98 protein-coding genes and 1 pseudogene (2 of these 99 cut by a window edge) are annotated in these 115,343 nt (G+C 63.2%); 44 read left to right on the forward strand and 55 right to left on the reverse strand.

The annotated features are described in order from the left end of the window. The 3 genes from ntrB to JQ624_RS10980 all read right to left on the reverse strand — a co-directional run. Positions 1-299, reverse strand: partial view of a nitrate ABC transporter permease gene (gene ntrB / locus JQ624_RS10970; protein WP_212418895.1) — the 5' portion only. Its footprint begins 619 nt before the window's first position; the window shows 299 of its 918 coding nt (coding positions 1-299); its start codon is at positions 297-299; the stop codon falls past the left edge of the window. A gap of 66 nt (positions 300-365) precedes the next feature. Then, entirely contained in the window at positions 366-1,685 is a 1,320-nt protein-coding gene (locus JQ624_RS10975) for a CmpA/NrtA family ABC transporter substrate-binding protein (protein ID WP_212418896.1), read from the reverse strand. Between the two features lie 339 nt (positions 1,686-2,024). Next, positions 2,025-2,939 carry an intradiol ring-cleavage dioxygenase gene (locus JQ624_RS10980; protein ID WP_212418897.1) on the reverse strand — a complete coding sequence of 305 codons (915 nt, stop codon included), beginning with the start codon at positions 2,937-2,939 and terminating at the stop codon, positions 2,025-2,027. A 137-nt stretch (positions 2,940-3,076) separates the two neighbouring features. Between JQ624_RS10980 and JQ624_RS10985 the strand changes: the two genes are divergently transcribed. Further along, the gene (locus JQ624_RS10985) at positions 3,077-4,351 is read left to right on the forward strand and encodes a serine hydrolase (RefSeq protein WP_212418898.1); all 1,275 of its coding nucleotides are present in this window, start codon (positions 3,077-3,079) and stop codon (positions 4,349-4,351) included. A gap of 151 nt (positions 4,352-4,502) precedes the next feature. Further along, positions 4,503-6,011: a sensor histidine kinase gene (locus JQ624_RS10990; RefSeq protein ID WP_212419033.1), complete on the forward strand. Its 1,509-nt coding sequence runs from the start codon at positions 4,503-4,505 to the stop codon at positions 6,009-6,011. Here the strand turns inward: JQ624_RS10990 and JQ624_RS10995 are convergent, their stop codons facing one another. The 3 genes from JQ624_RS10995 to JQ624_RS11005 all read right to left on the reverse strand — a co-directional run bounded on the left by JQ624_RS10995 (position 6,012) and on the right by JQ624_RS11005 (position 8,926). Next, complete coding sequence (locus JQ624_RS10995; protein WP_212418899.1) at positions 6,012-7,331, reverse strand: TRAP transporter large permease; 1,320 nt, start codon at positions 7,329-7,331, stop codon at positions 6,012-6,014. It abuts the gene before it with no gap. Then, a complete protein-coding gene (locus JQ624_RS11000) occupies positions 7,328-7,843 on the reverse strand; it encodes a TRAP transporter small permease (protein ID WP_212418900.1) in 516 nt (171 codons plus the stop codon). The genes JQ624_RS10995 and JQ624_RS11000 overlap by 4 nt, the downstream gene beginning before the upstream one ends. Before the next feature lie 84 nt (positions 7,844-7,927). Continuing rightward, the gene (locus JQ624_RS11005) at positions 7,928-8,926 is read right to left on the reverse strand and encodes a TRAP transporter substrate-binding protein (RefSeq protein ID WP_212418901.1); all 999 of its coding nucleotides are present in this window, start codon (positions 8,924-8,926) and stop codon (positions 7,928-7,930) included. An 896-nt stretch (positions 8,927-9,822) separates the two neighbouring features. Here JQ624_RS11005 and JQ624_RS11010 point away from each other — a divergent pair. From JQ624_RS11010 to JQ624_RS11020, 3 genes are all read left to right on the forward strand, one after another. After that, positions 9,823-10,218, forward strand: a complete 396-nt coding sequence (locus JQ624_RS11010; protein WP_212418902.1) for a helix-turn-helix domain-containing protein — start codon at positions 9,823-9,825, stop codon at positions 10,216-10,218. A 403-nt stretch (positions 10,219-10,621) separates the two neighbouring features. Continuing rightward, entirely contained in the window at positions 10,622-11,443 is an 822-nt protein-coding gene (locus JQ624_RS11015) for an enoyl-CoA hydratase (RefSeq protein WP_212418903.1), read from the forward strand. A 94-nt stretch (positions 11,444-11,537) separates the two neighbouring features. After that, a complete protein-coding gene (locus JQ624_RS11020; protein WP_212418904.1) occupies positions 11,538-12,203 on the forward strand; it encodes a phosphoribosylanthranilate isomerase in 666 nt (221 codons plus the stop codon). A 3-nt stretch (positions 12,204-12,206) separates the two neighbouring features. On the opposite strand, the gene JQ624_RS11025 is transcribed toward JQ624_RS11020, so the two are convergent. The 9 genes and pseudogenes from JQ624_RS11025 to JQ624_RS11060 form a co-directional block, all read right to left on the reverse strand. After that, positions 12,207-13,289 (reverse strand): isocitrate/isopropylmalate dehydrogenase family protein, encoded by a 1,083-nt coding sequence (locus JQ624_RS11025; RefSeq protein ID WP_212418905.1) that lies wholly within the window; start codon positions 13,287-13,289, stop codon positions 12,207-12,209. A gap of 152 nt (positions 13,290-13,441) precedes the next feature. After that, a complete protein-coding gene (locus JQ624_RS11030; RefSeq protein ID WP_212418906.1) occupies positions 13,442-14,512 on the reverse strand; it encodes an alcohol dehydrogenase in 1,071 nt (356 codons plus the stop codon). Positions 14,513-14,614: 102 nt separating this feature from the next. Further along, positions 14,615-15,595, reverse strand: coding sequence for an ABC transporter ATP-binding protein (locus tag JQ624_RS11035; RefSeq protein WP_249129693.1), 981 nt, complete (start codon positions 15,593-15,595; stop codon positions 14,615-14,617). Further along, complete coding sequence (locus JQ624_RS11040) at positions 15,592-16,572, reverse strand: ABC transporter ATP-binding protein (protein WP_249129694.1); 981 nt, start codon at positions 16,570-16,572, stop codon at positions 15,592-15,594. Before JQ624_RS11040 ends, JQ624_RS11035 begins: the two co-directional genes overlap by 4 nt. Before the next feature lie 11 nt (positions 16,573-16,583). Further along, entirely contained in the window at positions 16,584-17,183 is a 600-nt protein-coding gene (locus tag JQ624_RS11045; RefSeq protein WP_312014410.1) for an ABC transporter permease, read from the reverse strand. Further along, the gene (locus tag JQ624_RS38525; protein ID WP_249129697.1) at positions 17,123-17,455 is read right to left on the reverse strand and encodes a hypothetical protein; all 333 of its coding nucleotides are present in this window, start codon (positions 17,453-17,455) and stop codon (positions 17,123-17,125) included. The genes JQ624_RS11045 and JQ624_RS38525 overlap by 61 nt, the downstream gene beginning before the upstream one ends. Beyond that, the gene (locus JQ624_RS11050; RefSeq protein ID WP_212418908.1) at positions 17,442-18,392 is read right to left on the reverse strand and encodes an ABC transporter permease; all 951 of its coding nucleotides are present in this window, start codon (positions 18,390-18,392) and stop codon (positions 17,442-17,444) included. Before JQ624_RS11050 ends, JQ624_RS38525 begins: the two co-directional genes overlap by 14 nt. A 6-nt stretch (positions 18,393-18,398) precedes the next feature. After that, positions 18,399-19,940: an ABC transporter substrate-binding protein gene (locus JQ624_RS11055; protein WP_212418909.1), complete on the reverse strand. Its 1,542-nt coding sequence runs from the start codon at positions 19,938-19,940 to the stop codon at positions 18,399-18,401. A 149-nt stretch (positions 19,941-20,089) separates the two neighbouring features. After that, positions 20,090-21,279: pseudogene (locus JQ624_RS11060) on the reverse strand (CaiB/BaiF CoA transferase family protein). Positions 21,280-21,465: 186 nt separating this feature from the next. On the opposite strand from JQ624_RS11060, the gene glgA reads away from it, so the two are divergent. After that, positions 21,466-22,893, forward strand: coding sequence for a glycogen synthase GlgA (gene glgA / locus JQ624_RS11065; protein WP_212418910.1), 1,428 nt, complete (start codon positions 21,466-21,468; stop codon positions 22,891-22,893). A 6-nt stretch (positions 22,894-22,899) separates the two neighbouring features. Here the strand turns inward: glgA and JQ624_RS11070 are convergent, their stop codons facing one another. Both JQ624_RS11070 and JQ624_RS11075 read right to left on the reverse strand, forming a co-directional pair. Next, positions 22,900-24,060 carry a patatin-like phospholipase family protein gene (locus JQ624_RS11070; protein WP_212418911.1) on the reverse strand — a complete coding sequence of 387 codons (1,161 nt, stop codon included), beginning with the start codon at positions 24,058-24,060 and terminating at the stop codon, positions 22,900-22,902. Between the two features lie 27 nt (positions 24,061-24,087). Beyond that, entirely contained in the window at positions 24,088-24,912 is an 825-nt protein-coding gene (locus JQ624_RS11075) for a 3-hydroxybutyrate dehydrogenase (RefSeq protein ID WP_212418912.1), read from the reverse strand. A 185-nt stretch (positions 24,913-25,097) separates the two neighbouring features. Here JQ624_RS11075 and JQ624_RS11080 point away from each other — a divergent pair, with 185 nt between their 5' ends. Continuing rightward, on the forward strand, positions 25,098-26,000 hold the full coding sequence (locus JQ624_RS11080; RefSeq protein ID WP_212419035.1) for a LysR family transcriptional regulator: 903 nt from the start codon (positions 25,098-25,100) through the stop codon (positions 25,998-26,000). A 149-nt stretch (positions 26,001-26,149) separates the two neighbouring features. Here JQ624_RS11080 and JQ624_RS11085 read toward each other — a convergent pair whose 3' ends face one another. The 3 genes from JQ624_RS11085 to JQ624_RS11095 all read right to left on the reverse strand — a co-directional run bounded on the left by JQ624_RS11085 (position 26,150) and on the right by JQ624_RS11095 (position 31,435). Continuing rightward, positions 26,150-29,530: an adenylate/guanylate cyclase domain-containing protein gene (locus tag JQ624_RS11085; RefSeq protein WP_212418913.1), complete on the reverse strand. Its 3,381-nt coding sequence runs from the start codon at positions 29,528-29,530 to the stop codon at positions 26,150-26,152. Positions 29,531-29,873: 343 nt separating this feature from the next. Further along, on the reverse strand, positions 29,874-30,785 hold the full coding sequence (locus tag JQ624_RS11090) for a hypothetical protein (RefSeq protein ID WP_212418914.1): 912 nt from the start codon (positions 30,783-30,785) through the stop codon (positions 29,874-29,876). 110 nt (positions 30,786-30,895) lie between these two features. Then, a complete protein-coding gene (locus JQ624_RS11095; RefSeq protein WP_212418915.1) occupies positions 30,896-31,435 on the reverse strand; it encodes a hypothetical protein in 540 nt (179 codons plus the stop codon). A gap of 123 nt (positions 31,436-31,558) precedes the next feature. Here JQ624_RS11095 and JQ624_RS39505 point away from each other — a divergent pair, with 123 nt between their 5' ends. After that, positions 31,559-32,053, forward strand: a complete 495-nt coding sequence (locus JQ624_RS39505) for a DUF899 family protein (protein WP_312014411.1) — start codon at positions 31,559-31,561, stop codon at positions 32,051-32,053. Positions 32,054-32,465: 412 nt separating this feature from the next. Here the strand turns inward: JQ624_RS39505 and JQ624_RS11105 are convergent, their stop codons facing one another. Beyond that, positions 32,466-33,185, reverse strand: a complete 720-nt coding sequence (locus tag JQ624_RS11105) for a peroxiredoxin-like family protein (protein ID WP_249129698.1) — start codon at positions 33,183-33,185, stop codon at positions 32,466-32,468. An 81-nt stretch (positions 33,186-33,266) separates the two neighbouring features. Next, entirely contained in the window at positions 33,267-33,551 is a 285-nt protein-coding gene (locus tag JQ624_RS11110) for a hypothetical protein (protein ID WP_212418917.1), read from the reverse strand. A 242-nt stretch (positions 33,552-33,793) separates the two neighbouring features. On the opposite strand from JQ624_RS11110, the gene JQ624_RS11115 reads away from it, so the two are divergent. The 4 genes from JQ624_RS11115 (at position 33,794) to JQ624_RS11130 (ending at position 37,723) form a co-directional block, all read left to right on the forward strand. Further along, complete coding sequence (locus tag JQ624_RS11115) at positions 33,794-34,285, forward strand: DUF302 domain-containing protein (RefSeq protein WP_212418918.1); 492 nt, start codon at positions 33,794-33,796, stop codon at positions 34,283-34,285. Between the two features lie 90 nt (positions 34,286-34,375). Beyond that, positions 34,376-35,737, forward strand: a complete 1,362-nt coding sequence (locus JQ624_RS11120; RefSeq protein ID WP_212418919.1) for an NAD(P)/FAD-dependent oxidoreductase — start codon at positions 34,376-34,378, stop codon at positions 35,735-35,737. A 145-nt stretch (positions 35,738-35,882) separates the two neighbouring features. Next, entirely contained in the window at positions 35,883-36,374 is a 492-nt protein-coding gene (locus tag JQ624_RS11125; RefSeq protein WP_212418920.1) for a cupin domain-containing protein, read from the forward strand. A 122-nt stretch (positions 36,375-36,496) separates the two neighbouring features. Beyond that, the gene (locus JQ624_RS11130) at positions 36,497-37,723 is read left to right on the forward strand and encodes an MFS transporter (RefSeq protein ID WP_212418921.1); all 1,227 of its coding nucleotides are present in this window, start codon (positions 36,497-36,499) and stop codon (positions 37,721-37,723) included. Here the strand turns inward: JQ624_RS11130 and JQ624_RS11135 are convergent. The 4 genes from JQ624_RS11135 to JQ624_RS11150 all read right to left on the reverse strand — a co-directional run bounded on the left by JQ624_RS11135 (position 37,695) and on the right by JQ624_RS11150 (position 43,650). After that, entirely contained in the window at positions 37,695-38,924 is a 1,230-nt protein-coding gene (locus JQ624_RS11135; RefSeq protein WP_312014412.1) for an MFS transporter, read from the reverse strand. The genes JQ624_RS11130 and JQ624_RS11135 overlap by 29 nt on opposite strands. 170 nt (positions 38,925-39,094) lie before the next feature. Then, a complete protein-coding gene (locus tag JQ624_RS11140) occupies positions 39,095-39,580 on the reverse strand; it encodes a PRC-barrel domain-containing protein (protein WP_212418922.1) in 486 nt (161 codons plus the stop codon). Positions 39,581-39,621: 41 nt separating this feature from the next. Then, entirely contained in the window at positions 39,622-41,820 is a 2,199-nt protein-coding gene (locus JQ624_RS11145) for an amylo-alpha-1,6-glucosidase (RefSeq protein ID WP_212418923.1), read from the reverse strand. A 66-nt stretch (positions 41,821-41,886) separates the two neighbouring features. Further along, positions 41,887-43,650 carry an ABC transporter ATP-binding protein gene (locus tag JQ624_RS11150; RefSeq protein ID WP_212418924.1) on the reverse strand — a complete coding sequence of 588 codons (1,764 nt, stop codon included), beginning with the start codon at positions 43,648-43,650 and terminating at the stop codon, positions 41,887-41,889. A 303-nt stretch (positions 43,651-43,953) separates the two neighbouring features. Here JQ624_RS11150 and JQ624_RS11155 point away from each other — a divergent pair, with 303 nt between their 5' ends. Next, positions 43,954-45,024, forward strand: a complete 1,071-nt coding sequence (locus JQ624_RS11155; protein WP_212418925.1) for a glycosyltransferase family 4 protein — start codon at positions 43,954-43,956, stop codon at positions 45,022-45,024. A gap of 95 nt (positions 45,025-45,119) precedes the next feature. On the opposite strand, the gene JQ624_RS11160 is transcribed toward JQ624_RS11155, so the two are convergent. From JQ624_RS11160 to JQ624_RS11170, 3 genes are read right to left on the reverse strand one after another with little or no spacing between them, the layout of a single operon-like run. Then, positions 45,120-47,066, reverse strand: a complete 1,947-nt coding sequence (locus tag JQ624_RS11160; protein WP_212418926.1) for an alkyl/aryl-sulfatase — start codon at positions 47,064-47,066, stop codon at positions 45,120-45,122. A 42-nt stretch (positions 47,067-47,108) separates the two neighbouring features. Beyond that, positions 47,109-48,929, reverse strand: a complete 1,821-nt coding sequence (locus tag JQ624_RS11165) for an NAD(P)/FAD-dependent oxidoreductase (RefSeq protein WP_212418927.1) — start codon at positions 48,927-48,929, stop codon at positions 47,109-47,111. Between the two features lie 50 nt (positions 48,930-48,979). Further along, positions 48,980-50,221 (reverse strand): acyl-CoA dehydrogenase family protein, encoded by a 1,242-nt coding sequence (locus JQ624_RS11170; RefSeq protein ID WP_212418928.1) that lies wholly within the window; start codon positions 50,219-50,221, stop codon positions 48,980-48,982. Positions 50,222-50,323: 102 nt separating this feature from the next. On the opposite strand from JQ624_RS11170, the gene JQ624_RS11175 reads away from it, so the two are divergent. Together JQ624_RS11175 and JQ624_RS11180 are read left to right on the forward strand one after the other, a co-directional pair. After that, positions 50,324-51,139 carry an IclR family transcriptional regulator gene (locus JQ624_RS11175; RefSeq protein ID WP_212418929.1) on the forward strand — a complete coding sequence of 272 codons (816 nt, stop codon included), beginning with the start codon at positions 50,324-50,326 and terminating at the stop codon, positions 51,137-51,139. 59 nt (positions 51,140-51,198) lie between these two features. Further along, positions 51,199-52,185 carry a tripartite tricarboxylate transporter substrate binding protein gene (locus JQ624_RS11180; RefSeq protein WP_212418930.1) on the forward strand — a complete coding sequence of 329 codons (987 nt, stop codon included), beginning with the start codon at positions 51,199-51,201 and terminating at the stop codon, positions 52,183-52,185. Positions 52,186-52,314: 129 nt separating this feature from the next. Here the strand turns inward: JQ624_RS11180 and JQ624_RS11185 are convergent, their stop codons facing one another. Then, on the reverse strand, positions 52,315-53,319 hold the full coding sequence (locus tag JQ624_RS11185) for an ABC transporter substrate-binding protein (RefSeq protein ID WP_212418931.1): 1,005 nt from the start codon (positions 53,317-53,319) through the stop codon (positions 52,315-52,317). 98 nt (positions 53,320-53,417) lie between these two features. Between JQ624_RS11185 and JQ624_RS11190 the strand changes: the two genes are divergently transcribed. The 6 genes from JQ624_RS11190 (at position 53,418) to JQ624_RS11215 (ending at position 58,631) form a co-directional block, all read left to right on the forward strand. Next, positions 53,418-54,065, forward strand: coding sequence for a TetR/AcrR family transcriptional regulator (locus JQ624_RS11190; RefSeq protein WP_212418932.1), 648 nt, complete (start codon positions 53,418-53,420; stop codon positions 54,063-54,065). A gap of 86 nt (positions 54,066-54,151) precedes the next feature. After that, complete coding sequence (locus JQ624_RS11195) at positions 54,152-54,922, forward strand: ABC transporter permease (RefSeq protein ID WP_212418933.1); 771 nt, start codon at positions 54,152-54,154, stop codon at positions 54,920-54,922. 17 nt (positions 54,923-54,939) lie between these two features. Continuing rightward, positions 54,940-55,977: an NAD(P)-dependent oxidoreductase gene (locus JQ624_RS11200; RefSeq protein ID WP_212418934.1), complete on the forward strand. Its 1,038-nt coding sequence runs from the start codon at positions 54,940-54,942 to the stop codon at positions 55,975-55,977. After that, complete coding sequence (locus JQ624_RS11205) at positions 55,964-56,788, forward strand: GNAT family N-acetyltransferase (protein ID WP_212418935.1); 825 nt, start codon at positions 55,964-55,966, stop codon at positions 56,786-56,788. The genes JQ624_RS11200 and JQ624_RS11205 overlap by 14 nt, the downstream gene beginning before the upstream one ends. Positions 56,789-56,799: 11 nt before the next feature. Then, positions 56,800-57,855 carry a dihydrodipicolinate synthase family protein gene (locus JQ624_RS11210; protein WP_212418936.1) on the forward strand — a complete coding sequence of 352 codons (1,056 nt, stop codon included), beginning with the start codon at positions 56,800-56,802 and terminating at the stop codon, positions 57,853-57,855. After that, on the forward strand, positions 57,843-58,631 hold the full coding sequence (locus tag JQ624_RS11215; protein WP_212418937.1) for an ABC transporter ATP-binding protein: 789 nt from the start codon (positions 57,843-57,845) through the stop codon (positions 58,629-58,631). The genes JQ624_RS11210 and JQ624_RS11215 overlap by 13 nt, the downstream gene beginning before the upstream one ends. Before the next feature lie 5 nt (positions 58,632-58,636). On the opposite strand, the gene JQ624_RS11220 is transcribed toward JQ624_RS11215, so the two are convergent. From JQ624_RS11220 to JQ624_RS11230, 3 genes are read right to left on the reverse strand one after another with little or no spacing between them, the layout of a single operon-like run. After that, entirely contained in the window at positions 58,637-59,740 is a 1,104-nt protein-coding gene (locus JQ624_RS11220; protein ID WP_212418938.1) for an ABC transporter ATP-binding protein, read from the reverse strand. 28 nt (positions 59,741-59,768) lie between these two features. Beyond that, positions 59,769-60,803 (reverse strand): ABC transporter substrate-binding protein, encoded by a 1,035-nt coding sequence (locus tag JQ624_RS11225; RefSeq protein ID WP_212418939.1) that lies wholly within the window; start codon positions 60,801-60,803, stop codon positions 59,769-59,771. Positions 60,804-60,826: 23 nt separating this feature from the next. Continuing rightward, positions 60,827-62,590: an iron ABC transporter permease gene (locus JQ624_RS11230; protein WP_249129700.1), complete on the reverse strand. Its 1,764-nt coding sequence runs from the start codon at positions 62,588-62,590 to the stop codon at positions 60,827-60,829. A gap of 254 nt (positions 62,591-62,844) precedes the next feature. Between JQ624_RS11230 and JQ624_RS11235 the strand changes: the two genes are divergently transcribed. From JQ624_RS11235 to soxA, 8 genes are all read left to right on the forward strand, one after another. Beyond that, on the forward strand, positions 62,845-64,239 hold the full coding sequence (locus JQ624_RS11235) for an MFS transporter (protein WP_212418940.1): 1,395 nt from the start codon (positions 62,845-62,847) through the stop codon (positions 64,237-64,239). Between the two features lie 153 nt (positions 64,240-64,392). Continuing rightward, positions 64,393-64,842, forward strand: coding sequence for a (2Fe-2S)-binding protein (locus JQ624_RS11240; protein WP_212418941.1), 450 nt, complete (start codon positions 64,393-64,395; stop codon positions 64,840-64,842). Between the two features lie 10 nt (positions 64,843-64,852). After that, on the forward strand, positions 64,853-67,039 hold the full coding sequence (locus tag JQ624_RS11245; protein ID WP_212418942.1) for a xanthine dehydrogenase family protein molybdopterin-binding subunit: 2,187 nt from the start codon (positions 64,853-64,855) through the stop codon (positions 67,037-67,039). Between the two features lie 54 nt (positions 67,040-67,093). Continuing rightward, positions 67,094-68,368 (forward strand): NAD(P)/FAD-dependent oxidoreductase, encoded by a 1,275-nt coding sequence (locus JQ624_RS11250; RefSeq protein WP_212418943.1) that lies wholly within the window; start codon positions 67,094-67,096, stop codon positions 68,366-68,368. 19 nt (positions 68,369-68,387) lie between these two features. Further along, positions 68,388-68,816, forward strand: coding sequence for a sulfur oxidation c-type cytochrome SoxX (soxX, locus tag JQ624_RS11255; RefSeq protein ID WP_212418944.1), 429 nt, complete (start codon positions 68,388-68,390; stop codon positions 68,814-68,816). Positions 68,817-68,825: 9 nt separating this feature from the next. Next, a complete protein-coding gene (locus JQ624_RS11260; RefSeq protein ID WP_212418945.1) occupies positions 68,826-69,305 on the forward strand; it encodes a SoxY-related AACIE arm protein in 480 nt (159 codons plus the stop codon). Next, positions 69,305-69,625 carry a thiosulfate oxidation carrier complex protein SoxZ gene (gene soxZ, locus JQ624_RS11265; RefSeq protein ID WP_212418946.1) on the forward strand — a complete coding sequence of 107 codons (321 nt, stop codon included), beginning with the start codon at positions 69,305-69,307 and terminating at the stop codon, positions 69,623-69,625. Before JQ624_RS11260 ends, soxZ begins: the two co-directional genes overlap by 1 nt. After that, a complete protein-coding gene (gene soxA, locus JQ624_RS11270; protein ID WP_212418947.1) occupies positions 69,622-70,395 on the forward strand; it encodes a sulfur oxidation c-type cytochrome SoxA in 774 nt (257 codons plus the stop codon). The genes soxZ and soxA overlap by 4 nt, the downstream gene beginning before the upstream one ends. A 117-nt stretch (positions 70,396-70,512) precedes the next feature. Here soxA and JQ624_RS11275 read toward each other — a convergent pair whose 3' ends face one another. Continuing rightward, a complete protein-coding gene (locus JQ624_RS11275; RefSeq protein ID WP_212418948.1) occupies positions 70,513-71,286 on the reverse strand; it encodes a ferredoxin--NADP reductase in 774 nt (257 codons plus the stop codon). A 155-nt stretch (positions 71,287-71,441) separates the two neighbouring features. Between JQ624_RS11275 and JQ624_RS11280 the strand changes: the two genes are divergently transcribed. The 4 genes from JQ624_RS11280 (at position 71,442) to JQ624_RS11295 (ending at position 75,776) form a co-directional block, all read left to right on the forward strand. After that, the gene (locus JQ624_RS11280) at positions 71,442-72,641 is read left to right on the forward strand and encodes an amidohydrolase family protein (protein ID WP_212418949.1); all 1,200 of its coding nucleotides are present in this window, start codon (positions 71,442-71,444) and stop codon (positions 72,639-72,641) included. A 145-nt stretch (positions 72,642-72,786) separates the two neighbouring features. Further along, a complete protein-coding gene (locus tag JQ624_RS11285; protein WP_212418950.1) occupies positions 72,787-73,476 on the forward strand; it encodes a hypothetical protein in 690 nt (229 codons plus the stop codon). Positions 73,477-73,709: 233 nt separating this feature from the next. After that, positions 73,710-75,329, forward strand: a complete 1,620-nt coding sequence (locus tag JQ624_RS11290; RefSeq protein ID WP_212418951.1) for an SUMF1/EgtB/PvdO family nonheme iron enzyme — start codon at positions 73,710-73,712, stop codon at positions 75,327-75,329. A 21-nt stretch (positions 75,330-75,350) separates the two neighbouring features. After that, complete coding sequence (locus JQ624_RS11295) at positions 75,351-75,776, forward strand: DUF4399 domain-containing protein (protein ID WP_212418952.1); 426 nt, start codon at positions 75,351-75,353, stop codon at positions 75,774-75,776. 34 nt (positions 75,777-75,810) lie between these two features. Here JQ624_RS11295 and JQ624_RS11300 read toward each other — a convergent pair whose 3' ends face one another. Next, positions 75,811-76,029: a hypothetical protein gene (locus tag JQ624_RS11300; protein WP_249129703.1), complete on the reverse strand. Its 219-nt coding sequence runs from the start codon at positions 76,027-76,029 to the stop codon at positions 75,811-75,813. A 239-nt stretch (positions 76,030-76,268) separates the two neighbouring features. On the opposite strand from JQ624_RS11300, the gene JQ624_RS11305 reads away from it, so the two are divergent. Together JQ624_RS11305 and JQ624_RS11310 are read left to right on the forward strand one after the other, a co-directional pair. Further along, entirely contained in the window at positions 76,269-77,669 is a 1,401-nt protein-coding gene (locus JQ624_RS11305; protein WP_212418953.1) for a selenium-binding protein SBP56-related protein, read from the forward strand. Further along, positions 77,670-78,335, forward strand: a complete 666-nt coding sequence (locus JQ624_RS11310; RefSeq protein ID WP_212418954.1) for a hypothetical protein — start codon at positions 77,670-77,672, stop codon at positions 78,333-78,335. Between the two features lie 20 nt (positions 78,336-78,355). On the opposite strand, the gene JQ624_RS11315 is transcribed toward JQ624_RS11310, so the two are convergent. The 8 genes from JQ624_RS11315 to JQ624_RS11350 form a co-directional block, all read right to left on the reverse strand. Then, positions 78,356-78,811, reverse strand: a complete 456-nt coding sequence (locus JQ624_RS11315) for a MarR family winged helix-turn-helix transcriptional regulator (RefSeq protein ID WP_212418955.1) — start codon at positions 78,809-78,811, stop codon at positions 78,356-78,358. A gap of 31 nt (positions 78,812-78,842) precedes the next feature. Beyond that, a complete protein-coding gene (locus tag JQ624_RS11320) occupies positions 78,843-79,547 on the reverse strand; it encodes an ABC transporter ATP-binding protein (protein WP_212418956.1) in 705 nt (234 codons plus the stop codon). Further along, positions 79,544-80,335 carry an ABC transporter ATP-binding protein gene (locus JQ624_RS11325; protein WP_212418957.1) on the reverse strand — a complete coding sequence of 264 codons (792 nt, stop codon included), beginning with the start codon at positions 80,333-80,335 and terminating at the stop codon, positions 79,544-79,546. Before JQ624_RS11325 ends, JQ624_RS11320 begins: the two co-directional genes overlap by 4 nt. After that, the gene (locus tag JQ624_RS11330) at positions 80,332-82,218 is read right to left on the reverse strand and encodes an ABC transporter permease (RefSeq protein ID WP_212418958.1); all 1,887 of its coding nucleotides are present in this window, start codon (positions 82,216-82,218) and stop codon (positions 80,332-80,334) included. Before JQ624_RS11330 ends, JQ624_RS11325 begins: the two co-directional genes overlap by 4 nt. Positions 82,219-82,432: 214 nt before the next feature. After that, on the reverse strand, positions 82,433-83,632 hold the full coding sequence (locus tag JQ624_RS11335) for an ABC transporter substrate-binding protein (RefSeq protein WP_212418959.1): 1,200 nt from the start codon (positions 83,630-83,632) through the stop codon (positions 82,433-82,435). A gap of 24 nt (positions 83,633-83,656) precedes the next feature. Then, positions 83,657-84,241 (reverse strand): amino acid synthesis family protein, encoded by a 585-nt coding sequence (locus tag JQ624_RS11340; RefSeq protein ID WP_212418960.1) that lies wholly within the window; start codon positions 84,239-84,241, stop codon positions 83,657-83,659. Between the two features lie 18 nt (positions 84,242-84,259). Further along, on the reverse strand, positions 84,260-85,168 hold the full coding sequence (locus tag JQ624_RS11345; protein ID WP_212418961.1) for a UPF0280 family protein: 909 nt from the start codon (positions 85,166-85,168) through the stop codon (positions 84,260-84,262). After that, positions 85,165-86,613, reverse strand: a complete 1,449-nt coding sequence (locus JQ624_RS11350) for a 6-hydroxynicotinate reductase (protein WP_212418962.1) — start codon at positions 86,611-86,613, stop codon at positions 85,165-85,167. Before JQ624_RS11350 ends, JQ624_RS11345 begins: the two co-directional genes overlap by 4 nt. 285 nt (positions 86,614-86,898) lie before the next feature. Between JQ624_RS11350 and JQ624_RS11355 the strand changes: the two genes are divergently transcribed. From JQ624_RS11355 to JQ624_RS11375, 5 genes are all read left to right on the forward strand, one after another. Then, positions 86,899-87,381: a (2Fe-2S)-binding protein gene (locus JQ624_RS11355; RefSeq protein WP_212418963.1), complete on the forward strand. Its 483-nt coding sequence runs from the start codon at positions 86,899-86,901 to the stop codon at positions 87,379-87,381. Beyond that, positions 87,381-90,935 carry a molybdopterin cofactor-binding domain-containing protein gene (locus tag JQ624_RS11360; RefSeq protein WP_212418964.1) on the forward strand — a complete coding sequence of 1,185 codons (3,555 nt, stop codon included), beginning with the start codon at positions 87,381-87,383 and terminating at the stop codon, positions 90,933-90,935. Before JQ624_RS11355 ends, JQ624_RS11360 begins: the two co-directional genes overlap by 1 nt. A gap of 69 nt (positions 90,936-91,004) precedes the next feature. After that, entirely contained in the window at positions 91,005-92,309 is a 1,305-nt protein-coding gene (gene pncB / locus JQ624_RS11365; RefSeq protein ID WP_212418965.1) for a nicotinate phosphoribosyltransferase, read from the forward strand. A 45-nt stretch (positions 92,310-92,354) separates the two neighbouring features. Further along, a complete protein-coding gene (locus JQ624_RS11370; RefSeq protein ID WP_212418966.1) occupies positions 92,355-93,650 on the forward strand; it encodes an O-acetylhomoserine aminocarboxypropyltransferase in 1,296 nt (431 codons plus the stop codon). A 3-nt stretch (positions 93,651-93,653) separates the two neighbouring features. Next, a complete protein-coding gene (locus JQ624_RS11375) occupies positions 93,654-94,436 on the forward strand; it encodes an alpha/beta fold hydrolase (protein WP_212418967.1) in 783 nt (260 codons plus the stop codon). Here the strand turns inward: JQ624_RS11375 and JQ624_RS11380 are convergent, their stop codons facing one another. The 4 genes from JQ624_RS11380 to JQ624_RS11395 form a co-directional block, all read right to left on the reverse strand. After that, complete coding sequence (locus tag JQ624_RS11380; RefSeq protein WP_212418968.1) at positions 94,437-95,462, reverse strand: S1C family serine protease; 1,026 nt, start codon at positions 95,460-95,462, stop codon at positions 94,437-94,439. It abuts the gene before it with no gap. 81 nt (positions 95,463-95,543) lie between these two features. Further along, positions 95,544-95,993: a hypothetical protein gene (locus JQ624_RS11385; RefSeq protein WP_212418969.1), complete on the reverse strand. Its 450-nt coding sequence runs from the start codon at positions 95,991-95,993 to the stop codon at positions 95,544-95,546. A gap of 7 nt (positions 95,994-96,000) precedes the next feature. Beyond that, on the reverse strand, positions 96,001-97,602 hold the full coding sequence (locus JQ624_RS11390; protein WP_212418970.1) for a GMC family oxidoreductase: 1,602 nt from the start codon (positions 97,600-97,602) through the stop codon (positions 96,001-96,003). 101 nt (positions 97,603-97,703) lie between these two features. Further along, on the reverse strand, positions 97,704-98,930 hold the full coding sequence (locus JQ624_RS11395) for a cytochrome P450 (RefSeq protein WP_212418971.1): 1,227 nt from the start codon (positions 98,928-98,930) through the stop codon (positions 97,704-97,706). A 165-nt stretch (positions 98,931-99,095) separates the two neighbouring features. On the opposite strand from JQ624_RS11395, the gene JQ624_RS11400 reads away from it, so the two are divergent. Beyond that, entirely contained in the window at positions 99,096-100,724 is a 1,629-nt protein-coding gene (locus JQ624_RS11400; RefSeq protein ID WP_249129705.1) for an NAD(P)/FAD-dependent oxidoreductase, read from the forward strand. A gap of 838 nt (positions 100,725-101,562) precedes the next feature. Here JQ624_RS11400 and JQ624_RS11405 read toward each other — a convergent pair. The 5 genes from JQ624_RS11405 to JQ624_RS11425 form a co-directional block, all read right to left on the reverse strand. Next, positions 101,563-104,883 (reverse strand): carboxyl transferase domain-containing protein, encoded by a 3,321-nt coding sequence (locus JQ624_RS11405; RefSeq protein ID WP_212418972.1) that lies wholly within the window; start codon positions 104,881-104,883, stop codon positions 101,563-101,565. 207 nt (positions 104,884-105,090) lie between these two features. Continuing rightward, positions 105,091-106,533, reverse strand: coding sequence for an amidohydrolase family protein (locus tag JQ624_RS11410; RefSeq protein WP_212418973.1), 1,443 nt, complete (start codon positions 106,531-106,533; stop codon positions 105,091-105,093). A 130-nt stretch (positions 106,534-106,663) separates the two neighbouring features. Next, positions 106,664-107,689, reverse strand: coding sequence for an ABC transporter substrate-binding protein (locus JQ624_RS11415; RefSeq protein WP_212418974.1), 1,026 nt, complete (start codon positions 107,687-107,689; stop codon positions 106,664-106,666). A 44-nt stretch (positions 107,690-107,733) separates the two neighbouring features. After that, on the reverse strand, positions 107,734-108,510 hold the full coding sequence (locus tag JQ624_RS11420; protein WP_212418975.1) for an ABC transporter permease: 777 nt from the start codon (positions 108,508-108,510) through the stop codon (positions 107,734-107,736). A 1-nt stretch (position 108,511) separates the two neighbouring features. Next, a complete protein-coding gene (locus tag JQ624_RS11425; RefSeq protein ID WP_212419039.1) occupies positions 108,512-109,390 on the reverse strand; it encodes an ABC transporter ATP-binding protein in 879 nt (292 codons plus the stop codon). 194 nt (positions 109,391-109,584) lie between these two features. On the opposite strand from JQ624_RS11425, the gene JQ624_RS11430 reads away from it, so the two are divergent. Beyond that, on the forward strand, positions 109,585-110,343 hold the full coding sequence (locus JQ624_RS11430) for a GntR family transcriptional regulator (protein ID WP_212418976.1): 759 nt from the start codon (positions 109,585-109,587) through the stop codon (positions 110,341-110,343). 98 nt (positions 110,344-110,441) lie between these two features. Here JQ624_RS11430 and JQ624_RS11435 read toward each other — a convergent pair whose 3' ends face one another. Beyond that, positions 110,442-110,873 carry a nuclear transport factor 2 family protein gene (locus JQ624_RS11435; RefSeq protein ID WP_212418977.1) on the reverse strand — a complete coding sequence of 144 codons (432 nt, stop codon included), beginning with the start codon at positions 110,871-110,873 and terminating at the stop codon, positions 110,442-110,444. Between the two features lie 151 nt (positions 110,874-111,024). Here JQ624_RS11435 and JQ624_RS11440 point away from each other — a divergent pair, with 151 nt between their 5' ends. Together JQ624_RS11440 and JQ624_RS11445 are read left to right on the forward strand one after the other, a co-directional pair. Beyond that, complete coding sequence (locus tag JQ624_RS11440; protein WP_212418978.1) at positions 111,025-112,266, forward strand: amidohydrolase family protein; 1,242 nt, start codon at positions 111,025-111,027, stop codon at positions 112,264-112,266. Between the two features lie 219 nt (positions 112,267-112,485). Next, the gene (locus tag JQ624_RS11445) at positions 112,486-113,700 is read left to right on the forward strand and encodes a mandelate racemase/muconate lactonizing enzyme family protein (RefSeq protein WP_212418979.1); all 1,215 of its coding nucleotides are present in this window, start codon (positions 112,486-112,488) and stop codon (positions 113,698-113,700) included. A gap of 126 nt (positions 113,701-113,826) precedes the next feature. Here JQ624_RS11445 and JQ624_RS11450 read toward each other — a convergent pair whose 3' ends face one another. Together JQ624_RS11450 and JQ624_RS11455 are read right to left on the reverse strand one after the other, a co-directional pair. Then, entirely contained in the window at positions 113,827-115,059 is a 1,233-nt protein-coding gene (locus JQ624_RS11450) for an ABC transporter substrate-binding protein (RefSeq protein ID WP_212418980.1), read from the reverse strand. Positions 115,060-115,254: 195 nt separating this feature from the next. After that, positions 115,255-115,343 carry the final stretch of a hydantoinase/oxoprolinase family protein gene (locus JQ624_RS11455; protein WP_249129709.1) on the reverse strand. The gene runs 1,957 nt beyond the window's last position, so only the last 89 of its 2,046 coding nucleotides appear in the window; its start codon lies off the right edge, out of view — the gene reads right to left on this strand; the stop codon is at positions 115,255-115,257.

Consider the following 115,343-nt stretch of genomic DNA (forward strand, 5'->3'; position numbering starts at 1 on the left):
CGATCGAAGAACGGATCGAAGATCAGCTCCTTGGTTTCCTTGAAGACGCGCGACGGCGGCGGCAGGGTCGAGCCGGTGCGACGGCAGACCAGCTCCCAGAACAGCATCAACAGCGCGAGCACGACCAGCGGCGGGACGACGCGTACTGCGGTCTCCCTCGCCATCTTGACGTACTTCTCGGCACGCGGCGCCTGCTTCGGCGTCATCGTGACCACTGGCGCCGCCGTGCTCGGCGAGGTGCTTGAGGCGGTCGGAATGGCCACCGCGGTGGCTTCGGCTTTGATCGCAGGCATCGACATTGAAATCATATCTCCGTGTTCAAGAAAGGCGGGCCGCCCGCTCCTTTACGCGCGGCCCGGACTTGATCAGACATCAACACGCTTGATCGACAGGGACTTTAGATACGCAGCCGGATTTTCCGGATCGAACACCTTGCCGTCGAAGAAGGTCTCCTTGCCGCGCGAGGTGGAGGCCGGAATGTCGGCAGCAGCGACGCCGAGCGTCTTGGCCGCATCGCGCCACAGATCCTCACGGTTGACCTTGCCGATCAGCGCCTTGCTGTCGAAGCCGGCTTCATATTTGCCCCAGCGGATGTCCTCGGTCATGAACCAGAGATCGTGGCTCTGGAACGGATAGGAGGCGAAATCGCGCCAGTACTTCATGATGTGGGGCGAATTCTCGACCACCTTGCCGGGAATGCCGTAGTTGAACTTGCCCTTGGCGCGATCGGCGATATCTTCAACCGGACAGTTGATCCACTGCCGCTTGCCCATGATGGTGGCGAGTTCGTCCTTGTTCTCCATCTTGTCGGCCCATTGCTGCGCCTCCATGACCGCCATCAGGATCGCCTTGGCGGCCTTCGGGTTCTTGTCGACCCAGGCCGCGCGCATGCCGAGCGATTTTTCCGGATGCTTGCTCCAGATTTCGCCGGTGTTGATCGCGGTATAGCCGATGCCCTGATGGACCAACTGTCCCGGCCATGGCTCGCCGACACAGAAGCAATCCATCGTGCCAACCTTCATGTTGGCGACCATCTGGGGCGGCGGTACGGTGATGGTCTCAATGTCCTTGTCAGGGTCGATGCCGCCGGCGGCGAGCCAATAGCGGAGCCAGAGATCGTGGGTGCCGCCCGGGAAGGTCATCGCGGCCTTGACGGATTTGCCGGCGGCTTTCTTCTGCTCGAATACCGCCTTGAGCGGCGCGGCATCGACGCCGACCTTGAGGTCGGCATATTCCTTGGCCACCGAGATGCACTGCGCATCGAGATTGAGCCGCGCCAGGATGTACATCGGCGTCGGCTGATTGTTCTGCGTCACCTTGCCGGCCGAGATCAGGTACGGCATCGGCGTCAGGATGTGCGCGCCGTCGATGCCGTTGCCTTCACTGCCGAGCACCAGGTTGTCGCGGGTGGTGCCCCATGAGGCCTGCTTGGCGACTTCGACGTCGGGCATGCCGTATTTGGCGAACAGCCCCTTGTCCTTGGCGACGAACAACGGCCCGGCGTCGCTCAGCGCGATGAAGCCGAGCGTGGCCTTGGTCACCTCCGGACCTGCCCCTTGCGCGAAGGCGCCGGCGGGGAAGTTCAGCTTGGCGGCGGCGAGCAAGGCGGCCGTTCCGCCGGTCGCCTTCAGAAGCTGGCGGCGGCTGAAACCACGGCGTGAGGTCGGAATGGTAGGTTTCGTCATGGGCGTCGTTGTCCTTTGCGTCAGTGCGTGAAACGGGGCCGTCCGTCTGGTGTCACCGCGCAAGGCGCAGAAAGGCGCGTTCCAGGGAGGCCCCGGAATGGCGGCGTCACAGTTCGGATGAATGGTCTCAAGGGACGGCATCAATGGCGTCGGCACTAGCTATTCAAGCTTCGTGCCAAGCCCTTCGCGCTGCAAAAAATGTAATTATTTCAGTGCATTACCGAAAGGACGATGAGAAAATCATCACGCCGCGGGAACCGGCTCCCGCTTTCGAAATTTGCGATTCGCCCAATTCTTGTGCGTCGCACAAGAATTGGGCAGCGCGATGTAATCGGTGTTTCAAGCGTCCTCGGTGGCCTTCGCCATCATCGGTTTCGGCGCGCTTCCCTCGCCCGGCTTCATGCGGAATTCGTAGGTCATGAGGTGCCACGGCGCGGCCGCAGGCTTGCCGTCCGGCATCGTCGGATCGGTCCGCTTTTCGATTTTGGCAACCAGCTCGTCCTTGACCCCGAACACCACGTCGGAATCGAGATATTTGTCGCCGTCCATGAAGACATGCGTGATCAGCGGCTGGTAGCCGGGCGCGGCGACCAGGAAATGCACATGGGCCGGCCGCATCGCATGGCGGCGGGTCTGCACGATCATCTCGCCGACCGGACCATCGGTGGGAATGGGATAGCTGCACGGCAGGATGGTGCGGAAGAAGAACCTTCCATCGGCATCGGTAATGAAGCGCGCCCGCGACGACGGCCCCTCCGTCGCATAGGCCGGCTTCTGGGAATCGTAGAAGCCGTCATCATCGGCGTGCCAGACGTCCACCGGCGCATTCGCCAGCGGCTTGCCCTTAAGGTCGGTGACGCGGCTCTGCACGAACATCCGCTCGCCCGGCAGCGTGGCCGAGATATCGGTCCCGTGGGGCGTCACCTTGTGTTCGCCAACATAGAACGGGCCGAGCACCGTGGTCTCGGTGGCGCCCTCGCGCTCCCTGTGGTTCACGGCGTCGACCAGCATCGAGACGCCGAGCACATCGGAGAGCAGGATGAACTCCTGCCGGATCGGGGTGCACTTCTGGCCGGTCCGGGTCAGAAAATCGATCGCGTACTCCCACTCCTCGAAGGTGAGGTCGGTCCTGCGGACATAGTCGTGCAGCGATTTCACTAGTTCCTGCAGCAGGAATTTGGCGCGTGGATCCGGCGTATCGTCGAAACTGCGGATCACGGCGGCGGTCAGTTCGGTTTCGCTGAATTGGCGCATTTTTGCTGTCCTGCGGGATAGGCGAAGGCTGGCGTCAGCCTATACCACGGCCCCGCGCGCTGTAAGCACGGCCGGTTGGAATGGGGTACACTTTTCGGCTATCAAGGCTGCCAATAGCCAGCCGGAGATCAGTGCCGATGTTAGCCCCCACCCCCGCCTCGCCCGAATCCGCCGGAATGTCGAAAGCGGCGCTCGATCGCCTCGAAAATCACCTGAAGCAGCGCTATGTCGACGGCGGGCGCTTCCCGGGGACACAGCTCCTGATCTATCGCCGCGGCAAGGTCGTGCATTCGACCGCGCAGGGCTTTGCCGACCTCGAGCGCAAGGTGCCGGTCAAGGACGACACGATCTTCCGCATCTATTCGATGACCAAGCCGCTCACGAGCGTAGCCTTCATGATGCTGGTCGAGGAAGGCCGCGTCGCGCTGGACGAGCCCGTGCACAAATACATCCCGGAATGGAAGAACCTCGGCGTGTTCGTGGCCGGGACGCATCCCGCCTTCCTGACCCGCCCGCCGTCGCGGCCAATGCTGATCGTGGATCTGCTGCGCCACACCTCGGGCCTGACGTATGGCTTCCAGCAGCGCGGCAATGTCGATGCCGCCTATCGCGAGAACAAGATCGGCGAAGTCGTCAAGGCCGGCACGCTGCAAACCATGATCGACGACCTCGCAAAGATCCCGCTGGAATTTTCACCGGGCGAGGCCTGGAACTACTCCGTCGCCACCGACGTGATCGGCTATCTCATCGGCCTGATCAGCGGCAAGCCGTTCGAGCAGTTCCTGAAAGAACGTATCCTCGATCCGCTCGGCATGAACGATACCGATTTCTTCGTGCCGAAGGACAAGGCGCATCGTTTAGCGGCGTGTTATTCGGCCGATCCGCAAGGCGGCATGACGTTCCATGCCACCGAGCGCAAGGGCACGCTGACGCTGCAGGACGATCCGGCGACGAGTTCGTTCCTGGAGCCGCCTTCCTTCATCTCCGGCGGCGGCGGCCTGTGCTCGACCGCGGCCGACTACCTGACCTTCTGCCGGGCGCTGCTCAATGGCGGCGAGCTCGGCGGCGTCCGCCTGCTGGGCCCGAAGACCTTGAAGCTGATGACGTCGAACCATTTGCCCGGCGGCGCCGATCTGCCGGCGATGTCGCGCTCGCTGTTCTCGGAAGCCGCCTATAACGGCATCGGCTTCGGGCTCGGCTTCGCCGTCACCATGAACCCTGCGCAAACGCTGATCGCCGGCAGCCCCGGCGAGTTCAACTGGGGCGGCGCGGCGACGACCTCGTTCTTCATCGACCCAGTGGAAGAGCTGATCACGATCTTCATGACGCAGGTGCTGCCGTCGAGCGCCTATCCGTTGCGGCGCGAACTGCGCACCATGGTGTATGCCGCCATCACCGACAGCAATCTCTAAAGACCGGAAAATCCGGGTTCCGCGGCGCGAAGGCGATCGCCCCGGAACCCGGCGCATTGCCGAGAGTGGATTTACATCCCTCTAATATCCTTGGCGAAATTCGGCGGCTTCTCCTATGCTTCGCCCGATTGGCGCCGACCCGGGGCTTGCGTTGCCGAAACTTTCATTGCCAGTGCGTCTCGCCCTTCTGGTCGCGGGAACCACGCTGCCGCTGATTATTTTCGCGGCCGGCCTCGTCTACAACAATTACAAGCAGGACCGCCAGAACGCGACCCAACGGGTGCTCGAAACCGTGCGCAGCATTCGCCTCGTGCTCGACTCGGAGATGCAGCGCATAACCGGTGCGCTCCAGGTGCTGTCGCTGACGGACACGCTGCGCAGCGGTGATTTCATCGGATTCCGGCGCATCGCCCAGGGCTTCCTCGACCAGTACGGCGAAGGCGGCGTCGTACTGGTGGCGGACCGCGAAGGCCGCCAGGTGTTCTCATCGCTCACCCCGGATTCCGCGAGCCTGCCGCCACGCAACAACCTCGCCATGGTGGACAAGGTCTTCGCGGAAAAGAAGCCGGTCTATTCCAACCTGTTCTTCGGGACCGTCAAGAAGCGCCTGATCGTGACGGTCGAAGTACCTGTCATTCGCGACAACGAGGTGCTCTACGACATCTCCTTCAGTCCGCCGATCGAAATTTTTCAGGCCATGGTCGAGCAGCAGCGGCCGAGCAAGGACTGGACAATCTCGATCTTCGACGGCGAAGGCACCAATTTCGCGCGCGTGCCGAACCCGCAGGAAACCGTCGGCAAGCGTGCATCGTCCTCGCTTTATGTGCAGATGTTCCACAATCCCGAAGCTACCGTGCCGACGGTATCGCTCGAGGGCGTGCCGCTGATTACGAGCTTTGCCCGCTCCTCGCTCACCGGCTGGACGGTTGCCGCAGGGGTCGCCGAAAGCTCGCTGGTCGCGCCGCTCTGGCGCAACCTCGCGATCACCAGCGTGATGGGCGCCGTTCTGCTGATGGTCGGCCTCGCCTTTGCGGTACGGATGGCGACCCAGATCGCCCGCGGCGAGATGCTCCACAATCTCCTGATCGAGGAACTCAACCACCGCGTCAAGAACACGCTCGCGGTGCTGCAGTCGATCGCCACCCAGACGTTCCGCAGCGCGAGCCGGGCGGAGCGCGAGAAATTCGAGGGAAGGCTCGGCGCGCTGGCGCAGGCGCACAATTTGCTGAGCCAGGAAAAATGGCAGGGCGCGGAGTTGCGGGAAGTGATTGCGCGGGTGCTGCAGCCCTATCTGCTCAACAATCCGGAGCGGATGCGGATGTTCGGACCGCAGGTTCCGCTGTCGCCGCGGCTCGCCGTGGTGCTGTCGATGATCGTGCACGAGATCGCAACAAATGCCGCCAAATACGGCGCGCTGTCGAACGACACCGGCACCGTGGCGGTGGACTGGGAGATCCTCGACGAAGGCGACGGGCGCAAGCTGCGGCTGATCTGGACCGAGGCAGGCGGCCCGCCCGTCACGGCGCCGGTGCAGCGCGGCTTCGGCTCGCGGCTGATCGAGCGCAGCGCGCGCGACCAGCTCGGCGGCGAGGCGACCGTCGACTTCCTGCCGCGCGGCGTCATCTACACCGTGAGCTGCGCGCTCGACAGGGACGAATAGCTACTTGAGCATCTCCGGCACGATCAGCCGTGGCAGGAACAGCGAAACGCCAGGCCAGATGATCAATGCGGCCAGCACCAGCAGCATCGGGATCAGCATGATGACCGTGTCCTTCAGCGCATAGCGCAGCCGCACGCCCGCGATCGAGCAGGCGATCATCAGGCACAGGCCATAGGGCGGCGTCACCAGCCCGAATGCCAGCGAGACGATCGAGATGATCGCAAACTGCACCGGGTGGAGGTCGACCGATTTCGCCAGCGGCTCGAGAACGGTACCGACGATGATGATCGCCGGAATGGCGTCGAGGAAGCAGCCCACCACCAGAAAGCAAAAGGAGATGAAGAAGCCCGCCGCGATCGGGCCCATGCCCCAGGTCGAGACGTTGGCCAGCAGTTCCTGCGGTATCCTGTAATAAGCCAATAGCCAGCCGAAGGCGCTCGCGGTACCGATGCAAAACAGCGCGACGCCGGCGAGACGTCCGGTGTCCAGCAACGCCTTGTAGAGCTGGCGCGCGCCGGTTTCACGGTAGAAGAACGTCGATAGCGCCACGGAATAGAGCACCGCGACGCATGCGGATTCGGTCGCGGTAAACCATCCCAGCAAAATGCCGCCGACGATGATGAACGGCGTCGTCAGCGCCGGTATCGACCGCAAGATCGCCCACCACATGTCCCGCCAGCTATCCTTCGGATAGGTCGGATAGCCGCGGCGCACGGCATAGACATGCACGGTCGCCATCTGCGCGCCTGCGATCAGCAATCCCGGCACGATACCGGCGAGGTACATCGCGGCGATCGAGGTCGAGATCAGCCCGCCCCATACGATCATCAGGATCGAGGGCGGGATGATGACGGCGAGCACGGCGGAAACCGCGGTGATGGCGATGGAGAAGGAGAGATCGTAGCCCTCCTTGGTCTGGGCGTCGATGAAGATCTTGGATTGGCTCGCCGCGTCCGCGGTGGAGGAGCCGGAGATGCCGGCAAAGAACACCGACAGCACGACATTGATCTGCGCCAGCGATCCCGGCCAATGCCCGACCATCGAGCGCGACAACGCGACCAGGCGGTCGGTGATGCCGCCGATGCTCATCAGGTTGGCGGTCAAGAGGAAGAACGGCACCGCCAGCAGGATGAACGAATTGTAGGCGTTGAAGGTCTCCTGCGCGAGCGTCATGATCGACAGGCGCGGCTCGGTCAAGAGGATCGGCACACAGGCAAGGCCGAGCGCAAAGGCGACCGGCACGCGTATGATGAGCAGGCCGATGAAAACCCCGAACAGGACCATGGCGGCCTGTCCGGCAGAAAGAACATTGCCGCTCATCGTTTTGCCCCAAGCAGAATCCGCATCTCATCGAGGATCTGCTCCCCCGCAAACACGATCCACGTCACGCCGGCCACCGGCCAGGCGACATGGATCATCCAGAGCGGCAGATCCGCCAGTTCCGACGTACGGTTCCAGGCGAACCGCGTGAATTCGAGCCCGGCCCACACAAACACCACCGCCATCGCCAGCACCCCGATCCGCGCGAGAATCCGCACCATGGCCTCGCTTCGGCGTGACAGGTCAGGCCAGACGTCAACCTCGAAATGCTGCGACTCCCTTATGCCGACCATGGCGCCGATCATGATCGTCCAGATGAACAGGAAGCGCGCCATCTCCTCGGTCCAGATGTAGGACGGAATGAACGGCGTGTAGCGCGAGATGATCTGCAATGTGACCGGAATGACCAGAATGCCGACGCAGGCGGCGAGCAGGATTTCCAGCAATTTTGCATAGGCCGCCGTCGCTCGGCGCCATAGCGACGGGTTCGGCGGCATTGGTATTTCAGTCATCATGACTCCGGAGGGATAACGATCACGGAATGGGGCAAGCCATCTGGCTTGCCCCGACTTTCCTGCCGCGCGGTGCGACAATTGTTACGCGACGTTGATCTTCTCGAAGATGCCCTCGGCGCCGATTTCCTTGGCGTAGGTGGCCATCACGGGATCGGCGAGCTTCTTCATGGCGTCGCGCTCCTCGAACGGAACGCGCTTGAGCTTGCCGGCCTTCTCCAGCGTGTCGAGCTTGACGACTTCCTCGCTCGACTCCAGTTGACGGCCGTAATCGCCGGCCTCCTTGCCGGCCTTCATGATCGCGTCCTGCAAGTCCTTGGGCAAGGTCTTCAGCGTTTTCACCGAGAAGCAGATCGGGCGGATCGATACCGCGTGCTGCGTCAGGTTGAGGTGGGGTGCTACTTCGTAGAACTTCATCGCCTCGACGCCGGCCGCCTCGTTCTCGCCGGCGGAGATCACGCCGTTCTGGATGGCGTTGTAGACTTCATTGTAGGCGATCACGGTCGGGCTCATGCCGACGGCCGCAAACGTCTTCGACCAGATCGGCGCGCCCTGCACGCGCACCTTGAGGCCCTTGAGGTCGGCAATGTTCTTGAGCGGTTTGTTGGCGAAGATGTTGCGGATGCCGCCGCCGGCATAGCCAATCAGAACCACCTCGGCCTTGGCCGCGACTTCATCGGCGATCGGCGCCAGAATGTTCTTTTCGACGACCTTGTTCATGTGCTCGATGCCCTTGAACACAAAGGGCGCGTCGATGAACGGCGCCGCCTTGGCGAAGGTCGACATGTGGGCCGGCGAGACGATGCCGTAATCGACCGCCTTGCCCTGGGACATGTACTCGAAATACTGCTTTTCGAGGCCGAGCGAAGAATTCTTGTGCAGCGTAAAATTGATCGGCTTGCCGTAATATTTCTTCACCAGCTCCTCGAACCGGATCAACGCCCTGTTGAAGGCATGATCGTCGTTGAACTGCACGGCTCCGTTGAGCGTGACGGGCGCTTGTGCCCTCAGGATCGTTGGCATGCCCAGCGCGCCGGCAGCCGCCGTCGCACCAAGGCCCGCAAGTACGGTTCTTCGCTTCATGGCGTTCCTCCCCTGTAATGCCCGTCCCTTGTAAGCGGGACTTTGGCCTGGCCGGCGATGCGGCCACTATCGCAAAGCGTATGCAAAACGGCGCGGCTGTGGAAGCCAATTTAAGTAGTACCCTGGACCAATAGGCCGCGGAGGGCGGGGCCGATGATCGCAATCATTTCGGCAAATCCGCCCCGAAGGCGCGGGCCGAACCGATGTCCCCGTCCGCAAATAGCCGCAAGCACCCTTCACGGCTTGCCCGGCCCATCAGTTGCCGAGGCAACGTCTTGCAATTCCATCTGATGCCGGCGGTGAGGTTCATGGCGCAGGCAACCGACACGCCGCAAATATTGCGCGATGTCGAGTCTGGCCCGCTGCATCAAAGCGCGGATGACGTGCGAGCATGCGTCTTGCCGCAATTTCCCGTCACGCTTGATCCGAAAACCGGAACTGAACTTTGCTGCATTTCATCAGGCATCACTGCCCGCGGAAGTTTTGCGCGATGCATGTCGATATCTAGGCGACACGCACTGCGAGTGATCGCATCATCAGTGGGAAAACCCCGTAGAAATCCGGTGCTTGGGCGCGACACAGTAAGCATGCTGGCCAAAATCTGTGGCCTTTGAACTCGCGGTGGTTGTGGTTTGTCGAATATTTTGTCAAATGTAGAGGGCGGGGTTTTTTGCCAAAATTCGCCCCGGGTGCCGACAGCCTTAAGTGGTTGGCGGCGCCGGTATCAGGATGCTTCCAATACGCGCATGCGTTTGGCTACCATCCGTAATATCTCAGGATTCCGGTGGTTCTCTTTACAACCTCACGGTTCGGACTGACATTAAACACGGCAAATGCGGATGAACCTCTGACCTACTTTTGCCAGGGTTTCCCGATTGAAGGACGGTAAAACCAGAATGAACAGATCAGCAGCGAAGAAGATGAAACAGCGCAGCGCCGGCAAACCCGATATCGAATTGGGCAAGCGGATTCGTCTGCGGCGTGTTGAACAGAAAATCTCTCAGGCGGAGCTTGGCGACAAGCTCGGCGTCAGCTTCCAGCAGGTCCAGAAGTACGAGAAGGGCGTCAACCGTGTCGGCGCTGCTCGTCTTCAGGCAATCGCGACCGCGCTCGACGTGCCCGTGACGTTCTTCTACGACGGCGACGGCAAGGCGCGCGAAGTCGAGAGCCTGCTGTTCCTGGACAGCGCGTTCAGCCTGAGGCTGTTGCGCGCCTACAGCAAGATCAAGGACCAGACCGTACAGCGTCAGCTGGTATCCTTGATGGAATCGATCGCCGCCAACGAGGGCTAGGCATTATCGCGCCTGGATCGCAGCACCGCGGACCCGATCAATCGACGCGAGAAATCGCCGGGTAGCCTGTTGCTGCGCTAGGCCTGATCTTGATCTGGCCGGGACAAGATCGGTTTGTTGCCATTGCGAAATGGCGGAATCCGGCCGCATCGCAGCAAGGCTGCGCGGCACGTTCCGGCGAACAGTCGCGGGCGCCAGCTTCCGCAGAGCTTCCCCCACCGTCATGGCCATGCCCGCCACGCCGCCACCCCGCGTGAGCCAAGGCCCTGCGCCGACGATCTCGCATTCCCTCCCCGCACCTGTTGCTGGTCTCGATGCAACGATTGACCTCGTCAACGATTGACCTCGGCACGACGCTTGTCCGACAATGTGGACCAGGTTTCCCGACTGAAAGCCGCAACCGATGCTCGACATCCCCAAAAGCGCCGAAACATCCCATGCCGACGGCAAGATCCTGCAAAGCGTCGGCGATGGCGTCGGCGTCATCACCTTCAACAATCCCGACAAGCGCAACGCGATGTCGCTCGAAATGTGGGAGGGCCTGGGCCTCGCGCTGGTCGAACTGCGCGACAATCCCGACGTCCGCGTCGTGATCCTGGTCGGCGCCGGCGACAAGGCCTTCGTCTCGGGCGCCGATATCAGCCAGTTTGAAAAGACCCGCCACAATGCGGCGGCCTCGGAAGAATATTCGAAACGGAGCGAGGCGCAGCGTGCGCTGCTGGCGAGCTACCCGAAGCCGACGATTGCCTGCATCCGCGGCTTCTGCCTCGGCGGCGGCATGCAGGTCGCGATGCTGACAGACATTCGCATTGCTTCCGACAACAGCCAGTTCGGCATTCCCGCCGCAAAGCTCGGCATTGCCTATGGCTATGACGGCCTCAAGCATCTGGTCTCGCTGGTCGGGCCCTCCTGGGCGCGGCTCATCATGTACACGGGCATGCGGATCGAGGCTGCGGAAGCCGTACGCATTGGATTGGTCGACCGCGTGCTGCCGGATGCGGAATTATGGGACGCCACCATGGAGATCGCGCGCACCATCTCCGGCAACGCGCCGCTGGCGATCAAGGCCGCCAAGATCACCATTGCCGAGGTGTTGAAGGACGAAAGCAGGCGCGACATGGCCGCGATCAAGGCGATCGGCATGGCCTGCATGGACAGCGAAGATTTTCGTGAAGGCCGAACGGCTTTCATGGAAAAACGCAAGCCGCAGTTCAAGGGACGATAGTCACCGACTTCGGATGGCCAGCGATCAGGGGCGGGCCTCGCGGCTTCGCCATTGTTGGCGTCGGGGTCCGCAAAGCGAAGAGTGAATTTGCGCCATGCTGACGCAGATCTATGAGATATCGACAACATCTGAAGCAGATGCGATATCCGCTTTGGGTGTCGACCATGTTGGAGTACTGGTCGGAAACGGCGCCTTTTCCAGAGAGCGCTCGGCGCGCGAAGCCGCCGCGATCACGGCAGCGATAAGGGGACCTTCGAAGTCGGTGGTGCTCTTCCTATCCGCCGATTTCGCGCTCATCGAGCATATGGCCCGAGAGCTCAGACCGGCGATCGTTCATCTCGGGGCGTCGGCCGAACTGCTCCGACCTGCGCACGTTATCGATTTGCGAAAGGCCCTTCCGAATATCCTGTTCATGCGAAGCGTGGCTGTGACGGGACCGGAAAGTGTTTCGATCGCCAAGAGCTATGACGGAGTGGTCGATTTTCTGCTGCTCGATAGCCATCGCGAAGGCGACCCGCAAATTGGCGCGCTCGGAGTCACCCACGACTGGAACATCAGCCGGAGGATCGTCGAAGGAGTTCGAACCCCGGTTATCCTGGCTGGCGGGCTCGGCCCTGACAACGTCGCCGAGGCGATCCGTGCCGTGCAACCCGCGGGAGTCGATTCCAAGACACGGACAGATCTTGGCGACACCCACACAAAAGATTTGATCAAGGTCGAGGCATTCAACAAGGCGGCAAAGGATTTCGCACCTGTGTGACCTCTACAGCGCCGCAAGCACCGCTTTCGTAATATCCGCGGTGCCGTTGCTGCCGCCGAATTCCATTGGCTTGACGCCGCCGACATAGGCCTTGTCCACCGCGCGCTCGATGCGCTCGCCGGCCTCGGCGGCGCTTTCGAGGCCGTGCCTGTCGGCGAGCCAGTCCAGCATCATCGCCGCCGACAGGATCATCGCGGTGGGATTGGCCTTGCCCTGGCCCATGATGTCGGGCGCGGTGCCGTGACAGGGTTGGAACACGGCATAACGGTCGCCGATATCGGCGGAGGGGGCCATGCCGAGCCCTCCGATCAGGCCGGCGGCAAGGTCGGAGAGAATGTCGCCGAACATGTTCTCCGTCACCATGACGTCGAAGTCCCAGGGCCGCTTCACCATCATCAGCGAACAGGCATCGACATAGAGCCGGTCGGCCTTGACGCCAGGGTGGCGCTTGGCCGCCTCATCGAACATCTCGCGAAAGAACGCGAACGCCCTGAACACGTTGGCCTTATCGACGCAGGTCAAGCCGCCATTGGTCCGCCCGCGCGCCTTGCGGCGTTCGGCGAGGCGGAACGAGAATTCAAACAGCCGCTCCGAGGTCTTGCGCGTGATCACGAGCGTCTCGCGCGCCTCGGTGTCCGTCACCACGCCCTTGCCCATCGAGGCGAACAGGCCTTCGGTGGATTCCCGGATCAGCACGAAATCGATGCCGCGCTGGTCGGCGCCGACGATGGGGCTCGGCACGCCCGGAATCAGCCGCGCCGGGCGCACGCCGGCATAGAGGTCGAAATGGAAGCGCAGTTCGATCTGCGGAGCGATCTCGGTATTGTCAGGGTAGCGCACCGACGGCAGGCCGCAGGCGCCGAGCAGGATGGCATCCGCTTCCTCGCACAGCCGCACGGTGCTGTCCGGCATCGACTTGCCGGTCGCGAGATAATTGTTGGCGCCGGCCGGGGCATCGGTGAAGCGGAATTTGAGGTCCGTCGTCGCCTCGATCCTGCGCAGGACTTCCAGCGCCGGCGCCATCACCTCGGGGCCGATGCCATCGCCGCCGAGCACGGCGATGTGGAGGGCGTTGTTTGCGGACATAGGGTTTCCTTGGAATTGCAGGCGTCAGTGGCCTCGTGGTTCGAGACGCGCGGCGTTGCCGCGCTCCTCACCATGAGGGTCTAAGACCTCATCCTGAGGAGCGCACACTTGTGCGCGTCTCGAAGGATGAAGCCACGGCACGTGAAGCCGGCCTACGGCGTCAGCACGGCGCGGCCGACCAGCTTGCCTTTTTGCAAATCGGTCAACGCTTCGTTCGCCTTCGCGAGCGGCATCGTTGTTACCGGAATCGGTGCGATCATCTTGTTGCGAACGAGTTCGAGCAATTCCTCGGTTTCGCGCAAATTGCCGACATAGCTGCCCTGGATCGTGATCGCCTTGATCGGGATCAGCGGCAGCGCCCAGGTTGCACCGCCGCCGAACAGGCCGACGATGACGAGCTTGCCGCCCTTGGTCAGGCAGTCGAAACCGAGCTGCGTGGTCTGCGCATTGCCGACGAGATCGATCACGGCGCGGATCGGACCGCCGGCCGCCTTCGTCAGTTGCTCCAGCGCATCCGGCGCCTTGCCGTCGACGGTGGCGAGCGCACCGGCCGCCTCAGCGGCTTCGCGCTTGCGTGCATCGATATCGACGACGATGGCGCCCTTGCCGCCCATCGCCTTCAACAGCGACAGCGCCATCAGGCCGAGCCCGCCGGCGCCGAAGATGACGATCGGCGAGTTGAAGGCGAATTCGACCTTCTTCAGCGCGCTGTAGGTGGTGACGCCGGAACAGGCATAGGGCGCCGCGGTGACGGGATCAAGCCCCCTGAGGTTCAACAGATACTTCGGATTTGGCACCGTCATGTGATCGGCATAGCCGCCGTCGCAATAGACGCCGAGTGAATTTGGTTTCACCACGCACATGTTCTCGTCGCCGCCCAAACACGTCGCGCATTTGCCGCAGCCGAGCCAGGGATAGACCAGCGCGACATCACCGACCTTGAGATCGCCCTTGTCGGCCGCGGTGACGTCAGGCCCGAACGCCAGCACCTCGCCGACCGTCTCGTGCCCCATCGTGCGCGGCAGCGACACGCCACGGTCCTTCAGAGACAGCGGCTTGCGGCCATGGCCGAGATCATAGCCGCCTTCCCAGATGTGAAGATCGCTGTGGCAGACGCCGGCCGCCTTCACCTTGATCAGCACCTGCGTGCCCGTCGGCTGCGGCGTCTCCTGATCCACCTCTTTCAGGGGTGCGTTGAACTCGGCGACCTGAAAACTCTTCATCGCTTCTCTCCCATCATTCTTGTTCTTGGCACAGGCATTTCTTGCGCGGACATTGCCACGTCTGCCCAGTCGAGACAAACGCCGCCGACGCTTTCCCGGTATTCAGATCAGCGGGTGATGGCAAGCCACGAACTGCCCCGGCGCCACGGCGCGCAGTTCCGGCACCTCGTCGCTGCATCGCTGATCCGCACGGGGACAGCGGGTGCGAAACCGGCAGCCGGACGGCGGCGCGATCGGCGATGGCGGCTCTCCCACCGGCACGGTCTCGGTCGGGCGGACGTCCGGATCGGGCACCGGAATCGCCTCGATCAGCAGCGCGGTATAGGGATGCGCCGGCCGGGCGAACAGCTGTTCGGAAGGGCCGACCTCGCACAACCGGCCGAGATACATCACCGCCACGCGGTCGCTGACGGCTTTCACCACCGCGAGGTCGTGCGCGATGAACAACAGCGTCAAGCCGAACCGGCCCTTCATCTCTTCCAGCAAATTGAGTATCTGGGCGCGGATGGAAACATCGAGCGCGGAAACCGGCTCGTCGCAGACGATGAACTCCGGGTTGAGGATGAGCGCGCGCGCGATGCAGATGCGCTGGCACTGGCCGCCGGAGAATTCATGCGGCAGCCGTCCCACGACCAGGGTCGGATCAAGCCCGACCGCACTCAGCACCTCGTGGACGAGCTGCTCGCGCTTCTCCGGATCCTTGACGCCTGCAATCACCAGCGGCTCGGCGACGATGTCGCCGATCTTGCGGCGCGGGTTCAGCGAGGCGATCGGATCCTGGAAGATCAGTTGCACACGCCGGCGCATCTGGCGCAGCGCGTCGCCCTGCATCGTCGTGAGATCGTGACCGTCGAACAGAACCCGCCCCGAGGTCGGCCGGCGCAATTGCAGCACCGCCCGGCCCAGCGTCGATTTTCCGCAGCCGGATTCGCCGACCAGACCCAGCGTCTCGCCGCGGGCGATCTGCAAGGACACGCCGGACACGGCATGAACGATCTTCGCGCCGACGGGATATTCCACGACCAGATCGTCGACGGCGAGCAGCGGCTCGCCAGAAGCGGCCGACACGGCTTGCTGCATCATGCGACGGCCTCCGCATGGACTTCGATCGGGTGGAAGCAGGCATATTGATGTTCGCTCGTCTCTGCCGCCTCGAGCGCGGGCTTCTCGGTATGACAGCGGGCCACCGCATAGCGGCAGCGCGGCGAGAACGAGCACCCCAGCATTGGCCGGGTCGGATCGGGCGGACGCCCCGAGATGGCCGGCAGGGGCGTGTGGGGCGCGGCATCGAGTTTAGGGAGCGCCGCCAGCAGCGCCTCGGTATAAGGCATTCGCATCTTCTTGAACAACGCGGGCGTCGGCGCGCGCTCGACCACGCGGCCGGCATACATCACGGCGACTTCATCGGTGCGGCCGGCGACGACGCCGAGATCATGGGTGATCAGGATCATCGCCATGTGCCGGCGGCGCTGCTCCCGCGCCAGGAGATCGAGGATCTGCGCCTGGATCGTCACGTCGAGCGCGGTGGTCGGCTCGTCGGCGATCAACAGTTTTGGCTCGCAGGATAGCGCAATCGCAATCGCCACCCGCTGGCGCATCCCGCCGGAGAGCTGGTGCGGATACTGCGCCAGCCGCTGCTCGGGCGCCGGGATTCCGACCGCCGCGAGCAATTCGATACTGCGCCTGGTGGCGGTGGCGTCGTCGAGTTCGAGATGCTCCTGCAGCGTCTCGATCAACTGGGTGCCGATCGTGAGCACCGGGTTGAGCGAGGTCATCGGGTCCTGGAACACGACCGCCAGCGAGCGGCCGCGCAGCTTGCGCAATTTCTCCGGCGAGAGCTGCAGCAGGTCCTGCCCGTCGAACATCACCCGGCCCGAGAGCTTTGCCTTCTTCGGCAGCAGTTGCAGGATCGCCCGCGACAGCATGGTCTTGCCGCAGCCGGATTCGCCGACCACGCCGAGCGTCTGGCCGGCGCCGACGGTGAGGTTGACCCGATCCACCGCGCGCAGATTGCCGCGCGGGGTCGGCAGATCGACGACAACGTCTTCGACGGAAAGCAAGGTATTCCCAGTCACAGCGCGCCCTGACGTGGGTCGGTGAGCGCACGCAGCGTATCGCCGACCAGATTGAAGGAAAGCACGGTGAGGAACATCGCCGCTGCCGGGAGGAAGGCGAGCCTTGGCGCGACATCGAGGCTCTCGCGCCCCTCCCCAATCATGGTGCCCCAGCTCGAGATCGGCGGCGGCACGCCGAGGCCCAGGAATGACAAGGCGCCCTCGACCACGATGGTGACGGCAACGGCGAGCAGGAAGAAGGCAAACAGGGGCAGGATCACGTTCGGCAATAGTTCGCGCAACAGGATGCGCGCATGCGTGGCCCCGAGCGCTTGCGCGGCGATAACGAATTCACGCCGCGCGAGCGTCAACGTCGCCGCCCGCGCCACCCGCATGAAGGCGGGAATTCCGAGCACACCGAGAATGAAGGTGAGGTTGAGGATCGACTGCCCCAGGAAGGCGGTCACGGCCAGCGCCAGAATCAGGGGTGGAAACGCCAGCAGCACGTCCATGCTGCCGACCACGATCGATTCGAACCGGCCGCGGAAATAGCCCGCTAGCATGCCGAGCGCGCCACCGATGATGAGCCCGATGATGGGTGCACACAGCCCGACCACGAGCGAAATTCGCGCGCCATGGACGAGCCTGAGAGCTCGTCGCGGCCAAGACCGTCGGTTCCGAGCCAGTGCTCCATGGAGAACGGAGCCCGCCGCTCCAGCATGTCCATATCGGTCGGGCTCGGCAGCGGCAGCACCGGCGCCAGGATCGCGACCGCAAACATGAAAATCATCCAGCCGATCGCCATCCAGAACAGCAGCCCCAATCGGCGTCCGCGCTTTGCCGGTTGCGCCGCGACGCCTTCGTCGATTGCGAGTTCAAGCGTGGCCATGACGAATCCTGGGGTCGAGGACGGCGTAGAGCAAATCCACAATGAAGTTCACGATCACGAAACCGGCGCCAACCAGCAGCACCACACCCTGCAGGATGATGAGGTCGCGGGTATAAATCGCGCCGATCAGGAGCCGGCCGATCCCCGGAAGCGCGAAGATCGTCTCCACGATGACGGTGCCGCCGATCAATCGCCCGATATTGATGCCGGTGATCGTGACCAGCGTCAGCGAGGACGGTTTCAGCGCGTGCACGAACAAGATGCGGGAGGCTTTCAATCCCTTGGCTTTCGCCAGTGCGATATAGTCTTCCTGCAGGGTCGCGATCATGTCGGAGCGCAGCACCCGCATGATCCCCGGCCATTCGGCGAGTGCCAGCGTCAGCGCCGGCAACACCATGAAGCGCAGGTTCGCGGCCGGGTCTTCGGTAAACGAGATGTAGCCCGTCGCCGGCAGCCAGCGCAGCTCCACCGCGAAGAGATAGATCAGCAGGATCGCCGACAGGAAGGCCGGCACGGAGAGCATCGCAAAGGCACTGCCGGTCACGAAGCGATCGAAGGCGCTGCCGCTGCGGGCCGCGCACACGATGGCCAGCGGAACGCCGATGATGAGGCCGATGATTTCGGCCAGGAGCATTAGCTCGATCGATACCGGCAGCCGTTCGGTCACCGCCTGCAGCACCGTTTGCCCGGTGCGGAACGACCGGCCGAAGTCGCCCTGCAGGATGTTGCCGAGCCAGCTGAAATAACGGATCCAGACCGGTTGATCGAGCCCCATGTCCTTGCGAAGCGCCGCGACGTTTTCAGGCGTCGCCTGATCGCCGAGGATCACGTAGGCGAGATCGCCCGGCAGCAGCGAGGCGATGAAGAACGTCAACAGCGATACGGCGATCAGGACCGGTGTCAGGTACAAAAGCCTACGCGCAACAAAGAACAGCATGGAAGATCATTCCAGCCAGGTGTCCGAGACGTCGATGACCCCATGATAGATTTTTGGCAGGCCCTTCAGCCTGGACGTCGCGATCGCGTAATAGGTGTTCTGGAAGGTCCAGAACCAGATCGCCTCCTTGTTGATGATGCGGCTGATCGCGCAATAATCTTCGGTCCGCTTTTCCGGATCGGCCGTGACCCGCGCGTGGTCGAGCAGTTTGTCGAGTTCGGGATTGGAATAATTGGCGAGCGCCACCGGGCTGCCGGTGCGGAAGTTGGCGTACATCTGGGGATCGGGATCGGCGAGATCGACGATCCGCCACCCTATCACCTGAAACTGGCGCATGAAGGCGCGTGGCGGGAACGAGGCCTGATCGATCTGCTCGATCTCCGCATTGGCGCCCGCCCGTTTCCAGAACTGCTGCAGCACCTGACCGATGGTGCGGCCGCGCGGCGTCGCGGTGACCACCAGCTTGAACTCGACCGGCTTGCCATAGTCCTTGATCAGCGCCTTTGCTTTCTCAACGTCTTCAGGAAGCGCACCGTCGTCCTTGCACTTGACCCAGGAACCGTCGCCATAGGGGTTGCTGGCGGGTCGCGCGAGGCCATTGGTGATCGCCTGCGACATCTTCTTGCGGTCGAGTGCCATCACCAATGCCTGGCGCACGCGGACATCATCGAACGGTGCGACCTTGGTGTTGATGGCGTAAACCTGCGCGCCGGAGCCGGCGTAGGTGTGCACCTTCATCTTGGGATCTTTTTGAGCGCGCGCGATGTTATCGGCGCTGTATTCGTCGTCCCAGACGATATCGGCCTCACCGGATTGCAGGCTGGCGAAACGCGACTGCGCGTCCGGCAACGGCTTCAACACGATGCGGTCGAGATAGGGACGGCCCTTGTTCCAGTAATCCGGATTCTTTTCCAAAACCATGCGGTCGCCCGCGGTCCAGGACTTCAGAATAAAGGGACCGGTGCCGACCGGGTTGCGGTTGTAGTCGTCGCCCTTGGTCTTCCACGCCGTCGGCGAGTGAACAACATTGTTTGAACTCTGAATGGTCATCAGTGCAGGCTGGTTGACCTGCGGATCATTCAGATTGTAGACCACTGTCAGCTCATCGGGCGCCTGCACGTTGTTGACATAGGCGATGTAAAACGCGCATCGGCATTTGTTGGCAGGGTCTTTCTGCCGATCGAAATTTTCCTTGACCGCTTGCGCATTGAAAGGCGTGCCGTCGTGAAACTTGACGCCAGGCCTGAGCTTGAATGTCCAGGTCTTGTAGTCATCCGAATGCGTCCAGGACAGCGCCAGCTTCGGTACCGGCTTGCCGTTGTCGTCGAGCGCGACGAGCGTGTCGAAGATCGCTGCGGCCGCGGTTTCCACCGCCGTGTCGTACACACCGACCTTTAGTGGATCGAAGCCGGGGATATCGACTTCGAGGCCGACGGTGATGCTGCCGCCCGCTTTCTGTGCGTTGGCAGGCATTGCCGACGACGCAACGCCAAATCCCGCCACAAGAAATATTCGCGCGAGCGCGCTCGAACGGATCGCCGCTTTCATCGATGTTCCCTCCGCTGTGTCATCCGTCCGGTATTCCGGATCATGATCGCTGCGGTAAGATTGTCTGGAATCGTCGTCGCGGGCAAGGCCGTTCGCAACCCGCGGATGAAAACGCCGCAGGTTCATGTTTCGCTGTGCGGACCGCGCTGTCAGCCGCGCGCGGTGACCTGCGCCTTTTCGGCAAAGGCTGCGATCTCATCCTCCGACAGCCCGGTCTCCTTCAGGTAGGCACGCGTATGCTCGCCGAGCGTCGACATGCGCCGCGCTGCCGAAACTGCGGCGCCCGACATGCGGAACGGCAGATTGAGCACCTTGAAGGTGCCGCCGCCGTCCTCGACCTCGGCCAATGCACCGCGATGGGCAATCTGGGGATCGCGCAGCGCCTCGGCGACGGTGCGGTAGGCCGATGAGGGAACGCCGTGCGCGTTGAGCGCCGCGAGGCATTGTTCGGTCGTCACGGCACGCGACCACGCCTCCACGCCTTCCATCAGGCTCGCCCAGTTTTCCCGCCGATCGGAATATTTCGCAAAGCGCGGATCGGTCACCCACTCCGGGTGACCGATCACCTGCATCAGGCTCTGGAAGGTTTTCTCGCTGGCGATCGCCATCATCACGTAGCCGTCCGTCGTCTCGGCCGCTGCGTCGGCTTCACTTCGAATTGCGACCATTGCAGTTCGTTCAGCGTCAGGCTCAGCATGGATTCCAGCATCGAGACATCGATATGCTGGCCCTGCCCGGTTGTCTTGCGCTGATACAGCGCCGCCGAGATGGCGCCGAACGCATAGACACCGGTCAGCACGTCAGCGTGGTAGATGCCGCAATAGTCCGGCCGGCTTCGTCCCGGCTGGTAAGCCAGATGCGCCATCTCATAGCCCGAGGCCGCGTGAATCACCGGCGCATAGGCCGGCAGCTCGGCCGACGGCCCGGTCTGGCCGTATCCCGAGATCGAGCAATAGATCAGCTTCGGGTTGACCTCATGCAGCGAGGCATAATCAAGCTTCAATCGCCGCATCACGCCCGGACGGAAATTCTCCACCAGCACGTCCGCGGTCGCGACCAGCCGGCGGACCGCCTCCGATCCCTCAGGCGACTTCAAATCCAGGACCAGGCTGTTCTTGCCGACATTGAGCTGGCCGAAGGCGGTCGAGCAATTATTCCGCACCGGCGGGCGGGTCCGCATCGTCTCGCCCTCCTCGGTCTCGACCTTGATAACCTCCGCTCCCATATCGGCGAGCATTCGTGTACAATGGGGTCCGGCAATCGTGGTCGAGAAATCGAGGACCCGCAGGCCTGCGAAGCTGCCTGTCAAATTCCTCTGATCATTGCCGGCTATGGTCATTACGTGAAGCTCCTTCGGCCTTTTGCGGCCATTCGTTTCGGTTAGCGGCCGTGACCCTAAATTGTGCAGCGTCGACAGGGAAGTAGTTCGCCAGGAACGCTGGCCCGCAGCGTGCGTTATAATGGGTAAGGAAATTGGACCCATTCTTGCATCGATTGTCAGAGCGGCTGAACGAGGACATTTGCCTTGAAGGTCTTGTTCGTCACCACTGAAATGGATGACTTCGTCCGGGTGGGCGGGCTCGCTGCCGTTTCCGCCGCCCTGCCCCGGGCGCTGCGCCGCTGGAGTGACGTCCGGATCATGCTGCCCGGTTATCGGGATATCGTCGAACAGTTCACCCACATTGAAATCGTTGGGGAATGCCCCGCTCTCGCAGAGATGCCGGCCTGCTCGCTCGGGCGGGCAGCGACCAAGGATGGTCTGCCGGTTTACGTCCTGCTCTGCCCGCAGCTTTACGACCGGCCGGGCAATCCCTATGGCGACGAATCGGGGCGCGACTGGCCGGACAACGACGTCAGGTTCGGCCGCTTCGCATCCGCCGCCGCCGAACTTGCCGCGGGCACCCTGGACAAGAATTGGGCAGCAGACCTGATCCATGCCAACGACTGGCAGGCCGCGCTGGCGCCGGCCTATCTGGCATGGCGAGGCTCAAAGGTCCCCTCGATCCTGACCATCCACAACCTCGCCTATCAGGGGCTGTTCCCGCCGGACTCGCTGCGCCGGATCGGGGCGCCCGAAAGCTCCTTCCATATCGACGGACTTGAGTTCTACGACCATGTGTCGTTCCTCAAGGGCGGCCTCGTCTACGCCTCGCATTTGACCACCGTCAGCGCCACCTATGCGAAGGAGATCACGACGCGCGAGCTCGGCTGCGGGCTCGAAGGCCTGCTGCAGCGCCGCTCGGACGCCGCGCAACTGACCGGCATCTTGAACGGCATCGACGAAAGCTGGGATCCCAGCGCCTGCGCGCATCTGGCGCAGACCTTCGCCCCCGGCGACTGGGAAGGCAAGCAGGCGAATGCCGACTACGTCCGCAAGCAGTTTGGCCTGGCGCTGTCGCGCGGTCCGCTGTTCGGGCTTGTCGCCCGCCTGGTGCACCAGAAGGGCGTCGATCTCGTCCTGTCTGCCGCCGACGAAATCATCGAGGCGGGTGGACAGATCGTGGTGACCGGCAGCGGCGAGGCCCAGATCGAACAGGCGCTGGTCAAGGCGCACCGCCGCAGGCCGGATGCGATCGGCGTCGTCATCGGCTTCAACGACGCCCAGGCGCGGCGGATTTTTGCCGGCAGCGATTTCACGCTGATGCCGTCGCGGTTCGAACCGTGCGGGCTGAGCCAGATGTATGCGCAACGATTCGGATCGCTGCCAATCGGCCACCAGACCGGCGGACTGGCGGAAACCATCAAGGACGGCGAGACCGGATTCCTGTTTTCGCAACCATCGGCGGAATCTTTCCTCGGCGGCGTCAGGCGCGCGTTCGATGCGTTCCGCGCCAAGGACCGCCTCGACGCGATGCGGCGCAGCGCGATGGCACGATCGTTTAGCTGGGATCTGTCGGCCGCCTGTTACAGCGCGCTGTATCGCAAGACGATCGCGCCTTCCATCATCGCGTGATTCCGATTATGCCGCCGCTTCCGGCATCACTTCCATCTGCTCGTGCAGGACGACGCCGGAGAGCGGGTCGAACTCACCGACCCAGGGCTTCTTTTCGAGCACCGCCTTGGTGTGGCGGTAGCCGGCATCCCACCGCTGCATGATCCCGGACGGGCTGAAATCGATATCCTTGGTGTGGTCCTCGCGGCTGAGCTGCGGGGCGAGCAGCCGCACGACATGCATCCGGGTCGGGCAACCATAACCGGCGAGCTCCCTCACCGCTTCGCTGTTGCGCTCAGACTCCGGCAGGCGCGCCGCAAGCTGGTTGATGACATGGCGCAGGCGATGCGCCTGCTGCTGCCGCGCGATGTGGCTGGCGATCCGGCTCGAATACTGCACGTCCTTGTGGCGGTTCAGCACCTCCGCCATCGTGGTCGGCTCGGCGCCGGAGGGATTCCACAGATGCACGGCAAAGATCAGCGAGTTCTTGCGCGGATTGTCGTCGAACACGGCCTCTGTCGGCGTGTTCGACAGGATGCCGCCATCCCAATAGAGCTCGCCGTCGATGCGCACCGCCGGGAAGGCCGGCGGCAGCGCGCCCGACGCCATGATGTGCCTGACGCCGAGTTCGCCATCGCGGCTGTCGAAATAGCGCATCTGGCCGGTGCGGACATGGGCGGCGCCGACCGTCAGGCGCGGCGTGCATTGATTAACCAGATTGAAATCGACCAGCTCCGTCAGCGTCCGTTCCAGCGGCGAGGTCGAGTAATAGCCGGCCTGATCCGCACCCAACGGATAGCTGTCGCCGGCATGGGCCAGCGGGTTGGGTCGGAAGAAGCCAGGAATTCCGTTGGTCACCGTCGACCAGTAAGAAAGCTTTTCATTGAAGCCCGGAAAGATGTCGCGAAAACTCCAGACCGGATTCTGCTCCATCCTCTTCCAGAATTCACGCAGCCGCGACAGCCGGTTCTGCGGCGCATTGCCGGCGATCAGGCTGGCGTTGATGGCGCCGATCGAGGTGCCGATGATCCAGTCCGGCTCGATCCCGGCCTCATGCAGCGCCTGATAGACGCCGGCCTGATAGGAGCCGAGCGCGCCGCCGCCTTGCAGCACCAGAACGACCTGCCCGGGCTCGGATTTGGCCTGCGACCTGTTCGGCGAAAAACCGATGTCCTGAACATCTTTCATGTCACGCTCCCTTGGATATTCGTGGCGCTAGTGCGCAGTCCAACCGCCATCGACCGGCAAGGCCGTGCCCGTGATCGATGCCGCCGCGTCGCTGGCGAGAAAGACCGTCAGCGCGCCCAATTCCTCGACGCTCGCAAAATGTTTGTTGGGCTGCTGCGCCAGCAACACGTCGTGGATGACTTTCTCGCGGGAAATGCCGTGTGCCTTGGCCTGGCTGTCGATCTGCGCCTCGACCAGCGGCGTATAGACGTAACCCGGGCAGATCGCATTGCAGGTGATGCCGTCTTCCGCAGTCTCCAGCGCAGCCACTTTCGTCAGGCCGACGATGCCGTGCTTGGCCGCAACATAGGCCGCCTTGAAAGGCGATCCGACCAATCCGTGCGCGGAGGCGATGTTGATGATCCGTCCGAACCTGTTCTGGCGCATCGCCGGCAGCGCCAGCCGCGTGGTGTGAAACGCCGACGACAGGTTGATTGACAGGATCGCGTCCCACTTCTCGACCGGAAACTGCTCGAGCGGCGCGACATGCTGGATGCCGGCATTGTTGACAAGAATATCCAACCGCCCGTGACTGGCGACGGTAGCCGCGATCATCTCGGCGATCGCCTCCGGGCTCGTCATGTCGGCCGCGGAATAACTGACCTCGACGCCGAAATCGGCGGCCAACTGGTCTTTGGTCCGGGCGATCTCGGCCGCGACGCCAAGGCCGTTCAGCACCACCGCCGAGCCGGCTTCCGCCAGCGCGCGGGCAATCCCGAGCCCGATGCCGCTGGTCGAACCCGTGACCAGCGAGACCTTGCCGGCCAGCGGCCGTGCCGCCGCCACACCTTGCGTCTTGAGCTGGATATTCATGGCCGTCCTTTCGTATGTGGATTCAGCACCTTCCGCTGACCATCTCGGCCCCACCCTGCCCGGCTGTCCTCATTCAAGGAAATGCCGTTTGGCTTCCAAAACCATAGGCCGGCGCTATGGTGGTTATGGTGTCATCGCCGGGCGCGATCGGTTACGGTGCGATCAAGACAGACCAGGACACGACCATGGAGATGCATCAGGTTCGCTACTTCCTTGCGGTGGCGCGTGTACTCAACTTCACGCGCGCCGCCGACGAGTGCAACGTCACGCAGCCGTCGCTGACGCGGGCCATCAAGCAACTGGAAGCCGAACTCGGAGGCGACCTGTTTCGCCGCGAGCGCCCCGCTGCGCAATTGACCGAACTCGGCCAGCGCATGCATCCGCTGCTCAAGCAGTGCTACGAGGCGGCGACCGGCGCGCGCGAACTTGCCTCATCCTTCAAGAGCGGCGAAGTCGGCGCGCTCCGGATTGCGTTGACCCATTCCGTCGATCTATCGCTGCTGATTCCGCATCTCGACCAGATCAAGCGGCTGTTCAACCGCCTGGAGTTCCGTTTTCTGCGTGGCAACGCCCGCGAAGTCGCGGAATTTCTGAAGAAGGGCGAAGCCGAGCTCGGCATTGCCGCCGAAATCAGCGAGGAGTGGGACCGGCTCGACACCTGGCCGCTGTTCACGGAAAACTTTCAGCTCGTCGTCAACAAGAACCACCCGCTGGCGACGCGTGACAAAATCGAATTCAGCGACCTTCGCGCCGAGCAATTGCTGTCGCGGAACTACTGTGAGCATGGCGCGCGGGTGAACAGCTCGCTTCGCGAACATGGGCTCGACGTCGATCGCAGCCACGAGATCGCCTCCGAACGCGATTTGATCGAGCTGCTGGAAGCCGATATCGGCGTCGCGGTGGTGCCCGATACCGCGTCGATTCCGCCGACGCTGAAGCGCGCCACCGTCGAAGGGCTGGACGCACGGCGGACCGTGAACCTCTATGGCGTTGCCGGGCGTGAACGGACGGCCGTGGCGTCCGCCGTGATGCGGATGCTGCGCGGCGCCGACTGGAAGCAAGTCGTCGGTAAGTCAGCAGGCGCCTGAGGGTTGTTAGCCGACTCGTCACAGGCTGAAATGTCCGCCTTGCGGCCGAAAGCTGACGTCAGCCATAGCACGCCCACACAGGCGGCTCGACGTGGAGGGAACTCCAGAAAGCTGCGTTTGAACTACACCGATCCTAAAAGGTAAAGGGATCAGTCCAGGGTGCTTTGAACGTCGCGCGCCCGTCTGAGGTCAGCCGTTTCGGCTCCTTCGTCGAACCAACGGCAGATTGGTTCTAGCAGTGCGCGCGCCTCATCAGGTCTTCCTTGCGTCCGCCAGAGTTCTGCAAGGCTTGTCGCGGCGCGTAATTCCAAGGACTTGGCGCTTTGACTGCGCGCCACTTCAATAGACTTCTTAAGATAAGACTCAGCTTCGCTTATCTTCGATGGGCTGAGTGCTAAAAGAATTTGCGCTCTTTGCCGATGCAATTCTGCTTCCCATGATCTACCTGTCACGTCGCCAATATTGGCCAGGACCCGATCGACAATCGATAGCGCGCATTCATTTTCGCCATCCTTGGAATGCATATCCGCCAGCCAACTTTCCATCATTGGAAGCATGAAGCCGACGCCTTTGCGCCGCGCTTCGTCGATTCCCAGTGCTATTTCCGCCCGGGCCTCTTCAAGTCGGCCCAGGTCGCCGACTGCTCGGCCTCGCGAAATTCTCGACAAAATCACGTACAGCGAAAAACGCTGTTCTTGTGACATTTCGAAGCTCTTGTCGGCGCTTTCGAAGGCGCGAGCGGCGTCCCCGCGCAGAAGGTGCACAACGGAAGTCATGTAATGAGCGAACGCCACGGTGTATGGGTGGCCAAGGTCTTGACCCAAGGCAAGCGCTTCCGAAACGCGGGAAAGGGATTGATCCGCATAGCCCAGAAACCACAAGTCCCAAGATAGGAGCAGAAGTGAGGCCGCTTGGGGTTCCACCATGTAAAGATTGGACAGGGGTTGTTTTCCTTTGCCAATCGAGAGCTTGATTGACTCCGCGAAATGGTTCGCTGACGATTGGAAGTCCCCAATCGTCAATAACGTACTGCCCATCACTCTATGAGCCACCATTAGTGGCACGGGTTGGGACAACGCTCGTGACCGTGACAGGAACTCATCAGCTAAGCGGAGCGCATCATCATTCTTTCCACCCATCCAGGAGTGCCCCCACAACCCAAACAGGGCTTGGAAATACTCAGGGATGTCGCCGAGTTGCAGGCATAAGGTACGAGCCCGCGAAAACGCTTCGCGGGTTTCCGCGGAGGCATACCCTTGAACGGCGATAAGCGGTATTCCCAACGCCAATTGAATGTCGATCTCTTGTTTGATCCGTTCAGGCGTTTCCGGCAAAGCGTCCAGAAGCTGAAGGGCATTTCGAAAGCTAGCAATCGCTTCGACGTTGGCGGAATGCGCGAGCGCCCCCTGCCCAGACTCGAACCAGCGACGAATGGCCAATTGGTAATTGCCTGCTTCTTGATAGTGATAGGCCAGGACTTGGGGTTGATTTTCGGCGAGCTCCGAAAAGTCATGCTCTAAGATTGCCGCGATGTCCGCGTGTATCTGCTGCCTCTTACTCCTAAGCAAAGAGTCGTAGATTGCGTCACGCAACAACGCATGTTTGAAGGCGAAACGAAGGAAAGGCGAAATTCCGACTCGATAGATGATGTCAGCCTGTTCAAGCAACGAGAGGGCCGACAGCATATCGTCATCGTCAATTCGCGATGCAGCCGACAAGAGATCATAGGAGAATTCGCGCCCAATCACAGCCGCAATCTGTGCAAGTCTGCGACTCGGCGCAACGCGATCGAGCCGCTCCATCAACGCATCACTCAGCGTGTCCGGAACCCTGAGTAATGCTGGCTGTGCTGCGGGCTCGAACGTGCCCCGGATTCGTAAAGGCGCACTCAATATACTGCTTGTCAGTTCCTCTATGAATAGCGGGACGCCATCGGCCTTTTCGATAATCCGGTCGAGCACCGGTTCGGGCATGCTCCCTCCCCTCAAGATATCTCGGATCATCGCCCTCACTTCGGTGAGCGACAATCGAGTGAGCGAGTGCACCGTGGTGTTCGCGTGGGTCATCCATGTGGGACGGAACTCGGGCCGGCACGACACAATAAGCAGCACGCGGGCGTGGTCGATCCGGCTGATGATCGATTCCAGCAGCTCAAGCGTCGATGGATCTATCCAGTGTGCATCCTCGAAGATGCAGAGCGTGGGGCGTTGAACAGAAAACGCCAAAATCATGTCGACAAGTGTGCTTATCGTCCTGTTCTTTATTTGCTGCGGCGTAAGACCAGATAGTTCGAGGTTATTTTCCAATGGGATTGATAACAGTTTGGCAATGAGCAGGACCGGCTCTTTGGAATTACTAGTTGAGCGCGGAAGGTAAGTTGTAAGCTTGGCAATCTTATCTGCCTCAGCCTCGCGAGCTGTTAGGTGGGCCGCTTGTTCGATCTGCCCGATCACCGGAAAGAATGCGCTCTGACTGTGATAGGGCGAGCACTGATGGTGCAGCAAAACGTGTGGTTCCTGCTGAATAAGCGATTTCAATTCGTGAAGGAGCCTTGATTTTCCGACTCCGGGAATACCCGAGAGCAATATGACTTGGCCATCACCTTCTTTGACTTTCTGCCACCTATCGAGCAGCAGGCTTAGCTCGCTCGAGCGTCCAATGAGCGGGGTAAGGGAGCCCGTATGCGCAGCCTCGAAGCGGCTGGCGGTATTTTTTGCCGAGAGCACGCGATACACGTGAAGGGGTTCAGTTACACCTTTGAGTTCCTGGAGCCCGACGTCCTGAAAATCAAAAGCTGCCCATACGAGACGCCTCGTCGATTCCGAGATGAGTACCGTGTTGGCAGCGGCAAGGGTCTGTAGACGTGCGGCGATATTCGGCGTCTCTCCCACCGCGTCCATTGACCACGTACCGCTCTCTCCAATTTCACCGACAACAACCGGACCCGAGCAAACACCCACTCGACAATTCAGGGTAACTGGCCCTGAAATCTTCGTAACTCCGGACACAATCTCCAGGCCGGCGTGAATAGCACGAACGGCGTCATCCTCGTGTGCACGGGGCCAACCGAAAAATGCCATCACTCCATCGCCGAAATAGCGGGCGACCTCGCCTCCATAGCGCCCAATCGCTGCGCTGCACCCTACCCGATACGCGTCAATGAGTTTTTGGAGGTCCTCAGGATCTAACTTCTCCGATAGCTGCGTAGATCCCACCAGGTCACAGAACATCACTGTGATTTGGCGGAATTCAGCTTCGCGATGTTGCACAAGAGAGGGTGGCAGCACAGTGGCGCTTGAAACCGCCGTTATTGTGCCGGTGGTCTGGCGCGCGGGCGTCAATGCTTCAATGGCCCTAAGCAACTTCTTGCGGTGACCTAGAGAAGATACTCCGAGTCTTTCGAGATCATTTTCTGTCAAATCCGGAAGGACGGAGTAGTCGATATTGTTTTCTGCGAAGGTTTTGGCGTACTGGCCTAGACCGTGTCTATCCAGCCATTCGGCTAAGTCGGTGGTTGTTGTCCTCGTCATTGCAGAGGACCTTGCCTACTGCCATAGTTCATTAAGAAGGAGTTGGGCTCCAGACCCACCATGTGGAGCCTTTGTCGCTTAAAACCAGCGAACCTTCTCCCGCGCACGATACCATCTCCCGCACACAATGATATGAGCGTTCTTTTGACCGCCGAAAGTTTTGCTTACCCGGCGTCGAGGCACAACCAAAGCTTAGCGCGACGAGGCCGGGGCCGGTGTCCTACCCAGCATGGCGGCCGATCGCGAGCAGTCACGCGGCCCTCATTATTCTAAATCGACCCTATGGGAGAACCGGGCTCCTTTCTCGTGCCTCACGCCATGCCAAACTGCGATGACTATCGCGCTATTCCGCTCGCGCTGCGCGCCGAGCACCGCGCTTTTCACTATGCAAAGGATATGAGCGGTGACGATAAGGGAGCGCCTCTCCGAGCGCCTGCTCAAGCTCCTCAAGCATCTCCGCCTCGGATTTGAGAAGCTCGTGATTATATCCCTCCGCCAGGATCAATGCCGATTCGTACGTCTCCTGAACGACCCTGATACGGTCATTCGCGGGAAGGGAGGCAACGAACTTGATCGTTTCTGCGACGTGAGTGGCCTCGCTTCCGAGGGAGCTGTGACTTCTGAGGAAGCGGGTCGCATCAACGTCATCCGGACAGACCGCCTGTACCTTCTCGATATCGGTCTCCTGCTTGAGCGCGGCGATGCGTTCCAGGCAGTACGAATAGCCGATGCAGCCGATTGGATAGTCCTGGACGCAGAGGTCATCGAAGCGCTTGCAGAGCGGCTTGATGCCCTCCGGGATAAAGCTAGCGACGAGTCGCTCGCCGGGCACACCCAGCGCACGCAGATCCTTGAGCGCGAGCCGGTCGTGACCGGTCTCCTCGCGCGCACGCTCTTCCAAGTAGGCCGCGACCTCGGGCCTCCCCAGCTCGTTGAAGCGCCCGGCGGCGCGCCGGAGATTTCGAGGCGTGTCGACAGACGTGTGATAGGCGCCCACCAAGGCTACGATATAGCCGACGAGCGTCGGGTCAGGGCGCGCGAGGCGCTTTTCGATTCCGGCAAATCCGAGATTTATCGCTCCGTCGAGCAGCCCGATCGTGCTGCCCGCCGAGCCCACACCTGTCATCGGTGTCGCGAATGCATCTACGTTTTCTTCAGTGCCTCTCGGGACATGAAACCAAACCTCTCCCGACTCGCGAGCGATGATCGAAATATCGCCCGTGACGTTGACCCACTCTGTGACCAGCCGTGCCATTCGAAACCTCCACTTCCGAGTGAACGCCCGTGTCGTTTCTCGCTGGGTGCGACCAAAACTCGCGCCCAGCTAGAGGCAGCCTGCCGCATCCGAGACGGACTGCAATACCGCTAGATTCCGTTCGGCGTGATGGCCATCAGCATCTTGGCCGTCTCAAGCAGGGGCGGCCCAGCAAGAGTCGGACGTGTGGGTCTCGGCAGCACAAAGACGACACCGATAGTTGCGTCTAGGCCCGCGTCTTGCAAACTGAAACCTGCATCGTACTCGTCTTCCGTGATTACGATGGGTTTCTCCAAATAGATGCCCCGAGCCGCGAGAGCTGCTTTTGCCGCAGTCGAGCGCGCTAGGTACTGCGTCATGGATATGGACCCTGTACTAGGCGTGATCAGGGGATTGTTGGCGGGACCCGTCCATATATCGACGATCCATTGTGCGAGGACATCATTTTGGTAGGAGAAATCAGCTACCTTATCCTCTAAATCTTCCTTCGGCGTGCCTGCCTGGTCCGCGAAAATGCCGCGTTTTTTCTTATTCGGCGGCCCGGCTGCGCGCGCTGCTGCTACCGGAAGCATTGCGCTGCCGGCGGCTCCTGCAAGGAACAAACGCCGATTGAAGCCGGAATTCGATTGCGTGTTGGTCTGCGAGGCCATGATCAATCCCTCCCTGTTGAAACCAGTTCGGCATCTTACGACCGCACCTCGTACTTTAGTTGCAGGATTTCGTCCTGACAAGTCTGCTGCAACACTGCCAAAATAGACCCCACAGACCACGGATTGCGCGAAGAATTTAGGAGCACAAACTCTAGTTTTCGGGGGGTTACTCTCGAACAGGTTCCTCAGCGTCTGAAAGGGCAGCCATGGCGCAATATCCATTATCCCAATGAAAGCGCTGAATACCGGGCCGCCCGAGACGCGCTTCTGGATGACGAGATTGCGCTTCGGGCGCAGATTGAGGCCGTTGCAGCGAAGCGTCGCGCGCTGCCGCTCGGCGGTGTGCTCCAGGACCACGTCTTCGAGTGGATCGGCAAGACCAGCATGCCGGAGAAAGTGAAGCTCGTTCTGTACAGCTTCATGTACGGCCCCGAACGCAAATTGCCGTGTCCGGGCTGCACCCGCTTGCTCGACGGGATAGACGGCGCCGCGCGACACATAGGCGAACGCACCGCGCTCCGCATCGACGCCAAATCACCAATCGCGCGTCTCGCCGCCCGGGCACACGAAAGAGGCTGGGAACACCTCGCTACTTTCGACCGCAGGCAACAGCTATGATGCGGACTACTTTGGTGACACGTCAAAATTTTCCAAGGGAATGCGCACGCAACATCGAGTCCCGGACGGCAACAACTGGGACGAAACAATCTTCAACGTCTTCAGAAAGAAGAACGGGGCGATCTGGCACTTCTGGGGCTCGGAGATGAGCTTTGCCCCACCCGCTCCCAACCAGCACCATCGCGCTGGTGATCTCGTCGACCCGCTCTGGGGGTCTTCTCGACATGACACCTGAAGGCCGGGGCGACTTCTTTCCAAAGGTGAACTACGATTAAACCACGCTTGACGGCGCACCACAGAGCCAGGCCCCCAACATGTAGGCCCCCGGATCAGCGGCACACCACACAGCAAATGCGGCGTGCTGCACAGCATCCAGGGAACGCCATCCATTGCGCTCGCTCACGTCGCCGCGTTACCGCTCCTCGCTCGCGCTCTTCAGCGCGGCGATCAGGTCGTCGATCTCCATGCGCTTGCGGAAATCCGGATCGACGAAACGGGCCTTCACCAATCCGTCGCGGCCGACCACGAAGGTTGCCGGGATCGGCAACACCCAGCCGTCATTGCCCTGGAAGCTCGCCATGTCCTGGTATGAAAGCAGCCGCTGGATTTCGCTGCCGAGCCAGATCGCAAGATTGAGCGACAGCGCGTAGCCATTGTCGAGGTCGGTCAGCACCGGAAACGGCGCTTCTGCCTCGGACTTGAATTTCTCGGCATAGGCTTGCGTCTCCGGCATGATCGCAACCGTTTGCGCGCCCAAGGCCTTGATCCGGTCCTGGGCCTGGATCACCGCCCGCACATTCAGCCGGCAATAGGGGCACCAATGACCGCGATAAAACATCACAGCAACCGGGCCGCGGTCGATCAATGATTTCAGGCTGACCAGCCGGCCGGTCTCGTCCGGCAGCAGGAACGGCGGCATCACCTCGCCCGGCCTTGGCGCATTCTCGCCACCGCCGTTCTCATTGAGCCGCACCACCAGCCGGTCGACCGCCTCGCCATAGGCCGGAAAGATTTCCCGCCCCGCCGCGGCGTAGGCCTCGAGCTGCTCGCGCAAGGTGCCTTCCATGTCACGGCATTGCTGAAATGCCTGCTTGAGGCGTTCGGCATTGGCTGATGATAGCGTTGTCGTCATGGTCTGCTCCGGCATATCGGCATTATTTTCCGGTCCGGGCCGCCCCGCAAGGGGCGCCCGGACGCTTCAGCACCCAAAGGCTCAGGGCAGATAGAAATTGCCGGTCGGGTCGAGCATGCCGGAGGCCGAATAGAGCTGGCCCTTGTCCATGAAGAAGACGGTATTGCTCGGCACCTTCTTGGCGTTCTTCATCATCGCGTCGTGATTCCTGGGCGTCGCCGCCATGGCCATCGCCGACATTTTGCCGGGGCCGGCATACATGTAGGCCATGCCCGGATTGAATTCCCAGGGAACTTGCGAGAAGGCCGTGGTGGCAATGGCGGCAAACGCCGCGGCGGCAATCAGGGTCTTGGAAAAGGCTTTCATGGGGATTCCTCTGGATGGATGGTGACGCCCGGCAGTCGGGCGCTGCCCCATCAGAGGACCGCCTGACCTGAATGAGAAATGCCGTTGCACAATCGGTTCGATAGCCGCAGGGTATTGAGAGACGACCAATAGCCCAGCGCTATCGACTTCAGAGCGAATGCGCATTTCATATGGGCCGGCTGGGCCTTCATCCTGTCTTCGAAGGCATGCGGAGGCATGCGCCCATCGACAGGAGATTTCCGATGACAGGTCATTTGACGAACCGCCTTGCAAATTTCTGCGCCTTGCTGCTGCTGGCCTTGCTGATCCTTCCCGTCGTCTCCGCCGCACGCGCCGACAGCGACGATGGTATCGTCCGCGTCAAGAGCGCGGTGCCGATGGCGGAAGCGATCACCCGCATCAAGGCCGACATCGCCGGCAAGGGCATCAAGTTCTTCATGGAGATCGACCAGTCGAAGCTTGCGGCCGACGCCGGCATCAAGCTGCGGCCCTCGACGCTGCTGGTGTTCGGCAATCCGCCGCTCGGCACCCAGTTCATCACCTCGAACCCGAACGCCGGGCTCGACTGGCCGGTCCGGCTGCTGCTCACGCAGGACGACCATGGCGACGTCTGGGCGGTGTGGACCGATTTCAGCTGGATCGCCCGGCGCCACAACATCAGGGATCGCACGGCCCAGTTCGAGATGGCGACCAAGGTGGTGAGCTCGATCACTTCGACCATCACGACCAGGTAACGCCATCAACCTGCCGCGCGTAAAGTCCTCAGGCTGCGCCGCCGGCGTGGCCTGATCGCCTGAGGGGTTGCCAACAGAGGGGTTAGTTCAATGACAGCGGAGAAATTCGACGTGGTCATTCTGGGTGGCGGCAACGCCGGCATCGGCGTGACCGGCCCGGTCCGGCGCGCCGGCATGTCAGTCGCGATGATCGAGGCCGATCTTCTCGGCGGCACCTGTCCGAACCGCGGCTGCACGCCGAAGAAGGTATTGGTCGCCGCCGGTCACGCGCTGCATGAAATCGAACGCGCATCCATCCATCACATCGCTGTCAGCAAGCCGAAGCTCGACTGGGCAGCGCTGATCGATCGCGAGAAGGACATGATCAAGGACATCCCCGCCAACCTCGCCCGCTCGATGGCAAAGCGCAATGTCGAGGTCATCAGGGGCCATGCCGCATTCACTGGACCGAATACCGTCCGCGTCGGAGACCGTAACCTTGAGTCGAAACACATCGTGATTGCGACGGGATCGAAGCCGCGCCCGCTGCCGATTCCGGGCGCGGAGCTCATGATCACATCAGATGAGATGCTGAGCGAACGGGATCTACCCCGCTCGGTGATTTTCGTCGGCGGCGGCGTGATCGCGCTGGAATTCGGTCACGTCTATGCCCGCGCCGGCTCGGATGTCACGATTCTCGAAGCATTGCCGCAGCTATTGCCGGCCATGGACGCCGGTGCGGTCGCGCACCTGCAGGCCGAGAGCGAGCGCATCGGCATCCGGGTCAGGACCGCCGTCAGCGTCAAGCGAATTGAAAAGGCGAACGGCCGCCTGCGCGTCGTCTTCAGCCATAACGGCGCCGAGCATGCGGCCGAGGCCGAACGTGTGGTCAATGGCGCAGGACGCGTGGCCAATGTCGATACGCTGGATCTCACCTTGGGCCAGGTCGAGCATGCCAATGGCCGCGTCGCGATCGACGGCCATCTGCGCTCGACCTCCAATCCCAGCGTCTATGTCTGCGGCGACGCGGTGCCGACCTCGCCGCAACTGTCGCCGATCGCGACCTATGAGGGCGACATTGTCGGCCGCAACATCGTGGAAGGCCCGAAATACAGCCCGGACTACGCCAGCATGGCGACATCCGTCTACACCGTGCCGCCGCTCGCCTCGGTCGGCCTGACGGAGGCCGCAGCCAGGCAGAAGGGCGTTGCCGTCGACGTTCACACCAACGACATGCTCGACTGGTTCTCCGCGAAAACCTATGCCGAAACCGTGGCGTGGTCGAAGGTGATCGTCGATCAATCGACCGACCGCATCCTCGGCGCTCATTTCGTCGGGCATTCGGGGCAGGAATTGGTGAATATCTTCGGACTGGCGATGCGCTTCGGCATCACCGCCAGCCAGATCCGGGAGAATGTCTACGCCTATCCGACGTTCTCCTCCGACATCAAGCACATGCTGGGCCACGGCTAGCCGCATAGCACGGCGCTATGGAGTCAAAAGCCAACCGGCATTTCCTCTTCCGAGCGGTTTCCTTGATGGTGGTGACGTAGCCGGCCAGATCATTCGGGGCCAAGGCGAATCTCAAGGCAAAGACAGAAACAGAGGAGACCACGATATGTCCAAATCCACCGTCACGCCACGTACGATCCGGCAAGGTCTCGCGCTTGCCGCGATCATCGCAGGCTCGCTTGCAACGACCTCCGGCGCCATTGCCGGCGAATGCCCGGCCGGCAAGATGCAGCCCAACGTCCGCCCGATGGTCGACACCAAGCCCGTCGGCGTCACCGACGTCACGCTTGGCTCGATCAACCTCGAGAAACAGCCGGCCAATATCAAGGATCGCGAGCTGCGCTTCCGCAAGCTGACGATCGAGCCGGGTGGCATCGTGCCCTGGCATAGCCATGACGACCGTCCCGCGCTGATCTACGTTCAGCAGGGCGAAATCGTCGAATATGCCAGCAACTGCGCCGATCCGATCGTGCACAAGGCCGGCGAAATTCGCCCCGAAGTGTCCGGCACCTCGCACTGGTGGAAGAACCTCGGCAAGGAGACCGTCATTCTCTATGTCGGCGACGTTCGCAAGGATCCGCACGACCACAACATGTAAGGAGCTGTAACGAGCGCCGTCCGACGTCTCGTTGCCGGATGTGACGGCCTGGGGTCCCCCGTGTCGCCCCACACGCCCAGGCGTCACATCCTTCTTTCTCAAGACCAATATCGAGAAGCGCCATGACCAGCATTTCCACGCAAATGAAATCGGAAGCGATGGAAATGCATGGTCATTCACCCGGCGTGGTGCTGCGGTCCCTCGTCATCGGCCTCACGGCGTTCCTGACCGTGGTCGATCTGTTCGCCACGCAGGCGATCCTTCCCTCGCTGACCCGGCATTACAACGTAACCCCCGCCGCGATGGGATTTGCAGTCAATGCGAGCACCATGGGCATGGCGGTCGCGGGGCTCGTGGTCGGTTTCCTGAGCCCGCATATCGACCGCCGCCTCGGCATTCTCGTCAGCCTGGTCCTGCTCGCGATCCCCACCACGCTGCTGGCGAGCGCCCCCGATCTAACCGTGTTCACGATCCTGCGTATTGCACAGGGCCTCTGCATGGCCTCGGCGTTCGCGCTGACGCTGGCCTATCTCGGAGAGCAATGCAGTTCGATGGATGCGGGCGGCGCGTTCGCCGCCTATATCACCGGCAACGTCGCCAGCAATCTGATCGGGCGACTGCTGTCGGCCGCAGTCGTCGATACGCTCGGGCTGGCTTCGAATTTCTATTTCTTCGCGCTGCTCAACCTTGCCGGCGCGGTGCTGGTCTACTTCACCATCCAGCGCGTCAAGCCGATGCACGCGATGTCCACGGCGCAATCGCCGTTCGCTGCGACGATCGAGCATTGGCACAATCCGGCGCTGCGATCGGCCTTTGCCATCGGCTTCTGCATCCTGTTTGCCTTCATCGGCACCTTCACCTTCGTCAATTTCGTGCTGGTGCGCGCGCCGCTGTCGCTGGGGCGGATGGATCTCGGCTTGGTCTATCTCGTGTTCGCGCCATCCGTCGTCACCACGCTGTTCGCCGGCAGGGCGGTGGCGCGCTTTGGCACGCGGCCGGCGATCTGGGGCGCGCTCGCGGCCGCCGCTTTGGGGCTGCCGCTGATGCTGTCCTCGCATCTGCGCGAGGTTCTGACCGGCATGGTGCTGGTCGGCGTCGGCACGTTCTTCGCACAGGCCTGCGCCACCGGCTTTGTCGGGCAGGCCGCCAGCGACAACCGCGGCATTGCCAGCGGAACCTACCTTGCCTGCTACTTCCTCGGTGGCCTCGTTGGCAGCGCCGTGCTGGGCCAGCTGTTCGACCGCTTCGGATGGACCGCCTGCGTCGCCGGCGTTGGCGCTTCACTGGCCATCGCGGCGCTACTCACCGCGCGCCTCACGCTCACTCGGTCCGCCGGGTCTCCGGCATAAACAGCCAGATTACCGTCAAGCCAAGCGCTGCGATCCCGGCCAGCCCGGTGAACGCGATGCTGCTGCCGAAGGTGTCGCTGATGTAGCCCGCCAGCACCGTGCTCAATGACGCGCCGATGCCGGTCGCGGTTCCGACGATGCCTTGCGCCAGATTGAAGTGGCCGCTACCGAAGGCGACGTCGGCCACGATCAGCGGGATCATCACGCTGAGCACGGCCGCGGTGATGCCGTCGAACACCTGCACCGCGACCAGAACATAGGGATCGCTCACCACCGCAAACAGCAGGCCGCGGATCGCCAGCGCGCCGAACGCCAGCAGCAGAAGCGGCCGCCTGCCCCACGCCTGCGCCTTGCGGCCGACCGAGGGCGAGGCCAGCGCGACGATCGCCTGCGGCACGATGATGCAGGCCGCAATCAGCACCGGCGCCCATTGGCTCGACCGCGTGGTAACGACGCCGGCCATCAGCGGCAGCATGGCGGCATTCGCGAGCTGAAACAGCAGCACGCCGCCGGCAAAGATCAGCAGCGGACGCTGGCGCAGCAGATGGAAAACGCTGGTGGTTTCGCTATCGCGGTCCTCGCGCACCAGGGCGCCGTGGGCTTGCGCCACGTCGATTTCCTGCCCGCGGATCCGGGAAAGCGCCAGTAGAGTGGGAATCGCGAGAATGAAAGTCACGAGAAACACCGATCGGCTCGACAGCAAATAGCCGCATGCGCCCATCAGCGCCGCCGCCGAACCGTTGCCAAGCGAAGCGAAACGGGCGTTGCGCCCAAGCCGCTCCCCGATCGCGAACCGTCCGACCAGGCCCAGACTGATCGCCGCAATCGCCGGACCCAGCACGCAGCTCGCCAGCGCATGCAGCGTCGCCGCTGCAATCACCACCGGAAAGATCGGCCATAACGCATAGGCCAGTGCGGCGCAGCCGATGGTGGCGACCGCCAGGCCCGCCACCAGCCGCTCGGAACGCGCGGCATCGACGATGGCACCGCCCGGCATCTGCCCGAGCAGGCCGATGATGCCGCCAATCGACAGCACGAAGCCGATCTCGACCTGGGTCCATTTCTGCGTGGTCAGATAGACCGCCACGAACGGCCCGAAGCCGGTCTGAACGTCGGCGAGAAAGAAGATGAACCAGTCGAGGCCGCGCTGGCTTTCGCGCGACGGCTTTGGCTTGCTGCCAGGCGCAGGCGGCAGCGGCACAACGTGACCTCCACCGGCGGATCGCCCGTGGCGATCGTCGTCAATCCGATCGAACGATTGGGATGGACGCGCGACCAGGCTGTTGCTCCTCCTTATTTGAGCATGATCTCCGGGCAAGCGCTTCGCGTTTGTCCCGGGGAAAACCGGTACCTACTTTTCCGGATCATGCGCTAGTGATCGAAATCCCACGGCTGCAGACGGCCGGCCGCACCGAGAACGATAACCGGCGCGTCCTCCTTGTATTCGGGCGCCGCCGCCACCTGAGCCTTGGTCAGCTCGAGCGTGATGCTGTCGCGCTTGTTGGCAACGCCGCCGAAACGCAGCGCACCCCAGTCGACGACGATCTTCCGGCTGCCGACGCCGAGAAAACCGCCGAAATCGATTACCGCAGCGCGCACGTTGCCTTCACGATCCACGATCACATCGACGACGCGCCCCATATCCTCGTTCGCCGCGCTGCGAACTTCGCGGCCGAGGATGCCGTGGGCATCCCTGGCGCCAATCACGGTCACCGACGGCGGCGGCGCGGGCTCCTTTGCGGCGTCCGGCGGCGCGGTGCGGCTGCCCTGCGTCGCACCGGTGTCCTCCGCCGCGGACGCCGCCGGACTGCCGGCTAGTCCCGCGATCAGGAACAGGATGAGAATACCAATGCGCATGTGGCCTCCTGACTTTTGGATACAAGAGCCGCGCATGGCTCCTAATGCGTCAATACGATCGACACCTGAATCTGGCCTTGCGTTCGCACGACCTCGAGCGACACTTCATCGCCGTGACGGCGAACCCTCAAGTCGACGCTGGAAGGCCCGAGCCGCAGATCGCGCAACAGCACTTCGTTGAGAAAGTCCGGCAGGTGTGGATCGCGAAGCCTGATCTCGCCGCGCGCGGCATCGAACTCGAGACCGAGCGCCGCTTCCAGCAGGGTGAACGGCGTCGCGCTGGCCCAGGCCTGCGGCGCGCAGGCGACGGGGTAGAGCACCGGTCCGCGCCGCCTTTCGCGCCGGAATCCGCAAAACAATTCCGGCAGCCGCCGCAGGTCCATGTAGCTCGCGGCATCGAACAGGCCCTTGAACAAATGCGCCACCGAATGCTTCAGGCCGTAGCGCGAGAAGCCGAGCGCGATCAGCGCATTGTCGTGCGGCCAGATCGATCCATCGTGATAGGACATCGGGTTGTAACGGGCTTCGCCGCGCGCAACGGTGCGGATGCCCCATCCCGAAAAGAATTTGTGGCTCATCAGATCGGCCGCGACCCGCCGCGCACGATCGGTCCGGACGATGCCGGTGAAGAGAAGCTGGCCGGCATTCGACGTTCGCACCTTGCACGGCCGCTTGGCGCCGTCGAGCGCCAGCGCGTAGGTGCCGAGCTCCTCGCACCAGAACGCCTCCTCGAAGCGATCGGCAAGGAGCAGGGCCGCGGATTCGAGCTGTGCCGCCTTATCGATCAATCCGAGGCGCCGGGCACAGCGCGCCGCCAGCCGCTTGCCGGCAAAGACATATCCCTGAACCTCCGCCAGCGCGATATAGCCTTCGGCGAGTTGTCCATCGGCGTGAAAGATCGCATCGAAGGAATCCTTCCAGCCCTGGTTGGCAAGCCCCTGCTCGGTCGCGCGCTGGTATTCGACGAAGCCGTCCTTGTCGGGATCGCCGGGCCCGTCGATCCATTGCAACGCCGCCTCGATCGCCGGCCACAGCTCGGCCAGCGTGGCATCGTCGCCGGTGCGCTCGACATAAAGGCCGGCCAGCAGAACGAACAGCGACGTCGAATCGACGCTGCCGTAATACTGCGCGAACGGCACCTCGCGCAGCGCCGCCATCTCGCCGCCGCGCATCTCGTGCAGGATCTTGCCAGGCTCGGCGTCGGCGAGCGGATCTGTGGTCTTGGCCTGGAAGAAGGCGAGCCGCCGCAGCACGCCCTGGGCAATGCGCGGATCGATCCAAAGCATTTGCAGCGCGGTGATCAAGCCGTCGCGGCCGAACGTGGTCGAATACCAGGGAATGCCGGCATAGGGGTATCGCCCCTGCGGCGTTTCGGTCATCAGCATGTTGAGGTCGGCCATCGCCTGGCACAGCACCTCATTGAAGATATCGTTCGATGTCTCGATGCTGGCCGCGCCTGATGTCGAGCGCCGCATCTCGCGACGGTGTGCCAACAGGCCGCGGAAGAACGGCACCGGCTTCTGCATGATCGGCTTGTTGCAGGATACCGCGACGAACAATGCGATCACTTCCTTCGGCGCCAGCTCGAAATGATAGGTCGCCGAATGGGTGGCGAGGCGTGTCGGCCGCGGCTCGAAATGCAGGGCGGTAATGCGGACCCGACCGTCAAGCCCGCTATATTCCAGCACGACATCGGCGGGGCCGAGCAACCGGCTGGAGCCCACTCCCCGGCGCGGCCGGCGCTCGCCGCGCACCTCGAACAAGTCGGCGAAATCATTGTCGAACAGCAGCGTCAGGTCGAAGCTCGCCGGCCGGTCGCCGTGATTTTGCAGGGCGATACGCTGGTAGGCCGTGCCGCGCCACAGGAAAATCGAGCGCACGATGTGCAGCGTGTCCTTTTGCAGCGCCAGCCTGCCGTTGCGGTACACGTCGGAATTGGTGAGGTCGACGGTCAGCGCAGAATTGTCGTCGCGCAGATTGGAGCCGAGCAACAACGGCTGGACTTCGTCGAGCACCATCTCCAGCCGGGCGAGATAACGCGTATCGGCGTTGAACAGGCCATCGGGTCCGCCGGCAGAGGCGCCGATATCACCGTGGCTGTCCAGCACGATAAAGGTATCGTCGTGCTTGAGCGAGCGGCGCGGCCGCGTCGCCGGGCCGGTCATCGGGATGTAGAACGGCGATTCCGCGACCTGCTCGGCAGCCTCAATGGTGATGAGTTGAGTGACTTCGGCCGTCATTTGGACCTCAAGCGATTTTCCTGCGTTGCGATGGACGCATCGTGACGCAAACGCTACTGCCGCCGATCAGGCCGCATGGCTGGCGAGGCGGCCAATTTCGCGCGCGACTAATTCGCGGTAAGGGCCCCTTCCCTGCACGAGAATATCCGGCGGTCCGTCTTCGATGATCCGCCCGCCCTGCAACACCACTACGCGGTCGAAATTGCGCAAGGTGGCGAGACGGTGGGCGATGGCAATCACGGTGCGTCCGCGCATCAGCCGTGACAGCGCCTCGCGGATCGCCTCCTCCGATTCGCTGTCGAGCGCAGCCGTGGCTTCATCCAGCAACAGGATCGGCGCGTCCTTCAGGAAGGCGCGCGCGACGGCGATGCGCTGCCGCTGTCCGCCGGAGACCTTGATACCGCGATCGCCGACCATGGTCGACATGCCATCGGGGAGATTCTCGATGAAATCGCAACGCGCCGCGATCGCCGCGCGCAGTACCTCGTCATCGGTCGCGTTCGGCCGTCCGTAGCGGATGTTTTCCATGATCGAGCGGTGGAACAGCGAGATATCCTGCGGCACCACCGAGATCGCCTCGCGGAGGCTTTGCTGCGTCACCCGCGAAATGTCCTGGCCGTCGATCGTGACGCTGCCGCGCTGGATGTCGTAGAACCGCTGCAACAACGCGAACAGGCTGGATTTTCCGCCGCCGGAATGCCCGACCAGTCCGACCCGTTGTCCCGGCTGAATGCGCAAGGAGAATTTCTCGAACACCTGAGCGCCGCCGGGATAGTGGAACGCCACGTTGTTGAAGGCGACGGCGGCGCCGCTGCGGATCAGCGGCTCGGCCTCGGGGTGATCCTTCAACTCGTGCGGCAGCAACAGGGTCGCGATCGCTTCGGTCAGGCGGGCGACGTGCTGGGTCACGTCAACCAGCGCCACCGCAAGGTCGCGTGTCGCGCTCAGGATCGAAAGCCCGAGCGTGCAGACCAGCACGACGTCACCGGTGGTCGCCGCGCCCTGCTGCCAGAGCGTGATGACCCACGCCAGCAGCGCGATCGTCAGCAGGATTGTCACGACGGCGTGAAGCAGCCGCAGCTTCTCGAGATAGCGCAGGCTGCGTCCACGGGCGTCGAGTTCCCGCTCGACGGTGGCGTCGAAGCGGTCATGTTCGTAGCTGAGGCCGCAGAAGGCGCGGACCAGCGGCAGGTTGCTGATGACGTCGACCATCTCGCCATCTACCGCAGCCGCCTTGTCGGCGAAATCGTCATGCAGCGGCTTGCCGGCCGCGGCGAGGCGGAACATCGCCATCAACATGATACCCGCGATGACAATCAGCCCCGCGGACATCGCCAGACTGACGGTTCCGATCAGGAGTATCGCCGAAACGGTCGCGATGCATGGCGGCAACACGTTCCAGACAAACATGTTTTCAACGGTGAACACCGCATTGGATGTCGCGGTGATACGGCTGGTCAGCATGCCCGGCAGCCGGTCGGAGAAATAGCTGGGGGCGTGACCGGTCAGATGGCGGAACATGTCGCGGCGGAGATCGCCGGTGACGCCGACGAAGGTGAAGCTCGCCGTCCAGCTTGCAACCCGCCACAAGAGATTATCTGCCGCGATCAGCGCCATGAGAAAACCGAATGCCAGCCATACGCTGCTCGCGTGCGACGAACCGGCCGTCAGGCTGTCGACCAGATTCTTCACGCCGTATTGCGTGCCCACCGAGCAGGCAACCGCTGCAGCGACGGCAGACACGATGACCACATGGGCCGCGCGACGCCGGCGCAGATAGCGCAGCACAAATGGAAACGGCCGTCGCACATACCCTGAAAGATTGTCCATGAGTTCCGCAAACCTGTTGAGAGTGAAGGAGATTCCCTAACGCGTTTCGCACACGACGACGTGAAGAATGCCGCTTCGGGTTTCCGCGCGCGTGGCCATCACTGCGCAACAATTCTGCAGCATCGAGACGGCTGTAAATCTGTTTGTGTCAGATGGCATCAGCAAGACAGCCGTGTGGAGGAAGCAAGATGTGCTGACTAAGGGAACTTCGCAGATGCGGGAACGTTCCCGCTAATGACACGCCGGTGTCGATCGTGGGCTGAGGGCTTTGTTCAACCACCATTCCAAACAGGAGACGCAAATATGCGCATCGCGCAGGTCGCCCCGCTGACGGAGGCTGTCCCCCCCAAATTGTACGGCGGCACCGAGCGGGTGGTGCACTGGCTGACCGAGGAACTTGTGGCATTGGGGCACGATGTCACGCTGTTTGCCAGCGGCGATTCACGCACCTCGGCGAAACTCGACGCAACGTGGCCGAAAGCGCTGCGCCTCGACGGCTCGGTGCGGGATCCCAATGCGCTGCATATGGTGATGCTGGAGCGCGTGCGGCAGAAATGCGACGATGAAGAGTTCGATTTTCTGCACTTTCATCTCGATTACTATCCATTCTCGCTGTTCTACCGGCAGCCGACGCCGTTCCTGACCACCCTGCACGGCAGACTCGACCTGCCGGAGCATCAGCCGGTATTCAACACCTTCTCCAAGGTTCCGGTGATCTCGATCTCCAACGCGCAGCGTCGGCCGGTGCCGCAGGCCAACTGGGTGCGCACTATTCACCATGGCTTGCCGGAGAATTTGCTGACGCCGCAGCCGGTGCAGCCGTCCTATCTGGCGGTGCTCGGGCGGATCGCGCCGGAAAAGGGCGTGGATCGCGCCATCAGGATTGCCACAAGATGCGGCATTCCGCTCAAGATCGCGGCCAAGGTCGACCGCGCCGACCAGGACTATTACGACGAGTTGATCTCACCGCTCATCAAGGCCAATCCGCTGGTCGAATATATCGGCGAGATCAGCGACCGCGAGAAATCCGACTTTCTCAGCGGCGCGATCGGCCTGTTGGTCCCGATCGACTGGCCGGAGCCGTTCGGCCTCGTGATGATCGAAGCCATGGCCTGCGGCACGCCCGTGATCGCCTATAACCGCGGATCGGTCCCGGAGATCATCGACCCCGGTCTCACCGGCTTCGTCGTGGAAGACGAGACCAGCGCCGTTGCGGTGGTCGACCGTCTTGTCGCGCTGGACCGCGCCGCCATCCGCAGGCAGTTCGAGCTCCGCTTCACCGCGCGCCGCATGGCGCTCGATTATCTCGCTGCCTATCGCGGCCTGATGGAGGAAGCGGAGCCGCGGATCAAGCTGGTCAGCAGCGCGGAGTAGACTGCCGCAACCGTCATTGCGAGGAGCGAAGCGACGAAGCAATCCATCTCACGGCGAGCGGAGAGATGGATTGCTTCGCTTCGCTCGCAATGACGTTAAGAGACCGCCGTCCGCTTCGGCTCGACGATCTCGAACATTCGCGGAAACTCGTCCATCAGCATCATCAACTCGCCGAGCCGCACCGGATTGCCGCTGACCCTGATCTTGCCGGAGCCGACCGCTTCCTGGAATGTCGTCAGCTTGGCGATCACTTCATCGAGTACGCCGCGCGGCAGCGTGAAGCTGGCGTCGGCATCGGCGGCCTGCGCGCCAGCCGTGTAGGTCAGCGCGGAATTTTCCAGATTGAGGACGAACGTCTCGCCGGTGTCGGTGAAATTCCAGTTCAGTACGATACGCTTGCCTTCGGCCTTGGGGCCGTTGAGGCGCACACCGAGCACGTCCCATAGCTGTTCGGTGCGCAGCGCGGCCAGCGTTTCGCGCGGCATCGCGGCGCGGGCCGGCACCTTTGGCATGCCCTGTCGCAATTCCTGCGCGCCGAACAGATAGGCGTTGCGCCAGGTCGAGCTCTCCGAGGCATAGCCAAGCTGCTCGAACGTATCGGCGAGCATCGCGCGCGCCGCCTGATTGTCGGGCTCGGCGAACACCAGATGGCTCACGGCTTGCGCGACGAAGCGAAATTCGCCCTTGGCGAAATCCTTGGCCGCGCGCGCCAAGATCACATTCGCGCCACCCATATACTCGACGTATTTCCTGCCTGATTCCACCGGCGGCAGCGGATCGAGATTGACCGGATTGGCGTCGTACCAGCCGAGATATTTCTGGTAGATCGCCTTCACATTGTGCCTGATATGGCCGTAATAGCCGCGGCCGTGCCAGGCACCCTCCAGACTCGCCGGCAGGCGGATAGTTTCCGCGATTTCGGTTGCGGTGAGCCCGTGGTTCATCAGGCGGATGGTCTGATCATGCGCGAATTTATAGAGGTCGCGTTGCTGGCGGATCATGGTGTCGATCCGCTCCTGCCCCCACACCGGCCAGTGATGCTGGCCGCACATGGTGTCCGCCTTGCCGCCCCACATCTGCAGGGCTTCGCCGAGATATTTTGACCACGCCAGCGCGTCGCGCACGTCGGCGCCGCGGAACGGCAGCAGATTGTGGAAATTATGCGTGCAGTTCTCCGCGAGGTTCAAAAGCCTGTAGCGCGGGATGAAGAAATGCATCTCCGCCGGCGCTTCGCTCTTCGGCGCCATCTGGAATTCGAATTCCACGCCGTCGATGGTTCGCTTGTCGCCGGTTGCGATGATCAGGTCGGTCGGACGCAGCAGCGCGACTGCGCCAGCCGCCATGGTCTTGCCAAGCCCGCAATCGACCTGCCCGCGTACGCCCTTCGCCAGCAGCGGCCCGAACTGGTACATCGCGCGGCGCAGCATCGCGGGGCCGGCGATGATGTTTTCGGAGACCGCGTGCTCCATGAACAGATTGGGCGCGATGATCGGCACCTTGCCGCCGGCGAGCGCCTCGTCATCGAGCACGCCGCGCGCGCCGCCCCAATGGTCGGTATGGGTATGGGTGAAGATCACGGCGCTGACCTGCCGCTTGCCGCGATGCTGGAAGTAAAGCTCCATCGCGGCCCGCGCGCCCTCGATCGAGGTCAGCGTATCCACCACGATCACGCCGCTGTCGCCCTCGATCAGGGTCATGTTGGCGATGTCGAGCCCGCGCACCTGGTAGACGCCGGGCACCACCTCGAACAGGCCGTGATGCATGTTGAGCCGCGATTGCCGCCACAGGCTGGGGTCAACCGTTGGCGGGGCCTGTTCCGCGGAGAGGAAGCCGTAGGGCTCGAGACTCCAGACCACTCTGCCCTGCGGCGACGTGATCCTGGCGTTCTCCACGGTGCCGAGAAAGCCCCGCACGGCGTCGTCGAAGTCTCTGACGTCGGAGAACGGCAGCGCCTTCAGCGTTGCCGCATGCTGCGCGATGACGGAGGCGGAAGCCTCCTTCGGGGATTCCTTAAGGGTTTCCGTCGTGGCTGGTTGGCTCATTGTTGTATACTCCCTTGCGCAAACAAAAAAATCGGAAAGGCGTCAGCGAAACTGCAGCCCCTCGAACTGGCCGCTGTTGCGCCAGCCATCGATATATTTGAAGTAGGCCATCGGTCCCGCCGGATGGCCGACATTGAGCTTGGCCGCCGGCCCCGGCTCGCGCCCTTCATTGTTGTAGTAGCCCGGCGTGCAGTCCGGCGAGCCGATCATGCGGCCGGCGCCGGTCAGCAGCAGCTCGACCCAGCGGTCCTCGGCCTCTTTTGTCACTTCGATTTCCTTGAAGCCGTTGGCCTGCGCATGCCGGACCATCAACGCGATGGTCTTCGCAGACTCGGTCAGGTTATGCGGCACGTTGGAGATGAGATTGGCACCCTGCGTCGGCTGCACGAAGAATGCGTTCGGAAAGCCGTGGACGTGGATGCCATGCTTGGTGCGCATGCCCGACGCCCAATGGTCCGACAGCTTGACGCCGCCACGGCCGGTCAGGTCGAAGCCGGCGCGCCGCTTGTATTCGGTGCCGACCTCGAATCCCGAGGCGTAGATGATGCAGTCGAGCGGGTATTCAGTCCCTGCGACCACGACGCCGTTCTCGGTGATGCGCTCGACACCCTTGCCGTCGGTATCGACCAGATGCGTGCCCGGCGTGTTGAAGGCCTGCAGATACGCGTCATGAAAGCATGGCCGCTTGCAGAGCTGGCGATACCAGGCTTTCAGCTTCGCGGCCGTCTCGCGATCGTTGACTATCGCATCGACCCGGGCGCGGATTTCCTCCATCTTCTCGAAATCGGAATCCTCGAACGCCGCCAGCATGTTTGGCGGCGTTCGCTGCTCGCGCGGCAGATCCATGATCCTGGCGCGAATCCGCCGCGACAGATCGGTCCAGCCGTCCTGCACCAGATCTTCTTCCGCGGAGCCGCCGGCCTGGTTCGCGGTAAAATTCTCCAGCCAGCGCTTCTGCCAGCCGGGCTTGGCGATCCCCGCAAACCATTCCGGATCGATCGGCGCATTCGCTCTGATGTCGACGGACGACGGCGTGCGCTGGAAGACGTAGAGCTCCCTGCAGGCGCGCGCGAGATGCGGCACGCATTGCACGGAAGTGGCGCCGGTGCCGATAATGCCGACGCGCTTGTCCGCCAGTTTTCCCATCAGCGCGCCCGACGGGCTACCGCCGGTGTAATCGTAATCCCAACGGCTGGTGTGGAACGAGTGCCCCTTGAACGATTCGATGCCTTCGATGCCGGGAAGTTTTGGCACGTGCAGCGGCCCGGTGCCCATGCCGACGAACTGCGCGGTGAAGGCGTCGCCGCGGTTGGTGCGGATGGTCCAGCGCGATTGCGTTTCATCCCAATCGAGGCTTACGACCTCGGTGTGGAATAGCGCGTTCTCATAGAGGCCGTATTGCTTGCCGATGCGCTGGCAGTGCGCGAGGATTTCCGGCGCGTGTGCATATTTTTCCGACGGCATGTGGCCGGTTTCTTCGAGCAGCGGCATGTAAACCATCGACGCCGTATCGCATTGCGCGCCCGGATACCTGTTCCAGTACCAGGTGCCGCCGAAGTCGCCGCCCTTCTCGATGATGCGGACATCCCCGATGCGGGCCTCCGACAGGCGCGCGGCGGTGGCTAGCCCGGCAAAGCCGCCGCCGATAAAGGCAAAGGTGACGTGGTCGGTCTTTGGCTCGCGCTCCGTGCGCGGCGTATAGGGATCGTCGAGATAATGCGCGAGCTGCCCAGCGACACGGAGATACTGGTCGTTGCCGTCAGGGCGGAGCCGCTTGTTGCGCTCCTCGAGATATTTCTGGCGCAGCCGCTCCTTGTCGATCGCGGCGTTCTGCAAGCCCTGAGGTTGGTCGGTCATCGTCATCCAATGGCGCCTTTAAAGAATTCGGAATAAGTATCTGTCATTGCCACCGCTCAGGATGAATGTGCGGACAGGTATGGCGAGTCTGCAATCGACCATGACGGCATCGGCTCCATGCGAAAGATCTGCCGCAGATGGACTTCATCGGGGCCGTCGCCGATGCGCAGCAGGCGCCCCCAGGCCAGCGCCTGATGGATCGGCGTGTCGTCGGAGCCGCCCATCGCGCCGAACACCTGCATGGCGCGGTCGGCGACCCGCTGCAGCATGGCAGGCACTGCAACCTTGATCAGCGAGACGTCGCGCCAGGCGTCCTGATGACCGGCCTGATCGAGCCGCCACGCGCAGCGATAGGCGAGTAGCCGCGCCTGTTCGAGCTCGACGCGGGATTCGGCGATCCAGCGCTGCACAGTGTCGTACTGGATCACGGCGCGTCCGAAGGCGGAACGCTCGGATGAGCGCACCATCATCAGTTCGATCAAAAGCTCGCAGAGCCCGATCGATCGCATGCAATGATGAATGCGCGCCGGCCCGAGCCTGATTTGCGCGACTTTAAAACCTTCGCCCTCGGCGCCGAGCAGGTTCGCTCGGGGCACGCGAACGTTATCGAAGGTAAGCTCGCCGATCGGGGCGACGTGATCCTCGCATCCCATCCAGCGCAGCCGCCGCACCAGGCGGACGCCCGGCGTCTCCATCGGCACGATGATGCAGGAATGGCGGCTGGTGCGGTCGGCACCGGAATCGGTCACGCCCATCACGATCAGGAAACTGCATCGCGGATGCGCCGCGCCGGTGATGAACCATTTGCGCCCGTTGATGACGTAGTCATCGCCGTCGCGGACCATGCGGGTGGCGATGTTGGTGGCATCGGACGAAGCCACGTCGGGTTCGGTCATGCCGAACGCCGAGCGGGTTTTGGCCTCCAGCAGCGGCTGCAGCCAGCGCGCCTTCTGTTCAGAAGTGGCGCAATTCTGCAGCGCGATCATGTTGGGTACATCAGGCGCCTGGCAGTTGAAGACCTCAGGCGCCCAGAACAGCCGGCCCATGATTTCCGCCAGCGGCGCATATTCGAGATTGGAAAGCCGGGTGCCGGGCTCATCGTCGGACAGTTCGGGAAGGCCGAGATTCCACAGCCCTGCTGCCCGCGCCTTGTGTTGAAGGTCGCCCATGAAGGGGGCGGCCTCGCCCCTGGCGACGTGCGCAAGCCAGGCGCGGTGGCGCGGCAGAACTTCGTGGTCGAAGAAGGTCTGCAGCTTCTCCAGCCATGCTTCCGATCGACCGGAAAGATCGAAATCCATGTCGCCTCCCGCTTTTGACCGGAACCTAAGCGTATATCGACACGATTTGCAAATTCATTTCGATATATTGACAGAGATCCGGATTTTGACCAACCTTTGACCATGGCAGCCCTCTCCACCGTCGATCCCTCCACCCGGCCCCGAACGCCGGAAGACCACGCCGATCCTGCCTTCGCGACCACGCTGGCGCATGGGCTCGACGTGCTGGCGGCGTTCCGCAACCGCAGCGGCTCGCTGTCGAACGCCGACCTCGCGCTGCATACCGGCTTGTCGCGGCCGACGGTGTCGCGGCTGACCTACACGCTGGCGCAACTCGGCTATCTCAAGCGCGATGCCAAGGGACGCTTCCAGCTCGGGCTCGGCATTCTCGCGGCCGCCTATCCGGTGCTGTCGGCGCTGAAGGTGCGGCAACTCGCGCGCCCGCTGATGCGCGATTTCGCCGCCTACACCGGCGGCACGGTTTCGATTGCGATGCCGTTCGGCCTCGACTTCATCTATGTCGAGACGCTGCGCACCACCGACGCCGTGACGCATTTGCCGGATGTGGGCTTTGCCAGTTCGCTGGCACCGACCGCCGTCGGCCGCGCGCTGCTCTCGCTGTTCACCAAAGAAGAGCTCGACGCCTATGTGGCTGGCGTGAAGGCCGAACGTCCGGAAGAGGCCGACTATGTGCAGGCGCGGACGCTGCCGGATGTCGAGCTTTGCAAGGAGCGTGGCTTTGCGATTTCGCTCGGCGAATGGCGGCGCGAGATTTTTGGCGTCGCCGCGCCGCTGTACCGCACAGCCTCGGGCGACTGCCTTTCGGTCAATTGCGGCATTCCCTCGTTTCGTTTCAACGCCGAACAGATCGAGCGCGAGTGCGCGCCGCGCATGCTGGGCCTGGCGCGCAGCATCCGCTCGCTGGTGGCGAACGACTGAATTCCCCGATAGAGGGGCAAAGGCGCATCGCTCGACCGGTGCGCACACATATGGGAAGAATGAGCCGGATCAAAACCGTGCCGGGCTTCGCCGTGGGTTTTGCTTTGGGCGCGGCCATGCTGCTTGCCAATGCCGCACAGGCGCAGAGCAATTACCCGAACCGCCCGATCCGCATCATCGTGCCCTACCCCGCCGGCGGCATCGTCGACATCGTCGCGCGCGCCGTGACCGAACAGGTCGGTCGCGACTGGAAACAGACTGTCGTCATCGAAGCAAGGCCGGGTGGCAACAGCAACATCGGCACCGCCGCGGTGGCGCGCAGCGAACCCGACGGTTACACTTGGCTGGTCACCGGCCCGGCGGCGCTGGTCAACCCGACTCTCTACAAGGACGCCGGCTGGGACCCGCTGAAAGACCTCAGATGCGTCAGCCTCGCGGTCTGGAATCAAAGCGTGGCGCTGGTTCACCCCTCGATGCCGGCCAGCACCATCAAGGAATTCGTCGAGATCGCGCGCAAGAAGCCGGGCGAACTCAATTTCGGCAACCCCGGAACCGGTTCCTCCATCGACCTGAGCGCACAGAAACTGTTTCAGGCCGCCAACATCAAGCTCACCAATGTCGGCTACAAGGGCCAGCCGCAGGCCCTGATCGACCTGATGACGAACCTGATGCATCTCGAGATCGTCTCGCTCGAACTGGCATTGCCGCACATCAAGGCGGGCAGCGTGAAGCCGCTAGCCGTGATGACCGACAAGCGTGTCGCCGACCTGCCCGACGTGCCGACGATTGCGGAAGCCGGATTTCCGGAAGCCACCTACGTGCCCTGGTATGGCATCTACGTTCAGGCGGGCACGCCCGATGCCATCGTCACGAAAATCAACGATGGCATCAACAAGGCGCTGCAGAATCCCGACGTGCAGCGCCAGCTATCGGTCGCCAATATCCCGGGCAAGCCGATGCCGCTCGAGGACCTCGCCACGCTGATGAAGGCGGACCACGAGAAGCTGACGAAGGTGATCGCGACCTCGGGCACGGCGCTGCAGTGACGCTCAACGACCGAGCGCCTCCACCGTCATTGCGAGGAGCGAAGCGATGAAGCAATCCACGTCTCAACGCGGGGATAGATGGATTGCTTCGCTTCGCTCGCAATGACGCCGGGAGGAAGCTACGCCCCCCTACTTCTTCACCTTGCTGGCATCCATCTTGATCGACGTATCCAGCATCTTGACCGAAAACGCGGTGTTCACGTCAAACGGCTTCTCCATGCCGAGATAGGTCTGCACCAGCTCGTAGTCCTTCTTCATACGCTCGGCGTCGATCCAGCCCAGGGCCTTGGTCGTCGTAAATTCGTCGGTCATCAGGAACTTGATGCGCTCCCACTGACGCTGCTGATTTTCCTTGTCGAGACCGGAGGCCTGGTCGAGCAGCGCCTTAAGGCACGGCGCGACGTCGGCGACGCAGGCGGCGTAGGCCTTCTGGCTGATCTTGACGAACTCCTCGACCAGTTTCGGGTTCTTAGCCAGGTAGGCGCCGTTGACGATCAGCGAGTTGCCATAGGGGTTCAGCCCGATGTCCTTCCAGTTGACGTAGCCGAGGTCGGCGCCGAACTCGATCACCTTCAGATCGTGCTCATTGTAGAAATCGCTGATAATATCGACGGTGTGGCTCTTCAGCGCCGCGATCTTGGCGGTCGGGCCGACATTGACGAAATTCACAGAGTCGGGCGCAATACCGGCAGCCTTGGCAAAGGCCGGCCACATCACCCGCGACGCATCGCCCGGCGGATTGCCGATCTTGTGGTTCGGAAAGTCCTTCGGACCGTTCACGCCGTAGCTCTTCAGCCAGTAGAAGGTCTGCCCGGTATTGGCGTAGATACTCATCAGCGCCACCACGTCGGCGCCCTTGCTCTTGGCCACCAGCATGGTCGCGAGGTCGGCGATGCCGAACGGCGAGCCGCCGGAGCCGACCTTCAGCGAGGAGACGCCGGAGCCCTTGCCGACCTCGATCGTGAGATCGATGCCGGCCTTCTCGTACCAGCCTTGCGACTTGGCGTAATAGAACGCCGAATGATCCGCCGTCGGCGTCCAGTTCAGGATCAGGTTGACGGCCTCGGCGGCCCCGCAGGGCACAGCCGGCATGGCAAGCGCAAGCGCCAGTCCCGCAATTCGCAACCCCTTCATGGCAACCCTCCTCGTTTGCAACCGATCTTGTCGCCGCACGCCGGTGACGCTACCAATGCAACAAGGGACCAGACGACTTGTCAACTATTTGGTTGGAAATGCCCAAAAAACGCTCTGACAATACCAGGCCGCAGCGGCGCGATCCGGCCGCCACCCGCAGGAAACTGCTGACGGCGGCGCGGCGCGAATTCGCCAGCAGCGGCCTTGCCGGGGCCCGGGTCGACGAGATCGCCGCGCGCGCGGGCGTCAACAAGCAGCTCGTCTATCACTATTTCGGGGACAAGGACGCGCTGTATCTGGCGGTGCTCGAATGGGTCTATGAGGAGATCCGCGCCCAGGAGCGCAAGCTCAACCTCGAGGGATTGCCGCCTGAACGGGCGATCAAGAAGCTGATCGAGAGTTCCTTCGACCATCTCGCCGCGCATCCCGACTTCATCGTGCTGCTGAACGACGAAAACCGCGGCGGCGCCCGCCATGTGCGTGGCTCGCGGAAACTGGAGGCGATGCATTCGCCGCTGGTCAGCCTGGTTTCGACTATTCTCGGCGAGGGCGTGAAGGCCGGCATATTCCGTAAAGGTATCAACCCGGTGCACCTCTATATCTCGATCGCCGGGCTCAGCTATTTCTACTTCTCGAACACGCCGACGCTGTCGGCGATCTTCGGCAAGGACCTGTCGAGCCGGGCCGCGCGGCAGGCCCGCCGCAAGCACGTGGTCGACCTGGTGATGCATTCGCTGCGGCCCTAATCAACCAAATGGTTGATTACCGGGAGAGGCCGCGATAGATTGCCGCCACGCGACCGGGAACCGGGTGCGGACCAAGGGAGTGTGCGGTGTTCAGCGGTGACGGCGGATCAGCACGGTCTTTCGCGATCATCCTGATCGTGCATCTGGCCGTGATCGTGCTGTGGCAGGTTCTGGTCGACGCCTTCCAGGTGCCGAAATTCATCCTGCCCTCGCCGCTCGCCACTGTCGCAACGCTCGGGTCGCCCAACTATGCGTGGCTGTCCAATCTCGCGGTGACGGCCGTCGAAATTCTGGGCGGGTTCTGCCTTGGCGCGCTGGTCGGCATCGTGCTGGCGGTGATGTTCACCTGGTCGCCGCTGATCAGTCTGTTGCTGCTGCCGCTGTTCGTGACGCTGAACATGATTCCGAAAGTGGCGCTGGGTCCGCTGTTCATCGTCTGGTTTTCCTACGGTATCTTTCCAAACATCCTGATCGCGTTTTCCATCTGCTTCTTTCCGATCCTGCTGACGACCGCACGCGGATTGAGCGAGGTGGAACCTGATTTGCTGGATCTGGTGAAATCGCTGCGCGGCTCGCGCTGGACGCTGTTTCGGAAAATCCAGTTGCCGGGCGCGCTGCCTTACGTGTTTTCCGGAATGAAGGTCGGCGCGATCCTGGCGGTGGCCGGCGCCATCGTAGGCGAGTTCATCGCCTCGGAGCGGGGGCTCGGCTATCTCATGATCCAGGTGCAGTCCTCGCTCGATACGCCGGCGATGGTGATGGCCGTCGTGCTCCTGACACTGCTGGGCGTGGCACTGTACGGCCTCGTGCTTGGCTTAGAGCGGATGTTCGTCGTCCGGGACATCCGGCTGCAATAAGAATACGGGGAAGAAACATGCTGTTGACGCGCGAAAGCCTGCCGCAGACGATTTCGGATATCGCAGCGCTCGACGAACTGCTGTGCCGCCCGAGCCAGGCGCTGATCGACGATCTCCGCAAAGTCGACGGCGACATCATGATCTTGGGCGTCGCCGGCAAGATGGGGCCGACGCTGGCGGGCCTTGCCAAGGCCGCCGTGCCGGAGCGCCGCGTCATCGGCGTCGCCCGCTTCAGCGATCCCGCCGTCAAGGACTGGCTGCAGGGGCGCGGCGTCGAGACCATCAATTGCGACCTGCTTGATGAGACCGCAATCAGGGCGCTGCCGAAGATTCCGAACATCGTGTTCATGGCCGGGCGCAAGTTCGGCGCCGAGGGCGATCTGTCGCTGACCTGGGCGATGAATTCGCACGTCCCTGCCCTGGTGGCGCAGGCCTTTGCCACGTCGCGCATCGTCGCATTCTCGACCGGCTGCGTCTATCCGTTCGTGCCCGTCAACGGCAACGGCTCGGACGAGGATATGGCGCCCAATCCGCCCGGCGAGTATGCGCAATCCTGCGTCGGGCGCGAGCGCATGTTCGAGTATTTCTCGCGGAAGTATTCGACGCCCGGACGGCTGTTCCGGCTCAACTACGCGATCGACATGCGCTACGGCGTGCTCCACGACATCGCAAGCAAGGTCCTCCAAGGCAAGCCGATCGACGTCAGCCTCGGCCATGTCAATTTTATCTGGCAGGGCGATGCTTCCGCGCAGGCGCTACGCTGTCTGGCGCATTGCGAGACGCCGACCTCGCCGATCAATGTCAGCGGCCACGAAATTCTGGCCGTGCGCGACCTCGCCGCGAAATTCGGCCAGCGGTTCGGCCGCGCGCCCGTGATCGTCGGCAAGGAAGAGCCGACGGCATGGCTGACCAATACCTCGCAGGCGGTCAAATTGTTCGGCCTGCCGATCGTGGACACCGAGCAGCTTTTCAGTTGGACCGCCGACTGGGTGTCGCGATCGATGCCGAGTCTTGGCAAGCCCACCAAGTATGAGGTGCGCGATGGCCGCTACTGAGCCCATCGACATCGTTGAGCTCGGCGTCGGCGATGCGCAGGCCGGACTGGTGCTGTCGACCGAAGCGGGCTGGAACCAGAACGAGGCCGACTGGCGATTTTTCCTGAGCAAGGGAATTGTGTTCGGTATGCGCGAGGGGGACAGGTTGGTGGCCACCGCTGCCCTGCTGCCCTACTCGGCGGGCAATGCCTGGATCAGCATGGTGCTGGTGACCGCGGATTTCCGCCGCCGCGGCATTGCGACGAAGCTCGTTGATGCCTGTCTCCGCGTGGCTGCACGGCGCGGCCTCACGACCTGGCTGGACGCGACACCCGCCGGCGCCGCTGTCTACGGCCGGCTCGGCTTCACGCCGACGCTGCAACTGAGACGGCTGCGGCTGCAGAAGCCGCAAGGCACCACGGCCACACGCCCACTATCGGCCGGCAACCCAGACGGCTTGGCCGCACGCGATGGCAGCGCCATGGGATTCGACCGCAGCACATTGCTGTTGGAATTTTCCGCGCGCCCGGGCTCTCGCATCGCGTCTGATGATCGAGCCATAGCCCTCATCCGCAATGGACGCACCGCGCGTCATATCGGTCCGCTGCTGGCCGATCGCGCCGATCAGGCGCTGGCGCTGGTAGATGCCATCGTCCACTCGGAGACCGGGCCCTGGCTGATCGACGCCGTCCATTCTCAGGAAGTGTTTCTGAACGGGCTTGTTCAGTCAGGCTGGAACATCGAGCGGCCGTTTCAGCGCATGCGCTTCGGCCCCGCGACCGTATCGCCGGCGCAACTGCCGTTTGTCGTCGCCGGCCCGGAATTTGGATAGGAAGTACCGTCATGCACCAGAGCGAAATCAAAGCCGACATCCGCGAGCTGATCGCCGACGGCACGGTGCTCCCGGCGCATCCGCTGGCGCTCGACGCCAACCGTGCGCTCGATGTCCGTCATCAGCGGGCGCTAACGCGCTATTATCTCGACGCCGGCGCCGGGGGATTGGCGGTCGGCGTGCACACCACGCAATTCGCGATCCGCGACGTCGGTCTCTACCGGCCAGTGCTGGAGCTGGCGGCGGAGACCGCGGCTTCATGGACCAAGCGGCCGGTCGCGATGGTCGCGGGGCTGGCCGGTCCGACCCGGCAAGCCGTTGCGGAAGCGCAGACCGCGTGCGGCATCGGCTATCACGCCGGCCTGCTCAGCCTTGCCGCGATGAAATCGGCGTCCGAGGACGAGATCATCGCGCATTGCGAAGCGGTGGCGCGCCAGATTCCGCTGGTCGGCTTCTACCTGCAGCCGGCGGTCGGCGGCGTCATCCTCAGCGCCGATTTCTGGCGCCGCTTCGCCTCCATCGACAACGTCATCGCCATCAAGATCGCACCGTTCAACCGCTACCGGACGCTCGACGTGCTGCGCGGCGTGGCGGCCGCCGGCGCGCTCGACCGCGTCGCGCTCTATACCGGCAATGACGACCACATCCTGCTCGATCTGATGCTGCCGTTCGACCTGCGCGACAACGGCGTCACCACCCGCGCCTATTTCAGGGGCGGCCTGCTGGGGCACTGGTCGGTATGGACCGCGAGCGCCATCAAGCAGTTCGAGATGTGCAAGGCCGCGCGCGGCAAGGACAGCCTGCCCGCCGATCTCTTGGCGCTCGATGCCCGCGTCACCGACTGCAACAGCGCGTTCTTCGACGTCGCCAATAATTTTCACGGCTGCATCGCCGGCTGCCATGAAATCCTCCGGCGACAAGGGTTGATGCTGGGGCTGTGGTGCCTCGATCCCGCCGAAGGGCTCAGCCCCGGCCAGATGCAACAGATCGACCGCGTCTGCCGCGAGCATGCCGACCTCTCCGACGACGCCTTTGTAAAGGCGAACTTGCAGAAATGGCTGGCATGAGCGCCGACGAACCCTTCATCAGCCTGCAGAACGTCCGCAAGGTCTATCGGTCCAAGGGCGCGGAGTTCCTCGCCGTCTCCGACGTCACCATGGACGTCAGGGAAGGCGAACTGGTCTCGCTGGTCGGCCCCTCCGGCTGCGGCAAGACCACCGTGCTGAAGATCCTGGCCGGGCTGCACGAGGCCGACGGCGGCACCATCAAAATCGGCAATTCGAAAACGCCGTTCGACCCCGCGCGCGATATCGGCATGGTGTTCCAGCAGGCCCTGCTGCTGAAATGGCGAACCATTTTGGACAACGTGCTGCTGCCGGCTGAAATCGTCGGCCTGCCGATGAAGGCCGCGCGGGCCCGCGCCCGCGATCTGCTCAATCTCGTCGGCCTCGCCGGTTATGAAGACAAATATCCGCAGCAATTATCCGGCGGCATGCAGCAGCGCACGGCGATCGCGCGCGCCTTCATCCACGATCCAAAACTGATCCTGATGGACGAGCCGTTCGGCGCGCTCGACGCGCTGACCCGCGAACAGATGAACCTCGAAATGCTGCGGATCTGGCGCGAAAGCGGCAAGACCATCCTGTTCGTGACGCACTCGATCCAGGAAGCGGTGTTTCTCGCCTCGCACTGCGCCGTGCTCACCGCAGGTCCGGCGCGGATGGCCGAATATTTCCCGATCGAGCTGCCGTTTCCGCGCGCGTTGCCGATCAAGACCACGGACGAGTTCGGTGCCTATGCGCGAAGAATTTACGCGAGCCTGGGATTGAGCCCAAGCGCCTGAGCCCACTAGTCAAATGCCACAGGTCCGGTATCGCGATAGGCCCAGCAACTCTCCCTCGGCAGTGAAACCTGGGTCTCGACACCCACCTGATGCCGGGCGGCGGTGCCGAGTTCGACCACCTCCAGCCGCCGGCCGAACAGTTCGATGCCATAGGCCGTCTGCGTGCCCTGATAGCGGCGGTCGAGGACGCGGGCGGGAAAAATGTTGGCGCCGTTATGCTGGCCGATGGTGATGTTTTCCGGCCGCAGCGCGATGCGTACCTTTTCCTCCGGGCCGAGTGAATGCAGCAAGGCCACCTCGCCGCGCCGCCCCTCGCCAAAATCGACCGTGCCGAATTCGCCGTTGCGCGACACCAGCGTGCCCGCGAGTTCGTTGGTCGCGCCGGTGAAATTGGCGACGAACAGATCCGCCGGGCGGTTATAGATCGCGTCCGGCGTATCCATCTGCAACAGCTTGCCCTCGCGCATCACGCCGATGCGGTCGCCGAGCACGACTGCTTCGGCCTGGTCATGGGTGACATACAGCGCGGTCATTCCGGTCTGCTTGAGGATCACGCGAAGATCGTCGCGCAGCCGCAGGCGCAGCTTGGCATCGAGGTTCGACAAGGGCTCGTCGAGCAGCAGCAATTGCGGCCGATAGACGATGCTGCGCGCCAGCGCCACCCTCTGCATCTGGCCGCCGGACAATGCGACCACCGGCCGTTCGGCATATTCCGACAGCCCGACCAGTTCGAGCGCCTCGTCGACCTTGCGGCGGGCGTCGTTGCGCGAAAGTTTCCGGTGCTTGAGCGGATAAACCACGTTCTGCCGCACCGTCATATGCGGCCAGACCGCATAGGATTGAAACACCATGCCAAGCTCACGCAGGCGCGGCGGCACCAGAATGCCGCGTTCGGGCGACGACACGACCCTGCCGGCAATGCTGATTTCACCCGATGTCGGGTGCTCCAGCCCGGCGACGCAGCGCAGCGTCGTGGTTTTGCCGCAGCCGGAGGGGCCGAGCAGGACCACGATCTCGCCGGCCGGCACGGCAAAACTGACACCGTCGATCGCCGGTCGGCCGATCGAAAACTGCTTGCGCAGGTCAGTAACTTCGAGGATTGCCGTCATGAACGCACTTTCTTCATACGCCGATCGCTCACTGCCGGTAACCGAAGGTCTTGTCCCACTCCGCAACCCAGGCCGAGTGCAGTTTTATGTACTCGTCAAACTTTGGATACCAGACCTTGACGACCTTCGGATCAAAGCCTTCGGGATAGACCGGCGGTTCCTTCAGCGAGGTAAGATTGCCGAGTTCCTTGATCATGAAGGTCTGCCCCTCTTTCGACAGGCACCAGTTCAGGAACAGCTTTGCTGCATTGGGATGCGCCGCGGTCTTCGGAATGCCGGTTGCATAGGGATTGACCGGTGCGCCCTCTGGCGGGAAGAAAATCTGGATCGGCGCGCCGTCCTTCTGCTTTGGATAGATCGCGTTGTAGAGCAAAGGCCCCATCGCCACCTCCCCGCGCACCAGCGAGTCCGACATCGGCGCGCCCGAGGGATAGAGGATCGGATGGGTCGAAGCCTGCTTGCCCCAGTACTCCTCACCGAGAACCTGCCGTTCGAACATGATGCGGGTCCAGGTGGTGCCGCCGGACTGGGCAAATACCTGCCCGGTCATCTTGTCATACTGCGGCTTGGTCAGGTCCATCCAGGATTTCGGCGGATCCTTCACCAGTTCGGTATTGTAGGCGATCGACCAGACCAGCGTGACCCGCGGCCACAACTTCGGTGAAATCTGCGCTTCTGGATTGTAATCAGCCGCATTCGGCGGCGCGTAGTCCTGGAACATGTCGGCCAGCGGCAGCATCAGCGCTCGGTCGGAATGATCGACCACGTCGGCGATCAGCTTGCCCGCGGCAGCTTCCGTCTTCACGCGCGTGATGAGCTGGCCGCCCGGCGCGCGCACCATCTCGATCTTGATCTCGGGGAAACGCTTGTTGAAGGCCTTGATGACCTGCTGTTCGACCTCGGCGAAATTCGCGGTGTAATACACCAGCTTGCCCTCGGCCTTCGCCGCCGCGATCAGTTCGGGCGAACCGAATTCCTGCGCCCGCGCCGCTCCGCTCCATGTAAACGCCAGCGCTGCGATGCCGGCGCTGGCGACAATGTTGGTGAAGATCTTTCCAGTCATAGCCAATCCTCCCGTTCGTCTTGTTATCCGGTTCGGGCGACACTGCTCTGCGCCGCGCCGCGCGACAGCCAATTGGCGCCACCGATGAGAACACCGAGCAGAACGGTTTGCACCAGGCTGAACGCTGCGGTCTTTCCGAGGTTGCCGCCTTCGTAATAGTCGAGCAACAGCACCGACATCACCATGGTGTTGCTGGTGTAGAGAAACAGCGACGAGCCGAGCTCACGGATCGCCAGCACGAACAACAGCGTCATCGAGGCGATCACGCCCGGCCGCGCCAAGGGCAGTACGATCGTCCTGATGGTGCCGAGCACGCCCTTGCCGCAGACCCAGGCCGCCTCCTCTAGCTCGCGATGAATCTGCAGGAACGAGGTCGACAACGCCTTGACCGTATCCGGCATGAAGCGCGCGATGAACGCCAGCGCCAGAATCCAGATCGTGCCGTAGAGACCGCCTGGAATGCCGATCCATGCCCAGAGATAGGCGACGCCGACCACGAGGCCGGGAATCGCAACGGGTACGGTCGAAATCAGATCGATCCAGCGCCGGCCTGTCACCTGGGTACGGTGAATGGTGTAACCGATTGCGAAGGCAAGCGCGCCGCCGACCACGGCGGTGGTGACCCCGACCTCGACCGCGTTGTAGATCGAGCGCATGGTCAGCGGATTGTCGAAGATGCTGTAAAAATGCATCAGCGAATATTGCCTGATATCGAACAGGCTCGCAGCATCCCGGATGAACATGAATTTTCGAAATGCCGCGACGATCAGCGCAAGCGTCGGCAGAAGCACGACAACGAAGAGATAGACAATGCCAAGGCCGAAGGTGAACCAGCGCCAGCGCCCGAGATCCAGGCTGCGCGGACGGAACGCCTTGCCGGCGACGGTGGTGTAGCTGCGGCCGCTCAGCACTTTCTGCTGCAGGAACACGAGAAGGCCGGTAACCACCATCAGAATGATCGCAACCGCTGCGGCCGTGTTGTAAAGCGGCGGCGACCAGTTCGTGAGCTTGAAAATATAGGTGGTTAGCACCGCAAGATTGGTCGGCGCGCCCAGTACCGCCGGAATGCCGTAGATGCCGAGCATGACGATGAACGACAGCAACATGCCCGAGACGATCGCCGGCATGATCAGCGGAAACGTCACCGTGAACAGTGTCGCGAACGCGCTGGCGCCCGAAATCTCCGCGGCCTCCTCCAGACTCGGATCCATGTTGCGCAGCGCTGAAGCGGTGAACATGTAAACATAGGGCGCGTAGTAAATGCCGAACACGAACACCAGGCCCCACATCGAATAGAAATCGACGCGCCAGTCCAGGCCGATCCATTTGAACATGGTGTTGATCAGGCCGGTCTTCGGCGATCCCAAAATCGCCCATGCAACTCCGGCAACCAAAGGCGGCGCAAACAACGGCAGGATACTGGCTGCCGCGATGAATCCCTTGAACGGCGTATTGGTGCGGACGACGATCCAGGAGAACAACAATCCGATCACAACCGCGATCAAAGTGCCACCGCCGCAGGCGATCAGCGTATTCGCCAGCGCCTCGGCGACATTCGGGTTCGCCAGCACGGTGAGGAAGTTGGTGACCGAGAGGTGACGGAGCGAGATGCCCTCGACCACCGGATTGGTGTCGGTGAGCGCGCCGAGCAGCAGCATCAGGATCGGATAGATGACCAGAAAGCCGAGGATCGCCAGCAGGAGCGTGACCCACAGGCCGGCCCACGCGCGCTGCCCCTCACTGGCGCTACGCATGATCTCGCCGCGCCGGCTCGTCTGTCCGTTCAACGCGCTTCCCCTCGAAGGCCGACCGTCTTTTTATGGAATTGCGGTCGCTGTGCGCGGCAAGCCTAGTCGATCGCGCGGCGGGCGGGAAGGTATCCGAAAGTCGGCGCGTGGATATGGCGCGGAAGGTGCTTTTTTCCGACACCGGCCGCCCCTTCGCATACGCATCATGCAGCGGTGTGCCTGTGGCTTGTGTCGCGTCCGTAGTACACGCCGCGGAGGGCGCGACCGCCCCCCGGCGTGGAGAGCCCGATCTAATGTCACTGGATGCAACCGCAAAGCCGCCCACCCCCGCGCCAATCGACGGCTTGCCCCCGGAACTCCGGCGCTGGGCGGTCGCGGCGATCTTTACCGCGCTGGCGCTGGCCTCACTGGATACGGCGATCGCCAACGTTGCCCTTCCCGCCATTGCCGCCGACCTCCATGTCAGCCCGGCCGACGTGGTCTGGGTGGTCAACATTTATCAGATCGCGCTGGTTGCGACGCTGCTGCCGCTCGGCGCGCTCGGCGAAATCGTCGGCCACCAGCGGATCTATCTCGGCGGCCTGTTGCTGTTCACGCTGGCCTCGCTCGGTTGCGCCTTGGCATGGTCGCTGCCCAGCCTGACGGCGGCGCGGGCCCTGCAAGGGTTGGGCGCTAGCGGCATCATGAGCGTGAACGCGGCGCTGGTCCGTTTCGTCTACCCGACCCACATGCTGGGCCGCGGCTTCGGCCACAACGCGCTGGTGGTCGGAACGGCTTTCACGTTCGGGCCGACCATTGCCTCAGCGATCCTTGCGATCGGAACATGGCCGTGGCTGTTCGCGATCAACATTCCCTTCGGCGTGATCGCAATCTGGATCGGCCTGAAGACCTTGCCGAAAACGCCGCGCGCGAAGCACGCGTTCGATTTTGCGAGTGCAGCGCTAACTGCAAGCTGCCTCGGGCTCTTCATTGTCGGCATCGGCAGCGCGGCACATCAGGCGCCACCCGCGCTGGTCGGACTGGCGCTTGGCGCTGCATTGCTGCTCGGCTGGATCATGACCCGCAGAGATGCGGACCATCCGGCGCCGATGTTGCCGATCGATCTGTTCCGGCTGCCGATGTTCGCGCTGTCGGCGGCCACGTCGGTTTGTTCATTCGCGGTGCAGGGACTGGCCTTCGTCTCGCTGCCCTTCTACTTCCAGGACGTGCTGCACCGTTCCCAGGTGGAGACCGGCTTCTTCATGACGCCCTGGCCGCTGGTGGTGGCGATCATGGCGCCGATCGGAGGCCGGCTGTCCGACCGCTATCCCGTCGGCATCCTCGGCGGCATCGGTCTGGTGCTGCTCGGCATCGGCATGGCGCTGCTGGCGACGCTGCCACCGGACCCCGGCATCGCCAACATCGTCTGGCGCACCGTGATTTGCGGGATCGGATTCGGCTTCTTTCAAACGCCCAATCTGCGGGCGCTGATGTCGAGCGCTCCGCCGCATCGCAGTGGAAGCGCGAGCGGCATCGTCGCGACCGCCCGCCTGACCGGACAGACGCTCGGCGCTGCGCTGGCAGCCCTGTGTTTTGCCCTCGCCGGTCACGACGGTGCGACGGTGGCGTTGATGCTCGGTGCCGGGTTCGCCGCGCTTGGGAGCCTGATGAGCTTCCTGCGCCTGGCTGTGAGTGCAGAACGGACATGACAGCCATGCAAGGGCGCGTGCCCACGCAACACCGGCCGATCAGATTTCATCCGGCTCGTAAGCACGCATTTTCTTGATTTGAACTATCGCAAGTTGCACGCCATCTTCCCGCGCGCAGCTCACTCGGTGGATTGAGCGAACAGGGGATAAGCGATGGCAAACCTCACAATCAACGGCAAGACAATCAGCGTGGACGTCGAAGACGACACGCCGCTGCTTTGGGCGATCCGGGAGAACGTCGGACTGACCGGCACCAAATATGGATGCGGCATTGCACAATGCGGCGCCTGCACCGTGCATGTCGACGGGGTCGCAATGCGCGCCTGCGGCGTCACGGTCAGCGAAGCCGTCGGCAAGCAGATCACCACGATCGAGGGACTCGCCAGCAATGGCGCGCTGCACAAGGTGCAGCAGGCCTGGGTGGCCAACGACGTGCCGCAATGCGGCTATTGCCAGAGCGGCATGATCATGGCGGTCGCAGCCCTTCTCAAGGAGAAGCCGAAGCCGACCGACCAGGACATCAACGAGGCCATCACCAATATCTGCCGATGCGGGACCTTCCAGCAGGTCCGCGAGGCGATCCACGCCGCCGCGAACGCTTGAGGGGGAAGCCATGAACAAGCACGTCATGCCCAAACTTACTCGCCGCGGCTTCGTGATCGGCACCGCTGCTGCCGGCGCCGGCCTCGCCATCGGCCTCGATATTCCCTTCGGCGGACCGACGGTCGTCCGAGCCGCCGACGGCTCGCCCGAGGTCAATGTCTGGGTGGTGATCCGCCCCGACGACACGACCGTGATTCGCATTGCCCGCTCGGAGATGGGCCAAGGCACCCTCACCGGCCTCGCCCAGCTTGTCGCCGAAGAACTCGAATGCGACTGGTCGAAGGTCGTCACCGAGTATCCGACCCCCGGTCAAAGTGTCGCACGCAAGCGCCCCTGGGGCGACTTCTCGACCGGGGGCAGCCGCGGCATTCGCACCAGCCAGGAGTATGTCCGCAAGGGCGGCGCCACCGCGCGGGTGATGCTGATCCAGGCCGCCGCCAACGAGTGGAAGGTGCCTGCCTCGGAATGCACCGCCGCCAACAGCGTCATCACCCACACGCCGTCGGGCAAGACCACGACCTACGGCAAGGTGGTTGAAGCCGCCGCCAAGCTCGAACCGCCGGCGGATGTCAAGCTGAAGGATCCCAAGGACTGGAAGATCGCCGGCAAGGGCGTCAAGCGGCTCGATACGCTCGACAAGACCACCGGCGCGATGATCTACGGCGCCGACGTCAAGCTGCCCGGCATGCTCAACGCCGCGATCAAGGATTGCCCCGTGTTCGGCGGCAAGCTGAAGAGCTACGACGAAGCCAAAGTCATGGGCATGAAGGGCGTCAAGAAGGTCGTGCGTGTCAATGACAGCACTGTCGCCGTCGTCGCCGATACCTGGTGGCACGCCAAAACCGCGCTCGATGCGCTGCCGATCGTCTGGGACGAAGGCGAGAACGCCAAAGTCTCCAGCGAGTCGATCGCCAAATGGCTGGCCGAAGGCCTCGACAATGCGCAGCCGGCTTACATCGGCAACCAGAACGGCGATGCCAAGGCCGCGATTGCCTCTGCCGCCAAGAAGGTCGAAGCGGTCTACAACTATCCCTACCAGAACCATGCGACCATGGAGCCGATGAACGCCACGGCGCTCTATACACCGGACAAATGCGAGGTCTGGTGCGGTACACAGAACGGCGAAGCGGCATTTGCAGCCGCAATAGAAGCGTCGGGACTGCCGGCCGAAAAATGCGAGGTGCACAAGCTCATTCTCGGCGGCGGCTTCGGCCGGCGCGGCATGACGGATTATGTCCGGCAGGCTGTCATCATCGCCAAGCAGATGCCGGGCACGCCGGTCAAGCTGCTGTGGTCGCGCGAAGAGGACATGGCGCAAGGCAAGTTTCATCCGGTGACGCAATGCAAAATGACCGGGGCCTTCGATGCCGACAACAATCTCACCGCGCTGCACGTCAGATTGTCCGGCCAATCGATCCTGTACACGGTGCGTCCGGGTGCGCTCGTGAACGGCATGGATACGGCTGCGTTTCAGGGCCTGAGTCCTTCCGGCGACGCGGCGATCGGCTACTCCGTGCCGAACCTGCTGGTCGAGCATTCCATGCGCAATCCCCACGTTCCGCCGGGCTTCTGGCGCGGCGTCAACGTCAATCAGAATGCGATCTATATGGAATGCTTCATGGATGAACTGGCGCAGTCGGTCGGCCAGGATCCGGTGGAATTCCGCCGCAAGCTGATGAGCAAGCATCCGAAGCATCTTGCCGTGCTCAACGCCGTGGCCGAGAAGATCGGCTGGGGCAAGCCCGCGCCGCAAGGCGTCTATCGCGGGATTGCGCAGGTGATGGGCTATGGCAGCTATGTCGCGGGTGCCGCCGAGATCTCCGTCACCGACGGCAGCAAGATCAAGGTGCATCGCATCATCGCTTCGACCGATCCCGGCTACATCGTCAATCCGGCGCAGGTCGAGCGGCAGATCGCGGGCTCCTTTGTCTATGGCCTGTCCGCGCTGTTCTACGGCGGCTGCACGGTGAAGGACGGCAAGATCGAGCAGACCAACTTCGACACCTACAATTCGATGCGGATTGCCGAGATGCCGAAGGTGGAATGCGTCATGGTGCCGAGCGGCGGCTTCTGGGGCGGCGTTGGCGAGCCGACCATCGGCGTCGCCGCGCCCGCGGTGCTCAACGCCTATTTCGCGGCCACCGGCAAACGCATCCGTTCGGTGCCGCTGAAGGACCAGAACATCACGTTTGCCTGACAATAGGGGCGGCGGCCTCACTCCGGTCGCCGCCCCCTTTTCCGGATTGCAGCCATGCATGCCACGCGCCCGATGACGCGCAGGGATGTCGCTCGCGGCATCGCCGCGGCTACGGCGGCCGCCACTCTACCCTGCCCGGCATTGGCGCAAGGCGCGGCGCATGTCGTCGTGATAGGCGGTGGATTCGGCGGCGCGAACTGCGCGAAAGCGCTGCGGCAGCTCGATCCAAAACTTCAAGTGAGCTTGATCGAGCCAAATCAAACCTTTACCGCCTGCCCGTTCAGCAACGAGGTGATCGCGGGCATGCGGGAATTGCCGGCGCAGCAATTCAGCTATGACAGGATTGCTGCAGGCGGCGTGACCGTCATTCCACAAGCCGCGGCGAAGGTCGATCCGCAGACGCGCAGCATCGCGCTGGCCGATGGCAATTCGCTCGCCTACGACCGCCTCGTGCTGTCGCCCGGCATCGACCTGCGATTTGATGCCCTGCCCGGCTATGACGAAGCCACCTCGGCCAAAATGCCCCATGCGTGGAAGGCGGGCGAACAGACGATGCTGCTGCGCAGACAGATCGAAGCCATGCAGGATGGCGGGACGGTCGTGATCACCGTGCCCGCGGCTCCCTTGCGCTGTCCGCCCGCGCCCTACGAGCGCGCCAGCCTCATCGCGCATTATCTGAAAACGCGAAAGCCGCGTTCGAAGGTCTTGATCCTCGATGCGAAGGACGGTTTTTCGCAGCAAAGGCTGTTCGAGGCCGCGTGGAAGGAGCTTTATCCCGGCATGATCGAGCGGATCGCGCTCTCACAAGGCGGAAGAGTGACCTCGGTCGATCCCGCGACCAACACCATCATCACCGACTTCGGCAATTATGTCGCCGACGTCGCCAGCGTGATCCCGCCGCAGAAGGCCGGGCGCATCGCCGAGCTCGCTGGAGCCGCGGACACCACCGGCTGGTGCCCAATCGATCCCACGAGCTTTGCCTCGAAACTGGTGCCTAACATTCACGTCATCGGCGACGCCTGCATCGCCGGACAAATTCCGAAAGCGGCGTCGGCCGCCAGTGCGCAAGGCAAGGCTTGCGCGGCTGGCATCGTGGCCATGCTATCGGGCAAGGCGCCCGAGACGCCGCGGCTGAGCGGCGCCTGCTACAACACGGTCGCACCTGGCTATGCCTTCTCGCTGTCAGGCGTCTATCAGCCGAAGGACGGCCAGTTCGCCGAGGTCGAAGGTGCGACGAGTCCGGTCAACGCTTCGCGCGACATGCGCCAGCGCGAAGCGGAAGCTGCGGAAACCTGGTTCAGGACGATTACGGTGGAAACGTTTGGCTAGATCGAGGGTTCATATCGGGATGTTGCTTGCAGGCCCGCTGCTTGCCGTGCCCTGCCCGGCCAGCGCGCAGGCGCTGCCCCCCTATGCCGTCGTCGGCGACGCCATTCCGGAACCGCTCACGAGTGCGCGCGGCGACGCGGCGCGCGGGCGCGCCCTCGTCGTCGAACGTTCCAGCACTTGCATCCTCTGCCATAGCGGCCCATTTCCCGAACAGAAATTCCAGGGCGATCTGGCCCCCAGCCTCGCCGGTTCCGGCCGCCGCTGGTCGGAGGGTCAGCTCAGGCTTCGGCTGGTGGACGCCTCGCGTCTCAATGCCGCGACCATCATGCCGTCCTATTACCGCGTGGACGGCCTGCACCGCGTCGGGACGCTGTGGCGCGGCAAGCCGATCCTGTCGGCCGAACAGATCGAGGATATCGTGGCGTATCTCGGAAGCTTGCGCGAATAGGAAGGCACGATGCAGCAACGACCCAATTCATCACGCCGCCAGTTCCTCGGCCTCGCCGGTGGCGCAGCTGTGCTCGGCGTCATCCCCATCGTTACCGTTCGTCCCGCAGAGGCGACGCCCGCGATGCTTGCCTCCGCCATCCAGAGCGTCACCGGCGGCGCGACGGTCCGCACCGGCAAGGTCAAGCTCGATATCCCGCCGCTGGTCGAGAACGGCAACACGGTTCCGATGACGGTCAGCGTTATCAACCCGATGGCCCCGGAGGATCACGTCCGCAGCATTCACGTCTTCAACGAAAAGAATCCGCAACCCAACATCGCCAATTTCCATCTCGGCCCTCATAACGGCCGGGCGCAGGTTTCGACCCGCATCCGTCTCGCCGACAGCCAGAAGATCGTCGCGATCGCAAGGCTCTCGGACGGGTCGTTCTGGTCGGCCAGCGTCGACGTCGTGGTGACGCTCGCCGCCTGCACCGAGGAGGTGATCTGATGGCCTCGGCACTGATCAACGTTCCAGCGAAAGCCAAGCGCGGCGACATTATCGAGATCAAGACGCTGATGTCGCACATCATGGAAACCGGCTATCGCCATATGGCGTCAGGCGAAGTCGTTCCACGCGACATCATCACGAGCTTTACCTGCCGCTTCAACGGCAACGAGATTTTCCGCGCCGACCTGTTTCCGGCGATCGCCGCCAACCCCTTCATCACCTTCTTCACCACCGCGACCGAGAGTGGCAAGTTCGAGTTCGAATGGATCGGCGACCAGGGGTTTTCCGAAACCGCGTCCGCTTCGATTATGGTCGAATGAGATTTTCCGGCGCCATAGCCGTTGCGCTGCTGATCGCGGGCTCTGTTTTCGCCGCCGAAATTCCGCCGGCCGAACGCCGCTCCGGCTACGACTTCATGAAGCCCGACACCAGGGCGATGCAGGACGAAGATACCGCCAATCCCGGCATGCTCTGGGTGCTCGACGGCGAGGCGCTTTGGAAGCGCAAGCCAGGTGCCGTCAACAAGGCTTGCGCCGATTGCCACGCCGATGCCCGCACCAGCATGAAGGGCGTGGCCGCCCGCTACCCCGCCTTCGACAAGGCAACCGGCCGCCCTATCGATCTGGAACAGCGCATCAATTCGTGCCGCACCAGCCACCAGCAGGCGACGCCGTTGCCCTTCGAGAGCCGTGAGCTGCTGGCGCTCACCGCCTTTGTCGCAAGGCAGTCGCAAGGCGCACCGATCGAGACCGGTACCGACCCGCAGCTCGCGCCGTTCATCGCCAGGGGGCGCGAGCTCTACCTGCAACGGCAGGGACAGCTCAATCTGGGCTGCGCCAATTGCCATGACGACAACTGGGACAAGCGGCTCGCCGGCTCCGCGATCACGCAAGCACATCCGACCGGCTACCCGCTCTACCGGCTGGAATGGCAGTCGCTGGGATCGCTGCAGCGGCGCCTGCGCGCCTGTATCACGGGCATCCGCGCGCAGGCCTATGACTACGGCGCGCCGGAACTGGTCGAACTGGAATTATACCTGATGTCGCGGGCACGCGGCATGCCGATGGAAGCGCCCGCGGTGCGGCCTTAGGAATGGCTCGGTCTATCCCCTCATCCTGAGGAGCTTGCGTAGCAAGCGTCTCGAAGGATGAAGCCCCAGTGCGGCCTCATGGTTCGAGACGCGCTTCTCACCATGAGGGTCTGGCAGCTACCGCTCCGCGAACGCCTTTTCGACCACGAACTGCGCCGGCTCGCCGTGATTGCCTTCGATAAACCCCTTGCCGTTGAGCAGCGCACGCGTGTCCGTCACCAGCGCGGGGCTGCCGCAGATCATGACGCGGTCATGGGCGGGATCGAGCGAGGCCAGCCCGATATCAGCGAACAGCTTGCCTGACGTGATCAGGTCAGTGATACGGCCACGGTTGCGGAAGGGATCACGGGTCACGGTCGGGTAATAGACCAGCTGGTTGCGGATGTACTCACCGATCAACTCGTCGTTCGGCAGCTTTTCGGTGATCATCTCGCCATAGGCGAGTTCTTTCACGCGGCGGCAGCCGTGCAGCAGCACCACCTTCTCGAAACGCTCATAGGTCTCGGGATCCTTGATCACGGAAAGGAACGGGGCGAGGCCCGTGCCGGTGCCGATCAAATAGAGGTTACGGCCGTCTTCGAGGTTGTCGATGACCAGCGTGCCGGTCGCCTTGCGGCTGACGATGATCTCGTCGCCCTGCTTCAGATGCTGGAGGCGCGAGGTCAGCGGCCCGTCCGGCACCTTGATTGAGAAGAATTCCAGCCGGTCCTCGTAGTTGGCGCTGGCGACCGAGTAGGCGCGGAGCAGCGGCTTCTCGCCGACCTTCAGCCCGATCATGGTGAACTCGCCGTTGCGGAAGCGGAACGAGGGATCGCGCGTGGTGGTGAAGCTGAACAGCGTGTCGGTCCAGTGATGGACGCTCAAAACGCTTTCCTGGTTGAAATTGCTCATCTTGCCGATCCCGTCGCCTGGAGCCGATTGCGATGCTCAAATCATTTGTATACGATCATTCGTATACGAATGAATAATCCTTCTTGATCCCGCCGTCAAGCCACGGGCAAGATGCTGTCCTGCGCTCCGAAGGCATTGAACCAAAAGGAAAAACCATGGCCCACGATGCACCCCAGGCGACCGGTCCGAGCAAGCTGGTGATCCGCAATATCGGGCTGCTGCTGTCGGGGGCTTTGGAGAAGCCGATCCTGGACGGCGATACGATCGTGGCCGAGAACGGCAAGATCACTGCGATCGGCCGCTTCAAGGACGTCAACACCGAGGGCGCCACCACCGTTGTCGACGCCAACGGCACCACCGTCGCGCCGGGCCTGATCGATAGCCATGTCCATCCCGTCGCCGGCGACTGGACGCCGCGGCAGAACCAGACCAACTGGATCGACAGCTACCTTCACGGCGGCGTCACCACCATGATTTCCGCCGGCGAAGTCCACATGCCCGGCCGTCCCCGCGACGTCGTGGGCCTGAAGGCAATGGCGATTTTTGCGCAGCGCGCGTTCTGGACGCTGCGCCCGGGCGGCGTGAAAGTTCATGCCGGCGCGCCGGTCATCGAATGCGAGATGGTGGAAGACGATTTCAAGGAATTGGCCGCGGCCGGCGTCAAGCTGCTTGGCGAGGTCGGCCTCGGCGGCGTCAAGGACGGACCGACCGCGCGGAAAATGGTCGGCTGGGCGCGCAAGTACGGTATCCAGAGCACGATCCACACTGGCGGCCCCTCGATCCCCGGCTCCGGCCTGATCGACAAGGACGTGGTGCTGGAAGCCGACACCGACGTGGTCGGTCATATCAATGGTGGCCACACGGCCCTACCCGACGACCAGATCCGATGCATCTGCGAGGGCTGCAAGCGCGGGCTGGAGCTGGTTCACAACGGCAATGAGCGCTCGGCGCTGTTCACGCTGCGCATCGCCCGCGAGATGGGCGACCTCAACCGCGTTATCCTCGGCACCGACGCGCCGGCCGGCTCCGGCGTGCAGCCGCTCGGCATTTTGCGCATGGTGTCGATGCTGTCCTCACTCGGCGATCTGCCGGCCGAACTGGCCTTCTGCCTGGCGACCGGCAACACCGCCCGCATGCGCGAGCTCGACTGCGGCATCATCGAAGTCGGCCGCTCCGCCGATTTCGTGCTGATGGACAAGGCGCAACATTCACCGGGCAAGAACATCCTCGAAAGCGTGCAGCTCGGCGACCTGCCCGGCATCGGCATGACCATCATCGACGGCATCGTCCGCACCCAGCGCAGCCGCAACACGCCGCCGGCGGGGAAAGTGCCTGACATCATCAGCGGGCATTGATACCGCCAGGCCCGGCGCAATCGCGCCAGACGCATCTGAAAAAATTGCGTTAAGCCTCGAAAGCGTTGAACGAATTGCCGGCCAGCCCCATCAAACGCGGGCTGCCTTGCTGGCAGCCTGTTTTGTTCTGGTCATCGAGGGATACGTGAAAAATTCGCTGCAAGTCGCCGGCGGGGTAGTTGGTGCGGTCGTGGGCTTTATCGCCACACTGCTGATCCTGGAGCTGGTCGGCTTCGGAAACCGGGCCGACCCCATCATGTCGGGCATTGTGGCGTTGCTGGTGCTCGCGCCGCTTGGCGCGATCGCGGGCCTCCTGCTCGGCACGGCGCTGGCGACGCGGCTGCGCGGCGGAGAAAACACAGGCGGACTTCTCCGTAACAGCCTGAAGGCATTTGCCGTTATCGTCGCACTCGGCATCGCGGCTGCCACATTCTACTATATCTACGCAGTCACGACCGCCACGCCCTGGCTCAATCCGAATGCCGCCAATCCGATTCTCGTCTTTGAGGTTCGCCTCCCCGCCGGAGCGGCGTTGCCGAGTTCCTTCCGTGACATCGCGATCGAACTGCAGACCGACCTGAACACCATGCCGGGCGAGTTACGGCCCAACCAGTTCCAGCGCGACGGCGACAGGCCGGTCATTGCCGGCAACGTCGAGCTCGCCTTCCGCACCGCGCATCGGCAGTTGGAGATCAAGATCAAGGGCCAGCCAGATCGGCTCTACGGCATCGGCCTGTCAGCCAAGGCGCCGCATGCCTCCGAGCTCGGGCCGTGGCAGCCGAATACCGACGGCAGCGAAATTCGCTATCGCGCCAAATGGCCGGGACAGGATTGACCCATGCCTGCCCGGCTCGTCTGCCGGGTTTCAAGCCTGAAGTTCGTGTCCCCTCGGTTGAACCTGGATGGAGGCTGGGTGACTTATTCTCGTAAGCGCCATTGCGCGGATACCCCAAAGTGGAACCCACGCACGGTTGCTTGCCGCCCACAGTCAGTATGGTACCCTGAGGGCGCGCTGGAAAGATTGTTTGCCGCACGCTGTCATTTACAGCTTCTGGAACAATCCGAGCCATGGCCCAGATTCGTGACATCAAGTCAGGCCGGTTTGGCGCGCCAACGCGCGAACCAATGCCGCGCCGCCTTGCGGCCATCGTGGCGGGCGATATCTCCGGTTACAGCCGCCTGATGCAGATCGACGAGGAAGGCACGCACAGCCGTGTCAAGCGCATCGAGCGCGATCTCATCGAACCAAGCATCGTGGAACATCACGGCAGGCTTGTTAAAACCACCGGCGACGGGTTCATTGCGATTTTCGATAGTCCTGTCGAGGCCGTCCGCTGCAGCATCGTGATTCAGCAAAATCTGGTGGGACGCAACGCGGCGCTGCCGAAGCATCATTGGATCGAATATCGAATTGGCGTCAATCTTGGCGATGTCATCATCGAAACCGACGATGTTTACGGCGACGGCGTCAATATTGCCACACGGCTTGAAGGCATAGCCCAGCCCGGCGAAGTCTACATCTCCGGCGGCATCTACGAACAGATAAAGCACAAGCTGGTTTGCGGATACGAGTCGCTCGGCGATCGCCATGTCAAGAACATCACCGACCCGGTGCGGGTCTATCGCGTGCTTTCCGATCCGGCTGCGCTTATGCAGAACCGGAAGCGGCGCGAAGGCATTCTGGTCTCTTTGCTGATCCTTGCGCTGCTGCTCATTGCGGGCGGCGCGCTCTGGTCGCTCTTGCCAAACGGCAAGCTGCCAAATCTGGTTTCGGCTCCCGTTTCACCTCCGGCTGAAGTGCAGAAGGCGCCGGCCGCAAGCCCACCGGCGCCGCCTGCCCAGCCTGCGCCGACGGTGGCCCCAACGCAGCAGCAGGCAGCGCCTCAGCCTGAGCCGTCTGCAGCACCCAAACCTGCCCCCTCTCCGGCACCACAGCAGGCCGCGCCGCTACCGCCTTCCGCCTCACCCGCCGCGCCCGCGGGTCAACCAACCACGCAAGCTGCTGCGTCGATTCGAGAACCCGAAATGGTCTCGCTTCGGGGTGGCAGCTTTGCGATGGGCAGCAACGAAGACGTTTCGGAAAAACCGGTCCATCAGGTAACGGTCAAGCCGTTTGCGATGGGGAAATTTCCTGTCTCCGTGCGGGAATGGAACGATTGCGCTGCCGCAAAGGCATGCGGATTCACGGCGAGCGGAAAGGACGATGCGCCTGTTGCAAACGTAAGCTGGAGCGACGCAAGGCAATATGTCGCGTGGCTCGCGGAAACTACCCGCAAGCCGTATCGGCTGCCGAGCGAAGCTGAATGGGAATATGCGGCGCGCGGCGGCACGCAGACCAGATACTGGTGGGGCGATCAGTTTCAGCCCGGCATGGTCAATTGCAAGAACTGCAGCGACATTCCAGCCAGCGATCAGCCGGTCAAGGTCGGCAGCCTGAAGCCAAATCCGTTTGGGCTATTCGATATGGGCGGCGGCGTCGATCAATGGGTCGAAGACTGCTGGCACAAGAATTATCAAGGCGCTCCCGTAGACGGGTCAGCGTGGGTCGAGAACGAATGTCCCTCGCACGTCATCCGTTCCGGTTCCTGGCGGAAAGACTCGGCCTATGCCCGGACAGCAAACCGCGGCAGCTATGACACCAACGTGCGATATCCGACCCACGGGTTCCGCATCGCACTTTCCCCCTAGGGGACCGTTGAAGAGGCAGTCATGAAGGTCATGCAGCGGATCGTTCTGTCAGCAGCGCTCACTTGCCTGCCGTTCGCCGCGTCCGCTCAGGGAAAGCCCGCGCCGAAGGATGCGCTGCTTTATTTTGTGTGGCCGCAGAACGGCACCACCATCAAAGGTGGATTTTGGTGCCGCTTTGGTCTGCGCAACATGGGCGTGACCCACGCCGGCGACAATTACCCGAACAGCGGACATCATCACCTGTTGGTAGACGTGAATGAGCCGCTCAATCCCAATGAGCCGATTCCGCAGGACAAATCACACCTTCATTTTGGCGCGGGCCAGACCGAAGCGCGCATCGAGCTTCCACCCGGCAAGCATACGCTCCAGCTCGTGCTGGGGGATGCCGACCATTTTCCGTTCAATCCTCCCGTGGTCTCGCAGAAAATTACCATCACGGTCAGATAGAGCAGAACTCTCTCCGCCGACTTGAATCTTTGCGCTACCTGTTTTGCGTAATCGGCTGATTGGTGGTCCAGTCGAAGGTGCCCTGGTCGCGTTCGTCGACGGCGTGTTTCCAACCCATTTGCTCCGACCGCCGCTTGAAGTTCAGCCCCTCGGGCGAATGCCGGGTAATGCCATCGAACACGGTCGCGATCATCTGCGTGCCCATCAGGCCCATGTTGTAGAGCGCCTGGTTGACCATCAGCTTCTGCATCATGAGCTGGTTCTGCGGCACGGTGGCCGTTCGGACGACGCAAGGCGTCACCCCGCAAGAGCGGACGCGTGGCGGATTGGTCGCACCATCGTTATTTTCGCCGGCCATATTGCGGTGTATGGTCGGCAGGCAAACCCCGGCCGGCAGCACTCTCAACGAGGAACTCAACGCGCCCGGTGATTTCTTGCTGCATGCCGCTGAGCCGTGTTGCTGTACATCGAGGCAAACAGGGAGGCAGTACGATGAACATTCGGCCCGACCCCACGTTTCACGCTTCGCCAAAGCTTGCCATGGAAGCTCCGCCGGAGAGCTTCGCCTACACCGTGCTGCTCAGCCCGGACGCTTCAAAACCGGACGCCCTTGCGGTCATCGACGTCAAGCCGGGCTCCTCGACCTACGGCCAGGTGGTTCACACCGTGACGATGCCGAACAAGGGCGACGAGTTTCACCATTTCGGCTGGAACGCCTGCTCGTCGTCGCTGTCGCCGCTCACCGGACACGCCTTCCTCGAGCGCCGCTATCTCATCATCCCGGGCATGCGGTCATCCCGCATCTATATCGTCGATACCAAGCCGGACCCCACCAAGGCGGCTATCCACAAGATCATCGAGCCGGAGGAAATCTTCAAGAAGACGGGATACTCGCGGCCCCATACCGTTCATTGCGGGCCGGAAGGCATCTACGTCTCTACACTCGGCGGCGGCGGCAAGAACGGCACCGATGGACCGCCCGGCGTCTTCATCATGGACTGCGAGACGTTCGAGGTGCTCGGACGGTGGGAGCTCGATCGCGGTCCGCAAACACTACATTATGATTTCTGGTGGAACCTGCCGCGCGACTACATGGTGACGAGCGAGTGGGCGTTGCCGCCGCAGTTCGAGAACGGCATCGTGCCGGAAGACCTGCTCTCCAACAAATACGGCCATCGCATCCACTTCTGGGACCTGCGCGCCCGGCGCAATGTCCAGACCATCGACCTCGGCGCCAACCATCAGATGGCGCTGGAAGTGCGTCCCGCGCACGATCCCGTTCGCGAATACGGCTTCCTGGGCGTGGTAGTTGATACCACAAATCTCGAAGGCTCGATCTGGACCTGGTGGCGCGAGGGCGGCAAGTTTCACATCGAGAAGACGGCGACGATCCCGCCCGAGCCCGCGGCGAAGGAGCAATTGCCGCCGCTGCTGCAGGGCTTTGGCGCGGTGCCGCCGCTGGTAACGGACATCGACCTGTCGATGGACGACAAATTCCTCTACGTCGCCTGCTGGGCCACCGGCGAGATGCGTCAATACGATGTCAGAGAGCCGAGAAAGCCGAAGCTTGCCGGGTCGGTACACATCGGCGGCATCGCGCGCCGCACGCCGCATCCGAACGGCAAGGCCTTTGGAGGCGGCCCGCAAATGGTCGAGATCAGTCGCGACGGCAAGCGGGTGTACTGGACCAACTCGCTGTATTCGACGTGGGATAATCAGTTCTATCCCGATGGTGTCCCCGGCGCCATGGTGATGGCCAATGCGAAGCCGGACGGCGGCCTGGAGTTGGCGAGGGATTACTGGGTCAATTTCCCCGACGGATACCGCGCGCACCAAGTCCGGCTCGACGGCGGTGACTGTTCGACGGATTCGTTCTGCTATCCGTCGGTTTGAATGAGCGCAGCCGACTGGACACCTGCCTGGCTCTGGCTGGCTGTCATCGCGAGCGGCCTCTACCATGGCGTCAACCCGGGCATGGGATGGCCGCTCGCCGTTTCGGCTGGGTTGATGGAAAGAAGCCCGCGCGCCCTGATAGCCGCGCTTGGGCCGCTCACGGCCGGCCACCTGCTTGCGATGCTGCTAGTGATCCTTCCTTTTGCGCTGCTCGTTGCCGTCGTCGAATGGCAGCGCACGATACAGATCAGCGCAAGCCTCCTCGTCATCTCCTTCGGTCTGTTCCGGCTCGCCAACCGGCGCCATCCAAGAGCGCTGGCGCGGATATCGCCAGCGCAATTGGGGCTTTGGTCGTTCGCCGTGGCGCTCGCGCATGGCGCGGCGCTGATGCTAGTGCCGATCTATCTCGGGCTCTGCCGGGAAGCCGAACTCGACAGCGGCCACCAGGCCGCCGGCACGCTCATCAATGCCAATCTCGGCATGGCTGTATTGGTTGCCACCGTCCACGCCGCCGCGATGATCGCCGCCGGCGGATGTTGCGCGTGGCTCGCCTACCGCTATCTCGGCCTCAAATTCATATCGCAAAGCTGGTTCAATCTGGATACGACCTGGGCCGTCAGCCTCATTCTGGTGGGCGCTATCGCACTGGTACTCAGCCTGGTCTAGCGCAAGCCGCGTCCGGCGATTCACCGCAGCTTGTCGAGCAACGCCATCAGCGTCTCGCGCTCCTTCGCATCGAGCGGCGCCAGCGTCTCGCGGCTGATCGCGAGCGCGTTGGGCGCAGCTTTTTCGGCCAGTTGCTGGCCGGCGCGCGTCAGACTCACCAGCAGGCGGCGGCCGTCCTCCGGGTCCGGGCTGGTCTCGGTAAGGCCGCGCGCGGTGAGGCGGTCGATCACACCCTTGATGGTCGCGACATCCATCGCCGTCAGCCGTCCGAGCAGGTTCTGCGAGCACGGGCCGGTCTCGGTCAGTTTTGCGAGCGCCGCCCATTGCGTTGGCGTCAGGTTGATGCCGATTTCGCGGGCGAAGATGGTGGCATGGCGCTGCCAGACCTGGCGCAGGATGAAGCCGATCTGCTCGTCGAGAATGTAGGACGGCCGCGCCGGCTTGACGGCTCGTTTCGGCGAAACACTCCTTGCCATCAGCGCCCCCGCCCCTTTTCCCTTCAGCCGCTTACAGCGACAGATGCGCGTCCCGGATGTCCGGCCGCGCATCGAGTTCCGCCATCGTGCCGCCGAAGCAGATCTTGCCGCGCTCGATGATGTAGGCGCGATCCGAAATCAATCGCGCGAAATGCAGGTTCTGCTCGGATACCACGATGCTGACGCCTTCTCGCTTCATCGCGAGGATGGCTTCGACCATCTGTTCGACGATCTTCGGCGACAGCCCTTCCGAGGGTTCATCGAGCAGCACCAACGACGGATTGCCCATCAGCGTCCGCGCGATGGTCAGCATCTGTTGCTCACCGCCGCTCATCCGCCCACCGGGACGGTTGCGCATTTCGCCGAGATTGGGAAACAGCGTGAACAGCTTTTCGCGCGTCCACTGCGGCGCGTTCGGCCGCTTCGGCTGGCGGCCGACTTCGAGATTTTCCTCAACCGTCAGATCCGTGAAGATGCGCCGCTCTTCCGGCACGTAGCCAAGCCCGCCGCGCACGATCGCATGCGTCGGCTCGCGCGAGACGTCCTTGCCCTCGAAGACAATCCGCCCCGAGCGATTCTCGACGAGGCCGACGATGGAGCGGAACGTGGTCGACTTGCCGGCGCCGTTGCGGCCGAGCAGCGCTACCACCTCCCCTTCGCCGACTTCCAGCGCGATATCGAACAGGATATGCGCCGGGCCATAAAAACTGTTGAGATCCGCGACCTGCAGCTTCATGCGCCGGCTCCCTCGCGGTGGCGTGCGTCGTACACAAGACCTTCGCCGAGATAGATGGCGCGTACCTGCGGATTGCCGCGGACTTCTTCGGGCGAGCCTTCGGCGATCAGGCTGCCGCGGTTGAGCACCAGGATGCGGTCGGCATGTTCGAACACCACATCCATGTCGTGCTCGGTGAACAGCACGCCGATCGACTGCTCGCGGGCGATCCGCGCGGTGAGCCGCATCAGTTCGATCCGCTCGCGCGGCGCCATGCCGGCGGTCGGCTCGTCCATCAGCAACAGTTTCGGCTGGTTGGCGAGCGCGATCGCGAGCTCCAGCCGCTTGAGATCGCCATAGGCGAGCTCGCCGCACGGACGCCCGGCATAGGCGCCCATGCCGACGAGATCGAGCAGCCGGCCGGCTTCGTCGCGGGCGTAGCTTGCGGTCGAGCCCCAGAGATTGAACAATTGCCTGCCATAGGACACCAGCGCGACCTGCACGTTCTCGCGTACCGTCATGGTCGGGAATGTCGCGGTGATCTGGAATGTGCGCCCGACGCCGAGCCGCCAGATCGCGCGCGGCTTCCGGCCCACCGTGTCCTCGCCGAGCAGATTGATCCGGCCGCTGTCCGGGGTGTTCTGGCCGTTGAGCATGTCGAAACAGGTGCTTTTTCCAGCGCCGTTGGGACCGATCAGCGCCAGGATTTCGCCCGCGCGCAGTTCGAACGATACGCTGCGCACAGCATGCACGCCGCCATAGGACTTGCTGAGATTTTGGACCGACAGCAATGTGGGGACCATGCTCATTCGGCAACCTCGATCCGGGAGGTGGCGAGTGCGGATTTCGGTTCGGAGGATCGCCGGCGATTCCTGATCGCCTCCAGCGTGCCGACGATGCCCTTCGGGAAGGCCACCACCATCAGCACGATGAAGCCACCCAGCACCAGCTTGGAAAGATCGGTCTGGCTGACCAGCCAGATGTTGGCCGCCTTGAACACGATGGCGCCGATGACAGCGCCGGAAACCGTCTCGACGCCGCCGAGCAGCACCATGACCAGCGCATCGACTGACAGCGAGATGCCGAGGCTGTCCGGAAAGACGCTGCCCTTCAGATAGGCGAACAGCGCGCCGCCGATCCCTGCGACCGTGCCTGATATGACGAAGGCCGTCCACTGCACGCGCTTGCCGTCGATGCCGATCGCCTCGCTGCGCAGCGGCGAGTCCCGCGTCGCGCGCAACGCAAAGCCGAACGGCGAGAACACGATCACCCGCAACACCGTGACCGCAAGCGCCGCTATCGCGAGCGACAGCCAGTAGAAACTGGCCGGGCCCGCGGCCCACTTGTCCGGCCAGACGCCCAAAATACCGTTGTCGCCGCCGGTCACCGCCACCCACTGGAACGCGATCGACCAGACGATCTGCGCAAAGGCGAGCGTCAGCATCGCGAAATAGACGCCGGAGAGCTGCACGGCGAAGAAGCCGAATACGGCGGCGCCCAGCAGGCCCAGCAGCGGGCCGAGCAGCAGCGAAACGATCATCGGCAGCCCCGCCGCCTTGGCGAGGAACGCGACGCCATAGGCGCCAAGCCCGAAATAGGCGGCGTGGCCGAACGAGGCGAGCCCGCCGACCGACATCAGGAAATGCAGGCTGGCAGCGAAGATCACGAAGATCGCAATCTCCGACCCGACGGTGAGCGCGTAGTTTCCAGCGAACAGCGGCAGCATCGCCGCAAGGACCAGCGCGCCTATCGACATCGACCGCTCACCGGAGGTGAGCGGCCGCCACGGATTGACGGTCAGGCCCGGCGTGCGGCGCGCAGCCGCTTCCGGCTTGCCGAACAGGCCCCACGGCCGCACGATCAGCACCACCGCCATCACCAGGAACACCAGGATGATGGAGATCTTCGGGAAGATGAGAATACCGAACGCGTTGAGTTCGGAGACCAGCACGGCGGCCACGAAGGCGCCGATGATGCTGCCAAGGCCGCCGATCACCACCACCACGAACACGTCGACGATGATGCGAAGATCCAATGCGTGATGCACGGCATCGCGCGGAATCTGCAGCGCGCCGCCGAGTGCCGCGAGAAACACACCGAGCGCAAACACGCTGGTGAACAGCCATTTCTGATTGACGCCGAGCGCCGCCACCATGTCGCGGTCCTGCGTCGCCGCGCGCACCAGAACGCCCCAGCGCGTGCGCTGGAACAACAGCCAGAGCCCGCCGAGCACGATCGGACTGAGCGCGATCAGGAACAGATCGTAGCTTGGAATGTTCTGGCCGAAGAAATCGACCGCGCCCCTGAATCCGGGCGCACGGCGGCCAAGCAGATCGTCCGGCCCCCAGATCAGCACCACGATATCCTGGACCATCAGCGTCAGGCCGAAGGTAGCGAGCAGCTGGAACAGTTCCGGCGCATGGTAGATCCGCCGCAGCAGCACCATCTCGACCAGCACACCGACGGCGGCGACGATCAGCGCCGCGACGACGATGCCGCCCCAGAAGCCGAGCGCGCCGGAGAAGCGCTCGGTCAGCGTGAACGCGACATAGGCGCCGAGCATGTAGAACGCGCCATGGGCGAAATTCACGATCCGCGTCACGCCGAAGATGATCGACAGCCCCGACGCGACCAGAAACAGCGAAGCCGCGCTGGCAAGACCGGTCAGGAACTGAACGAAGTAGAAGGCCATGGGCGGTCCGGGTTAGATGTAGTCGCGTGGAGTTAGATCGGCGTGTCGGAGCTCGACTTAGCCTCTCCCCGCTCGCGGGGAGAGGCCGGAATTCAAGCGTCAGCTTGAATTCCGGGTGAGTGGCTCTCTCCGCGCGCTCACTATCAGCGGAATTCGCGGAGAGAGCCCCTCACCCCGACCCTCTCCCCGTAAGGACGGGGAGAGGGAGAAGCCCCTACTGCGGTCGCTGCTTGGCGACTTCCGCGTCGCTCGGGAGATAATCCGCGCCCTTGCGATAGACAGAATCCACCATCACGCCCTTGCCGTCCTTCAGCGCGGTCTTGCCGACATAGGCGCCGAGCGTCGACTGGTGATCGATCTTGCGGAAGGTGATCTCGCCGAACGGCGACGGCATCGACAGGCCTTCGGTCGCCGCGATCAGCTTCTCCGGATCGGTCGAATTGGCCTTGGCAAGAATCGCGGCAGCCGCCTTGATGGTCTGGTAGCCGACGATCGAGCCGAGGCGCGGATAGTCGCTGTACTTGGCCTGATAGGCCTTCAGGAACTTGTCGTGGTCCGGTGTCTTGATGTCATACCAGGGATAACCGGTGACGATCCAGCCCTCCGGCGTTTCTTCCTTCAACGGATCAAGATATTCCGGCTCGCCGGTGAGGAAGGACACCACCGAACGCCCCTTGAACAGGCCGCGGGTATTGCCCTCGCGCACGAGCTTTACGAGATCGGCGCCGAAGGTGACGTTGAGAATTGCCTCGGGGTTGGCGGCGGCAACCGCCTGCACCACCGGGCCGGCGTCGATCTTGCCCTGCGGCGGCCACTGCTCATCGACCCACTGGATGTCCGGACGCTTCTCCGACATCAGCTTCTTGAATACCGCGACCGCGGACTGGCCGTATTCATAGTTCGGCGCAATCGTCGCCCAGCGTTTTGCGGGCAACTTGGCGGCTTCCTCCACCAGCATCGCCGCCTGCATGTAGTTGGAAGGACGCAGGCGGAAGGTATAGCGATTGCCCTTCGACCAGGTGATGGCGTCGGTCAAAGGCTCCGCCGCCAGGAAAAACACTTTCTTCTGGTTGGCGAAGTCAGAGACGGCCAGACCGATATTGGACAGGAAGGTGCCCGTCAGCATCGCCACGTTCTCGCTCGACACCAGCTCGTTGGCCGCAGTCTGCGCATCCGCCGGCTTGCCGCCATCATCCTTGGAGATGACGACGAGCTTCTTGCCGTTGATGCCGCCCGCCGCGTTGATTTCCTCGACCGCGAGTTGCCAGCCCTTGCGATAGGGCTCGGTGAAGGCGGGCAACAGCGAATAGCTGTTGATCTCGCCGATCTTGATCTCGCTCTGCGCCATGGCGCTACCCGCCATGCCGGCAACCGCGATCGCCAAACCTGCTCCAAGTACGTGTCTACGTCGCATCCCTACCTCCAATGTCCTTGTGAACTATCTTAAACCGTCTTCGCCTTTGACTTCCGAAACCGTTAGTCCCCCGACGCGCGGCAACGGCCTGCCGCTGTCGGTGACCGCCACCGCGACCATGATCTCGTTGGCGCGCGGCGCATCGTTGATCTGCACTTCCATGCCGTCGAAATGGCTGCGCACGAAGGCTGCATCCTTGTGGCCGAGCGGAATATCTAGCGTGGTTCCCGGGCCGCTGCGCTTCTTCGACGACGGGATCAATGCTGCGCCCTTGCCCAGGACCTTGCGTACCGGCGCGCCCATCTTGGGGTGCAGGATCGCCGCCGCATGCTCGAGTTCGCCGTTTTCGCCGACGGCGGCGGCCTTGCCGTAGCTGTGCGCCTTGGCGCCGTCGATGCCGAGTGCGGCGACTGCTCTTTTCGAAAGCAGATCGCCCAGTTCCTCACCGATTTCGATCAGGGGCGAAAGGTCCTCGACGTACCGGCCTGCAAATGGGTTCTCGATCACGGCGATCGCCGCGGCGCGCCGCGTCGGCGGCGAAACCTTCTGTCCCATCTCGAGATGGGTCTCCTCGACCACCGTGACGATCTTGCGAATAATCGCGCTCATTGTCAGCCTCGCTCCCGATCAAACATGCGCTGTTCTTTCCAGTGCGCTTTCATGAGACGGTGGCAACGCGCCTGCCTTGATCCCCGTTGCACCGACCAAGGCCGTCTCGCCTAGTAGACGCAAGGCCGCACCTTCGATCAATCCCGCCGCAAGCAATTGCTGTGCCCGGCTCTCCCCCGCCTGCAGCGCGTCATCGATCTCGCTCTCCTGGAGCGCGCCGACGTCACGGGTGACAAGGCGCGTGCCGAGGTCGCTGTCGGGCTGCAACTCGTTCGCCGGGCAGCGGACGATGGCGGGATGGCCGGGCAGATCGACCGCATTGGCGATGATGGTGGCCGCGGCATCGGCCTGCGACGCCGTTCGCGCCAGCACAGTCACGGCATCCGCGATGCCGAGCGAAAAACTGCGGCCGTGCCGCCCGCTGGTCGCTATGCCCCGCACCGGATCGTCGGCGTCAATCATCGTCGTTCGCATCAGACCATGCCGGTCCGGCCGATCCAACAGGCCGACGGTGAACCGCTCAGCCCCGGCGAGATGCAGCGCGATGTCACCGCCATTATTGACGTAAGCACGGTCGAGCGGTGCCGCGGCAAGCATCGAGCCGAGAATTTCTTCCGCGACGCTACCCGCCACGGCCGCCATCGGCGTGATGAAGTGAGCGATAGCAAACGGCGCGACAGCCGCATGCATGCGGCGCGCGACGACACCTCTCAGCGAGCATCGAATCGGACCGGCGGCCCTTCGGAGTTCAACCAACTCCTCGCAGAGTTCATCGAGCAGGCCGGTAAAGCGGTGTGCCGCAGCCTGATAGGCGGCACGCACCTCTGCGTCCCGGCCTTTCGCCTCGATGACCAGATCGATCGGACCGTCCTGCAAATGCAGTCGCTTGCCGTCAGGAAGAAGCGCGATTTGCGGCAGCCGTTTCATGTGCGCCGTCCCGGCATGTCGGGCATCGGGCGGGTTTCGGTGTTGTCCCGCAGCGACGCCAGCGGACGCACATGATCCATGTGCCCACCGAGCGCGGCATAATCGGAAAGCCGCAACGTAAATTCGATCGGCGCCACCAGCGCCGGCGTCGGCACATAGCCGAATGCGCCGGCCGGCATCTGCGTGACGTCGACCATGAAGGTGATGCCGCCGCCCGGCCAGACATAAACCGGCGCGCCACCACTGGTGACCCGCGTCAGCGCGTCCTTGACCGAGCGCGTCAGCCGCACCGGATTGTCGGTAACGCCGGCGCGCAGCGAGCCGCCGGCACCGCCCATGAACAGCACCGTGCACAGCGCCGGCTCGCAATTCTCCTGGATGCGCTCGACCGAGAGCCGAAGGTCGGGTGGCATTTGTTTTTCGATCGGCCGCAGCGCTTCATCAAGCTCATAATAGGCCGCATGCTCGCCTGTGGTCGAGACCATCAGCATGGTCAGGCCGGGCCGAGCCTCCTTGGGATTGAACGGCCCCAGCACGGACAGCGGATCGGAAATATTGGTGCCGCCCCAACCGGTGCCGGGATCGGCGACCTGGAAATAACGGCCCGGCGTCGAGCGCCGCCCCTTCATCTTGATCCCGGTATCGGGAATATCGAGCAGCTTGCCGGCCTGGTGCTCACTGAGAACACCGGTGATGTGGTCGTCCACGACCACGACCTCATCGACCTTGCCATGCCATTGCTTGGCGAACATGCCGATGGTCGCCGAGCCGCACCCCACGCGCATGCGCTCTTCGGCGACGCCGTTGACGATCGGCGGATAGCCGGCCTGCACCATGACCGTGGCGCCGCCGTCGATCGTCAGCTCTACCGGTTTGCAATTGGAAAGGTCCATCAGCGCGTCGCAGGTGACGCGGCCTTCCTTCTTGGAGCCGCCGGTCAGGTGATGCACGCCGCCGAGCGACAGCATCTGCGAACCGTATTCGCTGGTCGTCACGTGCCCGATCGCCTCGCCTTCCGCGCGGACGGTTGCCGTCTCCGGGCCGAGATAGCGGTCGGTGTCGATCTTCACCTTGACGCCGCAATAGCTGAAAATGCCCTCGGTCACGACCGTGACCATGTCGACGCCATCGACTTCCGAGGACACGATGAAGGGCGCCGGCTTGTAGTCGGGATAGGTGGTACCGGCGCCGATGGCGGTCACGAACACGTTCGGCTCGTGGACGATCTTGCCGTCCCAGTCGCCGCCGCCGGCCTGGAACGGCACCAGCCGCCCGCCATGCGACACCGTTCGTTCCAGCAGGATGTGCGGATCGACGCGCACCAGTTCGCCGTTGTGATTGGCATAGCGATCGCACGCGCCGGCCGCGCCCGGCTTGATGTAGCACATCACCGGACAGGCATCGCAGCGGATCTTGTCGCCACCGGCGACGGTCGCATCGGTCATGAACAAGCCTGCAGTCGAGAAGGCGCCGATCGGAGCCGCTTCCTCGCGGCCCGATCACTTTGTTCGTATACGAATGATGTTGCGCGCGGACGGAAACGCTGTCAAGCGGGCCCGGAGGCCAAAAACCTCGCTTGCCGCATAATAACTCATTTGCCTGGCATCCCTGTTCATAAAGCGAGCAACGCGCTGCAGCGCGGGATGGCGCGCTTGCACGTTTGTACACAAACGGTATCTTTCGGAAGCGTCCAGCGCATAGTTTGCAGCGCAACGAAGGCTTAGGGGAGCATGACGCAGAGCACGATGCGCCTTACCGTCAATGGCAAGACCAGCGATGTCGACGCCGCGCCCGACACCGCATTGCTGTATGTGCTGCGCAACGATCTCGCCCTGAACGGACCGAAGTATGGCTGCGGGCTCGGCGAATGCGGCGCCTGTGCCGTGCTGATCGACGGTGTCGCCGCGCGCTCCTGCGTGATCCCGATCGAGGGCTGCACCGGGCGTGACATCGTGACGCTCGAAGGTCTGGGCTCGCGCGAACATCCCGATCCCGTGCAACAGGCCTTCATCCGCGAACAGGCGGCGCAATGCGGCTACTGCCTCAACGGCATGATCATCGCCACCAAGGCGTTGCTGCTGCGTTCCCCTCACCCGTCGGACGACGAGGTGCTGGAAGCGCTGCGCCATCATCTCTGCCGCTGCGGCGCGCATGTCGAAATCATGCGTGCGGCGATGCGCGCGGCAGGTCGTGCCGTTGAGGCGCAGGTGTGATGACGGCTCCTGACACGACCGAGGATCGCAACCGGCCGCAAGGCACGCTGTCCGTCGTTCGTTCCGCCTCCCCCATCGAGGCCGTCAAGTTCGAGACCTTCATCAGGATCACCGCCGACGGATCGATCACCGCCTATAACGGCCATGTCGATCTCGGCACCGGCATTCGCACCGCGCTCGGGCAGATCGTCGCGGAGGAGCTGGACGTATCCTTCGCCCGCGTCGTTGTCGTGCTTGGTGATACTTCGCTGGTCCCCAATCAGGGCGCGACGATCGCCAGCGAAACGATCCAGATCACCGCCGTGCCGCTGCGGAAGGCCGCGGCGCAGGCGCGACAATTCCTGGTCGCGCGTGCCGCAGAGCGGCTGGAGCTTGCTGTCGAAGACCTCATCATTGAAGACGGTTTGATCCGCGGCAAGGACAATCGCAGCGTCAGCTATGGCGAACTGATCGCGGGCGAGACCATCCAGCTTGAACTGGCCGATGATGTTCCCGTGAAGGCGGCCAGTGCCTACACCATCGTCGGACAATCCGTGCCGCGCGTCGATCTGCCGGCGAAGGCAACCGGCGAACTCGTGTACGTTCACGACATGCGCGTGCCCGGCATGCTGCATGGACGTGTCGTTCGCCCGCCCTATGCCGGCGTCGATGTCGGCGACTTTATCGGCAACAGCCTGATTGCGGTCGACGAGTCCTCGGTACGCGACATCCCCGGACTTGTCGCCGTCGTCAGGATCGGCGACTTCGTCGGCGTCGTCGCCGAGCGCGAGGAGAATGCAATCAGGGCCGCGGCACAGCTCAAGGTGAGCTGGAAGCCGGTGCCGACGCTGCCCGATCTGAAGGACATCGAGACCGCGCTGCGCGCCAATCCGTCGACGCCGCGAACGCTGATCGACAAGGGCAACGTCGAAGCGGCAATTGCCGGCGCCGCGAAGCCGATGCCGCGAACTTATGTCTGGCCTTACCAGATGCACGCCTCAATCGGCCCGTCCTGCGCGGTCGCCGATTATCAGGAGGATCAGACCAGGGTCTGGTCAGGCACGCAGAATCCACACCATCTGCGCACTGAGCTGGCGCGGCTGATCCATCGCCGCGAAGCCGAGATCGAGGTGATCCGGATGGAGGCCGCCGGTTGCTATGGCCGGAACTGCGCCGATGACGTTTCCGCCGACGCGATGCTGCTGTCGCGCGCCGTCGGCCGCCCCGTTCGAGTGCAGTTGACGCGTGAGCAGGAGCATGCGTGGGAGCCCAAGGGCACTGCACAGTTGATGGATGTTAACGGCGGATTGAACGCCGACGGCGGCGTCGCCGGTTATGATTTCGCGACGCGCTATCCATCGAACGGCGCACCAACGCTGGCGCTGCTGCTGACCGGCACCATCCCGCACGCGCCTGCCATCTTCGAGATGGGCGACCGCACCGCGATCCCGCCCTACGACTACGACAATCTGCGCGTGACGGCGCACGACATGCCGCCAATCGTGCGCGCCTCCTGGCTGCGCGGTGTTTCGGCGCTGCCGAACACCTTTGCCCATGAGTCCTGGATCGACGAATGCGCTGATCAGGCCGGCGTTGATCCGATCGAGTACCGCCTGCGCTATCTGAAGGACTCGCGCGCGGTCGATCTTGTCAATGCGGTCGCCGAACGCGCCGGCTGGAAGCCGCGCCCGGTAAGGCAGGAACCGGAGGCCGAAGGCGATATCGTGCGCGGGCGCGGCTTTGCTTACGCGCTCTATGTGCACAGCAAGTTTCCCGGCTATGGCGCGGCGTGGTCAGCATGGATCGCCGACGTCGCCGTCAACAAGGCGACCGGCGATGTCAGCGTGACCCGCGTGGTCGCAGGCCAGGACTCCGGCCTGATGATCAATCCGGACGGCGTGCGCCACCAGATCCACGGCAACGTCATCCAGTCGACCAGCCGCGCGCTGATGGAGGAAGTGTCATTCGATCGCACTTCGGTGACGGCGCGCGAATGGGGCGCCTACCCCATCATCAAATTCCCCGAGGTGCCCGAGATCGACGTGTTGATGTTGCCGCGGCAGGACCAGCCGCCGCTCGGTGTTGGCGAGTCCGCCTCCGTCCCCAGCGCGGCCGCCATCGCCAACGCCATCTTTGATGCGACCGGTGTGCGCTTTCGCGAATTGCCATTCACGCCGGAACGCATTTTGCGGGGGCTGCGCGGCGAGGAGCAGCCTGCACCGGAAGCAATACCGTCCCCGGCATCGGCGCCGCAACCCGATCTCAACCGGTGGCGAAATCCATTCGCCGGACGGCGCAGTGTATTTGCAACCGCTGCGGCACTCTGCGCCGCCGCGATCGGCATCGGCGCCGCCGTGCTGCCGTGGCGCGCGATCGCGCCGATCGCGCGGCCGGATGCATCGGTCTATTCGGCCGCGACCATCGCGCGAGGCCAGCAACTCGCCGCGCTCGGCGATTGCGCGGTCTGCCACACCTCGGTGAACGGCATCCTCAACGCCGGCGGCCGACCGTTGCCGACGCCGTTCGGAACGATCTATGCGACCAACATCACCCCCGATGTCGAAACCGGAATCGGCGCATGGTCCTATCCCGCCTTCGAGCGCGCGATGCGCGAGGGCATCCATCGCGACGGCCGGCACCTCTATCCGGCATTTCCCTACACGCATTTCGCCAGGACCACTGACGCCGACATGCAGGCGCTCTACGCCTATCTGATGGCGCAACCGGCGGTGCGCGCGGAGACGCCGAATAACGCGGTAGCGTTTCCGTTCAACCTGCGTCCGCTGATGGCGGGATGGAACGCGCTGTTCCACCAGCCCGCCGTTTTTCAGCCTGATCCGGCAAAATCCGAAATATGGAATCGCGGCGCCTATCTGGTCGAAGGCCTCGGCCATTGCAGCGCCTGCCATTCGCCGCGCAATGCACTCGGCGCGGAAAAGGCGAACGCCTATCTCGCCGGCGGATTTGCCGAAGGCTGGGAAGCGCCGGCGCTGACGTCGCTGTCGCAGGCGCCAATCCCGTGGAGCGAGGACGAGTTGTACGCCTACTTGCGAACCGGCGAGTCGCGTCTTCACGGCGTCGCCGCGGGGCCGATGGCACCGGTGGTGAAGGAGCTTGCCACGCTTCCGGATTCCGACATCCGCGCCATGGCGGTTTATCTCGGCTCGTTCAATGACACCGCCCCCGACAAGCGGGCGCAGCAAGCGCTCGCCGCGCGACTGGAATCCTCGACCGGCACACGCGCGTCGGCCACCTCCAGCATCGGCGCCCGGCTCTACCAGGGCGCCTGCGCGGTGTGCCACGAGGTCGGCGGCGCGCCGCTGTTCGGCAGCCGGCCGTCGCTGGCGCTGAACAGCAATCTGCACAGCGCCGCGCCTGACAATCTGATCCAGCTCATCCTGCACGGCATCGCCAAGCCGGCCGCAACCGATCTCGGCTATATGCCGGCCTTCAAGGACAGCCTGACCGACGGCCAGGTCGCGGAACTGGCCGCTTATCTCAGGCTGCAATTCGCCCCGGACAAGCCTGCCTGGACCGATATCCAAGCGGCGGTCGGCCGAATCCGGCACGAATAGCGCGCTGAGCTGCCATGCCGCCGCCAAAACCCACTGGTTGGGCGGCCTCCGGCACGGTAGAGTTCCGCCATGGCAGTTACCGATATTGCATCCCGAACCTATAATCACGGCTGGCGGCTCGACCCGATCGTGCGCAGCCTGCTCGATACCGATTTTTACAAGCTGCTGATGCTGCAGATGATCCGCGAATTCTATCCGGATCAGCGCGTCACCTTTTCGGTCATCAACCGCTCCAAGCAGGTCCGCCTCGCCGAGATCATCGACGAGGGCGAACTGCGCGCGCAGCTCGACCATGCGCGCTCCATCCGCTTCGCCAAGAAGGAGCTGATCTGGCTCGCCGGTAACACGTTCTACGGCAAGACCCAGATGTTCTCGCCGGACTTCATCAACTGGCTCGCCAACTTCCGCCTACCCGAATATGAACTGAACAAGGTGGACGGCCAGTATGAACTGCACTTCCACGGGCCGTGGACCCACACCACGATGTGGGAGATCCCGGCGCTCGCGATCATGAACGAGTTGCGCTCGCGCCAGGCGACCAAGGGACAGGGCCGCTTCGTGCTCGACGTGCTCTATGCCCGCGCCAAGGCCAAGCTGTGGTCCAAGGTCGAGCGGCTGCGCAAGCTCGAAGGCTTGCGGCTGTCGGACTTCGGCACCCGCCGCCGCCACGGCCATTTGTGGCAGCGCTGGTGTGTCGAGGCCGTCAAGGAGGGCCTCGGTTCCTCCTTCACCGGCACGTCAAACGTGCTGCTTGCCATGGACAACGATCTCGAAGCGATCGGCACCAACGCGCATGAATTGCCGATGGTCGCAGCCGCGCTCGCCGATTCAGACGAGGAGTTGCGCTGGGCACCCTATCGCATCCTCGATCAATGGCGTCATACCTATGGCGGCAACCTCCTGATCGCGCTGCCCGACGCGTTCGGCACAAAGCCGTTCCTGCGCGACGCGCCGGACTGGGTCGCCGACTGGACCGGCTTTCGCCCCGACAGTGCGCCGCCGATCACGGCCGGCGAGGACATCATCAAGTGGTGGAAGCAGAAGGGCCGCGATCCCCGCGAGAAGCTGCTGGTGTTCTCCGATGGCATGGATGTCGGCTCGATCGAGGAGACCTATCGGCATTTCGCCGGACGTGTCCGCATCTCGTTCGGCTGGGGCACCAACCTCACCAACGATTTCGTCGGCTGCGCGCCGGACGGGTCCGCCGATCTCGACCCGATCTCGCTGGTCTGCAAGGTGACGTCGGTCGATGGACGGCCGGCCGTGAAGCTGTCTGATAATCCCGAGAAGGCCACCGGCAGCCCGTCCGAGGTCGAGCGTTATCTGCGCGTTTTCGGAAATGCCGGCCGCGTCCGCACTGCCGTGCACGTCTGAACCTCTAAGTACCCATCCCAGACCAACCGATTTGACGAGCCCCGCATGCCCGCACCCAAGCCGCCTGCTTTCGAAACCCTGAGCCTGCACGCCGGCCAGCGCCCGGATCCCGCAACCGGCGCCCGCGCCGTTCCGATCTACCAGACCACGTCCTACGTCTTTCAGGATTCCGACCACGCCGCGGCGCTGTTCAACCTGGAACGCGCCGGCCATATCTACACCCGCATTTCCAATCCGACGACCGCCGTGCTCGAAGAGCGCCTCGCCGCGCTGGAAGCCGGCGTCGGCGCGATCTGCACCGCGAGCGGCATGGCCGCGCTGCATCTGGCGATCGCAACGATCCTTAACACCGGTGACCACATCGTGGCCTCCGCCTCGCTCTATGGCGGCACCATCAACCTGCTGGCGCATACGCTGCCGCGCTTCGGCATCACCACCACCTTCGTCAAGCCGCGCGCCCTCGATGAATTCCGCGCGTCGATCAAGCCGAACACGCGGCTCGTGATCGGCGAGACCATCGGCAATCCCGGGCTCGAGGTGCTGGACATTCCGGCGGTGGCGCAGATCGCGCATGACGCGAAAATTCCGCTGTTGATCGACAACACCTTTGCGACGCCGTATCTCAGCCGCCCGATCGAACTCGGCGCCGATATCGTGATGAACTCGGCGACCAAATGGATCGGCGGCCACGGCATTGCGATCGGCGGCGTCATCGTCGACGGCGGCCGGTTCGACTGGCACGCTTCCGGCAAATTTCCCCAGCTTACCGAACCCTATGCCGGCTATCACGGCATCGTCTTCGACGAGCAGTTCGGCCAGGCCGCCTTCATCATGCGCGCGCGCACGGAAGGTTTGCGCGACTTCGGCGCGTGTCTCTCGCCGACCAACGCGTTCCAACTGCTGCAGGGCGTCGAGACGCTGGGCGTCCGCATGGAGCGCCATATGAGCAATACGCTCGCGGTGCTTGAGGCACTGACCGCCAACAAGGCGGTCGACTGGGTGCTGCATCCGGCGCTGGAAAATCATCCCGACCATCAGCTTGCGAAGCGGCTGCTGCCGCGTGGCGCCGGATCGATCGTGAGCTTCGGCATCAAGGGCGGCCGTGCCGCCGGCAAGAAATTCATCGAATCGTTGCGGATGATCAGCCATCTCGCCAATGTCGGCGACGCCAAGACGCTGGTGATTCACCCCGCCAGCACCACGCATCAGCAGATGGATGCCGCACAGTTGAAGGCCGCAGGCATCGGCGAGGAGCTGGTGCGGCTGTCGGTCGGCATCGAAACCGTCTCCGACATCATCGACGATCTCGGCCAGGCGCTTCGCGCATCGCAGAAGGTTTGAACCATGCAGCTTTCCGTCAATGGTGCTGATGTCTTCGTTGCCACCGGCGGCCGTCCGTTCGATCCATCGCTGCCGGCGGTGGTGATGCTGCACGGCGCCGGGTTCGATCATTCGACCTGGGCGCTGCACAGCCGCTGGTTTGCGCATCACGGCTACTCGGTACTGGCGCCCGATCTGCCGGGCCATGGCCGCTCTTCCGGCGCGCCGCTTCCGACCATCGCCGACATGGCCGACTGGACTGCCGCCCTGCTCGACGCCGCCGGCGCGCCCAAGGCAAAACTCGTCGGTCATTCCATGGGCTCGTTGATCGCGCTTGAGACGTCCGCGCGGCATCCCGACAAGGTCTCCGGTCTCAGCCTGATCGGAACCGCCGCAACGATGACCGTCGGTCCTGATCTGCTCAAGGCCGCGGAGGCCAACAGTCCCGACGCCTTCGACATGGTCTCGATCTGGGGCCTCGGTTTCAAGGCCGAGCTCGGCGGCAGCCTCGCGCCGGGACTGTGGATGCATCAGGGCGCACAGCGCGTGCTGCAGCAGACGCGGCCCGGCGTGCTCTATAACGATCTCAACGCCTGCAACGCCTATCAGAACGCGCTCGCTGCCGCCGCTCAGGTCAAGGTGCCCGCCACCTTCATCCTCGGCGAGCGCGATATGATGACGCCTGCGAAGGCCGGCAAGACGCTGGCGGCCGCGACGCCGAACGCCCGCACCGTCGTGCTGCCGGGCGCCGGCCACATGATGATGGTCGAAGCGCCGGACGAACTGCTGGCGGCGTTGCAACGATAGCTACTGCCTTGCTGCAGGCTTGCGCTCGACCGGATGGATATCGATCGCTCGCAACCTTCCCATCCGCAGCACGTCCATCGACAGCGTCCGTCCGACGCGGTCTCGGTCGAGCACGCGGATCAGATCGTCGACGCCGTTGATCTCGATACCGTCGAGTTTGATCACGACGTCGCCTGGCAATAGTCCCGCCTTCGCCGCCGGACTGTCCGGCTCGATCTGCGCCAGCAGCGCGCCCATCTTGTTGTCGACGCCGGCGACCACCGCATGGCGCCGCGGGATCGGCGCGGTCTGGCCAGCGACACCGATATAGGCGCGGCGGACATAGCCGTGTCGGATGATCTCGGACAGCACGAACTGCGCGGTGTTGCTGGCGACCGCAAAACAGATGCCCTGCGCGCCATTGATGATCGCGGTGTTGATGCCGATCACCTCTGATGACGACGACACCAGCGGCCCGCCGGAATTGCCGGGGTTGAGCGCGGCGTCGGTCTGGATCACGTCCTCGATGGTCCGCCCGCTCACCGAGCGGATCGAGCGGCCGAGCGCCGACACCACGCCGGCGGTTACCGTCGATTCAAATCCCAGCGGATTGCCGATCGCGACCACGAGCTGGCCGCGACGCAGGCTCTTGGAATTGCCGAGCGAGGCATAGCGCAAATCGCGCGCGCCGTCGGCCCGCAGCAGCGCGAGGTCGGTGTCGGGATCGACGCCGAGCACATGAGCATCGGTGACAAAGCCTTCGATGTCGCGCAGCCTGATCTCTTTCGATGATCCGACCACATGGCTGTTGGTCAGCACCAGACCATCGGGCGAGATGACGATGCCCGAGCCAAGCCCGCCGCGTTCGCGCGCGGAGCGCACTTTAGGTCCGGTTTCGACGCGCACGACGGCGGGGCCGACGCGTTCGGTCACGTCGATCACGGCATTGGAATAGGCGTCGAGCAAGACCCGGTCGTTATCCCCGGCAGGCTCGGCCGTTCGCGATGACAGATCGTCATCGGCGATATCTGAGGTAAAATCCAACATGGCGAGATTCCTTCGGCCTCATCAGATGGTGGCCGGGAACCGGATGCGCAAGATGTCCGCAGTCGGCGCCGGGCTGGCCTGCTAGGGCGCCCGCCTGAGCGTCGCCGGGCGTGCCTTGACGGGATCGAGCAGCGACCAGTCGCCCTGTTCCAGCGTGTAGCCTTTCGGGAACGGTGCGCGCAGCTCGAGCCCGAGCGAGCGCAGCACGCGGTCGTCGCGGTAGTAGCACTGCAGGACGACGCGGACGAGCGTCGCCGCCGCAGCGCCGCCCGTGGCGCGGAACTCCGTCGCGACCGCATCGCGTTTGGCCGCATCGAGTTCGGCCAGCGGCTTGCCGGCGAGACGCGCGAGATAGTCGAGCGCCTGCGCGACCAGCGCGGTGTCGCGGCCGAGCGTCGCCAGCATGTCGGCCTGGATCGCGGGGTCGTCCGCGCCGGGCACCTTGTACTCATCGCTGGCGGGAACGATCATCGCCGCGACGGTGCGGAGATCGTCGCGCTGGGCTGCGGTCAGTTCATTTGTTGTGGGCATGGCGGTCTCAATCGAAGAGGTTGGCAAGGCGTTGCTTCATCTGGTCGGCGACGTAGAGCGCGATCGCCTGGATGGTCGAGGTCGGGTTCAGCCCGCCTGACGTGACGAACACGCTGCCGTCGACGATGAAGAGATTCTTCACATCGTGCGAGCGGCCCCATTCGTTGACCACGGAGCGCGCCGGGTCGGTACCCATCCGCGCCGTGCCGAGCAGATGCCAGCCGCCCCATGGAATCGGGTTGTTGATGCAGATGTCGGTTGCGCCTGCGGCTTCGAGAATCTCCCGGCCACGCGCCAGTCCATGATCCATCATCTTCCGGCTGTTCTCGCTGAGCATGTAATCGATCTTCGGCGCCGGGATTCCGTGGCCGTCCTTCAGCACGGGATCGAGCGTGACGCGGTTGTGCTCCTCGGGCAGATCCTCGCAGATCGCGGAGACCGCGAGGCGATGGCCGTTGAGCCTGCGAAACACGCGGTGGTGATCGGCGCCCCACGGCAAAATGCCCTTCTGCTCGCTCGCCACCGCTTCGAACACGGGCCCTGCACCGCGGCCGAACTGGATGCCATAGCCGCGAACGAAGCCGCGCGACAGATCGGTGTCGTAAAATTCCTTGCTCCAGAGGCAGGTCGGCGGCGCGCGGTTAGAGTCGGTCGGCTCCTTCACAAAACCGTAGATCTGCGCATAGGGGTGGAACATCAGGTTCTTGCCGACCAGGCCGGATGAATTGGCGAGGCCGTTCGGGAATTTGCCCGACACCGAGTTCAGGAGCAGCCGCGGCGTGCCGACGCCGTTACAGGCGATGATGACGACCTCGGCCGGCTGGAACTGCTCGACGCCATCCTTGTCGTAGTAGACGACGCCCGAGGCCATGCCGTGCTCGTTGGTCAGGATCTCGCGCACGCGGCAATGGGTCTTGAGCTCGACGCCGGCGCGGATCGCGTGCGGCCAATAGGTGATGTCGGTCGAGGCTTTTGCGCCTTGCGCGCAGGCCGGCGTGCAATGGCCGAGGTTGATGCAGCGCGCCCGGCCCTCGTAGTCCATCGTCGCAACGGTCGTGTCCGATGGCCACCAGTGCCAGCCGAGCTTGTTCATGGCCTTGCCGATCAGCGGGCCGGAGAGTCCAAGCGGCTGCGGCGGCATCGGCGGGTGCGTCAGCGGCGACAGCGGATCGCCTGACAGGCCCGATACGCCCATCATCCGGTCGTTCTCTTCGAAGAACGGGGTGAGTGCATCGTAATCGATCGGCCAGTCATCAGCGACGCCGTCGAGCGTCTTCACCTTGAAATCGGAGGGATGCAGCCGCGGCCAGTGCGCGGTGTACATCACCGTCGAGCCGCCGACGCCGTTGAAGTTGACGACCTTGATCGGCGAGTTGTCGTCGTTAACAGGATAGTCCTCGGGCCGGCCGCGGATGTTCGGGCTGGTCGCCCAATCGCCGTAGAACTTTGCTTCCCAGTCGCGGCCGGTGCTCGGATATTCCGCAGGGTTCATCCAGCCGCCCTGGTCAAGGCAGAGGATGTGCATCTTGGTATCGGCCAAGCTCCATGCCACCGCCGCGCCGGACGCGCCGGCGCCGATGATCAGGACGTCAACGGGGTCGTGCTTCATTCTTGTTCCTTCTTACCGTCATTGCGCAAGGACGAAGCAATCCATTCTTTCTTTCGCGGCGAAATGGATTGCTTCGCTTCGCTCGCAATGACGTGGATAGATCAGCTCACAATCCTTACCGGCAGCGAGCGGATGCCGCGGATGAAATTTGAATAGAGCCGCTGCGGCGGGCCCATGATTTCGAAGCGAAGGTCGCGGTTCAATATTTCCTCCCAGAGAATGCGGATTTGCTGTTCGGCGAGACGGTCGCCGACGCAGCGGTGGATGCCGGCGCCGAACGCAAGATGCTGGCGCGGCTTGGCGCGGTCGATGATAAATTCATCGGCGCGGTCGATCTTGCTCTCGTCGCGGTTGCCAGAGATGTACCACATCACGACCTTGTCGCCCTTGGCGATGCGGCGGCCGGCGAGTTCGGTGTCGTCACGCGCGGTGCGGCGCATATGCAGCACCGGCGTGTGATAGCGGATGATCTCGGAGACGAGGTTCGGGATCAGTTCGCGCCGCGCGCGCACCAGCTCGAACTGTTCTGGGTTTTCGACCAGCGCCGTCAAGCCGCCGCTCATCGAGTTGCGGGTGGTGTCGTTGCCGCCGACGATCAACAGCGCCATCGTGCCGATGAATTCGCGTGGTTGGAGATGGCGCGTGGCTTCGGAATGCGCCAGCATCGAGATCAGGTCGAAGGCCGGCGGGGCGTCGGCGCGCGCTTCCCACAATTTACGGAAGTATTCGCCCATCTTGACCAGTTCATCGAAACGTTCGGCCTCCGAATGCACGACGGCGTCAGGCGAATTGACATTGGCGATCGCGACATCGGACCACCAGGTCAGCTTCATGCGATCCTCCCACGGGAAATCGAACAGCGTCGCCAGCATCATGTTGGTGAGATCGGTCGAGACCCGCTCGACCCAGTCGAAGGTCTCGTGGCGCGGCAATGCATCCAGCACATCGCATGTTCGCTTGCGGATCAGCGGCTCGAAATTGGCGAGATTCGACGGCGCCACGATCGGCGCGACGACGCGTCGCTGCGCGGTATGCCCCGGCGGGTCCATCCGGATGAAATTCGAGATTTCGTGCCCCCTGGGCTGATCGGCCACCTGAATACCGCCGAGCTCCGAGCTTGACGAATATGTCTCGTGATCGAGTTCGACCGCAAAAATGTCGTCGTAGCGCGTCACCGACCAGTACGGCCCGAACGGCGAGGCCTCGCAATAATGCACGGGATCGTCGCGGCGCAACTGTTCGAATAGCGGCCGCCAGGTGTCGTCCTGATAAAGGCGGGGATCGCTGACGTCGATCGAGGCCAGCTTGCGCTGCAGCGCCTGAGCCATCGCTTCCCTCCCCTCCTGCCTTCGCCGCTTCGCGGGCGATCTGACCCCTGACGATAGGATCAGATGCGGTCGCGAGTAAAGCCGACCGGGACCGGCTGACGGCAAACCTGCAACCCTGCCACGCGTCCATGCGGGGTTTGTCCACCGGCGCGAGAGCGGGTAGCCTTGCACGAAACCACAAACGCGGGAGCGACGCCGATTCCGGATTTCGACGCCATCGTCATCGGCGCGGGCATGTCGGGCCTGTACCAGCTCTATCGCTTGCGTGAACAGGGTTTTCGCGTGCGGGTGTTCGAGGCGGGCACCGACGTCGGCGGCACCTGGTACTGGAACCGCTATCCCGGCGCGCGCTTCGATTCCGAAAGCTATTCCTACGGCTACTCGTTTTCCAAGGAGTTGCTGCAGGAATGGGAATGGTCGGAGCATTTCGCCGGCCAGCCAGAGACGCTGCGCTACCTCAATTACGTCGCCGACAAGTTCGATCTGCGCCGCGACATCCAGTTTCGCAGCCGCGTGACCGCGGCCGTTTACGACGAAGGCTCGCGGAGCTGGGGCATTACGCTCGAGGACGGAAGCGAGTTCAGCGCGCGGTTCCTGATCACCGCGATCGGACCGTTGTCGACGCCCACGCTGCCACGGATCGAGGGCCGCGACAGTTTTGAGGGCAAATCCTTCCACACCGCGCGATGGCCGAAGGAGCCCGTCGATTTCGCCGGCAAACGCGTCGCCGTGATCGGCACCGGCGCGACCGGCGTGCAGACCATCCAGACCATTGCCGGACAGGTCGGCCATCTCACCGTATTCCAGCGTACGCCGAACTGGTGCGCGCCGCTGCACAACGGCAAGATCGACGCGGCGACACAAGCGAAGATCAAGGCGGGCTATCCCGAAATATTCGCCCGCTGCCAGGAGACCTTCGCCTGCTTCCTGCATACGCCGGATCCGCGCGGCGCGTTCGAGGTGTCGGACGAGGAGCGCGAGGCGTTTTATGAAAAGCTCTATGGCGAACGCGGCTTCGGCATCTGGCAGGGCAATTTCCGCGACATATTGATCGATCGCAAGGCGAATGCGACGATCTCCGATTTCGTCGCGCGCAAGATCCGGCAGCGGGTGAAGAATCAAGCCGTGGCGGAAAAGCTGATTCCAAGGAATCACGGATTCGGCACGCGGCGGCTGCCGCTCGAGACCTTCTATTACGAGGTCTACAACCAGGACAATGTCGAACTGGTCGACATCAACGAAACGCCGATCGAGCGCATCACGCCCGAGGGCATCAAAGCCAGCGACAGGGAATACGCGTTCGACATCATCATCTATGCGACCGGCTTCGACGCCATCACCGGCAGCTTTGACAAGATCGATTTCCGCGGCGCCGGCGGGGTGCGTCTCAAGGATAAATGGAAGAGCGGACCCGAGACCTATCTCGGCATCATGGTCCACGAATTCCCGAACATGCTGATGCTGATGGGGCCGCACACCGCGCTCGGCAACATCCCGCGCAGCATCGAATACAGCGTCGACTGGGTGACGGGACTTGTTGGGTTTGCGTTCGAAAAGGGGCTGACGCGGCTCGAAGCGACGCCGGCGGGCGTGAAATCCTGGACCGATCACGTCAAGGCGCTCGGCGAAGGCCTGCTGTCCAACGAGGTCAATTCCTGGATGACCGGCATCAACTCCAACGTCGAGGGCAAGCAGACCCGCATCGTCGCCCGCTACAGCGGCAGCGCGCCGGCGTATCGCGCGCGATGCGATGAGGTGGCGGCGAAGGGGTATGAGGAGTTGCGGCTGGGGTAGTATTTTCCGTACCGGCAAACGTCCCCCTCCGTCATTGCGAGCGCAGCGAAGCAATCCATTCTTTCTTTGTGCCGAGGCATGGATTGCTTCGCTGCGCTCGCAATGACGTGGATACAGTTTCGCGATCTCGCGGCACACTGCGCCCGAGGTTTGCATCTTCGTTTGCCCTCGTTGAATTCAGAGGGCGCAGGGAAGACCGGGTGCTTGCTGCACCCGCGGTCTCGCGTGCGATTTGCGCATAAGAAAATGCACACGAGCATACAGGGCAGCGGGAACACTCCGGCCTTCCCTGCGCAATGGCTTTACGGCTTACTTCGTGCTCTTCCCGGAGAACGGCTCTTTTGCCTCCGTCGCCCGCGAAAGCTTGCTCTCGCGAACTTAGCGCCAGCACCGCGGCGCCCGAACCACACGACTTCGCCGTACGCCTTTGGCGCGTACGTCTATCGCGCCCTCAGCGTCCATCGCATCTCACCGCGCGTTCGTGACGATGGCCAACGCCCCTCATCTGCCGTGAGACAAGCGGAGTTATGGGACTGATTTGCGTGAGAACGAAAGCGGAATATTTTTCAATCCCGGGCTTGACACGATTTCTGAAAATCAGAAGTGATTTGCCCGTCGTGGCAGTTGGTCGCACGCGGCCGCACAAGATTGCGCTTGCGTGCCAAGCAAATCAGCTCGCAGTCCGTAGACACAAGCGCGCCTGTCTCTGCATCGTCATTGCGAGCGAAGCGAAGCAATCCATGCTTCAACGTGGGGACAGATGGATTGCTTCGCGGAGCCTGTCATCGGGCGCGCATTCGCGCGACCCGTTGGCTCGCAATGACGGGAGAGAACTTCCTCACCACGCGTCGATGCACGGCCGCTTCTTCGTCGTGCGGGCTTCCGGCTTTGGCACCGAGCGCAGGCCGGACATGATCCACTGGCGCGTGTCGGCGGGATCGATCACTTCGTCGATCTCCAGCACCGAAGCGATCGAGACCGCCTTGCCGTTGGCATAGAGCTCCGCGACCTTGGCCTGATAGTACTCCTCGCGCTCGGCCGGATCTTCGATCGCTTCCATCTCCTTGCGGAAGCCAAGCCGAACATAGCCTTCGAGTCCCATGCCGCCGAATTCGCCGGTCGGCCAGGCCACCGTGAAGAACGAGGCGTGGAAGCCGCCGCCGATCATGGATTGCGCGCCGAGGCCGTAGCCCTTGCGCAGGACGATGCCGAACAGTGGCACGGTGAGGCTCGCGCCGGTGACGAACATGCGCGCGACATGGCGCACGATCGCGGTCTTTTCGGCTTCAGGACCCACCATGAAGCCCGGCGTATCGCACAGCGACAGGATCGGAATGTCGAAGGCATCGCAGAGCTGCATGAAGCGCGCGGCCTTGTCGCCGGCCGGCGCATCGATCGCGCCGCCGAGATGCTTTGGGTTGTTGGCGATCAGGCCGAACGGTTTTCCTTCAATGCGGATGAAGGCGGTGATCATGCCGACGCCAAAGTCGCGGCGGATTTCCAGCACCGAGCCTTCATCTGCCAATAGATCGATCACGGTTCGAATATCATAGACCCGCAGGCGGTTTTCCGGGATGGCCCGCCGCAGCAAGCGCTGGTCCGGCGCCTTCCAGTCAGCAACGGCGCCCTGGAAGTAAGACAGATATTTCTGCGCGGCGGCCGTCGCTTCCGCCTCGTCCTCGACCAGGATGTCGATGACGCCGTTCGGCGACTGGAACGACACCGGTCCCACTTCAGCCGGATGATAGACGCCGAGGCCGCCGCCTTCGATCATCGCGGGGCCGCCCATGCCGATCGACGCGTTCATCGTCGCGATGATGACATCGCAACAGCCGAGCATCGCGGCGTTGCCGGCAAAGCAATAGCCGGACACCACGCCGATGACCGGCACCAGCCCTGAGAGTTTTGCGAATTGCACGAAGGACGGCCCGTCGAGGCCGGTCATGCCGAGCCGGTCGGTGTCGCCGGGCCGGCCGCCGCCGCCTTCGGCGTAAAACACCAGCGGCATCCGCCATTGCTCGGCAAGGCCCAGCATGCGGTCGATCTTCTTGTGATTCATATGGCCCTGGGTGCCGGCCAGCACGGTGTAGTCGTAGGCAATCACCATGCAGCGGGCGGCATCCGCACCGAATTTTTCCGCGTTCACGGTGGCGACGCCGGAGATCAGGCCGTCGGCCGGGGTGTTGCGGATGAGGTCGTCGACCGCGCGGCGGCGGCGCTGGGCTGCGATGGCGAGCGAGCCGTACTCGACGAACGAACCCTCATCGACGAGTTGCGCGATGTTTTCCCGCGCCGTGCGCTGGTTGGTCTTGCGGCGGCGCTCGACCGACGCCGGACGGTTTTCATCGAGCGTGATGGCGTGGCGCTCGATCAGTTCGGCCAGATCGGGACGGATGTGATCGAGATCGACGTCCTCCTCCTCGGCCACATCATGGGCGTCGATTTCGGCCGGCTCCAGATAGAGGATCGCCTCGTCCTGCATCAGCGTCACGCCGGCTTCCGCCGCGACCCTCGTCACCCTGCCGCCATGCGGTGCGGTCACCAGATGCTCCATCTTCATGGATTCCAGCACGGCGATCTGCTGGCCGGGGCGGACGAGGTCTCCCTCCTCGACGTCGATGGCAACGATGGTGCCTTGCAGCGGCGCCGGTACCGCGACCGAGCCGACCGGCCCTGTTGCCGATGCCGCGACCGCAACCGCGAGCGCCGCATCATCGGCGGCGCTGCCGGATTCGACCAGCTCCGTCTCCGCCGTCGTGTTGGCCTCGCCGACCAAGGCGGCGACATGCTTGTCGATGAACCCGGTGCTGAGGCGGTTCTCGACAAAATCCGGATGCGCCAAAATCGCCGCCAGGAAGGGGATGTTGGTCGCGACGCCGCCAACCCGGAACTCGCGCAGCGTGCGCGTGGCCTTGTGCACGACGTCGGTCCAGTTACCACCCGGCGAATGCACGATGACCTTGGCGAGCAACGAGTCGAAGGCGGTGCTGGTGCGGTAACCGGAGTAACCAAACGTATCGACGCGAACGCCGGGGCCGGACGGCAGGTCGAACAGCGCCAGCGTCCCGCCGGTCGGCCGGGTGCCGCCGGTTTCGTCCATCACCTCCATGTTGACGCGGAGCTGCATCGCATAGCCGCGCGGCTTTGGGATATAGGCCTGCGCCAGACCGAGCGAACCCAGCGTGGCGCCGGCCGCGACCGCGAGCTGCGACTGCACGAGATCGAGGCCGAGCACCGCCTCGGTGACGGTATGCTCGACCTGCAGCCGCGGATTGGCCTCGATGAAGGCGAACGCCTGGTCGCTCGCTCTGGCGTCATTATCGACGAGGAATTCGAAGGTGCCGAGATTGTCGTAGTTGGCGGCCGCCGCGAGGTCCTTGGCAGCGTCAATGATACGCCCGCGCAGCGCGTCGTTCAGCGACGGGCTCGGCGCGACCTCGATCAGCTTCTGGTTACGCCGCTGGATGGTGCATTCGCGCTCCCACAAATGGCTGATCGCGCCATGGCGGTCGCAGATGATCTGCACCTCGATGTGGCGAGCGTTGCGGATCAGGCGCTCGACATAGACGCCGTCGCTGCCGAAGGCCGCCATCGCCTCGGACTGGCAGCGCGCATAGGCCTCCTCCAGCCTGGAGGCGTCGTCGACGATGCGCATGCCGCGGCCGCCGCCGCCGGCGATCGCCTTGATCATGATGGCGCCGCGCTCGCCCTGGGATGCAAGGAAGGCCCTTGCCTCTTCCAGGCTGGTCGGCCCGCTGGTGCCCTCGATGACGGGCACGCCGCATTGTTTTGCCAGCGCCTTGGCCTGCGCCTTGTCGCCGAACAGGTCGAGCGCTTCCGGCGATGGCCCGACAAAGACGATGCTTTCCTCGGCGCAGCGCCGGGCGAACGTGGCATTCTCGCTGAGGAAACCATAGCCCGGATGCACGGCGTCGCACCCGGTCGCCTTGGCGGCTGATATCACGGCCTCGATGTCGAGATAGGCCCGCGCGCCGCGCCCCGGGATTTCGCAGGCGGCGTCGGCGGCGCGGACATGCAGCGATTGCGCATCGTCAGCGGAATAGATTGCCACGGTGGCGAGGCCCGCGTCGCCCGCCGCGCGGGCGATGCGGATGGCGATCTCGCCGCGGTTGGCAATCAGCAATTGATGGAAGGACATTGACGTTTCCGTTCAGGCACCGGAGCGAAATGAACGGCTAACCGGCTCACCTCGCCCCGCATGCTTCCCCATACACCAACGGCAGCGCGATATAGCCGCCGTTTCAGTTTCTTGTTGCTGAACATGAAACCTTTGCCGGGATTCTGCGCAAGTGGAATTTCGTTCCACAGCACGGAATTCACACAGCAGGATGAGGCGCTTAGCGCGTCACCGGCAATCGAGATGCGCTTCGAACCAGTTCTGCAGCGATGCCGACAGCGGCGGCCAGGCGCGTTGAAAGCCGGAGAGCTTCCTGGCGCTGGCCCGATAAATTCCGCGCAGTTCCTCGTCGATCGCGGGGAGATCGACGCCGGTGCAGCGGCCTTCGCCGACGATCTTCCGGCCATCCACCACCACATCGCGCAACAGCGACGCATTGCCGCGCGCGAACAGGAGATCGATGGGGTCGACCGGCATGATCTGGTCGCGGTCGAGACGATCGAGATCGATGGTGACGAAATCGGCCGGTGCGCCAGGCGTGAGCGTGCCGGTTCCGGGCGCACCCGTCGCCTTCCGGCCGTTGGCAATCGCGAGCGCGAGAAATTCGGAAATGGTCCATGTGCGCTCGAAGCCAAGGCCGCCGTGCATCATCTGCACCAGCCGCATCTCGCGCAGCACGTCGTCGTCCTCGTCGAGTGCCAGGCCATCGACGCCGACCGCAATGGCGCAACCGCATTTGTGGGCAGCCGCGATCGGCGCGAGGCCGGAGCGCAGATGCAGATTGGAAGAGAAATTGGTGACGATGCGCGCGCCGGAGGCCGCGATCATCTCGATCTCGTCGGGCCGCGCGTGAATACAATGCGCCAGCGTCAGCCGCTCCGACAGGAAGCCGATGTCATGGAGGTAACGGACGATGCCATCAGGAAAATGCTGGTCCGCCCAGGCGCGCTGGTAGATCGTCTCCAATAAATGCATGTGGATGCGCCGGCCGGTCTGCGCGGAGTTTTCCGCGACCGCCTCCAGCAGCGGCTTTGAGCACCACTGCACGCCGGCCGGGCCAAGCTGCACATCGACCTTGGGACCAGCGATGGCCGCGGCAATCGCGTCCGTCAGCTCGATATAGGCTTTCGGCGACATCGGCGCGCGAACGAACATCTGCTCGATCGTGCTGCGATCGTCTTTGGAGAGGCCGGAGAGAACCGGCTCTTCAGCGCCATACACGACCGGATTCTGGTCGCGGACGGCCAAGGCAAAGGCGATGCGGATGCCGACGTCGGACGCCGCGCGCGCAATCGCGCTGGCCTCTTCCACCAGCGGCATGGTGCCGCGCGGGCGGGTGTAATGGATCATCATCGCCGCACAGCCGGCGCGCGCCGAACGCGCCAGCGCCGAGGCCGCGGTCAGATAGGGATCGACCGGCGTACCGAGCGCCGAGCGGAGAATCCAGCTTTCCAAGGGCATGCCGAGCGCGCCGAACGACGACGCGGTCGGGCGGGCGTGATCGTGGGCGTTGACGAAGGCGGGAAGCACGAGGGAGCGCGGGCTTGTGGCAGGAGGCGCTCGGGAGGAGATATCGGTGATGGTTCCGCCATCGTGCCGCAGCACGACGTTTTCAAGCAGGCCGCGGTCAGGGCCACAGAACAGGCTATGTGCCGCGACTTCCATCGTCATGTCCCGCCTTCTCGTCATTGCCTGCGACAAACGCGCAGCGTTTGCGCAAGGGAGCAAAGCGACGAAGCAATCCATCTTTTCCCGTGCGGAGGCATGGATTGCTTCGCTTCGCTCGCAATGACGGCAACACTCAATTCGCCGTATAGACCAGTTCACGCTCGGCGCGCGGCGGCAAAAATTCGCGCGAGAAGATTTCCGCAGGCGCAGGCGCCCGCGCAAGCTGGTAGCCTTCGACGATGATGCCGATGGCGCGGGCCATGCGGTCGTCCTTGACGTCGCCGACGCCGATCTCCTTCATCTCCGGCGAGACGATCAGCTTGTCGAAGGAATATTGCAGGCGGCGCTTTTCGACCTCGACATTGATCAGGTTGTCGTAATTGACAGCGGCCTTCATCCCGGCGTTCTGGTCCTTGGCGATCGCGATCATGCCCTTGTTGACGGCGCGAACGAGCCCGGCGACGGCCTTCGGATTGGACGCCAAGAGCTTGCGCGAGACCATCACGCCGTTGGAATAGAGATCGAGCCCGTAATCGCCGAACTGGAACCATTTGTAGTCCTTGTCGGGATCCTGGCGGTTCAGCACCAGGTTAAAGTAGCTCGTGATGTTGAACACCAAAGCGGCGTCGATATCGCCCTTGATCAGCATCGGCTCCTGCAGGTTGGGCGCCATGTTGGAGATCTTGATCTTCTCGCCTTCCAGCTTGTTCTTTTGCGCGAACACCGGCAGCAGCCGCGTGGTCGGCGTGCCCTGCGCGCCGCCGAGCGTATGGCCCTCGAAATCCTTGATGGTGTTGATGCCGCTGGTCTTCTTGGTGACGATCGCAAACGGCGGCTGGTTCCAGACCATGTAGACCATGACGGGCGCGTCCTGCGGCTTGGTCGAAGCGTTCTGGATGATGGCGTTGACGTCGCCGAAGCCGGCATCATAGGCGCCGGACATGATGCGCGTCACCGTAGCACCCGAGCCCTCGCCCTGGTCGATCACGACATTGAGGCCTTCCTCTTTGAAATAGCCGTTGTCCTTGGCATAGAAGAACACGGCGTCGGACCCTTGCGTCTTCCACCCGAGGGTGAACTTGATCGTCGTTTCCTGGGCACACGCGGTGCCGGCGAACAAGGCAACTCCCAACAGCGCGGCGCTTACTCTGGCTAACATCGTGGTCTCCTCGACAAGGGTTGGATGGCGGTCGAAAATCCGGTTCAAGTGGCGATCAGGTCGTTCTTGCGGGTGGCCCAGCCGGTGACGCGGCCCTCGATCACCGAGAAGATCACGTAGAGCGCGACGCCGAGGCCGGCGAGCACGAACAGGCCGGCGAACACCAGCGGCACGTTGAAATTGGAGGACGCGGTCATCATGACGTTGCCGATGCCGCGGTTCGAGGCGACGGTCTCCGACAGCACCGCGCCAACGAAGGCGTAAGAGATCGCGACCTTCAATGACGCAAAGAAGAACGGCATGGTGCGCGGCAGCCCGACGTTCCAGAGAATGTCGAGCTTGCTGGCGCCGAGCGCCTTCAGCACGTCTTCGAGTTCGGCCTCGGTGGTTGCGAGGCCCGTCGCGATGTTGACCACGATCGGGAAGAAGCAGATCGAGAGCGCGGTCAGCACCGCCGGAACGGTGCCGGAGCCGAACCACAGCACGAAGATCGGCACCACCGCGACCTTTGGAATCGACGAGAAGCCGACCAGCAGTGGATAGGCGGTGTCGTAGGCGGTCTTCGAAACGCCAATCACCGCGCCGAGCACGACGCCGAGGCCGACGCCGAGCACGAAGCCGATCATCGTGGTCGCCAGCGTTTGCAGGATATGCGGCAAGAGGATCGGGAACTTCTCGAACAGCGTGACGAACACCTGCGACGGGCGCGGCAGCACCAGATCGGACATCCCGGTCATCAGGCAGAACAATTCCCAGGCGACGAAAAACAGCACGATTAATGTCGCTGACCATGCTTTCTGGCGATAATCGAGATCGGGCATGTCAGGCCGCTCCCTGTGTTGCCGGGGCGTCTTTGGATGCTGTTCGGGCATCCTCGATGAACGCGCGCAGTTTTTGATTGAGCGCGACGAAATCCGGCTCAAACGTCATCGCGACCGTGCGCGGACGGGCGAAGGTGACGTGGCTGTCGTCGAGGATGCGGCCGGGCCGCGCGCTCATCACGCAGATGCGGCTGCCGAGAAACGCCGCCTCGCGCAGATCGTGCGTCACCAGCAGCACGGTCGGCTTGTGGGCGATCCAGAGGTCCTGAAGGATCGACCACAGTTCTTCCCGCGTGAACTGGTCGAGCGCGCCGAACGGCTCGTCGAGCAGCAGCATCCGCGGCTCGTGGATCAGCGCGCGGCACAGATTGGCGCGCTGAAGCATGCCGCCGGAGAGTTGCCAGGGGTAGCGGTTGCCAAAGCCCTTGAGGCCGACCTGCTCCAATAGCGCATGGGCCTTGTCGCGGAATTCGGTCTTGCGGAGTTTTCGGAATTGCGACCGAAAGGGTTCAACGATCTTGAGCGGCAGCATGATGTTCCGCTCGATCGTCATCCAGGGCAGCATGGTCGGATTCTGGAACGCCATGCCGACGCGCAAGGCGCGCGCCGCCACTTCCCGGCCGCCAACGATGACAACGCCGGTGGATGGCTGCACCAGCCCGCTGACCAGCCGCAGGATGGTGGACTTGCCGCAGCCGGACGGCCCGACCAGCGCGACGAACTCGCCATCGGCGATCCGCAGCGTCGTCGTGGAAAGGGCCGGCACCGCGCGGGCGCCGCGGCCGAAGGTGACGGAGGCCTCGGAGAGCTCGATGGCGACGGGTGCGGCCGAAGCGGGAACCGGCGATCCCTGAAATTCCGAATGTGGTTGCATGCGCATCATGGCTGGAAGTGCATGCAAGCCGAATGCCAGCGAAACTTACGTTTGAAATCAAGGGTATCGCGGATGACCGCCGAAGCGTGCGGATTCCTTTTGTGCAATCCGGCCCTCAAACTGCATGCAATTGAGGCGCTCAATCGGTGCGCAATTGTGATAAGAGAGCCCAATCGAAGCCCACGTTCAAGGATTCGCCGATGGCGCCTCGCGCCGCCAGCAAAACCGCTGAATCATCCGACAAGGTCGGCGTGATCTGCCGCGCGCTTCGCCGCGCCATCATCGAGCAGGCGCTGGAGCCTGGCGCGAAACTGCCGGAGGATTCGCTCGGCGAACGCTTCGGCGTCAGCCGCACCATCGCCCGCCATGCGCTGGGCCAATTGGCCGCGGAAGGCCTCGTCGAGCTTCGCCGCAACCGGATTGCTGTCGTGGCGACGCCAAGCTGGCAGGAAGCGCGCGATGCCTTTGACATCCGGATCGAACTTGAACGCCTCGTGGTGCGCCAGCTCGCCGGCAAGCTGACCAAGAGCCAGGTTGCGGAACTGAACGCCCATGTCGACGCCGAGGACCGCGCCCGTGACGGCACGGACGCGGTGTCGATCCGGCTGGCGACGGAATTTCACATCCTGCTCGCCAACATGACCAACAGCCCGATCCTGGTGCGTTACGTCAGCGAGGTCGCCTATCGCTGCTGCCTGACGCTGTCGCTGTACAGCCGCCCTCATTCATCGGAATGCGCGATCAACGAGCATCGCGCGATCATTGCAGCACTGGTCAAGGGCGACGAGGCCAAGGTGATGAGCCTGATGCACAGCCATCTGGACTCGGTCGCCAATCGCGCGCTGGTCGCCCCTGCCCCGCAGCGTGGCCGCGATCTGCTGGATATTCTGGCGCCCTATGCCGAGGAAGGCGAAGGCAAGCGGGTGGTGAAACTGCCGAAGGTGGTCAGGGCGAGGTAACCAACACCGTCATTGCGAGCGCAGCGAAGCAATCCATCGCGCCGCAGAAAGAAAGATGGATTGCTTCGTCGCTTCGCTCCTCGCAATGACGAGAAGTATCACGCCCCGATCCCCATCTGCACCAGAATGCGCTCGGCGCTGTCGTTCCACACATCCATCTTCACGATCTGGCCGCCCTTGACCACGAAACGGTCAACGTAGCGGTTGTCTTTGAACGGCGTGCCGTCGAGCCATTCGCCATAGAGCGTGCCGATGCTGTAGACGACGGTCTCGTCCGCACCCGGGCAGACGTCGAAGCGGTCCATCTTCTTCTTGACCCAGCGATAACGCCGCGCGTTGAAGCCGGTCGGCCCGCGCGGATGATCGAACTCGCGTCCGCCGGTGAAGGTGATGATCGTGCCGGGCTTCATGTAGGTGGCCGCTGCCTCGGGATCCGGGATCATCGACGCCGTGAGATAGGCCTCGACCACCTCGGCATCGGACATTCCCTTACCAGCGTTCTTGGGCTCGGCTTTGGCGGCAACGGTCATGCGGCTTCTCCTGACGGGACAATATACAATCGGCCCGCCAAACTGCATGCACATATTTTGAACAATTCAGCCTGCAAACTGCACACAATCTGGAGCTGCCGCGCAGCTGTCGATCCGCTAGGTTCGGACAACATTCACCCAACCCGATCCGATGAACACGAAAACCGCCTTCGACCTGATCTTCCGCAACGCCAAAACCCGGTCCTCAGCCATCCCGGTCGATATCGGCGTTGCCGGCGGGCGTATCGCCGCCATCGAACCGCAGCTTGCCTGCGAGGCGGCCGAGATCGAGGTCGGCGGCAAACTCGCGCTGCCCGGCTTCGTCGACACCCACATCCACCTCGACAAGGCCTGCCTGCTCGGCCGCTGCGGGCACGACCATGGCAGCGTGGCGGAGGCCATCGCCGCGGTCGCGGCCATGAAGCGCGATTTCACGGTGGACGATATCTATGCGCGCGGGTCGCGGGTGATCGAGCGCGCCATCGTGCATGGCACCACCCGGATGCGCACCCATGTGGAGATCGATCCGCGCATAGGTTTGCGCGGCTTCGAGGCGGTCAAGGCGCTGAAACGCGACTATGCCTGGGCGCTCGATCTCTCGATCTGCGTGTTTCCGCAGGAGGGCCTGACCAATGATCCCGGCGCGGAGGAACTGTTGATCGCGGCCTTGCGCGACGGCGGCGACGCGATCGGCGGCTGTCCCTATATGGACACCGCCCCGAATGCGCATCTCGAAAAGATATTTGATCTGGCGCAGGAGTTCGACGTCGATATCGATCTGCACCTCGACTTCGATCTTGATCCGTCGTGGTGGCATCTCGAAGAGGTCTGCCGGCAGACCGAGCGGCGCAACTACCAGGGCCGCGTCGCGATCGGCCATGCCACCAAATTGTCGGCGCTGCCGCCGGACCGGCTGCAGGCAGCCGCAGCGCGGCTGGCCAAATCAGGCGTCGCCGTGACTGTGCTGCCCGCGACCGATCTGTACCTGATGGGCCGCGACGCCACGCATAATGCGCCGCGCGGGATGACAGTCGCGCACAAGCTGGTCGAAAATGGCGTCGTGTGTTCGGTCGCGACCAACAATGTGCTCAATCCCTTCACGCCGTTCGGCGATGCCTCGCTGCTGCGGATGGCGAATTTCTACGCCAATGTCGCACATGCCGGGATCAGCGACTTCGATGCCTGCCTCGATCTCGTCACCGAGCTGCCGGCGCGGCTGATGAACCTGAGGGACTACGGCATCGCGCCGGGCAATCCCGCCGATCTGATTATTCTGGATACCGACAGCGGCCCGAACGCGGTTGCGGAACTGCCTGACATGCTGATGGGATTCAAGAACGGGCGGCAGGTGTTCGAGCGGCGCCGGCCAACGCTGTTTCGGCCGCAGGACTAGCCTCCTGCATCGTCGGCGGCTTCATCCTTCGAGACGCGGCGCAAGCGCCGCTCCTCAGGATGAGGTCTGAGACCCTCATGGTGAGGAGCGCGGCAAAGCCGCGCGTCTCGAACCATGCAGGCCGTGCTCTGCCTTATGCGCTGCCCTGCAATTGACGGCCCCGCCAATCCATTGTTGTTATCTCTGCCAACACAACAACAAGCCCCGGGGCAGGAAATCATGAAAAAAGCCACCACCATAAGAAGCGTCGAAACGCTCGCCTGCGATGCCGGCTGGCGGAACTACCACTTCGTCAAGATCATGACCGAGGACGGCATCGTCGGCTGGAGCGAGTACGACGAGGGTTTTGGCGCGCCGGGCGTGACGGCAGCAATCGAACGGCTTGGCGCGCGCGTGGTCGGCAAGAACGCTTACCAGCATGAGCGGATTTACGCGGAATTGTTTGCCGCGACGCGGCCGGCCGCCGGCGGCGTGGTGGCGCTGGCGTTAGGGGCGATCGAGAACGCCCTGCTCGACGTCAAGGCCAAGGCGCTGGGCGTGCCCTGCTACGAACTGCTCGGCGGCAAGATCCGCGACCGCATCCGGGTCTACTGGTCGCATTGCGCGACCTGGCGCATCAACCATCCCGACTGGTTCAAGCCGGCGATTACCGATCTCGACGGCGTCAAGGGAATCGGGCGTGAGGTGCGCGAAAAAGGCTTTACGGCGATGAAGACCAACATCTTCGTCTACACTGACGGCAAGCCGCAGGGCTGGCGGCCCGGATTCGGCTCGCCGTTCGAGCCGGAGATCAATGTCGATCGCAAGGTGCTGCGAAACCTCTGCATGCATCTGGAAGCGATCCGCGACGGCGCCGGGCCCGATGTCGATTTGCTGCTCGACCTCAACTTCAATGCCAAGACCGAAGGCTATCTGAAGATCCTGCGCGCCATCAAGGACATGGACCTGTTCTGGGTGGAGATCGACACCTTCAACCCGCAGGCGCTGGGTTACATCCGCCGCCAGAGCCCGCACCCGGTCTCATCCTGCGAGACGCTGCTGGGCCTGCGCGAATTCCTGCCCTACTTCAACGAACAGGCGATGGATGTCGCCATCATCGACACGCCCTGGAACGGGGTGTGGCAATCGATGAAGATCGCCGCCGCCGCCGAACACTTTGAGGTCAACGTCGCCCCGCATAATTTCTACGGCCACCTTTGCACGATGCAGAACGCGCATTTCTCGGCCGCGGTACCGAATTTGCGCATCATGGAAACCGATATCGACCGCCTGGCGTGGGACCATGAACTGTTCACGCATGTGCCTGACATCGTCGACGGCCATCTCATCGTGCCGGACCGGCCGGGCTGGGGCACCGAACCCAACGAGGAAGGCCTGCGCGCCCATCCGCCGAAGAGCAAGGGCGGGCTGTTGAATTACGGGCAGAAGAAGTAGACGCGCGCTCGCACGAAAGACTTCGTAGGGTGGGCAAAGCGAAGCGTGCCCACCATTCCTCATAACGCGTGTGGATAGATGGTGGGCACGGCGCAAACGCGCCTTTGCCCACCCTACGCTCTCCACTCAATTATCGTTCGGCGCTTTCGCGAACGCGCTCTCGATCACGTCGCCGATCGGCTGCCAGGAACTGCCGTCGAACTGCACCAGCCGCATCTGCTCGATCGGGTGGAAGTCGGCCGGGCCGGTGTTGATCGTAATTCCCGGCAGCGCTAACCCGCTCTGGTAATTCCTGAGCGACGCCGCCTGCCGCATGATGTTCTCGCGCGACAGGTCGTCGCCGCACTGGGTCAGGACCTGAACCAGCGTTGCCGCCGCCGCATAGCCGAAGATGGCGTTGCCATCTTCCTTGTCGCCATCGGGGTAATATTTATCCATGAACGCCAGCCATTCATTGATGGCGGGGTCTTCCTTCCAGGCGGCATCGCTGGCGTCCTTCAGGAACGAGGTGGAGATCACGCCGACGGAATTCTGAAGCCCCGCCGGCCTCAGCGCGTTCGCGATCGAAGCCGCCGCATTGACCAGCAACAACACTGGGTGCCAGCCCAGTTCGGCCGTTCTGCGGATGGCGCGCGCCGAGATCGGTGGCGCGCAATTGAGCACGAGCACTTCAGCGCCGGAGTTCTTGAGGATGTCAACCTGGGTATCGATCGACATGTCCGCATCGATGGCGATGTCTGCCACGATCATGTTGGCGGTGAGGCCGAGCCCCTCCTGCAATCCCCGGAACAGATCGCGGCCGAACTGATCGTTCTGCCAGAGCACGGCGATCTTCCTGCTCGGATAGGCGGCCTGGATGTAATTGGCGTAGATCCGGCCCTCGGCACGGAACGTCGGCTGCCAGCCCATCGTCCACGGAAATCGCCTCGGATGCGCCCACTCCTCGTCGCCGGAAGCGACAAAGAGCTGCGGGATACCCCTCTCATTGAGATAGGTGCGCGTCGCCAGATTGCTCGGCGTGCCGAACGATCCGAACATCAGGTGCACGCGCTCCTGCTCGACCAGTTCGCTTGTGTGCTCGACCGCCGTTCTCGGATTCGAGCTGTCGTCGCGCGAGATGAACCTGATCTTGCGCCCATTGATGCCGCCGCGCTCATTGATCATGTCGAAATAGGCGGCTTCCGCCCTTCCGATCGAAGCGAACGCGGCCAGCGGCCCGGTATAGGGCATGATGTTGCCGATGCGGATTTCGGTGTCGGTCACGCCGGCAGCCTGGGCCGGCTGCAGGGCGGCCAAGGCGACTACCAACATTGCGACGACGGGATACAGCGCCAGTCTGGCTTTTGTTATTATTTGCATCAACATGGCCTCGAACGCCAAGCTACCAGGAGCTTGTGACGCCAACCCAGCGGCCACGATAATAGCCCGCCAAATCGGGTTGTTGAAATCAAATATTGGGCAGGCCGTAGGATGGGTGGAGCGAAGCGATACCCATCCTGACAACGCACGAAGTTGATGGGTATCGCTTCGCTCCACCCATCCTACGATTCGTCGTCACCGCAGCTCGATATCCAGCCATCCCAACGCATTGACCGTGACGCGGTCGCCGGTATCGACCAGCACGGTCGTGGTCTCGGCCTCGA

This window comes from Bradyrhizobium sp. AUGA SZCCT0283, from assembly GCF_018130385.1.
In the GTDB taxonomy this organism is placed as follows: Bacteria; Pseudomonadota; Alphaproteobacteria; order Rhizobiales; family Xanthobacteraceae; genus Bradyrhizobium.

Coding starts and splice junctions, on each gene's coding strand:
- JQ624_RS10975 (WP_212418896.1), bottom strand. CDS start 1,685: ATGACGAAACCTACCATTCCGACCTCACGCCGTGGTTTCAGCCGCCGC.
- JQ624_RS10980 (WP_212418897.1), bottom strand. CDS start 2,939: ATGCGCCAATTCAGCGAAACCGAACTGACCGCCGCCGTGATCCGCAGT.
- JQ624_RS10985 (WP_212418898.1), top strand. CDS start 3,077: ATGTTAGCCCCCACCCCCGCCTCGCCCGAATCCGCCGGAATGTCGAAA.
- JQ624_RS10995 (WP_212418899.1), bottom strand. CDS start 7,331: ATGAGCGGCAATGTTCTTTCTGCCGGACAGGCCGCCATGGTCCTGTTC.
- JQ624_RS11000 (WP_212418900.1), bottom strand. CDS start 7,843: ATGACTGAAATACCAATGCCGCCGAACCCGTCGCTATGGCGCCGAGCG.
- JQ624_RS11005 (WP_212418901.1), bottom strand. CDS start 8,926: ATGAAGCGAAGAACCGTACTTGCGGGCCTTGGTGCGACGGCGGCTGCC.
- JQ624_RS11010 (WP_212418902.1), top strand. CDS start 9,823: ATGAACAGATCAGCAGCGAAGAAGATGAAACAGCGCAGCGCCGGCAAA.
- JQ624_RS11015 (WP_212418903.1), top strand. CDS start 10,622: ATGCTCGACATCCCCAAAAGCGCCGAAACATCCCATGCCGACGGCAAG.
- JQ624_RS11020 (WP_212418904.1), top strand. CDS start 11,538: ATGCTGACGCAGATCTATGAGATATCGACAACATCTGAAGCAGATGCG.
- JQ624_RS11025 (WP_212418905.1), bottom strand. CDS start 13,289: ATGTCCGCAAACAACGCCCTCCACATCGCCGTGCTCGGCGGCGATGGC.
- JQ624_RS11030 (WP_212418906.1), bottom strand. CDS start 14,512: ATGAAGAGTTTTCAGGTCGCCGAGTTCAACGCACCCCTGAAAGAGGTG.
- JQ624_RS11035 (WP_249129693.1), bottom strand. CDS start 15,595: ATGATGCAGCAAGCCGTGTCGGCCGCTTCTGGCGAGCCGCTGCTCGCC.
- JQ624_RS38525 (WP_249129697.1), bottom strand. CDS start 17,455: ATGGCCACGCTTGAACTCGCAATCGACGAAGGCGTCGCGGCGCAACCG.
- JQ624_RS11050 (WP_212418908.1), bottom strand. CDS start 18,392: ATGCTGTTCTTTGTTGCGCGTAGGCTTTTGTACCTGACACCGGTCCTG.
- JQ624_RS11055 (WP_212418909.1), bottom strand. CDS start 19,940: ATGAAAGCGGCGATCCGTTCGAGCGCGCTCGCGCGAATATTTCTTGTG.
- JQ624_RS11070 (WP_212418911.1), bottom strand. CDS start 24,060: ATGAAAGATGTTCAGGACATCGGTTTTTCGCCGAACAGGTCGCAGGCC.
- JQ624_RS11075 (WP_212418912.1), bottom strand. CDS start 24,912: ATGAATATCCAGCTCAAGACGCAAGGTGTGGCGGCGGCACGGCCGCTG.
- JQ624_RS11080 (WP_212419035.1), top strand. CDS start 25,098: ATGGAGATGCATCAGGTTCGCTACTTCCTTGCGGTGGCGCGTGTACTC.
- JQ624_RS11085 (WP_212418913.1), bottom strand. CDS start 29,530: ATGACGAGGACAACAACCACCGACTTAGCCGAATGGCTGGATAGACAC.
- JQ624_RS11090 (WP_212418914.1), bottom strand. CDS start 30,785: ATGGCACGGCTGGTCACAGAGTGGGTCAACGTCACGGGCGATATTTCG.
- JQ624_RS11095 (WP_212418915.1), bottom strand. CDS start 31,435: ATGGCCTCGCAGACCAACACGCAATCGAATTCCGGCTTCAATCGGCGT.
- JQ624_RS11105 (WP_249129698.1), bottom strand. CDS start 33,185: ATGACGACAACGCTATCATCAGCCAATGCCGAACGCCTCAAGCAGGCA.
- JQ624_RS11110 (WP_212418917.1), bottom strand. CDS start 33,551: ATGAAAGCCTTTTCCAAGACCCTGATTGCCGCCGCGGCGTTTGCCGCC.
- JQ624_RS11115 (WP_212418918.1), top strand. CDS start 33,794: ATGACAGGTCATTTGACGAACCGCCTTGCAAATTTCTGCGCCTTGCTG.
- JQ624_RS11120 (WP_212418919.1), top strand. CDS start 34,376: ATGACAGCGGAGAAATTCGACGTGGTCATTCTGGGTGGCGGCAACGCC.
- JQ624_RS11125 (WP_212418920.1), top strand. CDS start 35,883: ATGTCCAAATCCACCGTCACGCCACGTACGATCCGGCAAGGTCTCGCG.
- JQ624_RS11130 (WP_212418921.1), top strand. CDS start 36,497: ATGACCAGCATTTCCACGCAAATGAAATCGGAAGCGATGGAAATGCAT.
- JQ624_RS11140 (WP_212418922.1), bottom strand. CDS start 39,580: ATGCGCATTGGTATTCTCATCCTGTTCCTGATCGCGGGACTAGCCGGC.
- JQ624_RS11145 (WP_212418923.1), bottom strand. CDS start 41,820: ATGACGGCCGAAGTCACTCAACTCATCACCATTGAGGCTGCCGAGCAG.
- JQ624_RS11150 (WP_212418924.1), bottom strand. CDS start 43,650: ATGGACAATCTTTCAGGGTATGTGCGACGGCCGTTTCCATTTGTGCTG.
- JQ624_RS11155 (WP_212418925.1), top strand. CDS start 43,954: ATGCGCATCGCGCAGGTCGCCCCGCTGACGGAGGCTGTCCCCCCCAAA.
- JQ624_RS11160 (WP_212418926.1), bottom strand. CDS start 47,066: ATGAGCCAACCAGCCACGACGGAAACCCTTAAGGAATCCCCGAAGGAG.
- JQ624_RS11165 (WP_212418927.1), bottom strand. CDS start 48,929: ATGACGATGACCGACCAACCTCAGGGCTTGCAGAACGCCGCGATCGAC.
- JQ624_RS11170 (WP_212418928.1), bottom strand. CDS start 50,221: ATGGATTTCGATCTTTCCGGTCGATCGGAAGCATGGCTGGAGAAGCTG.
- JQ624_RS11175 (WP_212418929.1), top strand. CDS start 50,324: ATGGCAGCCCTCTCCACCGTCGATCCCTCCACCCGGCCCCGAACGCCG.
- JQ624_RS11180 (WP_212418930.1), top strand. CDS start 51,199: ATGAGCCGGATCAAAACCGTGCCGGGCTTCGCCGTGGGTTTTGCTTTG.
- JQ624_RS11185 (WP_212418931.1), bottom strand. CDS start 53,319: ATGAAGGGGTTGCGAATTGCGGGACTGGCGCTTGCGCTTGCCATGCCG.
- JQ624_RS11190 (WP_212418932.1), top strand. CDS start 53,418: ATGCCCAAAAAACGCTCTGACAATACCAGGCCGCAGCGGCGCGATCCG.
- JQ624_RS11200 (WP_212418934.1), top strand. CDS start 54,940: ATGCTGTTGACGCGCGAAAGCCTGCCGCAGACGATTTCGGATATCGCA.
- JQ624_RS11205 (WP_212418935.1), top strand. CDS start 55,964: ATGGCCGCTACTGAGCCCATCGACATCGTTGAGCTCGGCGTCGGCGAT.
- JQ624_RS11210 (WP_212418936.1), top strand. CDS start 56,800: ATGCACCAGAGCGAAATCAAAGCCGACATCCGCGAGCTGATCGCCGAC.
- JQ624_RS11215 (WP_212418937.1), top strand. CDS start 57,843: ATGGCTGGCATGAGCGCCGACGAACCCTTCATCAGCCTGCAGAACGTC.
- JQ624_RS11220 (WP_212418938.1), bottom strand. CDS start 59,740: ATGACGGCAATCCTCGAAGTTACTGACCTGCGCAAGCAGTTTTCGATC.
- JQ624_RS11225 (WP_212418939.1), bottom strand. CDS start 60,803: ATGACTGGAAAGATCTTCACCAACATTGTCGCCAGCGCCGGCATCGCA.
- JQ624_RS11235 (WP_212418940.1), top strand. CDS start 62,845: ATGTCACTGGATGCAACCGCAAAGCCGCCCACCCCCGCGCCAATCGAC.
- JQ624_RS11240 (WP_212418941.1), top strand. CDS start 64,393: ATGGCAAACCTCACAATCAACGGCAAGACAATCAGCGTGGACGTCGAA.
- JQ624_RS11245 (WP_212418942.1), top strand. CDS start 64,853: ATGAACAAGCACGTCATGCCCAAACTTACTCGCCGCGGCTTCGTGATC.
- JQ624_RS11250 (WP_212418943.1), top strand. CDS start 67,094: ATGCATGCCACGCGCCCGATGACGCGCAGGGATGTCGCTCGCGGCATC.
- soxX (WP_212418944.1), top strand. CDS start 68,388: ATGTTGCTTGCAGGCCCGCTGCTTGCCGTGCCCTGCCCGGCCAGCGCG.
- JQ624_RS11260 (WP_212418945.1), top strand. CDS start 68,826: ATGCAGCAACGACCCAATTCATCACGCCGCCAGTTCCTCGGCCTCGCC.
- soxZ (WP_212418946.1), top strand. CDS start 69,305: ATGGCCTCGGCACTGATCAACGTTCCAGCGAAAGCCAAGCGCGGCGAC.
- soxA (WP_212418947.1), top strand. CDS start 69,622: ATGAGATTTTCCGGCGCCATAGCCGTTGCGCTGCTGATCGCGGGCTCT.
- JQ624_RS11275 (WP_212418948.1), bottom strand. CDS start 71,286: ATGAGCAATTTCAACCAGGAAAGCGTTTTGAGCGTCCATCACTGGACC.
- JQ624_RS11280 (WP_212418949.1), top strand. CDS start 71,442: ATGGCCCACGATGCACCCCAGGCGACCGGTCCGAGCAAGCTGGTGATC.
- JQ624_RS11290 (WP_212418951.1), top strand. CDS start 73,710: ATGGCCCAGATTCGTGACATCAAGTCAGGCCGGTTTGGCGCGCCAACG.
- JQ624_RS11295 (WP_212418952.1), top strand. CDS start 75,351: ATGAAGGTCATGCAGCGGATCGTTCTGTCAGCAGCGCTCACTTGCCTG.
- JQ624_RS11300 (WP_249129703.1), bottom strand. CDS start 76,029: ATGATGCAGAAGCTGATGGTCAACCAGGCGCTCTACAACATGGGCCTG.
- JQ624_RS11305 (WP_212418953.1), top strand. CDS start 76,269: ATGAACATTCGGCCCGACCCCACGTTTCACGCTTCGCCAAAGCTTGCC.
- JQ624_RS11310 (WP_212418954.1), top strand. CDS start 77,670: ATGAGCGCAGCCGACTGGACACCTGCCTGGCTCTGGCTGGCTGTCATC.
- JQ624_RS11315 (WP_212418955.1), bottom strand. CDS start 78,811: ATGGCAAGGAGTGTTTCGCCGAAACGAGCCGTCAAGCCGGCGCGGCCG.
- JQ624_RS11320 (WP_212418956.1), bottom strand. CDS start 79,547: ATGAAGCTGCAGGTCGCGGATCTCAACAGTTTTTATGGCCCGGCGCAT.
- JQ624_RS11325 (WP_212418957.1), bottom strand. CDS start 80,335: ATGAGCATGGTCCCCACATTGCTGTCGGTCCAAAATCTCAGCAAGTCC.
- JQ624_RS11330 (WP_212418958.1), bottom strand. CDS start 82,218: ATGGCCTTCTACTTCGTTCAGTTCCTGACCGGTCTTGCCAGCGCGGCT.
- JQ624_RS11335 (WP_212418959.1), bottom strand. CDS start 83,632: ATGCGACGTAGACACGTACTTGGAGCAGGTTTGGCGATCGCGGTTGCC.
- JQ624_RS11340 (WP_212418960.1), bottom strand. CDS start 84,241: ATGAGCGCGATTATTCGCAAGATCGTCACGGTGGTCGAGGAGACCCAT.
- JQ624_RS11345 (WP_212418961.1), bottom strand. CDS start 85,168: ATGAAACGGCTGCCGCAAATCGCGCTTCTTCCTGACGGCAAGCGACTG.
- JQ624_RS11350 (WP_212418962.1), bottom strand. CDS start 86,613: ATGACCGATGCGACCGTCGCCGGTGGCGACAAGATCCGCTGCGATGCC.
- JQ624_RS11355 (WP_212418963.1), top strand. CDS start 86,899: ATGACGCAGAGCACGATGCGCCTTACCGTCAATGGCAAGACCAGCGAT.
- JQ624_RS11360 (WP_212418964.1), top strand. CDS start 87,381: ATGACGGCTCCTGACACGACCGAGGATCGCAACCGGCCGCAAGGCACG.
- pncB (WP_212418965.1), top strand. CDS start 91,005: ATGGCAGTTACCGATATTGCATCCCGAACCTATAATCACGGCTGGCGG.
- JQ624_RS11370 (WP_212418966.1), top strand. CDS start 92,355: ATGCCCGCACCCAAGCCGCCTGCTTTCGAAACCCTGAGCCTGCACGCC.
- JQ624_RS11375 (WP_212418967.1), top strand. CDS start 93,654: ATGCAGCTTTCCGTCAATGGTGCTGATGTCTTCGTTGCCACCGGCGGC.
- JQ624_RS11380 (WP_212418968.1), bottom strand. CDS start 95,462: ATGTTGGATTTTACCTCAGATATCGCCGATGACGATCTGTCATCGCGA.
- JQ624_RS11385 (WP_212418969.1), bottom strand. CDS start 95,993: ATGCCCACAACAAATGAACTGACCGCAGCCCAGCGCGACGATCTCCGC.
- JQ624_RS11390 (WP_212418970.1), bottom strand. CDS start 97,602: ATGAAGCACGACCCCGTTGACGTCCTGATCATCGGCGCCGGCGCGTCC.
- JQ624_RS11395 (WP_212418971.1), bottom strand. CDS start 98,930: ATGGCTCAGGCGCTGCAGCGCAAGCTGGCCTCGATCGACGTCAGCGAT.
- JQ624_RS11405 (WP_212418972.1), bottom strand. CDS start 104,883: ATGTCCTTCCATCAATTGCTGATTGCCAACCGCGGCGAGATCGCCATC.
- JQ624_RS11410 (WP_212418973.1), bottom strand. CDS start 106,533: ATGACGATGGAAGTCGCGGCACATAGCCTGTTCTGTGGCCCTGACCGC.
- JQ624_RS11415 (WP_212418974.1), bottom strand. CDS start 107,689: ATGTTAGCCAGAGTAAGCGCCGCGCTGTTGGGAGTTGCCTTGTTCGCC.
- JQ624_RS11420 (WP_212418975.1), bottom strand. CDS start 108,510: ATGCCCGATCTCGATTATCGCCAGAAAGCATGGTCAGCGACATTAATC.
- JQ624_RS11425 (WP_212419039.1), bottom strand. CDS start 109,390: ATGCGCATGCAACCACATTCGGAATTTCAGGGATCGCCGGTTCCCGCT.
- JQ624_RS11430 (WP_212418976.1), top strand. CDS start 109,585: ATGGCGCCTCGCGCCGCCAGCAAAACCGCTGAATCATCCGACAAGGTC.
- JQ624_RS11435 (WP_212418977.1), bottom strand. CDS start 110,873: ATGACCGTTGCCGCCAAAGCCGAGCCCAAGAACGCTGGTAAGGGAATG.
- JQ624_RS11440 (WP_212418978.1), top strand. CDS start 111,025: ATGAACACGAAAACCGCCTTCGACCTGATCTTCCGCAACGCCAAAACC.
- JQ624_RS11445 (WP_212418979.1), top strand. CDS start 112,486: ATGAAAAAAGCCACCACCATAAGAAGCGTCGAAACGCTCGCCTGCGAT.
- JQ624_RS11450 (WP_212418980.1), bottom strand. CDS start 115,059: ATGCAAATAATAACAAAAGCCAGACTGGCGCTGTATCCCGTCGTCGCA.